This is a genomic window from Ewingella sp. AOP8-B2-18 (assembly GCF_052376015.1).
GTDB classification, from domain to species: Bacteria; Pseudomonadota; Gammaproteobacteria; order Enterobacterales; family Enterobacteriaceae; genus Ewingella; species Ewingella allii.
This window is the reverse complement of the sequence record NZ_JBQSVB010000010.1, coordinates 57,672-151,259: the sequence shown is the minus strand read 5'-3', so window position 1 is coordinate 151,259 and position 93,588 is coordinate 57,672. Positions and strand designations below refer to the sequence as shown.

General features: G+C 52.8%; 99 protein-coding genes and 1 pseudogene (1 of these 100 cut by a window edge). 64 read left to right on the top strand and 36 right to left on the bottom strand.

Annotated elements, in window-relative coordinates; genetic code table 11:
* The 9 genes from ACT3RR_RS18580 to ACT3RR_RS18540 form a co-directional block, all read left to right on the top strand.
* On the top strand, positions 1-253 hold a 253-nt coding region (locus ACT3RR_RS18580), incomplete at its 5' end, for a DUF6387 family protein (RefSeq protein ID WP_496200901.1).
* 112 nt (positions 254-365) lie between these two features.
* On the top strand, positions 366-578 hold the full coding sequence (locus ACT3RR_RS18575; protein WP_496200900.1) for an AlpA family phage regulatory protein: 213 nt from the start codon (positions 366-368) through the stop codon (positions 576-578).
* Positions 579-1,082: 504 nt separating this feature from the next.
* Positions 1,083-1,418, top strand: a complete 336-nt coding sequence (locus ACT3RR_RS18570) for a host cell division inhibitor Icd-like protein (RefSeq protein ID WP_496200899.1) — start codon at positions 1,083-1,085, stop codon at positions 1,416-1,418.
* Positions 1,411-1,605 (top strand): hypothetical protein, encoded by a 195-nt coding sequence (locus ACT3RR_RS18565; protein ID WP_496200898.1) that lies wholly within the window; start codon positions 1,411-1,413, stop codon positions 1,603-1,605. Before ACT3RR_RS18570 ends, ACT3RR_RS18565 begins: the two co-directional genes overlap by 8 nt.
* A complete protein-coding gene (locus ACT3RR_RS18560) occupies positions 1,598-1,903 on the top strand; it encodes a hypothetical protein (protein WP_496200897.1) in 306 nt (101 codons plus the stop codon). Before ACT3RR_RS18565 ends, ACT3RR_RS18560 begins: the two co-directional genes overlap by 8 nt.
* A complete protein-coding gene (locus tag ACT3RR_RS18555; protein WP_496200896.1) occupies positions 1,900-2,238 on the top strand; it encodes a hypothetical protein in 339 nt (112 codons plus the stop codon). The genes ACT3RR_RS18560 and ACT3RR_RS18555 overlap by 4 nt, the downstream gene beginning before the upstream one ends.
* The gene (locus ACT3RR_RS18550; RefSeq protein WP_496200895.1) at positions 2,235-3,611 is read left to right on the top strand and encodes a helicase RepA family protein; all 1,377 of its coding nucleotides are present in this window, start codon (positions 2,235-2,237) and stop codon (positions 3,609-3,611) included. Before ACT3RR_RS18555 ends, ACT3RR_RS18550 begins: the two co-directional genes overlap by 4 nt.
* 177 nt (positions 3,612-3,788) lie before the next feature.
* The gene (locus tag ACT3RR_RS18545; protein ID WP_496200894.1) at positions 3,789-4,085 is read left to right on the top strand and encodes a hypothetical protein; all 297 of its coding nucleotides are present in this window, start codon (positions 3,789-3,791) and stop codon (positions 4,083-4,085) included.
* Between the two features lie 11 nt (positions 4,086-4,096).
* Positions 4,097-4,357: a hypothetical protein gene (locus tag ACT3RR_RS18540; RefSeq protein ID WP_496200893.1), complete on the top strand. Its 261-nt coding sequence runs from the start codon at positions 4,097-4,099 to the stop codon at positions 4,355-4,357.
* A 39-nt stretch (positions 4,358-4,396) separates the two neighbouring features.
* On the opposite strand, the gene ACT3RR_RS18535 is transcribed toward ACT3RR_RS18540, so the two are convergent.
* Together ACT3RR_RS18535 and ACT3RR_RS18530 are read right to left on the bottom strand one after the other, a co-directional pair.
* Positions 4,397-4,909, bottom strand: coding sequence for a hypothetical protein (locus ACT3RR_RS18535; protein WP_496200892.1), 513 nt, complete (start codon positions 4,907-4,909; stop codon positions 4,397-4,399).
* A gap of 2 nt (positions 4,910-4,911) precedes the next feature.
* Positions 4,912-5,529 (bottom strand): hypothetical protein, encoded by a 618-nt coding sequence (locus tag ACT3RR_RS18530; RefSeq protein ID WP_496200891.1) that lies wholly within the window; start codon positions 5,527-5,529, stop codon positions 4,912-4,914.
* A gap of 271 nt (positions 5,530-5,800) precedes the next feature.
* On the opposite strand from ACT3RR_RS18530, the gene ACT3RR_RS18525 reads away from it, so the two are divergent.
* From ACT3RR_RS18525 to ACT3RR_RS18480, 10 genes are all read left to right on the top strand, one after another.
* Positions 5,801-6,982 carry a phage major capsid protein gene (locus tag ACT3RR_RS18525; protein WP_496200890.1) on the top strand — a complete coding sequence of 394 codons (1,182 nt, stop codon included), beginning with the start codon at positions 5,801-5,803 and terminating at the stop codon, positions 6,980-6,982.
* A gap of 44 nt (positions 6,983-7,026) precedes the next feature.
* Positions 7,027-7,584, top strand: coding sequence for an HK97 family phage prohead protease (locus ACT3RR_RS18520; RefSeq protein WP_496200889.1), 558 nt, complete (start codon positions 7,027-7,029; stop codon positions 7,582-7,584).
* A 1-nt stretch (position 7,585) separates the two neighbouring features.
* Entirely contained in the window at positions 7,586-8,791 is a 1,206-nt protein-coding gene (locus ACT3RR_RS18515; RefSeq protein ID WP_496200888.1) for a phage portal protein, read from the top strand.
* On the top strand, positions 8,788-9,126 hold the full coding sequence (locus tag ACT3RR_RS18510; protein WP_496200887.1) for a phage head closure protein: 339 nt from the start codon (positions 8,788-8,790) through the stop codon (positions 9,124-9,126). The genes ACT3RR_RS18515 and ACT3RR_RS18510 overlap by 4 nt, the downstream gene beginning before the upstream one ends.
* Positions 9,119-9,415 carry a head-tail connector protein gene (locus tag ACT3RR_RS18505; protein WP_496200886.1) on the top strand — a complete coding sequence of 99 codons (297 nt, stop codon included), beginning with the start codon at positions 9,119-9,121 and terminating at the stop codon, positions 9,413-9,415. The genes ACT3RR_RS18510 and ACT3RR_RS18505 overlap by 8 nt, the downstream gene beginning before the upstream one ends.
* Positions 9,415-9,852 (top strand): HNH endonuclease signature motif containing protein, encoded by a 438-nt coding sequence (locus ACT3RR_RS18500; protein ID WP_496200885.1) that lies wholly within the window; start codon positions 9,415-9,417, stop codon positions 9,850-9,852. The genes ACT3RR_RS18505 and ACT3RR_RS18500 overlap by 1 nt, the downstream gene beginning before the upstream one ends.
* The gene (locus ACT3RR_RS18495; RefSeq protein ID WP_496200884.1) at positions 9,852-10,004 is read left to right on the top strand and encodes a hypothetical protein; all 153 of its coding nucleotides are present in this window, start codon (positions 9,852-9,854) and stop codon (positions 10,002-10,004) included. The genes ACT3RR_RS18500 and ACT3RR_RS18495 overlap by 1 nt, the downstream gene beginning before the upstream one ends.
* Before the next feature lie 129 nt (positions 10,005-10,133).
* Entirely contained in the window at positions 10,134-10,490 is a 357-nt protein-coding gene (locus tag ACT3RR_RS18490) for a phage terminase small subunit P27 family (protein ID WP_496200883.1), read from the top strand.
* Complete coding sequence (locus ACT3RR_RS18485; protein WP_496200882.1) at positions 10,474-12,135, top strand: terminase large subunit; 1,662 nt, start codon at positions 10,474-10,476, stop codon at positions 12,133-12,135. The genes ACT3RR_RS18490 and ACT3RR_RS18485 overlap by 17 nt, the downstream gene beginning before the upstream one ends.
* 26 nt (positions 12,136-12,161) lie before the next feature.
* Positions 12,162-12,743: a tail assembly protein gene (locus ACT3RR_RS18480; RefSeq protein ID WP_496200904.1), complete on the top strand. Its 582-nt coding sequence runs from the start codon at positions 12,162-12,164 to the stop codon at positions 12,741-12,743.
* A 127-nt stretch (positions 12,744-12,870) separates the two neighbouring features.
* Here the strand turns inward: ACT3RR_RS18480 and ACT3RR_RS18475 are convergent, their stop codons facing one another.
* Together ACT3RR_RS18475 and ACT3RR_RS18470 are read right to left on the bottom strand one after the other, a co-directional pair.
* Complete coding sequence (locus tag ACT3RR_RS18475; protein ID WP_496200881.1) at positions 12,871-13,620, bottom strand: abortive infection family protein; 750 nt, start codon at positions 13,618-13,620, stop codon at positions 12,871-12,873.
* A complete protein-coding gene (locus ACT3RR_RS18470) occupies positions 13,613-13,861 on the bottom strand; it encodes an excisionase (protein ID WP_496200880.1) in 249 nt (82 codons plus the stop codon). Before ACT3RR_RS18470 ends, ACT3RR_RS18475 begins: the two co-directional genes overlap by 8 nt.
* A gap of 141 nt (positions 13,862-14,002) precedes the next feature.
* On the opposite strand from ACT3RR_RS18470, the gene ACT3RR_RS18465 reads away from it, so the two are divergent.
* Complete coding sequence (locus ACT3RR_RS18465; RefSeq protein WP_496200879.1) at positions 14,003-14,302, top strand: DUF1889 family protein; 300 nt, start codon at positions 14,003-14,005, stop codon at positions 14,300-14,302.
* A 67-nt stretch (positions 14,303-14,369) separates the two neighbouring features.
* Positions 14,370-14,552 (top strand): annotated as a pseudogene (locus tag ACT3RR_RS18460) (excisionase); the annotation flags it as partial.
* Between the two features lie 231 nt (positions 14,553-14,783).
* Here the strand turns inward: ACT3RR_RS18460 and fis are convergent.
* The 11 genes from fis to acuI form a co-directional block, all read right to left on the bottom strand.
* The gene (fis, locus tag ACT3RR_RS18455) at positions 14,784-15,080 is read right to left on the bottom strand and encodes a DNA-binding transcriptional regulator Fis (protein ID WP_004097144.1); all 297 of its coding nucleotides are present in this window, start codon (positions 15,078-15,080) and stop codon (positions 14,784-14,786) included.
* Between the two features lie 21 nt (positions 15,081-15,101).
* On the bottom strand, positions 15,102-16,067 hold the full coding sequence (gene dusB, locus ACT3RR_RS18450; protein ID WP_034786639.1) for a tRNA dihydrouridine synthase DusB: 966 nt from the start codon (positions 16,065-16,067) through the stop codon (positions 15,102-15,104).
* 449 nt (positions 16,068-16,516) lie between these two features.
* Positions 16,517-17,401 carry a 50S ribosomal protein L11 methyltransferase gene (gene prmA, locus ACT3RR_RS18445; RefSeq protein WP_034786641.1) on the bottom strand — a complete coding sequence of 295 codons (885 nt, stop codon included), beginning with the start codon at positions 17,399-17,401 and terminating at the stop codon, positions 16,517-16,519.
* Positions 17,402-17,443: 42 nt separating this feature from the next.
* Positions 17,444-18,889 carry a sodium/pantothenate symporter gene (gene panF, locus ACT3RR_RS18440; protein WP_353500739.1) on the bottom strand — a complete coding sequence of 482 codons (1,446 nt, stop codon included), beginning with the start codon at positions 18,887-18,889 and terminating at the stop codon, positions 17,444-17,446.
* Positions 18,879-19,142 (bottom strand): YhdT family protein, encoded by a 264-nt coding sequence (locus tag ACT3RR_RS18435; protein WP_353500740.1) that lies wholly within the window; start codon positions 19,140-19,142, stop codon positions 18,879-18,881. The genes panF and ACT3RR_RS18435 overlap by 11 nt, the downstream gene beginning before the upstream one ends.
* Before the next feature lie 65 nt (positions 19,143-19,207).
* A complete protein-coding gene (accC, locus tag ACT3RR_RS18430; protein WP_353500741.1) occupies positions 19,208-20,557 on the bottom strand; it encodes an acetyl-CoA carboxylase biotin carboxylase subunit in 1,350 nt (449 codons plus the stop codon).
* A gap of 11 nt (positions 20,558-20,568) precedes the next feature.
* Entirely contained in the window at positions 20,569-21,036 is a 468-nt protein-coding gene (gene accB / locus ACT3RR_RS18425; protein ID WP_034786647.1) for an acetyl-CoA carboxylase biotin carboxyl carrier protein, read from the bottom strand.
* A 32-nt stretch (positions 21,037-21,068) separates the two neighbouring features.
* Positions 21,069-21,521 (bottom strand): type II 3-dehydroquinate dehydratase, encoded by a 453-nt coding sequence (gene aroQ, locus ACT3RR_RS18420; RefSeq protein ID WP_154145834.1) that lies wholly within the window; start codon positions 21,519-21,521, stop codon positions 21,069-21,071.
* 241 nt (positions 21,522-21,762) lie between these two features.
* A complete protein-coding gene (msrQ, locus tag ACT3RR_RS18415; protein WP_353500742.1) occupies positions 21,763-22,365 on the bottom strand; it encodes a protein-methionine-sulfoxide reductase heme-binding subunit MsrQ in 603 nt (200 codons plus the stop codon).
* Positions 22,366-22,383: 18 nt separating this feature from the next.
* A complete protein-coding gene (msrP, locus tag ACT3RR_RS18410) occupies positions 22,384-23,385 on the bottom strand; it encodes a protein-methionine-sulfoxide reductase catalytic subunit MsrP (protein ID WP_353500743.1) in 1,002 nt (333 codons plus the stop codon).
* Positions 23,386-23,553: 168 nt separating this feature from the next.
* Positions 23,554-24,531 carry an acrylyl-CoA reductase (NADPH) gene (gene acuI, locus ACT3RR_RS18405; RefSeq protein ID WP_496200878.1) on the bottom strand — a complete coding sequence of 326 codons (978 nt, stop codon included), beginning with the start codon at positions 24,529-24,531 and terminating at the stop codon, positions 23,554-23,556.
* Positions 24,532-24,789: 258 nt separating this feature from the next.
* On the opposite strand from acuI, the gene csrD reads away from it, so the two are divergent.
* From csrD to tldD, 8 genes are all read left to right on the top strand, one after another.
* The gene (gene csrD, locus ACT3RR_RS18400; protein ID WP_496200877.1) at positions 24,790-26,727 is read left to right on the top strand and encodes an RNase E specificity factor CsrD; all 1,938 of its coding nucleotides are present in this window, start codon (positions 24,790-24,792) and stop codon (positions 26,725-26,727) included.
* Positions 26,728-27,097: 370 nt separating this feature from the next.
* Positions 27,098-28,141 (top strand): rod shape-determining protein MreB, encoded by a 1,044-nt coding sequence (gene mreB, locus ACT3RR_RS18395; RefSeq protein WP_007891976.1) that lies wholly within the window; start codon positions 27,098-27,100, stop codon positions 28,139-28,141.
* Positions 28,142-28,396: 255 nt separating this feature from the next.
* Positions 28,397-29,404 (top strand): rod shape-determining protein MreC, encoded by a 1,008-nt coding sequence (gene mreC / locus ACT3RR_RS18390; protein WP_353500746.1) that lies wholly within the window; start codon positions 28,397-28,399, stop codon positions 29,402-29,404.
* Complete coding sequence (gene mreD / locus ACT3RR_RS18385) at positions 29,401-29,889, top strand: rod shape-determining protein MreD (protein ID WP_034786663.1); 489 nt, start codon at positions 29,401-29,403, stop codon at positions 29,887-29,889. Before mreC ends, mreD begins: the two co-directional genes overlap by 4 nt.
* Before the next feature lie 7 nt (positions 29,890-29,896).
* On the top strand, positions 29,897-30,490 hold the full coding sequence (locus ACT3RR_RS18380; protein WP_496200903.1) for a Maf family protein: 594 nt from the start codon (positions 29,897-29,899) through the stop codon (positions 30,488-30,490).
* Positions 30,480-31,949, top strand: a complete 1,470-nt coding sequence (gene rng, locus ACT3RR_RS18375; protein WP_353500747.1) for a ribonuclease G — start codon at positions 30,480-30,482, stop codon at positions 31,947-31,949. The genes ACT3RR_RS18380 and rng overlap by 11 nt, the downstream gene beginning before the upstream one ends.
* A gap of 128 nt (positions 31,950-32,077) precedes the next feature.
* A complete protein-coding gene (gene yhdP / locus ACT3RR_RS18370) occupies positions 32,078-35,935 on the top strand; it encodes an AsmA2 domain-containing protein YhdP (protein WP_496200876.1) in 3,858 nt (1,285 codons plus the stop codon).
* Between the two features lie 115 nt (positions 35,936-36,050).
* Complete coding sequence (gene tldD / locus ACT3RR_RS18365; RefSeq protein ID WP_353500749.1) at positions 36,051-37,496, top strand: metalloprotease TldD; 1,446 nt, start codon at positions 36,051-36,053, stop codon at positions 37,494-37,496.
* 50 nt (positions 37,497-37,546) lie between these two features.
* Here the strand turns inward: tldD and aaeR are convergent, their stop codons facing one another.
* Complete coding sequence (gene aaeR, locus ACT3RR_RS18360) at positions 37,547-38,479, bottom strand: HTH-type transcriptional activator AaeR (RefSeq protein ID WP_034786670.1); 933 nt, start codon at positions 38,477-38,479, stop codon at positions 37,547-37,549.
* Between the two features lie 295 nt (positions 38,480-38,774).
* On the opposite strand from aaeR, the gene aaeX reads away from it, so the two are divergent.
* The 6 genes from aaeX (at position 38,775) to ACT3RR_RS18330 (ending at position 44,343) form a co-directional block, all read left to right on the top strand.
* On the top strand, positions 38,775-38,978 hold the full coding sequence (gene aaeX / locus ACT3RR_RS18355; protein ID WP_034786671.1) for a p-hydroxybenzoic acid efflux pump operon protein AaeX: 204 nt from the start codon (positions 38,775-38,777) through the stop codon (positions 38,976-38,978).
* A gap of 7 nt (positions 38,979-38,985) precedes the next feature.
* On the top strand, positions 38,986-39,921 hold the full coding sequence (gene aaeA / locus ACT3RR_RS18350; protein WP_353500750.1) for a p-hydroxybenzoic acid efflux pump subunit AaeA: 936 nt from the start codon (positions 38,986-38,988) through the stop codon (positions 39,919-39,921).
* 6 nt (positions 39,922-39,927) lie between these two features.
* Complete coding sequence (gene aaeB / locus ACT3RR_RS18345; protein ID WP_353500751.1) at positions 39,928-41,883, top strand: p-hydroxybenzoic acid efflux pump subunit AaeB; 1,956 nt, start codon at positions 39,928-39,930, stop codon at positions 41,881-41,883.
* A gap of 194 nt (positions 41,884-42,077) precedes the next feature.
* Complete coding sequence (locus ACT3RR_RS18340; RefSeq protein ID WP_496200875.1) at positions 42,078-43,538, top strand: NAD-dependent succinate-semialdehyde dehydrogenase; 1,461 nt, start codon at positions 42,078-42,080, stop codon at positions 43,536-43,538.
* 50 nt (positions 43,539-43,588) lie between these two features.
* Positions 43,589-44,035: a ribonuclease domain-containing protein gene (locus ACT3RR_RS18335; RefSeq protein WP_496200874.1), complete on the top strand. Its 447-nt coding sequence runs from the start codon at positions 43,589-43,591 to the stop codon at positions 44,033-44,035.
* 5 nt (positions 44,036-44,040) lie between these two features.
* Positions 44,041-44,343: a barstar family protein gene (locus ACT3RR_RS18330; protein WP_496200873.1), complete on the top strand. Its 303-nt coding sequence runs from the start codon at positions 44,041-44,043 to the stop codon at positions 44,341-44,343.
* An 80-nt stretch (positions 44,344-44,423) separates the two neighbouring features.
* Here the strand turns inward: ACT3RR_RS18330 and yjgA are convergent, their stop codons facing one another.
* Positions 44,424-44,978: a ribosome biogenesis factor YjgA gene (yjgA, locus tag ACT3RR_RS18325; RefSeq protein WP_353500755.1), complete on the bottom strand. Its 555-nt coding sequence runs from the start codon at positions 44,976-44,978 to the stop codon at positions 44,424-44,426.
* Between the two features lie 204 nt (positions 44,979-45,182).
* On the opposite strand from yjgA, the gene pmbA reads away from it, so the two are divergent.
* Together pmbA and cybC are read left to right on the top strand one after the other, a co-directional pair.
* Complete coding sequence (gene pmbA / locus ACT3RR_RS18320) at positions 45,183-46,523, top strand: metalloprotease PmbA (protein ID WP_353500756.1); 1,341 nt, start codon at positions 45,183-45,185, stop codon at positions 46,521-46,523.
* A gap of 197 nt (positions 46,524-46,720) precedes the next feature.
* On the top strand, positions 46,721-47,107 hold the full coding sequence (gene cybC / locus ACT3RR_RS18315; protein WP_353500757.1) for a cytochrome b562: 387 nt from the start codon (positions 46,721-46,723) through the stop codon (positions 47,105-47,107).
* Between the two features lie 42 nt (positions 47,108-47,149).
* On the opposite strand, the gene rnk is transcribed toward cybC, so the two are convergent.
* Entirely contained in the window at positions 47,150-47,557 is a 408-nt protein-coding gene (rnk, locus tag ACT3RR_RS18310; protein WP_353500758.1) for a nucleoside diphosphate kinase regulator, read from the bottom strand.
* 410 nt (positions 47,558-47,967) lie between these two features.
* On the opposite strand from rnk, the gene ACT3RR_RS18305 reads away from it, so the two are divergent.
* The 10 genes from ACT3RR_RS18305 (at position 47,968) to ACT3RR_RS18260 (ending at position 57,005) form a co-directional block, all read left to right on the top strand.
* Positions 47,968-48,315 carry a PRD domain-containing protein gene (locus ACT3RR_RS18305; RefSeq protein WP_034786687.1) on the top strand — a complete coding sequence of 116 codons (348 nt, stop codon included), beginning with the start codon at positions 47,968-47,970 and terminating at the stop codon, positions 48,313-48,315.
* A 39-nt stretch (positions 48,316-48,354) separates the two neighbouring features.
* On the top strand, positions 48,355-48,720 hold the full coding sequence (locus ACT3RR_RS18300; RefSeq protein WP_034786688.1) for a glycine-rich SFCGS family protein: 366 nt from the start codon (positions 48,355-48,357) through the stop codon (positions 48,718-48,720).
* A complete protein-coding gene (locus ACT3RR_RS18295; protein ID WP_496200872.1) occupies positions 48,720-49,016 on the top strand; it encodes a DUF4312 family protein in 297 nt (98 codons plus the stop codon). Before ACT3RR_RS18300 ends, ACT3RR_RS18295 begins: the two co-directional genes overlap by 1 nt.
* A gap of 77 nt (positions 49,017-49,093) precedes the next feature.
* Entirely contained in the window at positions 49,094-49,870 is a 777-nt protein-coding gene (locus ACT3RR_RS18290) for a DUF4311 domain-containing protein (RefSeq protein ID WP_034786690.1), read from the top strand.
* Between the two features lie 15 nt (positions 49,871-49,885).
* Positions 49,886-50,533, top strand: a complete 648-nt coding sequence (locus ACT3RR_RS18285; protein ID WP_034786691.1) for a DUF4310 family protein — start codon at positions 49,886-49,888, stop codon at positions 50,531-50,533.
* A 120-nt stretch (positions 50,534-50,653) separates the two neighbouring features.
* The gene (locus tag ACT3RR_RS18280; protein WP_353503881.1) at positions 50,654-51,793 is read left to right on the top strand and encodes an amidohydrolase/deacetylase family metallohydrolase; all 1,140 of its coding nucleotides are present in this window, start codon (positions 50,654-50,656) and stop codon (positions 51,791-51,793) included.
* Positions 51,777-52,904, top strand: a complete 1,128-nt coding sequence (locus ACT3RR_RS18275) for a DgaE family pyridoxal phosphate-dependent ammonia lyase (protein WP_353500760.1) — start codon at positions 51,777-51,779, stop codon at positions 52,902-52,904. Before ACT3RR_RS18280 ends, ACT3RR_RS18275 begins: the two co-directional genes overlap by 17 nt.
* The gene (gene dagF / locus ACT3RR_RS18270; RefSeq protein WP_154145842.1) at positions 52,901-53,641 is read left to right on the top strand and encodes a 2-dehydro-3-deoxy-phosphogluconate aldolase; all 741 of its coding nucleotides are present in this window, start codon (positions 52,901-52,903) and stop codon (positions 53,639-53,641) included. Before ACT3RR_RS18275 ends, dagF begins: the two co-directional genes overlap by 4 nt.
* 122 nt (positions 53,642-53,763) lie before the next feature.
* Complete coding sequence (locus tag ACT3RR_RS18265) at positions 53,764-54,960, top strand: lactonase family protein (protein WP_353500762.1); 1,197 nt, start codon at positions 53,764-53,766, stop codon at positions 54,958-54,960.
* 125 nt (positions 54,961-55,085) lie between these two features.
* On the top strand, positions 55,086-57,005 hold the full coding sequence (locus tag ACT3RR_RS18260; protein WP_496200871.1) for a BglG family transcription antiterminator: 1,920 nt from the start codon (positions 55,086-55,088) through the stop codon (positions 57,003-57,005).
* Positions 57,006-57,078: 73 nt separating this feature from the next.
* On the opposite strand, the gene npr is transcribed toward ACT3RR_RS18260, so the two are convergent.
* The 11 genes from npr to ACT3RR_RS18205 all read right to left on the bottom strand — a co-directional run bounded on the left by npr (position 57,079) and on the right by ACT3RR_RS18205 (position 65,154).
* A complete protein-coding gene (gene npr / locus ACT3RR_RS18255; RefSeq protein WP_034786698.1) occupies positions 57,079-57,351 on the bottom strand; it encodes a PTS phosphocarrier protein NPr in 273 nt (90 codons plus the stop codon).
* Complete coding sequence (rapZ, locus tag ACT3RR_RS18250) at positions 57,348-58,202, bottom strand: RNase adapter RapZ (RefSeq protein ID WP_353500764.1); 855 nt, start codon at positions 58,200-58,202, stop codon at positions 57,348-57,350. Before rapZ ends, npr begins: the two co-directional genes overlap by 4 nt.
* Before the next feature lie 138 nt (positions 58,203-58,340).
* The gene (ptsN, locus tag ACT3RR_RS18245; RefSeq protein WP_172468494.1) at positions 58,341-58,823 is read right to left on the bottom strand and encodes a PTS IIA-like nitrogen regulatory protein PtsN; all 483 of its coding nucleotides are present in this window, start codon (positions 58,821-58,823) and stop codon (positions 58,341-58,343) included.
* A 113-nt stretch (positions 58,824-58,936) separates the two neighbouring features.
* On the bottom strand, positions 58,937-59,224 hold the full coding sequence (gene hpf / locus ACT3RR_RS18240; protein WP_034786702.1) for a ribosome hibernation promoting factor: 288 nt from the start codon (positions 59,222-59,224) through the stop codon (positions 58,937-58,939).
* 23 nt (positions 59,225-59,247) lie between these two features.
* Positions 59,248-60,681 (bottom strand): RNA polymerase factor sigma-54, encoded by a 1,434-nt coding sequence (gene rpoN, locus ACT3RR_RS18235; RefSeq protein ID WP_353500765.1) that lies wholly within the window; start codon positions 60,679-60,681, stop codon positions 59,248-59,250.
* Positions 60,682-60,753: 72 nt separating this feature from the next.
* On the bottom strand, positions 60,754-61,479 hold the full coding sequence (lptB, locus tag ACT3RR_RS18230; protein WP_353500766.1) for an LPS export ABC transporter ATP-binding protein: 726 nt from the start codon (positions 61,477-61,479) through the stop codon (positions 60,754-60,756).
* Positions 61,480-61,485: 6 nt separating this feature from the next.
* Positions 61,486-62,046, bottom strand: a complete 561-nt coding sequence (lptA, locus tag ACT3RR_RS18225) for a lipopolysaccharide ABC transporter substrate-binding protein LptA (protein WP_486031487.1) — start codon at positions 62,044-62,046, stop codon at positions 61,486-61,488.
* Positions 62,015-62,593: an LPS export ABC transporter periplasmic protein LptC gene (lptC, locus tag ACT3RR_RS18220; RefSeq protein ID WP_353500768.1), complete on the bottom strand. Its 579-nt coding sequence runs from the start codon at positions 62,591-62,593 to the stop codon at positions 62,015-62,017. Before lptC ends, lptA begins: the two co-directional genes overlap by 32 nt.
* Positions 62,590-63,156 carry a 3-deoxy-manno-octulosonate-8-phosphatase KdsC gene (gene kdsC / locus ACT3RR_RS18215; protein ID WP_353500769.1) on the bottom strand — a complete coding sequence of 189 codons (567 nt, stop codon included), beginning with the start codon at positions 63,154-63,156 and terminating at the stop codon, positions 62,590-62,592. The genes lptC and kdsC overlap by 4 nt, the downstream gene beginning before the upstream one ends.
* Before the next feature lie 16 nt (positions 63,157-63,172).
* Positions 63,173-64,159: an arabinose-5-phosphate isomerase KdsD gene (kdsD, locus tag ACT3RR_RS18210; RefSeq protein WP_396132357.1), complete on the bottom strand. Its 987-nt coding sequence runs from the start codon at positions 64,157-64,159 to the stop codon at positions 63,173-63,175.
* A 17-nt stretch (positions 64,160-64,176) separates the two neighbouring features.
* Positions 64,177-65,154: a calcium/sodium antiporter gene (locus tag ACT3RR_RS18205; RefSeq protein WP_353500771.1), complete on the bottom strand. Its 978-nt coding sequence runs from the start codon at positions 65,152-65,154 to the stop codon at positions 64,177-64,179.
* A 311-nt stretch (positions 65,155-65,465) separates the two neighbouring features.
* Here ACT3RR_RS18205 and mlaF point away from each other — a divergent pair, with 311 nt between their 5' ends.
* The 7 genes from mlaF (at position 65,466) to murA (ending at position 70,356) form a co-directional block, all read left to right on the top strand.
* Positions 65,466-66,269, top strand: coding sequence for a phospholipid ABC transporter ATP-binding protein MlaF (gene mlaF / locus ACT3RR_RS18200; RefSeq protein ID WP_034786714.1), 804 nt, complete (start codon positions 65,466-65,468; stop codon positions 66,267-66,269).
* Between the two features lie 15 nt (positions 66,270-66,284).
* Entirely contained in the window at positions 66,285-67,067 is a 783-nt protein-coding gene (gene mlaE / locus ACT3RR_RS18195) for a lipid asymmetry maintenance ABC transporter permease subunit MlaE (protein WP_034786715.1), read from the top strand.
* Positions 67,068-67,070: 3 nt separating this feature from the next.
* The gene (gene mlaD / locus ACT3RR_RS18190; RefSeq protein WP_353500772.1) at positions 67,071-67,619 is read left to right on the top strand and encodes an outer membrane lipid asymmetry maintenance protein MlaD; all 549 of its coding nucleotides are present in this window, start codon (positions 67,071-67,073) and stop codon (positions 67,617-67,619) included.
* 39 nt (positions 67,620-67,658) lie between these two features.
* Positions 67,659-68,291, top strand: a complete 633-nt coding sequence (mlaC, locus tag ACT3RR_RS18185; RefSeq protein WP_496200870.1) for a phospholipid-binding protein MlaC — start codon at positions 67,659-67,661, stop codon at positions 68,289-68,291.
* Positions 68,288-68,581, top strand: coding sequence for a lipid asymmetry maintenance protein MlaB (gene mlaB / locus ACT3RR_RS18180; protein ID WP_353500774.1), 294 nt, complete (start codon positions 68,288-68,290; stop codon positions 68,579-68,581). Before mlaC ends, mlaB begins: the two co-directional genes overlap by 4 nt.
* A 192-nt stretch (positions 68,582-68,773) precedes the next feature.
* Positions 68,774-69,028, top strand: coding sequence for a BolA family iron metabolism protein IbaG (gene ibaG, locus ACT3RR_RS18175; RefSeq protein WP_034786719.1), 255 nt, complete (start codon positions 68,774-68,776; stop codon positions 69,026-69,028).
* Positions 69,029-69,096: 68 nt separating this feature from the next.
* Positions 69,097-70,356, top strand: coding sequence for a UDP-N-acetylglucosamine 1-carboxyvinyltransferase (gene murA, locus ACT3RR_RS18170; protein ID WP_353500775.1), 1,260 nt, complete (start codon positions 69,097-69,099; stop codon positions 70,354-70,356).
* A 100-nt stretch (positions 70,357-70,456) separates the two neighbouring features.
* On the opposite strand, the gene degS is transcribed toward murA, so the two are convergent.
* From degS to zapG, 3 genes are all read right to left on the bottom strand, one after another.
* A complete protein-coding gene (gene degS / locus ACT3RR_RS18165) occupies positions 70,457-71,527 on the bottom strand; it encodes an outer membrane-stress sensor serine endopeptidase DegS (protein ID WP_353500776.1) in 1,071 nt (356 codons plus the stop codon).
* Positions 71,528-71,634: 107 nt separating this feature from the next.
* Positions 71,635-73,002 carry a serine endoprotease DegQ gene (degQ, locus tag ACT3RR_RS18160; protein ID WP_278877592.1) on the bottom strand — a complete coding sequence of 456 codons (1,368 nt, stop codon included), beginning with the start codon at positions 73,000-73,002 and terminating at the stop codon, positions 71,635-71,637.
* A gap of 159 nt (positions 73,003-73,161) precedes the next feature.
* Positions 73,162-73,563 (bottom strand): Z-ring associated protein ZapG, encoded by a 402-nt coding sequence (gene zapG / locus ACT3RR_RS18155; RefSeq protein WP_353500778.1) that lies wholly within the window; start codon positions 73,561-73,563, stop codon positions 73,162-73,164.
* Positions 73,564-73,821: 258 nt separating this feature from the next.
* Between zapG and zapE the strand changes: the two genes are divergently transcribed.
* The 6 genes from zapE to ACT3RR_RS18125 all read left to right on the top strand — a co-directional run bounded on the left by zapE (position 73,822) and on the right by ACT3RR_RS18125 (position 79,292).
* A complete protein-coding gene (zapE, locus tag ACT3RR_RS18150) occupies positions 73,822-74,952 on the top strand; it encodes a cell division protein ZapE (protein ID WP_496200869.1) in 1,131 nt (376 codons plus the stop codon).
* Between the two features lie 287 nt (positions 74,953-75,239).
* On the top strand, positions 75,240-75,668 hold the full coding sequence (rplM, locus tag ACT3RR_RS18145; RefSeq protein ID WP_013577239.1) for a 50S ribosomal protein L13: 429 nt from the start codon (positions 75,240-75,242) through the stop codon (positions 75,666-75,668).
* A gap of 16 nt (positions 75,669-75,684) precedes the next feature.
* The gene (rpsI, locus tag ACT3RR_RS18140; RefSeq protein WP_013577238.1) at positions 75,685-76,077 is read left to right on the top strand and encodes a 30S ribosomal protein S9; all 393 of its coding nucleotides are present in this window, start codon (positions 75,685-75,687) and stop codon (positions 76,075-76,077) included.
* 367 nt (positions 76,078-76,444) lie between these two features.
* Positions 76,445-77,086, top strand: a complete 642-nt coding sequence (gene sspA / locus ACT3RR_RS18135; RefSeq protein ID WP_034786725.1) for a stringent starvation protein SspA — start codon at positions 76,445-76,447, stop codon at positions 77,084-77,086.
* A gap of 3 nt (positions 77,087-77,089) precedes the next feature.
* A complete protein-coding gene (gene sspB / locus ACT3RR_RS18130) occupies positions 77,090-77,590 on the top strand; it encodes a ClpXP protease specificity-enhancing factor (protein WP_396132360.1) in 501 nt (166 codons plus the stop codon).
* 283 nt (positions 77,591-77,873) lie between these two features.
* The gene (locus tag ACT3RR_RS18125; protein ID WP_496200868.1) at positions 77,874-79,292 is read left to right on the top strand and encodes a glycoside hydrolase family 1 protein; all 1,419 of its coding nucleotides are present in this window, start codon (positions 77,874-77,876) and stop codon (positions 79,290-79,292) included.
* A gap of 66 nt (positions 79,293-79,358) precedes the next feature.
* Here the strand turns inward: ACT3RR_RS18125 and ACT3RR_RS18120 are convergent, their stop codons facing one another.
* Entirely contained in the window at positions 79,359-80,777 is a 1,419-nt protein-coding gene (locus ACT3RR_RS18120) for a glutamate synthase small subunit (RefSeq protein WP_353500782.1), read from the bottom strand.
* 9 nt (positions 80,778-80,786) lie between these two features.
* A complete protein-coding gene (gltB, locus tag ACT3RR_RS18115; protein ID WP_496200867.1) occupies positions 80,787-85,244 on the bottom strand; it encodes a glutamate synthase large subunit in 4,458 nt (1,485 codons plus the stop codon).
* An 870-nt stretch (positions 85,245-86,114) separates the two neighbouring features.
* On the opposite strand from gltB, the gene arcB reads away from it, so the two are divergent.
* From arcB to mtgA, 3 genes are all read left to right on the top strand, one after another.
* Positions 86,115-88,454: an aerobic respiration two-component sensor histidine kinase ArcB gene (gene arcB / locus ACT3RR_RS18110; RefSeq protein WP_353500784.1), complete on the top strand. Its 2,340-nt coding sequence runs from the start codon at positions 86,115-86,117 to the stop codon at positions 88,452-88,454.
* A gap of 248 nt (positions 88,455-88,702) precedes the next feature.
* The gene (locus ACT3RR_RS18105; protein WP_353500785.1) at positions 88,703-89,356 is read left to right on the top strand and encodes a type 1 glutamine amidotransferase family protein; all 654 of its coding nucleotides are present in this window, start codon (positions 88,703-88,705) and stop codon (positions 89,354-89,356) included.
* Positions 89,353-90,084 (top strand): monofunctional biosynthetic peptidoglycan transglycosylase, encoded by a 732-nt coding sequence (gene mtgA, locus ACT3RR_RS18100; RefSeq protein ID WP_485902146.1) that lies wholly within the window; start codon positions 89,353-89,355, stop codon positions 90,082-90,084. Before ACT3RR_RS18105 ends, mtgA begins: the two co-directional genes overlap by 4 nt.
* 73 nt (positions 90,085-90,157) lie before the next feature.
* On the opposite strand, the gene lptG is transcribed toward mtgA, so the two are convergent.
* Positions 90,158-91,228: an LPS export ABC transporter permease LptG gene (gene lptG, locus ACT3RR_RS18095; RefSeq protein ID WP_034786737.1), complete on the bottom strand. Its 1,071-nt coding sequence runs from the start codon at positions 91,226-91,228 to the stop codon at positions 90,158-90,160.
* On the bottom strand, positions 91,228-92,322 hold the full coding sequence (gene lptF, locus ACT3RR_RS18090) for an LPS export ABC transporter permease LptF (protein WP_353500787.1): 1,095 nt from the start codon (positions 92,320-92,322) through the stop codon (positions 91,228-91,230). Before lptF ends, lptG begins: the two co-directional genes overlap by 1 nt.
* 277 nt (positions 92,323-92,599) lie before the next feature.
* On the opposite strand from lptF, the gene pepA reads away from it, so the two are divergent.
* Positions 92,600-93,588, top strand: the 5' portion of a protein-coding gene (gene pepA / locus ACT3RR_RS18085) for a leucyl aminopeptidase (RefSeq protein WP_353500788.1). The gene runs 523 nt beyond the window's last position; 989 of the gene's 1,512 nt are visible here — the first part of the coding sequence; its start codon is at positions 92,600-92,602; its stop codon lies beyond the right edge, outside the window.

Here is a 93,588-nt window from a genome sequence, read left to right as displayed (position 1 = left end):
TCAAATTGAATTGAATAATGCATGGAGTGTGATTAGAAGGAAAATCGTAGAGTATCGCGTATTACCATATATGGATTTGATTTCATGGGCTATCGAAAATGAGGCGGTAATTACTCACGGTGTTCTTGCCGTATCACTTTTCCCGGACGGAGAGAAAGATGGTTTTGCTATTGCTCAGACGATAAAACCCTTTGTTGAAAAATTAGTCGCAGATGGTTCTTTAGAAAAAATCAGAAGAGAAATATCTAAATAATAAAATTCTGAGCATAATGATGAGTAAAGTTTTACTGTCTTTCACACAAATGCTTGCATCGAAAAATTAGGAAATAATGTCCTCGAACAATAACAAACGAGGACATTTTTCTATGAACAACCAATCCTATGATCGCATTATCCGTGAAACGGAATGCCGACAGCTCACCGGTTTATGCCGTACTACGCGCTATCTAATGGAAAAAGAGAGTAAATTCCCTGCCCGGAGAAAACTTGGTGGGCGGGCCGTTGGCTGGATGCTTTCTGAAATCGTAGGATGGCAGCATAGCCAACCGAAAGTCACCGCAGATAAAACGGTGAGGTAGGGTATGCCAGCAAAAAGAAAAGCGACCTTGCAGGGCCGCCTTAATCACTTCTCAAATTTCACTAAAAATCATATCACACTGATCAATCAGGTCAGTGTGTGCAAATCTGCTCATATCTTTTCTAACTACGGGAAATCCCCGCAGTATCTGACCGAGGGTGGAATTTCCCCCTCGGTAACTGCGGCAATGGCGCGGTTCCCTAATGTGTTGCAAATCTGCAACTCGCTTCTTGCAGGGGGTATGCGCCATTGGCGCACACCTCTATCTCACAAGTTTTCGGGAGATCCCCAATCGGCGGAAAATTCCGCTGATACCAAGTTCGCTGAGAAAACGGCTGATCAGCTTTTTGGCTCGATGCCGCGTGCTTGCAGCTCTTTGCGGATTATTCGCTTTAACCAGGCAGATACTGTTTCATCTCCATCTTCCTTCATAGCCTTCTGCATAGATTCTTCTAAAGACGGCTCTACACGGAATGCAATTTGCTTATTGCCTCTCGGCATTTTAATGTTTGACATGTGTCTGACACTTGGCGTAGTTTGTATTGTGTCTTGCAATGTACATCACATGTCAGACACTTGTAAAGCAACGAAGCCCGGAAGTGCGTCAACACTAACCGGGCCTCTTACCAAACCGTTATTCGAGGTAACAGTTATGGCTGGATCACAGCATACCCAAACTCATCCTAAATTCACATGGCGTTTTCTGGCGCTTAGTGAAACTACTCGCAATGTCATTCACATCACCGCCACTACCGAGCGCGAAGCCCGTGATCAATCACCGGCTGGCTGCGTCATGGTATTCGCTGGCCGTCTGCCGTTACAGGGGGGATCCCATGTCTAAGTTGAACATGCTGGATGTGCCTAATGAGTTGAGAGGCATCGAAACCCTATTGGCCGCATCACTTCTTATGAAAGGCCACGATGAAGGGGAACAAGAGACGGCTATTTCTCTGGTCGATATTGCCCTGATGAGACTGCGCGAAATGGCTAGCGAACTTGACCAGCCAGAGGGGAAAGCCAATGCGTGATATTTACCATGCTGTGGTTGGTAATTCTAATAATCTGAAAAGTCTCTCAGATGAGGCACTTACGGATTATAGAAATAGCTGTGGAGATGCTGCTTCAGGGATAGTTTTTGCTCTCACCACTCTGGGCTGCTTGTCTATGGAGGTTTGTGACAGCGATGAGTATTCGGACGAGGAATGCCGACGAGACATGATCGGCGTAGGAAGTGCCCTGCGACATTTGCCGCGTTTAATGCAAGCCCTCGATCAGAACCGTGAGAACGCCGATTACGAATTAAAACGCCGGGAGGCAACTAAATGATCAGCCCATTGAAATTCAACGAGCTTGAGAAACGTATTGCTGCCCTCGAACTGGCGCTGACCGCGATGGTTCGTAAAGACGCCTGCCCTGAAGGTATGGCTCCTCTAACGACAATGGCGTCTGAAATGGGGATTTCTACCAAGAAGGCCGAAGAACTGGCGCGCAATAGCGGTGTGATGATCGTTCGTCATGGAGCGAGCTATGCGGTACATGAGGCGAAGTTTAGGGAAGCGGCATTGCTGATCATCCGCGCAGCGAAGCGGAAATATGGCAGTAAGTACTGGTATCACCCCCTGATCGGTAAATTCACCATGTCTATGAGGCCGAATCTATGACAGTAGAAGCCAAAAAAAGGCTAGTAATGTCAGACGCCTTGTTTACATGTATTTATCAGTGGGTAAACGGCCACCCACTTGAGAAAAAAGATACTGAGGCGGCTATCGCTCGCCACAAAGACATCTCGACTAGTCACGGCGCATTAGCTAAACGCATGGCCGAGCTGACTGTGGAAGTCGCTACTTATGATTGGTTGTGTGACCAGGGTTATTTGAATACCGACCAAGAAAAGCAGCGTGATAAACGCGTATCTCTGGTTCAGGAGTTTATTGATGCTAGCGAATTAAAATCGCTGCTTTGCGATTCCCTGCGGATCAACAAACTATTTCCGCCAGAACAGCCTGCTTTGAAGCATACCAGGCTGCCTTTAAGTATTGGTTCTACGGGGTTCGATGCTCGTCAGGATTATGCGATTAAAGGCTATCTGCCGGCCAATTCCCTTTGCAGCATATATGGGCCGAGCGGTTCCTATAAATCCTTTCTTGCCGTGTCGTGGGCTTGCCACATTGCGACCGGTAAACCTTGGGCTGGCAAGCGAGTTGTGAGTGGTGCTGTTATGTATGTTGTTGGTGAAGGTGGGGTTGGTGTCCCGCGCCGGGTTAAAGCATGGGAAATGGCTTACAACAATGATCGACCGGTAAACAGTCTATATCTGGTTAATCGGCCTGTTTTCCCCGTCCGAGAGTCCGAAGTGAAAGAGGTTCTGATTGCCGCTAAACAAATTCAGGCTGAGTGTGGACAGAAGGTCGAGTTGATTGTTTTCGATACGCTGGCGCGTTGTTTCGGCGGCTCAGATGAAAATGATGCGCGTGATATGGGGGCATTCATCGAGGGTTGTGACTTCATCAAGAGAGAAACAGGCGCTACGGTGCTGGTGGTTCATCACTCCGGTAAAGATGAGGCTAAAGGGGCGCGTGGCTCCAGCGCATTCCGAGCCGCATTAGATGCTGAATTCAATATTAAAAGGGAGGGAGACGCTAAGGCACTGGTACTGACCTGCACCAAAATGAAAGACTCAGAAGAGCCAGAATGCCATGCCTATGACCTGCGGACGGCTGAGTTATTCCATGATGAAGATGGTGAGCTGGTGACCTCCTTAGCCGTGATGGACACCCCGAGAGAGGTGCGCGAGGTTGATCCTGCGCTGGAAGGTCTGACCAAGCTGACGGATAACCATGTCGCTCTGTGGCAATGCGTCAGGTCACGTACGGCTAAAGGCGACCCATGCACAAAGGCCATCATCAAAGATGATTTGAGAGCGTTGGGAATTGACGCAAAAAACTTTCACAGATGGCTGGCTAAGTTGGGGAAAGAAGGGGTTATTTCGATTGATGGAGAGAGAATATCTCCCGTGTCTGATGTGAGCCAGTAAGTGAGTCTATGTGAGGCAAGGTGAGGCATAACCCCTGCTTTGCCTCACTTTCTCCCTGTATACACAGACGAAGTGAGGCAAACCCCTGAAACCCGCGCCAGCACTGGCCTGAGAGCCTATTTCAAAAAAGGTGGTGAGCGCGAAGTGAGGAATCAACAAAGTGAGGAGTAAGTGAGTATGACCAAGAGAAAAACAGGTATCGATATTCTGGATATAACCCCCGCTTACAAGGGCACGATTGTAGAGGTTACAGATCGACGCACTGGTGAAGTTATTGCTAGACATGAAGTTATCAGTTGGGCCGAAGTTAATTACTGGTATGAGTTCTCGGATGAACCATCACGCAAAAGAATGGCGTGCGTAATGATAGATGGCGAAGTGAAACCTTTTGATCATCCGATCGGTACAACACAGGCTTGGATAGCTCCTTTAGAGCAATATCAGCATGTATTAAGAGAGAAAAAACATCATTAAAAGGAAATGATATGCCTATCACGATAAAAGAAATAATAGACCACAAAGACCATTATAATATCCACGACCTCGACACCATGCATACTGAAGTTTATCGCCAAGCATTAAAGGACGGTGCTTTTTTATGGATGGATCATCATGAGTTTGTGCGCAGCACTTTCTCCGAGGAAATATTGGCAACTAATCAGGAACAGTTGGATGCTCTTATTGAGCATTTGAAGGAGTATCGGAAGGAAATGCGTAAGCCACCTGAGTGGATGAGTGAAAAATAAAACCTAGGCCTGGATTATTACCAGGCCATCTATTTCATTTCAGAGAAGCGCGAGGAGGGCAGATGTTCCCGCGCCGACAATACTTGCTACAGTACTATTTTCTAATAACTGTCTAAGCTTGGATTTTGCTTGTTGATCGTTAGAGTCGGAAACTTTCTCAACCAATTCAGCAATGCTAATGCTTATAAGAAGATGGTTGTTTTCTCCTATTTGAACTTGCTCGCCTGACACGGATGAGATATTGAATGTATTTACACTATTTTTAGTCCGGTGAGCTTCGCTAGAAATATTTTCAACTGTTAGGGTAAGTAAGTGAGGGTGTAGAGTGCCTACATTCAATGTTCCATTTTCGGATATAGACAGATCTATGATTTTAAGATTTATCTCGCGGCAACCTACTTTTTGAATCAGGATATCTCCGAGCCCCACCTCTAGTTCGTTGGTAAAAGGGATGTCAACTTGGTTTATTCCTGCATTACGACTTCCCTTGAATTTTTTCCCAGAAAAAAAGAAAGTATCAGGATAAGCCATTTCATCAAAATCAAAATTCATAATTATCTCCTTTCAAGTGTTTTTTCGCTCAACATACCTTGTTCTAAAAGTAAATTTATTGTCATCTCAACATTTTCTTTTAATTCAAAGTGTTGTTGTTTCAGTATCGCTGCGTACATGATTAATGAATTGTTATGCGCATGAAGTCTATATTCATGTGTTGGAGATCGTGTTTCCTCATAAATTGATTCCCAATGCTCAACTTTTTGTACTAAGTCATTATTCATTCTAAATGAGTCAATCATTCCTTTTGCTAAAGTGTATGTCTTAATTATGTTTTTGCGGAGAGTATTATTATTTATACGTCCGATTAAAAAGCTATTTCCATGATAGACGGTGAAAAAATCACTTACGAGAGGGTAATAGAAAGCTAATGGTTGCCCGTCCTCCAAAGATTCTAATTTACATCCCATACCTTCTTGATATCGACAAAAAATAGTTTCAAGTTCATCATGGAGTGCTTGGAGTAGGCTGCTAATAATTAGCTTCTCATTATCTTCTGCTAGATTTTTTTGGTGCTTATGTGCTTCCTTAGTTGCTTTTAACGAGTAATAACCAGCTATCACGCCGCCTGCCATAGCGCTTGTTAATGTAATTATGAATGTCAAAATGTCCGACATTTGGGATTGTTCCTTAAGTTGTGTGAGGGTATAGACTACATCTAGTCTTGTATGATTTGTAAATTTTTTGTTTGAATTAGTTCACTATCGTTTAGCTTTAACTTTCTATATTTACATATAGATAATCATGTATATGTTAAGGGGTGACACTCCGACGGGAGCCGTCACTTTAGCCGTTTAACTCCCACCTTTCCGCACTGGAATTCTGTTAAACGGCTTCATCAATGAATTTGGTTTCCCGTCTGTAATCACACTTACACGGAAACCGTACATGAAAAAGCTACTCGAATTACGTCAAAAGAAAACCGAACTTGCCACGCAGATGCGTTCTTTGCTGGTCAAGGCAGAAGAAGAGAAGCGTAGCCTCTCTGACGACGAAACCAAACAGTTTGACGAACTCCGCACCCAGACCGACACCCTTGCTGCTGATATTTCCCGCTATGAAGCCATTGCCGACGAAGAGCGCAGCCAGGGCGGTAACGCAAAGCCGGATAATGGCGGTAAGAAAGTCACTAACGCTGAACTTCGTCATTACATCATGACTGGTGACACCCGTTCACTGTCTACCGGCGTTCCTGCTGATGGTGGCTTTACCGTGATCCCTGATCTGGATAAAGACATCATGCGCCAGCTCTCTGATGAGTCAGAGATGCGTCAGATTTGTACGGTGAAAACCACCAGCAGCAACGAATACAAAAAACTCGTATCTGTGGGCGGCGCGGCGGTAAATCACGGTGAAGAAGGTACCGCCCGTGATGAAACCGCGACGCCGAAGCTGGAAGAGGTCAGCATCAAGCTGTTCCCGATCTACGCCTATCCGAAAACCACGCAGGAAATTTTAGATTTTAGTGACGTGGACCTTCTGGGCTGGCTGACCGAAGAAATCAGCGACACCTTCACCGAAACCGAAGAAACCGATCTGGTAGCCGGTGACGGCACTAAAAAGGCAAAAGGTTTCCTGGCTTATCCACGCGCCGCTACCGCTGACAAAACCCGCCCATTTGGCACGCTGGAAAAAATGACATCAGCCGGTGCCGCTCCAACATCCGATGAACTGATCGACCTACTGTTCAAGCTAAAGAAGAAATACCGCAAAAATGCCGTATGGGTAATGAATTCCAATACAGCGGCTAGCCTGCAAAAACTTAAGAACGGCAACGGTGATTATATTTGGCGCGACGGTATGCAAGCCGGCGATCCCGATTCCTTGCTAGGCAAACCCGTTCACTATCTGGAAAACCTGCCAGACGCTGCCGCCGGTGAGCCTGTTTTGGCCGTGGGTGATTTCAAGCGTGGTTACTTCATCGTAGATCATGAAACTGGCGTTCGTACCCGCCCGGACAACATTACCGAGCCTGGCTTCTACAAGGTTCATACCGATAAATATCTGGGCGGTGGGCTGGTGGATTCGAATGCCATCAAGGTTCTGGAAATCAAGACAGCAGCCAAGTGATCCAATCGGGGGGCTACGGCCCCTCGGTTTCAAGGAGTCCACCTATGAAAGATACTGATTTTGAGATCCGCACAGCGACACTAAGCGCCAGCGATAAAAAGCTGGTGGGTTACGCCGTGAAATGGAATAGCCGCTCGGAAGTGCTGTGGGATGAGTTTGTTGAACAGTTCGCCCCTAATGCCTTCAAAGACAGCCTGGCTGCCGGTACCGACGTTCGCGCCCTGTTTGAGCATGATTCTACCGCGCTACTTGGCCGCAATACCTCCGGCACCTTGTCCCTTAGCGAAGACGCCACCGGCCTGCGCTTTGAGCTTACGCCGCCAGATACCCAATTGGGTCGCGATGTTCTGACGCTTGTAGAACGTGGAGATATTTCCGGCATGTCATTTGGGTTCCGCTCCCATAAAGATCAATGGGACAGCACGCAGCAGCCATATGTTCGTACCGTTATTGCGGCGGAACTACGGGAAATCACCGTTACCAGTATGCCAGCCTATCGCCAAAGCGATGTACAGATCGCCAAGCGCTCACTACTCACCCAACACCCAGAATGCGCTGATATTGCTCTGCGCTCTCACTGGGTCTACCTGGCGGGGTTGTGATATGTGGCCGTTCAAGAGAAAAGACGAACAGCGAAGCATGACCATCGATGACTTCATGGCGCTGGCTGAATTCCCCAATACCGGCTCGGGTGAACATGTTTCACCGACTACCGCCGAATCTTTGCCTGCTGTGCTGAATGCCGTCACCGTTATCAGTGATTCTGTGGCGTCTATGCCGTGCTACCTGTACAGAGTGCAAAATGAATCCCGCGCATGGCTGGCAGATCACCCCGTCGATTATCTGCTGAATGAACGTCCTAATGACTGTCAGACGCCATTCCAGTTCAAGAAAACCATGATGCGCCACTGCCTGTTAAACGGTAATGCGTATGCGGTGATCAAGTGGGGCCGTGACGGGCAGCCGCAATCCCTTCACCCGTATGCCCCTCAGTCTGTAGTGCCTAAACGTCTGGATCAGCATCGTTACGTTTACACCATTACCGAGCCATTCAGCGGCCAGGTTAAGACCTATCTACAGGAAGAGATGTTGCACCTGCGTTACGCCACTGACGATGGTTTTATTTCCCGCTCACCGATCACTATCTGCCGTGAAACACTGGGTTTAGGCATCGCGCAACAGCGCCACGGCGCCAGCATTATGAAAGACGGCATGATGGCATCCGGCATTATTACCGTGGGTGAATGGTTCGACAAGAAGAAAGGCCAGCAGGCACTTGATGCGCTGGAGCGTTACAAGGGGGCCAAAAATGCCGGTAAGACGCCAATTCTTGAAGGCGGCATGAAGTATGAAAAATTGGGTATGAGCAATCAGGATGTGGAATGGCTGGCCTCTCGCCGCTTCTCCATTGAAGACATTGCACGGATATTCAATATCAGCCCACTGTTTCTTCAGGAATATTCGAACAGCACCTATAGCAACTTCAGCGAAGCAAGCCGTGCATTTCTCACGATGACCATGCGTCCGTGGTTAACCAATTTCGAGCAGCAGTTAAAAGCCGCGCTGCTGGTGGCTTCCTCCGCGCCTGGCATCCGTTATCAGGTGGAGTTCGATACTGCTGATCTGTTACGCGCTAACCCGCAGGAACGTTTCACGAGTTATGAGACGGCGATTAAATCAGGCGTGATGTGTCCAAACGAAGCCCGTGAGCGTGAGGGCATGTCCCCGCGTGAAGGCGGCGATGAGTTCAGCCAGGCTTGGAAGCAAACGGTTGAGGTTAAAAGTCCGACCGAGAAGGGGGCAGCATGAGAGCTGGAGGATTACGCCGACGTGTGACTATTCAGAAGTCTGAGGACCGCCGCGATCAGTCCGGTCAGGTTATCCATACATGGGGAGATTTAGCGACGGTTTGGGCCGAGGTGAAGGGAATCAGTGGGCGTGAGCGAATGAGTTCTGGCGCCATCTTCTCCGAGGCAACAATCCGTATCTGGATGCGGTACCGCGAAGATGTGACAACGGCTAATCGGATCATCTACAGCCTGCCGAATGTCAGAGGTCAGGTTTACGGCATTCTTGCTGTGATACCCGATGCCGAACATTCCCGCCTTGAGCTGCTGTGTAAGGGAGGTGTGTTCAATGCCTAGCCCAGCCATCGATCTAAACGAAGTAAAGATGCACTGCCGCATTGATGATGATTATGAAGACGCCCTGATTCAGGTGTATGTCGATGCTGCATTAGAGGTATGCCAGATGCATATCGGTAAGAGATTCGATACCGATCTGGAGTTTACGCCTGCAATCAAGGTGGGATGCCTGATGTACATATCCCAGCTTTATGACAATCGAACGACCATCAGCGAAGTGGAAATGAAAGAAGTGCCGTTTACCGTTGCCAGTCTATGGAATGGCTACCGCGATCCGGGAGTGTACTGATGCCTTGGCACCCACTTAAGCGTTGCACGTATGCAGGATGCAAAGAGCGTGTGAAGTCTGGCCGTTGCAAGGAGCACCGACAGCAACAAGACGCCCAGCGCGGTTCCCGTCGTGAACGTGGATATACGGCGCAATGGGATAAGTACCGGCTGATATATCTCAAAGCTCACCCGCTTTGCGTCCATTGTGAAAAGAAAGACATCTATACCCCGGCCAAGATAGTTGATCACATCATCCCGATTAACGGTGCTGACGATGTGTTGTTCTGGCCTGAGACCAACCATCAAGGGTTATGCATGAGCTGCCATAGTCGTAAGACGACCACCCAAGACCCGATGACCAAGCAGCAGCGCAAAGCAGGGAGGTTTCAGCGGTTGGAAGAGGCCGCTGCGCACCGGTGGGATTGGGCATATAAGGCGCGTGAGGAAACAAAGTGATGAACGAAAAAGAACAGAATCGATTAGTTATGGCGTTAACCAAAAGCCGTGAGCAGTTCAAGCGTATGCATAACAAGATGCCTGAGCAAGCCATGATGCAACGCACCAGCCAACGTGATCGGGACATCATGGATTTGTTCAGAAACCGGTAGAAAGCGGCTCAGGCGGGGTGGGGGGAGGTTTCAGGACAAAGCCCCCCACTTGCTGGCACCACCCGGCCCTCAAATTTTTACGCGCGGCACTTTTTTTGAAAATAAATTGCAGAAGGAAAACAGGTATTTATGGCTAGAGCACCCAAGCCCCCGATTTATCTGGATGAAATTGCAAATCAGCAATGGAAGGCCAGAGCCAAACAGCTAGCGGATCGGGATGATTTAACCCCCGCCGACTGGGGAAACCTTGAGCTGTTTTGCGTCAATTATTCCATGTATCGCAAAGCGGTCGAAGACCTTGCACGCCGTGGATTCAGCATCACCAACAGTCAGGGGGGGGAAAGCCGTAACCCTTCACTCAGCGCGAAGGCTGACGCAGAAAAAATCATGATCAAAATGTCCTCAGTATTGGGCTTTGATCCCGTTTCCCGCCGCCGCAACCCGGTAGAAGTTGATGAGGAAGACGCCCTTGACCGCCTGGCATGAGTACGCAGAGTCGATAAAAAGCGGTGAAATTCCGGCGTGTGAACGGCTAAAGCAGGCTGTGAACCGGTATTTTATTTGCCTGAGTGACCCACATTACCGGTTCGATGCGGCGGTCGTAGAGCGCTTTATCGCTTTTTCTCGGCTTTGCCCCCACGTCAAAGGCCCGCTGCGCGGACAACCTATCGAACTGGAGCCGTGGCAGCAGTTCGCCTTTGCTAACCTGTTAGGTTTCAAGTCAGTGGCCACCGGCCGGAGGAAATACCGCAGCGCGTATATTCAGGTACCGCGAAAGAACGCTAAATCGACGGTAGCGGCCATGTTGGCAAACTGGTTCTTGGTGATGGAAGAGGGCCAACAGGATATTTACACCGCCGCCGTGAGTCGTGATCAGGCCCGTATCGTATTTGATGATGCCCGGCAGATGTGTCTGCTCTCCAAGCCATTGAAAAAGCGCCTGGCTATTCAGCAGCACAAGATGATTTACGCCAAAACTAACAGCCTGTTAAAGCCTTTGGCTGCCAAGGCTGCGACCATTGAGGGGACAAACCCTAGTCTAGCTATTGTCGATGAATACCATCTTCACCCGGACAACGGCGTTTATTCGGCGCTTGAGCTGGGTATGGGCGCCCGTCCTGAAGGTGTGCTCTTCGCTATCACAACGGCCGGTAGCAATACAGTATCGGCCTGCAAGCAGCATTACGATTACTGCTGCCAGATTTTGGCCGGTGAAGAAGAGAATGATTCCCTATTTGCGCTTATCTACGAACTGGATGAAGAAGCCGAAGTGGATCAACCAGAGCAGTGGGTAAAGGCCAACCCGAACCTTGACGTTTCCGTAGACGGTGCGGCGCTGGCGGACACCATTCAAAAGGCCCGCGGTATTCCATCCCAATGGGTAGAGATGCTGACCAAGCGTTTTAATATCTGGTGTCAGGGTGAAACCCCGTGGATGGGGGAAGGGGCTTGGAAGGCTTGCCGGGCTGACTATAGCGAAGACGATTTGGAGGGAATGGAGTGCTATGCCGGCTTTGACCTGTCCTCAACCAGCGATATTACCAGCGTGTGCTACACCTTCCCCGTTGAAAACCTTGTTCGCTTGCTGACTCGCCATTACATTCCCGCCGCGCAATTAGATAACCCAGCCAATAAAAACCGCACCTTATACCGTCTTTGGGCGAAAGAAGGATGGTTACGCACTACACCTGGCGACTGTATCGACTATGACCGCATCCGTGATGACGTGCTGAATGATGCCGATCGCTTTGATATGAAGCTGGTGGGGTTCGATACGTGGAATGCTACACACCTGCGCACCCAGTTGCAGGGGGCCGGTCTGGATGTCGAGCCATTCCCGCAAACCTTTATGAAGTTCAGCCCGGTCGCTAAATCAGCAGAGGTATTCGTTAACCGTAAAGTGATTCAGCACAACGGCGATCCGGTACTTACTTGGGCAGTGGCTAACGTGGTGATGGAAAGCGATGCCAACGCCAATATCAAGCCCAACAAAAAGAAGGCCGCTAACAAGATAGACCCGGCGATCGCTTTCCTGATGAGCTTTGGCACCTATCAGCTCCAGTACGATGAATTTGATTTTGATATGAGTGACGAACAGCAGCAGCGCCTCGAGGCGTTCAACGGTATTTAAAAGGAGACAGGCACATGACAGAAGAAATGACGACCATAAAGTTAAGCGGCTCTTTGGCACGACTTTTCGATAGAGAGCACACGCGCGTTATTCACAGCCCTAAACAGGCTATCAGCGCATTGAAAAATACCATTCCGGGCTTTGAGCAATTTCTTATTTCCTCCAAACAGCGCGGTCTCACTTTTGCCATATTCAAAGGAAAGAGAAATATTAGCCTTGATGAAATGGACAACGCGAGTGCTGGTAAGGAAATCCATATTGTTCCGGTGATTATTGGCAGTAAAAGAGCCGGTATGTTCCAGACTATTTTAGGCGTCGCGCTGATTGCTGCATCTGCCATCGGGCAGTATTTAGCCCCCGGTAACCCTTTTTCAACTTATGGTTTTCAGGTTGGGGCAGCCATGGCTCTCGGAGGTGTAGCCCAAATGCTTTCGCCGCAAACTACCGGCTTGAGAATGCGGCAAGACCCAGACAATAAACCCTCGTATGCTTTCGGTGGGCCAGTCAATACAACTGCTCAGGGAAATGCCTTAGCCGTTGGTTATGGGGAGCGTGAGATAGGTGGTGCGGTTATTTCGGCGGGAATTTATACCGAGGATCAGCAGTAATTAACACATTGAAAATAATGTAATAATCTCGTTGCTGTGGTGGCGGCTAATTATGTCCAACAGCAACGAATTTATTTTGGTAGATTCAAAATGGCTAAGCCGGAGTTATTCGAAAGTAACTATAAGATTAATATTGAGTTTGCCAAGTTTGTATCAGAAATACCGACATACTACCGGCTAGGTTTACTGCAAGTAAAGCATGCCTATCCGAAGGTTTCGCTGGTTTTCGACCATTCCCATGAGCATCACCGAGCCTATTTCTGAGTGTTCCTAGACCATTTACAATCGCCGAACATCCCCCGAGAATCTGCTTAAAAATTTGCTCGGTATGTTGCTCGGGGGCAAGATTGAGCTCTTTAGAAACTAATTTGTAAAGTTCGCTCATGTCTGTATTTCTATCATATGGTATTTTTCGGTCGTCAAGTATGTGTTTGCATACTGTCTCAATTAGTGACCTAGCTGCTGTAATCGCACCTTCAGGATCCGATAACCGTCTCGCTAATGCTTTCGTCCATGCTTCACTTACACCGGCCTCATCATAAGTTTTTAATCCATCTGTTATGTGAATATCAGCCGGAGAGGTATTTTTGCCTTCTAGAAAATCAAGCATGGGTTGAAATTCACTCCAGATGATTTCTCGGCGAGGAGCATAACCATCAGTCTTTTTAATGTGCTGCCAAAACTGACTTAGTGAACGGCATGTCCTTACGAATTGCGGTAACAAGTTTGATAATACCGTGGAACTAAGAAAGTAATTGCGTAATTGTATGTAGGCAATATCGTCTTCGTTTTTTCCAGTGGCTCTATCAAGTAATGTGTTTTGAAGGGCAAGTGCTCGCTCTAAGTCGTCATTTAAATTTTCTAGTAAATTATTCATTTAAGTCACCTAACGTATCGCTCAAAATCCGCTTGAGTAATGGACTGTCTGAAGGTCGAATTAAAGGCTTAGTTATGCCAACATAGCGTGCATCTTTTTCTACCATCCAAGATCTACCTACTTTTAAAGCTGGCGGGTAAATCATGCCGCGTTTTGCATAGTTAGAAAGTGTTGCTTTTCCGGGGGCTGAGTTACCAAACTCTTCAATGGCCCATTCATATAGTGTTATGAGTCTTGCCATCTTAAATCCTATTTCTATGAGCAGCTACCATCCCAACTAAGCTTATCTAAGCTTTGAGATGTATTGCGGCATGTTGCGATTGTTTCGTAACTCATTTGAATTTTGTAATATAAAATTTCAACTTACTACAAGGAGTAGTTTATGTCAGCAGTATTAAATAAAGCTTTAGAACATTTAGACAGTATGAATACTTCTTCATCGGCTCCCCACCCGTATGATGAAAGTAGTGCAAAAGAGTTGTTTAAATTTTTAGCTGCCGAGGGGGCTCCGGTGCAAGCTCACGATGTTACTGCTTATGGAGATGATAAAGGATGGAACCCTGGATTTACCAAGAAAATGGCTAGTTGGGCTGATGCTGTCAGTTCTGGTGGACGTGTTGTGATTAAGCACCCAGATAGTCTGTCCGATGAGTATAAAGAAGAGTTACGTTCACTCATTTAAATCTGAAATGCCTTTAATAAGGTCGCTCATGCGGCCTTTTTTTTAGCGAAATTTTAGGGGTAATAAAATGACTCTGGAATGCGTTCCGATATCGATGTACTGCAATAATACTGGTGAAACGATAGATGCTATCAATAAGCGAATTCAGCGCGGGGTATGGCAAGAAGGGCTACATGTTTTGAAAATTGATGGTGTTAAAGAACGCTGGATCGACCTGATTGAAGTGAATCACTGGGCCAGAGGAGACAGAAGGCCGTTGCTGGGTGTAAACACAGAACCCAACTGGGCTGCTTTAGATGAGATTGAACTGCCAAGGCGTAAGAAAAAACCTTCAGCATGAACCAAAAAATAATGTGCTTCTGTTTCCTGTTGTTTATCACTGTTCACAATGTTGTGCAGTCTGTTGTGTAGTCCTTTCAATAAAAAAGGCGCTAACCAATTAAGGAAAAGCGCCTTTTCTCAAATACTTAACTGATTAGTATCAGTTCATGCCGTATTTTTTCAATTTCTTACGCAGCGTACCGCGGTTGATACCCATCATCAGGGCCGCACGAGTCTGGTTGCCACGGGTATATTGCATCACCATGTCTAACAGTGGCTGTTCAACTTCAGCCAATACCAACTCATACAGGTCATTCACGTCCTGACCATTCAATTGAGCAAAATAGCCCTTAAGTGCTTGTTTTACCGAGTCACGCAGGGGTTTTTGGGTTACCTGATCCTGAGAATTAACGGTAGAAACGGTCAGTACGTCAGAATTCACGCGTTGTTCGAACATAGTTCTGTCAGCTCTTTTTTGTTACGCAAGATTTTCGAAATATGCTTCCAACGCCTCCAGCTGTTCGCTGGCATCCTCTATGGCGTTGAAGGAGCGCCGAAACTGGTCATTCGGGGCATGCTCCTGGAGATACCAGGAAACATGCTTACGAGCGATACGGAATCCCTTGCCTTGACCATAAAAGTCGTGCAATTCCCGTACATGCCCTAATAACAAGTGCTGAACCTCCCCAAGTGGTGGCGGCGGTAACAGTTCCCCTGTGTCCAGATAATGCTGGATTTCCCGGAAGATCCAGGGTCTCCCCTGAGCGGCACGTCCAATCATCAGAGCATCAGCTCCGGTGTAGTCGAGTACCGCCCTGGCTTTATGCGGGTCAGTTATGTCGCCATTCGCGATAATCGGAATGGAAACACTCTGCTTAACTGTCCGAATGCTGTCGTACTCTGCCTCTCCATTGAAGAGACAAGCACGGGTTCGGCCATGAATCGTCAGGGCCTGAATTCCACAGTCTTCAGCCAATTGTGCAATTTGTACACAGTTACGGTGTTCCGGTGCCCAACCAGTACGAATTTTCAACGTGACTGGCACATCTACCGCATTCACAACGGCAGAGAGGATCTGTTTGACCAAATCCGGATACTGCAACAAGGCAGATCCTGCCAGTTTGCGGTTCACTTTCTTGGCCGGGCAACCCATATTGATGTCAATGATCTGCGCACCGCTGTCCACGTTAATTCGGGCAGCTGCCGCCATATCTTCGGGATCGCAACCGGCAATTTGCACGGCCCGGATTCCCGGTTCATCGCTATGTACCATACGCAAACGGGATTTATCCGTACGCCACACTTCCGGATTGGAAGAGAGCATTTCGGAAACAGCCATCCCAGCACCCATCGCATGACATAAGGCACGAAACGGTCGGTCTGTTATACCGGCCATTGGGGCCGCAATCAGGCAATTTGTAAGTTGGTGGTGTCCGATGCGCATAGACTAGGAATGACCATACTGATGTCCGCAAGGGCGCGTATATTACGCATTTTTGAATCCAGATGAAAGGCCAAACTTTAACCAATAACCTAAGAAAATGCTTGCATCAGGCCTCTGAGGTCTGGGTTATGGGTTTTTATTGAGACTTAACATAGGGTTAATGAATAAAGGCTAAATTGTGCGCTTATGAAAATTCCTTAAAACTCGCTGTATATGCAGGTTAAGCCAGTTGAATCTAAGGCTAAATTTGCTGTTTTAAGTAGCAATAACCGCAAAATTTCCGTGACCCACCTCTCACCGTGGTCAAAAAATGAGTCATTTTTAGTAAGAATCCATAACCCTATGTTTGAGATAAAAAGCCAAGGCCGGGAGAGTCGAAAAAGCAGGGCGGGGCAATAAAACAGAAAAGCGCCGCCCGGTGAGCATTTAAGCCTGCGGGCGGCGGAGTATTAGGCTTTCTTGACGCCGGTAATGCGGCACCACTCTTCTTTTTCAGCCACTGGGTCTAGCTCGAACAGCGCCTCATAGGCTTCTGCGACGCCCTGCGCCTGACTTGCCAGCACGCCGGACAGCCCCAGATGGCCGCCTGCTACTGGCAGTACGCTGATAAGGGGCGCCAGCTCGCGCAGTGGGCCTGCAAGGATGTTAGCGACCACTACATCGGCCGACAGGTTGTCCGGCTGGTCTTTTGGCAGATAGAGCGATAGACGCTCGGAGACGCCGTTACGCTGCGCATTATCACGGCTGGCCTGAATCGCCTGCGGGTCGATATCAATACCGATAGCCTGCGCAGCACCCAGTTTCAGAGCGGCAATCGCCAGAATGCCGGAGCCACAGCCGAAGTCGATCACCGTCTTACCCTGTAAATCTAAACCGTCGAGCCACTCGAGGCACATGGCGGTGGTGGGGTGGGTGCCGGTGCCGAAGGCCAGACCCGGGTCGAGCATCACGTTGACGGCGGTTGGGTCCGGCACGTCGCGCCAGCTCGGGCAGATCCACAGACGCTGGCCGAAACGCATTGGGTGGAAGTTATCCATCCACTCGCGCTCCCAGTCTTTATCTTCCAACTGCTCGATTTTATGCACAAAGCCTTTGCCCAGCAGCGGCTCGTTTTCGAGCATAGCCACCACTTCCGCCATGTCGGTTTCTGCGTCATACAGACCGATAGCGTCGGTATCGCCCCACAGCAGCGTCTCGCCCGGCAGGGGTTCGAACACCGGATTGTCATGGGTATCCTGGAAAGTCACGGATACCGCACCACTTTCGATAAGCGCGTCGCTCAGCGTTTCCGCGTCGTTACCGGTGGTGTTAATTTTCAATTGGATCCAAGGCATAGCAATTCTCTTTTAAGCTTGCAGTAAATAGTTTGCCGCCCCTCAGGACGGCTTGAGCGCGGCTTCTGCGCGCGCATCGCCAAATTTATTGCCGATGTAAAACGCCAGCAGACTCAGGGTCAGCGACGGCACAATCGGATGCAGACCGGCAAGGTGCAGGTCGAAACTGGCAAGCAGGGTATAACAAACCGCGCCAACAATCATTGAGCTAAGCGCGCCGGTGGCATTGGCGCGTTCCCAGTACAGCCCCAGCACCAGCGGCCACAGGAACACGGCTTCTAAGCCGCCAAAAGCCAGCAGATTCAGCCAGATAATCATTTCCGGTGGGCGCCATGCCGCCAGCAGCACCAGCAGACCAAGCACAAAGGTCGCCCAGCTTGAGAAGCGTTTGAGGCGTTTCTCATTGGTGATTTCTGCAGGGCGAATGCCAAGATAGAGATCTTTAACAATCGTCGCCGAGGACTGCAACAGCTGGGCATTGATGGTCGACATAATCGCGGCCATGGGTGCAGCAAGGAAGATCCCGGCGGCATAAGGCGGCAGCACGGTGATCATCAAGGTGGGGATCACCTGATCCGGGATTTTAAGATCAGGCAGGATAGCGCGACCTAATGCGCCGGCCAGATGCATACCGAACATCAAAATCGCCACCACCAGCGTGCCGAGCACGATGCCGCGATGCACTGCCTTACTGTCTTTGTAGGAGATACAGCGCACGGCGGTGTGCGGCAAACCAATTACGCCGAAGCAGACCAGGATCCAGAACGAGGCCATGAACGGCAGCGACAGCACGTCATCCGCGCCGCTGACCGACACCAGTTTAGGGTCAATCTGTTGCAATTTATCGACCGCGCTGTGCAAGCCGCCCGCCGCGTGGATCACCGCAATCAGCAGCAAAATGGTGCCGAGCAGCATCACCAAACCCTGCATGGCGTCATTGAGCACGCTGGCGCGGAAGCCGCCGAAGGCCGTGTAGAGCGCGATGCTGATGCCGAAAATCAGCAGGCCGGTGTCGTAAGGGATGCCCGCCGCGGTTTCCAGCAAGCGCGCGCCGCCGATGAACTGCACGGTCATGGCGCCGAGGAAGGCAACCAGCAGACTCAGGCTCGCCAGCCAGACCAGCAGGCGGCTTTTATAGCGGCCGTACAGCATGTCGTTGAGCGTCACCGCGTTATAACGGCGAGCCAAAATAGCGAATTTCTTGCCCAGGATGCCGAGAGAAAGCCACACGGCGGGCAGCTGAATCATCGCCAGCAGCACCCAGCCCAGCCCAAATTTGTAGGCCGCGCCCGGCCCGCCAATAAACGAACTGGCGCTGATATAGGTCGCGGTCAGGGTCATGGCTAAGACGAAGCCGCCCATAGAGCGGTTGCCGAGGAAGTATTCAGTGAGGAAATTACCGGCCTGACGGCGGGTATAGGCATAAACCGACAGGCCAAAGACCAGCAGCAGATAGGCAATAAGAGGAAGTAAAACTTCAGTCTGCATGGGGAGTGTCCTCGAGCGAAATGTCGCGGTAAATCACCCGCACCATCAGCCAGCTTAGTAACACAAAAATCAGCGGAACCAACAAACAGGCCATTTCGAACCAGTGGGGCAGCCCGGTGATCCCCTGCTTGTCGTCGGGCAAATAGGCCGCCAGACACCAGGCCAGCAAGTAGGCCAGCGTCAGCCCAAAGGCCCAGCGCGCTTCGCGATTGGCTTGTCGAAAACGTGGGTCAGTGTCTTGAGTCTTCATCATAAAAGTCCCAAATGAAAAAAGGCCGGAATATCCGGCCTTGGTAAGAGAGTACGCAAGGTACGGTCTTATTTTTCCTGCAATCCGAGCTTCTTCTCTAGATAGTGGATGTTGGTTCCACCGTGCTGGAAGTTCTCGTCGCTCATGATGCGCATTTGCAGATCAACGTTGGTTTTGATGCCGTCGATGATCAGTTCAGCCAATGCGTTTTTCATGCGGGCAATCGCCACGTCACGGTTTTCACCGTAAGTGATCAGTTTGCCGATCATGGAATCGTAGTACGGAGGCACGGTATAGCCAGCGTAGATATGCGATTCCCAGCGCACGCCAAAGCCACCAGGAGCGTGGAAGCGGGTAATTTTACCCGGGCTTGGCAGGAAGGTATTTGGATCTTCAGCATTGATACGACATTCGACCGCGTGGCCCTGAATGCGTACTTCATCCTGTTTGATCGACAGCGGCTGACCGGCAGCGATACGCAGCTGCTCTTTGATCAAGTCAACGCCGGTGATCATTTCAGTCACAGGATGCTCAACCTGAATACGGGTGTTCATTTCGATGAAATAGAACTCGCCGTTTTCATACAGGAACTCAAAGGTACCCGCGCCGCGATAGTTAATGTCTACGCACGCTTTCGCACAACGCTCGCCGATGTAACGACGCAGCTCAGGCGTGATGCCCGGTGCTGGCGCTTCTTCGACAACTTTCTGGTGACGACGCTGCATGGAGCAGTCACGTTCTGCCAGATAAATCGCGTTGCCCTGACCGTCAGCCAAAATCTGAATTTCGATGTGGCGTGGGTTTTCCAGATACTTCTCCATGTACACCATGTCGTTGTTGAAAGCCGCTTTGGCTTCCGCACGGGTCATGTTGATGGATTGTTCCAGATCTTTGTCGCTGCGTACTACGCGCATACCACGACCACCGCCGCCGCCAGAGGCTTTGATGATGACCGGGTAACCGATGCGTTTTGCATAGGCGCGGTTTTGGTCCATATCTTCGCCCAGCGGGCCGTCAGAACCTGGTACGCAAGGAACACCGGCTTTTTTCATCGCGCCGATGGCGGAAACTTTGTCACCCATCAGGCGGATAGTTTCAGCTTTCGGGCCGATGAAGATGAAGCCAGAGCGTTCAACTTGTTCAGCGAAGTCGGCATTTTCGGACAGGAAACCGTAGCCAGGGTGGATAGCCACCGCGCCAGTGATTTCAGCTGCAGCAATGATTGCCGGGATGTTCAGATAGCTTTTTACTGAAGGTGCAGGACCGATACAGACGGTTTCATCTGCCAGCAGTACGTGCTTCAGGTCGCGGTCGGCAGTTGAGTGCACGGCTACCGTTTTGATGCCCAGCTCTTTACAGGCACGCAAAATACGTAGCGCGATCTCGCCGCGGTTCGCGATAACAATTTTATCTACCATGGTACGCCTCGTTATTCGATGACGACCAGCGGCTCGTCGAATTCAACCGGTTGGCCGCTTTCCACCAGAATGGCTTTAACCACGCCAGATTTGTCTGCTTCGATTTGGTTCATCATTTTCATTGCTTCAACGATGCACAGGGTATCACCTGCGTTAACTTTCTGGCCGACTTCCACGAAGGCTTTCGCGTCCGGGCTTGGCGTGCGGTAGAAAGTACCCACCATCGGTGAACGAACGATGTGTCCGCTGATCGCAGCCGGTGCGGCTTCAGCTGGCGCCGCCGCTGGTGCAACTGCAGCAGCCAGACCCGGTTGCTGTTGTGGCGCAGGCATTGCGTACGCTTGTTGCATCATTGGGTAAGCTTGCGCAGGTGCTGCACGGCTGATGCGTACTGATTCTTCGCCTTCAGAAATTTCCAGTTCAGAAATGCCTGACTCTTCAACCAGTTCGATCAGTTTCTTAATTTTACGAATATCCATGGGTGTGATTCCGTACTCTTTTTGCGAAAAAATTAATGGGTTTTAGACAAGCGGTTAACCGCTGCCTGTAAAGCAAAATGGTAGCCATCTGCGCCAAGTCCGCAGATAACGCCCACTGCGATATCAGATAGATAGGAGTGATGCCGGAACGGCTCGCGGGCGTGAACATTCGACAGGTGGATCTCGATAAACGGGATCTGTACTGCCAGCAACGCATCGCGTAGCGCTACGCTGGTATGGGTAAAGGCTGCGGGATTGATCAAAATAAAATCAGTGTTTCCGCGTGCCTGATGGATTCTATCAATCAGGAGGTGCTCTGCGTTGGATTGCAGATGGCTAAGCGCGACGTCTGCGGCGGCTGCCTGCTGCTCCAAACCTTTAACTATATCGTTGAGCGTAGTGCTGCCGTAGGTTTCAGGCTCACGCGTCCCTAACAAATTCAGGTTAGGACCGTTTAGAAGCAAAATGTCAAACTTATGCGCCATTGTGAGCCTATCTCCGGCAATTAGACAAAGATTGTAGAAAATACCCTGATGTCACCGATTTGTCACCTATTTCGCGGCAAATCTACCCTGCTCATCAGCATGAGGTCGGGCATTATAATGATATCGTGGCAATTCGCAGCTAAATACTGGTCTTATCAGCGAAGATAATCAACCCTCAGAATGCTACCGAGGGTTTAGACTGTGGGATTATGCGGGGTAGAACACAGAAAAGTTAAGCCCGTTAACGCAGCCATTGGCGGAATTTTTTGTAGCGTAATGCTAACAAGATCGCTGCAATTGCCGCGTAGATGATGGGTTGTGGCGAGATAATTTTCACTGACCACATGTAGTGAATCGGTGCCAAAATGGCGACCACATAAATTAAGTTGTGCAATGTCTGCCATTTCGCCCCCAGCTTGCGCTGCGACCACAATGTCGAGGTGCAGGCCAGCGCCAGCAGGATTATCCAGCTGATAATGCCCAATGTCAGATAGGGCCGCGAAATCAATTCACTGCCCAGCAGCGCCAAATTGTTAATGCCCAACTCTAAGAACGAATAGCTGAGAAGATGCAGCGTTCCCCACGCAAAGCACCACAAACCCACCAATCTGCGCACGCGCATCAACAGCGGCTGTTTACCATAACGCGCAACGGGGGTAATAAGCAGCGTCGCCAGCAGCAATTTCAGAGTCATCCTACCGGTGAAATGCTGAATATCTTTCGATGGATCGGCACTGAACCAGCCCTGATTAATCGACAAGATCAGCCAAATAAAGGGCAGGAACGCCGCCAGATGGATAACCACCTTTAGCCATTTAATTTGTGTCAGGCTCAAACGCCGCATCGCATTTCCCTCAAATCATCAATAGTTCGCGCGCAAATCGAGGCCGCGGTACAGCGACGCCACCTGATCGCCATAGCCATTAAACAGTAGCGTCGGCTGGCGTTTAACATCCAAAATACCGCCAGAGCCGATGAAACGCTCGGTGGCCTGTGACCAGCGCGGATGGTCGACGTGCGGGTTCACGTTGGCGTAGAAACCGTACTCATTGGTGGCAATCTGGTTCCATGTCGTCGGCGGCTGGTTCTTGGTCAGGCTGATGTTGACGATAGACTTGATGCCTTTAAAGCCATATTTCCACGGCACGGTCAGGCGAATTGGCGCGCCGTTTTGCGGTGGCAGGGCCTTGCCGTAGACGCCGACGGTCAGCATGGTGAGCGGGTGCATGGCTTCATCCATCCGCAGCCCTTCAACATAAGGGTAATCCAGCCCGCCGCCGATAAAGCGGTCTTTCTGGCCCGGCATGTGTTCCGGGTCATATAAGGTTTTAAACGCCACAAAGCGCGCATTGCCGGTCGGCTCGGCTAGCTTGATGATGTTGCTCAGCTGGAAGCCAATCCACGGCACTACCATTGACCACGCCTCGACGCAGCGCATCCGGTAGATACGCTGCTCCAGCGGGAAGCGTTTCATGATGTCATCCATATCGAGGGTGATCGGCTTGCCGACTTCGCCATCAATCACGATTTTCCACGGCGAGGTCACCAACTGGCCCGCATTGGCGGCCGGGTCGGCTTTATCCAGACCAAACTCGTAGAAGTTGTTGTAGCCGGTGACTTTATCTTCTGGCGTTAACGTCAGGTCATTTTGATAAGCGGCGGGCTTGGTGAAGTCCAAAGGCTTTCCGGCTGGCGCTTTCGGCCGGTCGTGGCCTTTGAACCAGGATGAGATGTCGGCCTTGGCGGTCTGGGGCAGGGCCAGCGCCGCCGCGCTCAGGCCCAGTGCCTGCAATACTTTGCGACGATCGTGAAAGATGCTTTCAGGCGTGACGTCTGCCTCAGTCAGTTTGCGGGAATTGTTCATGGCGTACTCCAGAATTTCTTAATCATTATTGTTACTGAGGATTCTGGTTTAAGAATGGCTGTTAAATCGATTTTTGGCGAGAGGACTGGGGAAAATACGAAATTTCAGAGGAGAAGAGAACCGAGCAGCGCAGGGAGAGTTTTCCTGCGCTGCTGATTGGCTTAGCTGTTAGCGCACCTTGACCAGAGTGCGGCCCGTAATGGTGTTCGCCATCATTCCGGCGGCCGCCGTTGGCGCTTGTTCAAGGCTGATTTCCGTAGCGGCTTGCTCATAAAAAGAAGCAGGAAGAGTCTGGGTCAGGCGCTCCCAGGCGTCCATTCGACGATGCAGCGGACACATCACAGAATCTACCCCTTGCAGGCGAACGTTGCGCAGAATAAATGGCATCACCGTGGTGGGAAGCTGGTAACCGCCCGCCAGACCACAGGCCGCCACCGTACCGCCGTAGACCGTTTGCGACAGCAAGGTTGCCAGCGTGTGGTCGCCGACGGTGTCGATGGCGCCGGCCCACAGCTGTTTATCCAGCGCCCGGCCTTCTTTGCTGAACTCTTCGCGCGACAGCACGGTTTTCGCGCCGAGCTGCTTGAGATATTCGGTATTGCTGGCGCGCCCGCTGATTGCCACCACGTCATAGCCGAGGGTCGACAGCAGAGTGATCGCCGTGCTGCCCACGCCGCCGCTGGCACCGCTGACAATCACTTTGCCGCTGTCGGGCAGCACGCCGCCTTCCTCCAGAGCCATCACGCAAAGCATGGCGGTGAATCCGGCGGTGCCGATAATCATCGCGTGGCGCGAGTCCAGACCTTCCGGCAGCGGCACCAGCCAGTCACCTTTTACGCGCGCCTTTTCTGCCAGCCCGCCCCAATGGTTTTCGCCCACGCCCCAGCCAGTGAGGATCACCTGCTGGCCGACGCTAAAGCGTGGGTCTTCACTGCTACTGACCCGACCGGCGAAATCGATGCCCGGCACCATCGGGAATTGGCGGATAATTTTCCCTGTGCCGGTGATTGCCATTGCGTCTTTATAATTGAGGCTCGACCAGTCAACATCGACCACAACATTGCCTTCCGGCAAATCATCTATGCTGATATCACCCACGCTGGAAAGGGTCTGGCCTGCGTCTTGCTGTAATAAAAGTGCGCGCATTTTGAGCTCCATAAGATTTATCAATTGATTGTTTATGCAGTTGCTATGCTATGAATATAACGCAATAGGGGGGATAGGGACTGATATGAGACAAAAACGGTGCCACTGAGTGCAAATTTAGGCACAATTTTGCATAAATCTTTACCGGATCTGACATGCTTATGTTTTATGATAGCGGCGTTTAAACGGCGGCCTGACAATGAAGGAATATTCTCTGGTTTGCCTCCTTCATTTATAGGTTTCAGGTAAGGCACAAGGATGCGATTTACTAACAGACTCACCGCGCTTATTTCCATGCTGGTTGCAGTAGCTATGTTGCTGATGCTGCTCGGCGTGACGTTTAGCTTTGTCTATCTCAGCAAGCAAAATACTGAGCAGCATTTACGGGCGCTGGCGACCACTTTCGACCAATCTCTTCTGCAACACACTCCCGACGAAGCCCAGCGCTGGATGCCGACGGCAATGCGCATGCTGGATGTTTCAAGCATCACCCTGCTGGAAAATAAAAAACCCTTTTTGCAATACCGCGAGTCCGCCGATTTACACGCGGCCTGGGACAGCGGCTACCCCGACTATGCCGAGACAACCTTGCCGCTGATGCAGCACCCGTCGATGGCGCTGCACGTGGTGTATGTAGACCCCATTACCACTTACACCCATTCGCTGCGCTCGACCATCACCATCAGCTTCGCCATTATTTTGATGATTGTAGTGGTGCTGATGAGTTTCCGCTGGCTGCGCAGAGAGACGGCTGGGTTGGAACGACTGGAAGAGCGCGCCCAGCGCATTCTTCGCGGCGAGCGGGAGAATATTCGCCACGGTGATGTCTCCGAATGGCCGCCTTTTGCCAGTAGCGCCATTGATTTACTGATGGCGGATCTGGCCGAGGCCCGCGAGCAACGCAGCCGGGTCGACACGCTAATTCGTGCATTTGCCCAGCAAGATGCCCAGACCGGCCTGAGTAATCGGCTGTTTTTCGACAATCAATTGGCGACTCAGCTTGAAGAAAAGGGCGCGCACGGCGTGGTTATGCTGCTGCGACTGCCTGACTTCGACACGCTGCGCGAAATCCACGGGCAGGGGCACGTTGATGAACTGCGTTCCGCGATGGTCAATCTGCTTTCGACCTTCGTCATGCGCTACTCCGATGCCCTGCTGGCGCGCTATTTCCACAGCGACTGTGCTGTGTTACTGCCTCACCGCACTTTAAAAGAAGCAGAAGTGATGGCGGCCCAACTGGTCAATGCGCTCGGCGCGCTGCCAACCTCTAACAATATCGATCGCGATGCCCTTCTATATATAGGTATCAGTGCTTATCGTTTTGGTCAGCAGGCGGAAGAGGTGATGGACCACGCCGAGCAGGCGACGCGCAACGCAGCCTTCCAGGGAAGTAACAGTTGGCTGGTTTATGACAGCAAAGTGCCTGAAAAAGGGCGCGGCAGCGTTAAATGGCGCACGCTACTGGAAAATACCCTATCGCGCGGCGGGCCGCGTCTTTATCATAAAGGCAGCTTTACCAAAGACCGCAAGCTGGATCATCGTGAAATTCAGCGCCGTATCTTTGATGGCGAGCAAGAGCTGCTGGCCGCCGAGTTTATGCCGCTGGTGGTGCAATTTGGCATGTCGCAAAGCTATGATCGCCAAATGCTTTCTCAGATAATTCCGTTACTGGCGCGCTGGCCGGACGAAACGTTGGCATTTCACCTGACGGTTGATTCATTATTGCAGCGCTCTTTTGTCCGCTGGTTGCGCGATACCTTGCTGCAATGCGAAAAAAAGCAGCGTAATCGCATTCTGATTGAACTTGCAGAGGCAGATCTCTGTCAACATACCGAGCGATTACGGCCCGTTGTCCGCCTGCTACAAGGAATGGGCTGCCGTCTTGCTGTTTCTCAAGCCGGGCTTACCGTGGTCAGCACCTCATATTTGAAAACTTTCCCGGTTGAACGGGTGAAACTGCACCCGGGATTGATTCGCGATATCGACAAAAGAATTGAAAATCAGCTGTTCGTACAAAGTCTGATTAGCGCCTGTGAAGGAACACAAGCCAAGGTTTTCGCTTCTGGCGTGCGCAGTAAAGAAGAGTGGGCAGTACTGTTAGAAAAGGGCATTCATGGCGGGCAGGGTGATTTTTTTGCTATCCCGCAGGCCGTGGAGCCCGTTAGCAAAAAATATTCACACAACGGTGATGTTTAAACTGATCGTAATGTGAAGATTTAACGTAGAATGGCGCAGCCTTTAACCGGTTACTGTCCAATGACGCCTGTTTGTAAAGTTTTTGGCGAATTGTGGCGGGAGTTCTCGGAGCGAGAGCAAGAATTCATGTGCGGTGTTGGTGCTTGTAAGTTGCTGGTTGTACACAGGTAAAGAGTGATTCTGGTTTAAATGAACAGGTCATTTTTCACCTCTGATTTCACAACCAAAAGTCATCGCAACTGTAAGCGGCCGACATCGTGGACAATTTCACCGAAGCAGAACGTTTTTGCGCCTTGTCGCTGCTTCGCGTGGTTGGTAAAGTAGGCGGATTTTATTTTCCGCCCCCAGCTAGCAGGATTATCCTTTCGTTATGTTTAAGAAATTTCGTGGCATGTTTTCCAACGACTTGTCCATCGACCTGGGTACCGCCAATACCCTCATTTATGTAAAAGGACAAGGCATTGTGCTGAACGAGCCATCAGTTGTGGCTATTCGTCAGGATCGTGCTGGTTCACCGAAAAGCGTTGCGGCCGTCGGCCATGATGCCAAACAGATGTTGGGACGTACTCCTGGCAACATCGCTGCTATTCGTCCGATGAAAGACGGCGTTATCGCTGACTTCTTCGTGACCGAAAAAATGCTGCAGCACTTCATCAAACAAGTTCACAGCAACAGCTTCATGCGCCCAAGCCCGCGCGTGTTGGTCTGTGTGCCAGTCGGCGCAACTCAGGTTGAACGCCGCGCTATCCGTGAATCTGCACAGGGTGCAGGCGCGCGTGAAGTGTTCTTGATTGAAGAGCCAATGGCAGCAGCGATCGGTGCAGGTTTGCCTGTCTCCGAAGCGACCGGTTCTATGGTTGTGGATATCGGCGGTGGTACTACCGAAGTCGCGGTTATCTCCCTGAACGGCGTGGTCTATTCTTCTTCTGTACGTATCGGTGGTGACCGTTTCGACGAAGCTATCATCAACTATGTGCGTCGTAACTACGGCTCACTGATTGGTGAAGCCACCGCTGAGCGTATTAAGCACGGTATCGGTTCCGCTTACCCAGGTGATGAAGTTCACGAGATTGAAGTTCGTGGTCGTAACCTGGCTGAAGGCGTTCCACGCGGCTTTACTCTGAACTCCAACGAAATTCTTGAAGCGCTGCAAGAGCCGCTGACTGGCATCGTTAGCGCGGTGATGGTTGCGCTGGAACAGTGTCCTCCAGAGTTGGCTTCTGACATCTCCGAGCGAGGCATGGTGTTGACCGGCGGTGGCGCATTGTTGCGTAACCTCGATCGCCTGCTGATGGAAGAGACCGGTATTCCGGTGGTTGTGGCAGAAGATCCGCTGACCTGCGTTGCTCGCGGCGGTGGTAAAGCGTTGGAAATGATCGACATGCACGGCGGCGACCTGTTCAGCGAAGAGTAATTTTAGCGACGCACGCTTTTGCTTAAGGCGTGCATAGCAAAGAATAAGTCTTGCCCGCCAAGGTGAATGTCCGTCTGGTGAAACCTGCTGCGTTAAAGTATGCAGTGTCAAATTGGGGTCGTGCATCGAACTACCTGACGAAATGCGTATTCAGGTAGTTTTCGCTCGATCCGCTTCGCTTGCTACTTTTCCTGCTTAGGCTATCTTTCACTGGATTGGCTGAAACCTTCTGTTGCCGAGGAACTCGCATATTTTATGAAGCCGATTTTTAGCAGGGGACCTTCCCTGCAACTGCGACTTTTTTTGGCTATTCTCACGGCCATTGTCCTGATTTTTGCCGACAGTAAAGTAGGTACGTTCGTTAAGATTCGCACCTATATGGACACTGCCGTCAGCCCTTTCTATTTTTTGTCGAATGCTCCACGTGAATTCCTCGATCAGGTTTCCACCACCTTCGCTACCCGCCAGTCTCTTGAACTTGAAAACCGCGCGCTGCGGCAGGAATTGCTGCTCAAAAACAGCGATTTGATGCTTCTCGGCCAATTCAAGCAAGAGAACGCGCGACTGCGCGAGCTTCTGGGGTCACCGCTGCGTCAGGATGAGCACAAGATGGTGGCTCAGGTGCTGTCGACCAGCAATGACCCCTATAGCGATCAGGTTGTCGTCGACAAAGGCAGCAACAATGGCGTCTATGTCGGCCAGCCGGTGATTAGCGATAAAGGCGTGGTGGGTCAGGTGGTCGCCGTGGGTGCCGTCACCAGCCGCGTATTGCTGATCTGCGACGCCTCCCACGCCTTGCCGATTCAGGTTTTGCGTAACGATATTCGCGTGATTGCCGCCGGTAGCGGCTGTGCTGACGACTTGCAGCTGGAGCACTTGCCGAGCAATACCGACATCCGCGTCGGTGACGTGCTGGTGACGTCCGGTCTCGGCGGTCGCTTCCCTGAAGGCTATCCGGTTGCCGTAGTTTCTTCGGTAAAAGTCGATAACCAGCGTGCTTACACCGTGATTCAGGCGCGCCCGACGGCGGGTCTGCAACGCCTGCGTTACCTGCTGCTGCTGTGGGGCTCTGACCGCAATGGCGATAAGCCATTGCCGCCGGACGAAGTGCATCGCGTCGCCAATGAGCGTCTGATGCAGATGATGCCTCAGGTCCTGCCGCCTCCGGGCGAAATGGGCCCTCCTGCTCCCATTCCTCAACCTGCTACTGGCACCATTACCACGCCAGTTTCGCCACGGCCTTCTAGCGGGGGCAGTCAATGAATCGCTACCGGAGCCACGGCCGCTGGATAATTTGGCTATCCTTTCTGATAGCCATGTTATTGCAAGTGATGCCGTGGCCGGACGAGATCTACATGTTTCGGCCATCCTGGTTGATGCTGATCCTGATTTACTGGGTCATGGCGCTGCCGCATCGCGTCAACGTAGGTACCGGATTTATCGTCGGTTTTGTGATGGATTTGATTCTTGGCTCGACGCTAGGCGTGCGCGCGCTGGCTTTGGCGCTGATTGCCTATCTGGTCGCTTTCAAGTTCCAACTGTTCCGCAACATGGCCCTGTGGCAGCAAGCGCTGATCGTCATGCTGCTGTCACTGGCTGTCGACGTGGTGGTGTTCTGGGCCGAGTTTTTGGTGGTGAATGTCTCGTTTCGTCCGGAAGTGTTCTGGAGCAGCGTGGTCGACGGCATTCTCTGGCCATGGTTATTCCTGCTGATGCGCAAAATTCGCCGTCAGTTCGCTGTGCAATGAGGAAATGATGACTGAACTTTATCTGGCTTCTGGTTCACCGCGCCGCCGCGAATTGCTGGCCGTGCTGGAGTTGGCTTTTGAACGTCTGGTGACTGACGTTGCCGAGCAAAAGCAGCCAGATGAAGCGCCAGCAGACTACGTCCTGCGCCTCGCCTGTGACAAAGCTTTAGCAGGCGTGGCCGTTGCGCCGCAGGACCTCCCGGTGCTGGGTGCTGACACCATCGTGGTGCTCGACGGGCAGGTTTTGGAAAAGCCGCGCGATGAAGCTCATGCCGCGCAGATGTTAACCGCATTGTCTGGCCGCCAGCATCAAGTGATGACGGCCATTGCTCTGGCGGACCGCCAGACGCATCGTAGTACGCTGGTTGTGACTGATGTCACCTTCCGCTCTCTATCCTCGGATGATATTCAGCACTATATTCTGAGCGGGGAACCCATGGATAAAGCGGGTGCATACGGTATTCAGGGAAAGGGCGGATGTTTCGTCCGTGAAATTCGCGGCAGCTACTACGCAGTGGTCGGGCTTCCTTTAGTGGAAACTCAAGAACTGTACAGTGAGTTTGCTGCATTACGCGAGCTTAGGAGAAAGCATGACAGCTGAATTACTGGTCAATGTTACGCCGTCCGAAACGCGCGTGGCTTACATTGACGGTGGCATTTTGCAAGAGATCCATGTTGAGCGTGAAGCCAAGCGCGGCATTGCAGGCAATATTTACAAAGGTCGCGTCAGCCGAGTTCTGCCGGGTATGCAGGCAGCCTTTGTTGATATTGGTCTAGAGAAAGCGGCTTTTTTACATGCTTCAGACATCATGCCGCACACCGAGTGCGTGGCTCGTGATGAGCAAAAGAATTTTAACGTTCGTGACATCGTAGAGCTGGTCCATCAGGGGCAAGATCTGATGGTGCAGGTGGTGAAAGACCCGCTGGGCACCAAAGGCGCGCGCCTGACCACCGACATTACTCTGCCTTCCCGCTATCTGGTCTTCATGCCGGGCGCCTCACACGTGGGTGTCTCACAGCGCATTGAGAGCGAAGCCGAGCGCGATCGCCTGAAAAATATCGTTCAGGAATATTGTGACGAGCAGGGTGGCTACATTATCCGCACCGCGGCAGAAGGGATTGGCGAAGAAGAACTTAAACAAGATGCCGCCTTTCTCAAGCGTTTGTGGACCAAAGTCATGGAGCGCAAGCGCCGCAATAAAACCAAGTGCAAACTCTATGGCGAGCTGGCGCTGGCGCACCGCGTATTAAGAGACTTTGCTGGCGAAGCGCTGGACAGAATTCGCGTAGATTCGCGCCTGACCTATGAACTGTTGGTGGAATTTACCAGCGAATATATTCCCGAAATGACGGCCAAGCTGGAGCACTACGCGGGCAAGCAGCCTATTTTCGATCTCTTTGACGTTGAGAATGAGATCCAGCGCGCGCTGGAACGCAAAGTCGAACTCAAGTCCGGCGGCTATCTGATTATTGACCAGACCGAAGCCATGACCACCGTGGATATCAACACCGGTGCCTTTGTCGGCCATCGCAATCTGGAAGAGACGATCTTCAATACCAATACTGAGGCGACCCAAGCCATTGCCCGCCAGCTGCGCCTGCGCAATCTCGGCGGCATCATCATTATCGACTTCATCGATATGGCGAATGAGGACCATCGTCGGCGGGTGCTGCACTCTTTGGAGCAGGCGCTGTCAAAAGATCGGGTGAAAACCGGCATTCACGGCTTCTCGGCGCTAGGTTTAGTCGAAATGACCCGCAAACGGACGCGCGAAAGCGTCGAGCACGTGCTGTGCAGCGATTGCCCAACCTGTCACGGCCGGGGCACGGTGAAAACCGTCGAAACCGTCTGTTATGAAATCCTGCGTGAAATTGTTCGCGTGCACCACGCCTATGACGCCGACCGTTTCCTGGTCTATGCTTCTGCGGCAGTCGGCGAAGCCTTGAAAGGGGAAGAGTCCCACGCGCTGGCCGAAGTGGAGATTTTCGTCGGCAAACAAGTGAAAGTTCAAATCGAGCCGCTCTACAACCAAGAGCAGTTCGACGTTGTCATGATGTGATTACCCGTCCGGCTTAGCGTTGCGGCGGCATAGGCCGCAACATAAATCATTGATTATGGGTAAATTTATTAAATTTCCATTGTAGTCCGGGGCCAACATGCCCGCGGAATGGAAACAAGGAGAGAAGTTTGAGGCGACTGCCGGGGATACTGTTAACTACCTGCGCAACAATTATCGTGATTGTTGCGTTGGCAATCAGTGGCTTGCGTCTGGCTTTGCCTCAGCTTCACCGTTTTCAGGATCAGCTGGTCAGCAAAATCGAGTCTGTGACCGGCGTGCCTATCGAACTGGACCAAATCAGCGGCAGCTGGAAAACCTTTGGCCCGACTCTTGAGTTAAAAAACCTTAGCGTGACCCTGCCAGACACCTCGGTGAAAGCCGAGCGCGTGACTCTGGCGCTGGATGTCTGGCAATCGCTGCTGCATTTCCGCTGGCAGTTCCGCGACCTGACTTTCTACAATCTCGACCTTGATACCAACGCCACTTTTGGTAATAAAACCAACGACGGCAAAGGTTTCGAGGCTAACCGCATCAGCGACATCTTCCTCAAGCAGGTCGACCATTTCGACCTGCGCGACAGCCATATCTCCTTTATGACCCCAGCCGGGCAGCGCGCCGAAATCACCGTGCCGCAGCTGCGCTGGCTGAACAGCCGCAACCGCCACCGCGCCGAGGGGCTGATCAGCCTGTCGACCTTCAATGGCCAGCATGGCGTGGTGCAGGTGCGCATGGACCTTAACGACAACGACGGTTTGCTCAACAACGGAAAAATCTATCTTCAGGCCGACGATATCGACATGAAGCCTTGGTTTAGCCGCTGGCTGCGCAGCAACACCGGGCTGGAAAGTGCTGACTTCAGCCTCGCCGCCTGGCTGACCGTGCGCGGCGGCGACATCTACGCCGGTGACGCTTGGGTGAAAAACGGCGCGGCGACCTGGAGCAGCGCGGGGCAGGAGCATCGGTTAGACGTTGAGAACCTGACGCTGCACGGCAGCCGACAGGGCAATGGCTGGCAGGTCGATGCCCAGCAGCTCAACTTGAAAACTGACGGCGTGGCCTGGCCGAAGGGCCAAATCAGCGCGCTGTATCTGCCGGAAAACAATGAGTTTTTAGGGGCTTCGCAGGGGGATGAACTTCGCCTGAGAGCCACCAAGCTTCAGTTAGAGCGCCTTGGGCCGATTATCCCAACCTTCTCCTTCCTGACGCCAGAATTGCTCGAGCGTTGGCAGGATATCCAGCCAAAAGGCTTAATCGACCAGCTGTCGTTAGATATTCCTCTTAAGCAGACCGACCACACGCGCTTTGCCGCCAAATGGCGCGATCTCAGCTGGGATCGCTGGCAGCTACTGCCGGGCGTGAATCACTTTAGCGGCCAGCTGAGCGGCAGCGTGCAGCACGGCCAACTGACGGTCAATTTGCAAGACAGCCTACTGCCGTATGGTGAGATGTTCCGCGCGCCGCTGGAGATCAGCGCGGCGCAGGGCACCGTCGATTGGAGCTATAGCCAAGAGGGCTGGGCGCTGTGGTCGAAGAGCCTGGATGTCAAAGCCAACGGCCTGTGGGTCAAAGGCGGTTTCCACTATAACCAGCCGGAGCACGGCGAGCCGTGGCTAAAAATCCTCGGCGGCATTCGTCTGTATGATGCAGGGCAAGCGTGGCGCTACTTCCCTGAGCCGCTGATGGGCAAACATCTGACGGATTATCTCAGCGAGGCGATTCAGGCCGGGCAGGTGGATAATGCCACGCTGACCTTCAACGGCAATCCGCACGACTTCCCGTTTAAAAAGCATGAAGGGCAGTTTGAAGTGTGGGTGCCGCTGCGTAACGCCACCTTCCAGTTCCAGCCTGAGTGGCCAGCCTTGACCAATTTGGATATCGACCTCGATTTCCTCAATGACGGCCTGTTCATGAAAGCCGAGCACACCAAATTGGGTAATGCCGACGGCAATAACGTGGTCGCCAACATCCCTGATTATCTGAAAGAGAAGCTGTTCATCGACTCCGACATTTCAGGTACCGGCAAAGACATTGGTGACTATTTTAAGGACACGCCGCTGAAGGACTCCCTCGGCGCGGCCCTAGATGAGCTGCAGATTGGCGGCAATGTGAGTGGTCGCTTACACCTTGATATCCCGCTGGATGGCGAAGAAGTTCGCGCCACCGGCGGCGTGACGCTCAATGACAACAGCCTGTTTATCAAACCGCTGGAAAGTACCATTGAGCACCTCAGCGGCCAGTTCACCTACGACAACGGCAACTTGCAGAGTAGTTTGCTCACCGCCAACTGGTTCGGGCAACCTCTGAACGTGCAGTTTAGCACGCACGAACTTACTGATAATTATCAAATTAATGTCGGTCTGGACGGCAACTGGGAACTGGGCAAAATCACCGGCATGCCGGATGCTGTTGCCAGCAAACTCAGCGGCAGCGCACCCTGGAAAGGGACGGTGGATATTTCACTCCCTCATAAGGGTGAGCCAAATTACAGTATCGGCGTAACCACCGACCTGAAGAGTGTAAGTAGTCACTTACCTAGCCCGCTCGACAAGAAGCCGGGCCGCAGTTTGCCACTGGCGGTAAATGCCAAAGGCGGGCTGAAGAGTTTTGAAATGAATGGCGTGCTGGGCGGCAAAGACCGTTTCAACAGCCGCTGGCTGCTGGGCAAGCAGCTACAGCTGGATCGCGCCTCCTGGCAGATGAATGCCCAGAAAACCCCGCCGCTGCCAGCGACCAGCAGCCTGACGTTGCACCTGCCTGAGCTGGATGGCGAGAGCTGGCTGGAGCTGATGTCGCCAGATAACGCCCCGAAAGCGCCAGTGCAGAAGAGTGCCAAAGGCGCGAAGAAAGCGGCCAATACCGCCGCTTCTTTTGGCTTCCCACATGAAGTGACGCTGACCACGCCGAAGCTCAAATTAGGCGGTCAGGTCTGGAATGACCTACTGATTAGCTCGACTCAGGCCAGCAATGGCATGAACATCACGGCGAAAGGCAAAGAGATCGACGGCACGCTGGCGATGAATGACCGTGGTCCGTGGCAAGCCAATATCCGCTACCTCTATTTCAACCCGCAGTGGACGGTGGCTGATGCGGCCAGCGGCGGTAAGTCAGGCCAGAATCCTTTTGCCGATGACAAAATTTCCTTCGCCAAATGGCCGGCACTGCTTCTGCGCTGTGAAGACTGCTGGTTCCTCGGGCAGAGCTTCCGCAAGGTGAATGCTGATATCACGCCGAGTGGCGATCAGCTGGCGCTGCGCAACGGCCTGATTGATACCGGCTCGGTGCGTTTAGACGTGCAGGGCGACTGGAAGCAGAACGGCAGCGTTGAATCTACCGGCCTGAAAGGCAAACTGTCGGGCAAAGATATTGAAGCCGCGACCTCCTTCTTCGGCGTCACTACCCCACTGCGCGGTGCGCCTTTCAACATCGACTTTGATTTGCACTGGAAATCTATTCCGTGGAAGCCAGATCTGAAAACCCTGAATGGCACCCTGAAAACTGACCTTGGCAAAGGTGAAATCGTGGATTTAGGCGGCGGCCGCGCCGGGCAATTGCTGCGTCTGGTCAGCTTCGACGCCCTGCTGCGTAAGCTGCAACTCGATTTCAGTGACACCTTCGGCAAAGGCTTCTACTTTGACTCTATCCGCTCAAACGCCTGGATCAAAGACGGCACGCTGCATACCGAGGACCTGCTGGTTGACGGGTTGGCGGCGGATATCGCCATGAACGGCAGCGTCGATTTAGTCAATCAGCGGCTAAATATGGAAGCGGTGATTGCTCCTGAAATCTCTGCCACCGTCGGGGTCGCCACGGCCTTTGCTATCAACCCAATCGTCGGCGCGGCGGTGTTTGCCGCCAGTAAGGTATTGGCGCCGCTGTGGAATAAGATTTCGTTAATCCGTTACCATATCGACGGCACCATTGCGGATCCAAAAATTAATGAAGTGCTGCGCCAACCGCGACCTGCAAAAGAGCCTGCCGCACCTTGAGTGCTGAACGCGCTGTGTTAGGCTGTTTAAAACCCGTGTTACGATAGAATTGTTTGGCGGCTAACGAATCACAGTTCATGCCGCGACAATTCATCCCCAAAGAGAGTGAGAATCTATGAGTCTGGCATTAGTCAGTGAGCGGTTACTAACCGCTAACAATCTGAGTCATCAAGACCTGTTCGCTGTATTAGGTCAACTGTCTGAACGCCGTCTCGATTACGCCGATCTCTTTTTCCAATCCAGTTTCCACGAAGCCTGGGTGATTGAAGACAGCATTATCAAAGATGGCTCTTACAACATTGATCAGGGTGTTGGCGTGCGCGCGGTCAGTGGTGAGAAGACCGGCTTTGCCTACGCGGACCAAATTACCCTGAATGCCTTGCAGCAGAGTGCCACCGCCGCGCGCAGCATCGTGCGTGAGCAGGGCAATGGCAAAACCCACACGCTGGGTGAAATTGGCTATCAGGCGCTATACCCGATCCTTGACCCACTTCAGAGCCTGTCTCGCGAAGAAAAAATTGAGTTATTACATCGCGTTGACCGTGTTGCCCGCGCCACAGACAAGCGCGTGCAGGAAGTCAGCGCCAGCATTACCGGCGTTTACGAAAGCGTATTAGTCGCCGCCACCGACGGCACTCTGGCGGCGGACATTCGCCCGCTGGTGCGCCTGTCGGTCAGCGTATTGGTTGAAGATGACGGGCGTCGTGAGCGCGGCTCTAGCGGCGGCGGCGGTCGTTTTGGCTATGACTATTTTCTTGAAACCGTGAATGGCGAAGTGCGCGCCGAAGCCTACGCCCGCGACGCGGTGCGCATGGCCTTGCTGAACCTCAACGCGGTAGCCGCTCCTGCCGGTGGTATGCCAGTAGTGCTTGGCGCAGGCTGGCCGGGAGTGCTGTTGCACGAAGCCGTAGGCCATGGCTTAGAGGGCGATTTCAACCGTCGCGGCACTTCTATGTTCAGTGGGCAGATGGGCCAACTGGTGGCGTCTGAACTCTGTACCGTGGTGGATGACGGCACCATGCCGGGCCGCCGTGGTTCACTGGCGATTGATGACGAAGGCGTGCCGGGCCAATACAACGTATTGATCGAAAATGGCGTGCTGAAGGGTTACATGCAGGACAAGCTGAACGCGCGCCTGATGGGCGTTGCGCCGACCGGTAACGGCCGTCGCGAGTCTTATGCTCACCTGCCGATGCCGCGCATGACCAACACTTATCTGCTGGGCGGCCAGTCTACGCCGGAAGAGATCATCAGCAGCGTGGAGTTCGGCCTGTATGCCCCTAACTTTGGCGGCGGCCAGGTGGATATCACCTCGGGCAAATTTGTGTTCTCCACCACCGAAGCTTACCTAATTGAAAAAGGCCGTATCACCAAGCCGGTGAAAGGCGCGACGCTGATTGGCTCGGGTATTGAAGCGATGCAGCAGATCTCCATGGTCGGTAACGATCTGGCGCTGGATAAAGGCGTCGGCGTCTGTGGCAAAGAGGGTCAGAGCCTGCCAGTGGGCGTAGGCCAGCCGACTCTGAAACTCGACAACATCACCGTCGGCGGCAGCGCCTAAGCCTTCGAGTTAATAATAGAAAGGGAACCTACGGGTTCCCTTTTTTTATGCTATTTCGGCCCGAGCTTGCCTTGCCGATAGCCCTGATAGACTTTCCCCACCTCTTTGAAGTACTCGGTCAGGTAGTTGATGCACACCTGCACTTTCAGCGGCATTTTGTCCTTTTCAGTGTACAACGCGTAGACCGGGCGCGGGTCCGACTGATAATTGCCGAATAAAATTTCCAGCTCGCCGGAGTTAATCTCATTGATCACCCACATTAGTGGCACATAGGCGATGCCCACCCCGGCTTTCAGCCAGCGCGTTAAGGTTTGCGAGTCGTTGGTGACGAAGCGCCCCTGTGGGTTGATGCGCGTGGTAATGCCTTCTGGCGCGATCAGCTCAAACTCGCTATCGGGCCGCACGCTGTATTCAATCCATGAGAAATTCACCATGTCTGCCGGTTTTTCTGGCTTACCGTGCTGGCTGAGATAGCTGCGCGCGGCGCAGACGATCATCGGCATGGAGCCAAGCCTTTTGGAGAACAGGCTCGAATCCTGCAGTTTTCCCACGCGGATCACCACGTCGAGGCCGTCGGCAATCAGGTCCGGAGCCGGGATGCCGGTGACCAGATTCACTTTCAGGCCGGGGTACTCAATCAGCATCTCGGCGGTCATGGCGGCAAGAACGTTTTGTGCCATTGTCGACGAACTGCCGATGCGCAACGTGCCGGTCGGCGTGTTGTTAAAGGCATATAATTGCTCGTGTACTTCGCGTACATCCAGCAGCATTTTCATACAGCCTTGATAGTAAATCTTACCGGCTTCGGTGAGGCTCAGGCTGCGCGTGCTTCTGTTCAACAGTTTGACTTGTAAGTCATTTTCTAGTTTTGAGATCGTCTGGCTGATTGCGGAAACACTCATCTCAAGGCGGCGAGCGGCGGCAGTAAACGAGCCGCTTTCGACCACTTGAGCATAAACCGACATTCTTTTTAATCGTTCCATTGTTAACTCTGGCTTAAAAGTGATTGTGATCACAGAACGTTGATTACTTGATAATAAGCACGCTAATATACTTGCTCGGGTGAATACCTCGGGTTCGGCGCTCGCTGGCAACATAATGCTTACCTTCGCACACTTTTCTGGCAAACCCATTGTCTCTTTTTAACTCATTCTGGCTCTCAGAATGCAGTTGTATTGCCTAAAATAATGATAAAGCTCGGGCGTGTTGCGACGGGGCCTTCTGGTGAGAGTAACGCCACGAGACGAAAGCCCGTGACTATAAACTAAGGATTTTTGAATGAGTTTGCTTCCGGTAATGGTGATTTTCGGATTGTCGTTTCCTCCGGTGTTCTTCGAAGTACTGTTGGCGTTAGTGCTGTTTTTCCTGCTACGACGCCTATTACAACCCACCGGAATTTATGACTTTGTCTGGCATCCGGCGTTATTTAACACAGCGATGTACTGCTGTCTGTTCTACCTGATTTCCTGCTTCTTCATCTGAGGGTGTCGTGAAAAATTTCTCTATAAAAATAATACGTTACTTAATAACGTTAATCCTTGTGGTTCTTGCTGCCATCGCAATTTTCCGGGCATGGGCGTTCTATACCGAATCCCCTTGGACTCGTGACGCCAAATTTACCGCCGACGTGGTTTCTATCGCGCCGGACGTCACCGGCTTGGTGACGGATGTTCCCGTGGTGGATAACCAGTTAGTCAAAAAAGGCCAGACGCTGTTCAAAATAGACCAGCCGCGTTACCAACAGGCGCTGGACGAAGCCAATGCCGACGTTGCCTACTATCAGGCGCTGGTCGCGGAGAAAAAACGCGAAGCAGGCCGCCGCGTGAAGCTGGGCGTGCAGGCGATGTCGCAAGAAGAGATCGATCAGGCCAATAACGTCCTGCAAACGGTTCAACACCAGTTGGCAAAATCTCAGGCCGCGCGTGACCTCGCGGTGCTTGATTTGCAGCGTACCGTAGTGACGGCTCCGGCTGACGGCTGGGTGACTAACCTCAACGTGCATCCGGGGAACTACATTAATCGCGGTTCGACCGCCGTCGCGCTGGTGAAGAAAAACACCTTCTATATTCTGGCTTATCTGGAAGAAACCAAGCTTTCTGGCCTGAAAAAAGGCGACCGCGCCGAAATTACCCCGCTGGGCAGCAATCGCATCATGCATGGTTCCGTGGACAGCGTCGCGGCGGCGGTCACTAACAGCTCGTCTTCTGCGGCAGCCAACGGGCTGGCGACGGTAGACAGTAATTTGGAATGGGTACGTCTGGCACAGCGCGTGCCGGTGAAAATCGTGCTTGATGATGTTGACCAGCAACACCCGTACCCGGCAGGGACCACCGCGACAGTGGTGATCACCGGCGATCACGATATCAAACATGAGCACCAGTCGCCATTCTCCAGAATGTTGCACCGTCTGCGTGAGTTCGGTTAATCGGCGATGAATAGCATACTGATCCCGCGTATCAGGTTCGCCTGCAAGCTGACTTTCGCCATTCTCGGCGCGTTGGTTCTCGGCTTCTATATGCAGCTGGAAACCCCGCGCTGGGCTGCGATGACCGCGGCGATCGTCACCTCCGGCCCGGCGATGGCGGCGGGCGGAGAACCCTTCGCCGGTGCCATTCGCCACCGTGGCTTCCTGCGCGTTATCGGTACCTTTTTCGGCTGTATCGCGGCGTTAGTCATTGTTATCGCCACGGCGCGTGCCCCGGTAGTGATGCTGCTTTTATGCTGCATCTGGGCTGGGGTCTGTACCTGGTGGTCCTCGCTGGTTCGCGTCGAGAACTCCTATGCGCTCGGGCTGGCGGGATACACGGCGCTAATTATCGTAGTGACTTCCGCCGCCACCCCTTTGCAGACGCCGCAGTTTGCCGTCGAGCGCTGTAGTGAAATCGTGATTGGTATTTGCTGCGCCATCGTGGCCGACCTGCTGTTTTCCCCGCGCTCGATCAAAACCGACATTGACCGGGCGGTTAGCCAACTGCTGCTAGACCAGTTCGCGCTGATGCGGCTGTGTATTAATCGTGGTGATAAAGAGGATGTTGACAAGTCGTGGGGCAATCTTATCAAGAGCACCACCGCGCTTAACGGCATGCGTAACAGCCTAATGATGGAGTCTTCGCGCTGGCAGCGTTGCAACCGGCGGTTGAAAGCGTTGCACAGCACCTCGCTGAGTTTGATTACGCAGGCCTGCGAAACCTATCTTATTTTGCAAAACTCCCCTGACCGGGTGACGCCTGAGATCAAAGCGCTGTTTGCCGAACCGGCAGAGACGCCGCTGGAAGTGCGTCGGCGGATGAAACAGCTGCGTTTGGCGGTTTCTTCCTCCCATAGCAAAGATATTTTGCTCACCGTCACCAGCTGGATTGGAGCCGGGACGCGCGCGCTGCTGCTGATTAAGGGCATTCATACCAATAGCAGCATTAGCAATCTGGAAGCCGATTTGCTCAATACCGAGGTGGAAGTCAGGCCAGCCTCCGCCGAGCGCCACCACGCGCTGATTAACGGTATTCGCACCTTTGTCGCCAGCGCGGCGGGCTGCCTGCTGTGGCTATGGACCGGCTGGACCTCGGCGAGTGGTTGCGTAGTGATCATTGCGGTAGTGACCTCATTGGCGATGCGCACTCCAAATCCGAAAGGCATGGCGATAGACTTCGTGGTCGGCATGCTGCTGGCAATCCCGGTTGGCTCCATTTACTTCATGCTCATCATGCCCGCCACCCAGCAGAGCCTGTTCTTGCTCTGCCTTTGTCTGGGGATTTTGACCTTCTTCATTGGGATTGAAGTGCAGAAGCGTCGTCTGGGTATGCTGGGGCTATTGGCGGGTACTATCAACGTGCTGGTGCTCAGTAACCCAATGAAATTTAACGTAAGCGCATTTCTCGACAATGCAACGGGCCAGGCGATTGGTACCATTATTGCGCTGGTGGTGCTGCTGCTAATTCGCGATAAATCGCGCGACAAAACCGGGCGCACACTGCTGAACCGCTTTATGAGCAGCGCGGTGTCGGCCTTAACCACCAAGGCGTATCGCCGTCGTGAGAACCACCTTCCGGCGCTTTACCATCAGTTGAATCAGCTGCTGGTAATGTTCCCGAATGACATTGATAAATACCGTCTGGCGCTGATGCTGATCATCGCGCACCAGCGAATGAAAATGGCGGAGATCCCAGTCAGCGAAGAGCTATCTGCCTTCCACAAGAAAATCCGTAATACCGCCGACCACGTGGTGTCGTCGGGCGAAGGCAAGCGAACTTACTACTATCAGCGGCTGTTGTCCGAGCTGAATGAGTATCAGCAAAAGCTAGTGGAACACGACGCGCCGCTCAAGGTGACAGAGCCGGTCAAACGACTCGCCGATATGCTGCACAAGTACCAGCACGCCTTTCTGGCCTAACGGTCAGACTCGCGTAAATCATGCCGGGGCCTTTAATGCTCCGGCTTTTTTTTTCCTTATGCCGCATGGACATGATGTGCGGTCTGAAGCCCGCAGTCCGTATTAGCCGCTATACTTAAGCGATTCAAGACTGAAACTTACATTCTTACGTCGTTGTTTTCGAACGATGTTTATTAGCAGGAGAGACAACCTTTATGTCAGCCAATCAACAGAAACTCACTTCTCACAAACTGTTTAAAACCGGGTTTTATGTGGGCGGCAAATGGCAAGAAGCCAAAGAAACTTTTGATGTGTTAAACCCAGCCACTGGCGACGTGGTGGCGAAAGTCGCCAAAGCAGGCAAAGCGGAAACCAACGCGGCCATCAAAGCCGCCAGCGACGCACTGCCGGCATGGCGCAAAAAAACCGGCAAGGCGCGCTCTGAGATTTTGCACCGCTGGTATGAACTGATGATTGAAAACAAACAGTTCCTCGGCGAGCTGATGGTGGCCGAGCAGGGTAAGCCGCTGAAAGAGGCCTTGGGCGAAGTGGAGTACGCCGCCAGCTACCTGCAATGGTTTAGCGAAGAGGCCAAGCGCGCCAACGGCGAGATCATCCCGCCAGTGAAAGAGGGTTCACGCATCTTTGCGACCCGCGAACCGATTGGCGTGGTTGCGGCCATTACGCCGTGGAACTTCCCGCTGGCGATGCTGACCCGCAAACTCGGCCCCGCGCTGGCCGCGGGCTGTACCGGCTTGATTAAACCTGCCAACAACACGCCGCTGTCAGCCTTCGCGCTGCTGGAGTTGGCACACCTGGCGGGCGTTCCCGACGGCGTGATCAACGGCGTGGCCGGTGATACGCATGCTATCAGCGACGCCATCATGGCCAGCAACGAGGTGCGTAAAATCTCCTTCACCGGCTCGACCGAAGTGGGTAAAACGCTGGTGCGCAACAGCGCCGACACCATGAAGAAAGTGTCGATGGAGCTGGGCGGAAACGCGCCCTATATCGTGTTTGACGACGCCGACCTTGATGCCGCGGTGAAAGGCGCGGTGAGCTGCAAATTCCGCAACAGCGGGCAGGTTTGCGTGTGCATTAACCGTATTTACGTGCAGGACGGTGTCTACGACAAGTTCGTCACGGCGCTGGCGGAAGAAGTGCGCAAGCTGAAAGTCGGTAACGGCATGGACGACGGCGTGATTGTCGGCCCGCTGATTGATATCAAAGGGTTAGAGAAGGTTGAAGACCACGTCAAAGACGCGCTGGAGAAGGGCGGTCGTCTGGTGGTCGGTGGTCAGCGCCACGAACTGGGCGGCAACTTCTATCAGCCAACGGTGATTGCCGACGCCAACGACGACATGAAAGTGGCGGCAGATGAAACCTTCGGCCCGCTGGCGGCCTGCTTCCGCTTCAAAACCGAAGACGAGGTTATCGAGCGCGCCAACGCCACGCCGTTTGGCCTGGCGGCTTACTTCTATACTCAAAACTTGCAGCGCGTATTCCGCGTTGCCGAAGCGATTGAAAGTGGCATGATTGGGATTAACGAATCTGCGCTTTCTACCGAAGTCGCGCCGTTTGGCGGGGTGAAAGAGTCCGGGCTGGGCCGAGAAGGTTCGGTGTTAGGTCTGGAAGAATATTTACAGGTGAAAACCTTACATTTAGGTAATCTGTAGAGACATACTAAAATGCTGAATCAGTAATCTGAATGAGTATAAACAGGGCAATGATGAATCGATTGAAAGGGCTGCGTCAGCGCAGCGTTTGGATAAGTTTGTGCCTCGGGCTGTTGGCGGGGCCGTTCTCGTCTGTCGTTTTGGCGAAACAATCCTCTGATACGCTGGCTGGGTTGACCTCGGAGCAAACCGTGGTGAGCTATTTGCGGCAGAATCATCGGTTGCCCGACTATTACGTGACTAAACGGCAGGCACGTGATGCGGGATGGGACGCCCGCGCGGGCAATCTGTGTCAGGTCTTACCGGGTAAGGCCATAGGCGGCGACAGGTTCTCAAACCGTGAAGGGCGCCTGCCTAATGCTTATAAACGCGTGTGGCGCGAGGCGGATATCAACTATCGCTGCGGGCGGCGCGGCGCCGACCGCGTGCTGTTCGCCAGCTATGGCCTGATTTACGTCAGCCGCGATCACTATAAACAATTTGTTCGGGTGGAGTGACATCGATGAATAAAGTGGTCTTCGATTTTAATCATATTCCCGATTTGCCCGCGTTTTATAGCGAGTTTGCCCGTCAGTTTGGTCTGAGCGAGAGCTTTGGTGCCAATCTTGACGCACTCTGGGATGAGGTGACGGGAGGCATTACGCTGCCCGTTGAAATTGATTTTGCCCATCTGAATGCCAGCCGTAAACGGCGTTTTGGCGCACTGATTCTGCTGTTTGAAGAGGCGGAAGAGGAGCTGGACGGCGAGCTGCGTTTTAACGTGCAAGAGAAAGCGGCGGCGGCGACGGGTAAAGCTAAAGAGTAAGCGAAAGAGTAGGCGGGAGAGAGTGAAAAGTAGCAGCCACCCGGTGACTCGCGGTGGCTACTGCTGATGGCTGAAAAGACTTACAGGTCTTTGGCTTCGGCCAGCTCGCGCAGATATTGGAAAATCTGGCGGTAAGATTTAGGCGGCTTATTGGCTGCCTTTTCTTTTTGTGCGTTACGGATAAGCGCGCGCAGCTGCTGGCGATCGGCCTCTGGATAAAGCTCCAGCACCGGCGGGATCGCGTCGTCGCCATCTTCCACCAGACGGTCACGCAGCTGTTCCAGTTTGTGGAACAGGGAAACCTGCTGGTTGTGGCGGTTTTTCAGCTTATCCAGCGCGGTGGTGATAGGATCAACATCGCGGGAACGCAGCATTTTACCAATCAGCTGTAGCTGACGGCGGCGGCCTTCTTTCTTGATCTTCTGGGCTAAATCGATGGCGGCGCGCAGATCATCATCTAGCGGCAGCTTGTCCAGCGAGTTCTTGCCTAAATCGACCATCTCTTGACCCAAATCTTTCAGGGCTTCGGCGTCGCGTTTAATTTCACTTTTGCTGACCCAGATGATTTCATCATCTTCTTCGTTCTCGTTGCTCTCGGGAACGTCATCCAGCCAGTCGTCAATTTTCTTTGTCATGAGTGCTTCCTCCTTGGGAGGTTTTCCTATCATTTTTCATTGTGCTTTATTGCTTGGCGGCATTATGCATGGTTATGGGGTTTACCTCCACGTTCTGTTGCATATTAAGCCGCTTCCTAGCGTGTCGGGTGCGAAATAATGGGGCGTCTCTGTTAGACTCAAAGACAACGTAACCTCTTTTTTCTCATAAGTGATGGCAGGCTGATGAACGTAGTCAATCAAGTTGCAGAACAGCGTAAGACACTGGAACAGGCCGTAGCTCAGGCCCTCGAATTAGCGAAAGCCGGTTCAGACGGTGCTGAAGTCGCGGTCAGCAAGACCACCGGCATTGGGGTAAGCACCCGCTTTGGTGATGTTGAGAACGTCGAATTCAACAGCGACGGCGCGTTAGGTATTACCGTCTATTATCAGAATCGTAAAGGCAGCGCGTCATCTACCGATCTCAGCTCAGATGCCATTTCTCGCACCGTGCAGGCCGCGCTGGACATCGCCCGCTTCACGTCTCCTGACCCTTTCGCGGGCGTCGCCGATAAAGAGATGCTGGCGTTCGACGCCCCGGACTTGGACCTGTTCCACCCGACCGAATTAGACGCCGATCGCGGCATTGAGCTGGCAGCCCGCGCCGAGCAGGCCGCGTTAGCCGCCGATAAGCGCATTACCAATAGCGAAGGCGGCAGCTTCAACAGCCATTACGGCATTCGCGTCTTCGGCAACAGCCACGGCATGTTGCAGAGCTACTGCTCGACGCGCCACTCGATTTCCGCCTCGGTGATTGCCGAGCACGATGGCGACATGGAGCGCGATTACGCCTATACCATCGCGCGTAAAATGAGTGATTTGGCGAATCCTGAATGGGTGGGTGCCGAGTGCGCACGCCGCACGCTGTCGCGCCTCTCTCCGCGTAAATTGCCAACGATGAAAGCCCCGGTGCTGTTCGCCTCTGAAGTAGCGACCGGCCTGTTCGGCCACTTGGTCGGCGCTATCAGCGGCGGCAGCATCTACCGTAAATCCTCTTTCTTGCTCGACAGTCTGGGCAAGCAGATTCTGCCGGAGTGGCTGACGATTGAAGAGCATCCGCACCTGCTGCAAGGCTTGGCTTCTACGCCGTTCGACAGCGAAGGCGTGCGCACCCAGCGGCGTGACATCGTCAAAGACGGCGTGCTGCAAAGCTGGCTGATGACCTGCTACTCGGCGCGCAAGCTCGGCCTGCAAACCACCGGCCACGCGGGCGGCATCCACAACTGGCGCATTGCCGGGCAGGGCGATGACTTCGCCGCTATGCTGCGCAAAATGGGCAAAGGCTTAGTCGTAACTGAGCTGATGGGCCAGGGCGTCAGCGGCGTGACCGGCGACTACTCGCGCGGCGCGGCGGGCTTCTGGGTGGAAAACGGTGAAATTCAGTATCCGGTTAGCGAAATAACCATCGCTGGCAATCTGAAAGACATGTGGCGCAACATGGTGAGTATTGGCAGCGACATCGAAACGCGCAGCAATATTCAGTGTGGCTCCGTGCTGCTGCCAGAGATGAAAATCGCCGGCGAATAATCGTTTTCTTCGCGTTATCCGCGCAGCGATCGCCCGATCGCTGCGTTTTTTTTATCCTTTTCCGCTCAGACATTACTTATTTACAAAAAAGCTCTGCCACTTTTTCCTTCGCCCATTTATTTTGTCATTGCTGAATAAGTAATGTCGTTTTTTAACAAAATTATAAATTTCTATTAACCTAGATGGATGACCCGAAAATGCGTAAACATTTGATAGCAATGGTTGCCGTTGCCCTACTTGGAAGCAGTTCTATGGTTCTGGCGGCGGATGTCGGCACCAACATGGACACTATCGCCGATAACTACGGCAAAGCGCTGAAAGCCAGCAATGCACAGGATTTCGAAGCGAGCCTGGCGAACATGAAAGCCGCCGCGCTGGACGCTAAAAACGCAACCCCGCCAAAACTGGAAGGGAAAGCGGCCAACAGCCCAGAGATTCAGGATTACAAAAAAGGCATGGATGATTTAGTGGCCGGTATCGACAAAGCCTCTGCATTGGCGAAGGCTGGCAAACTGGATGACGCGAAGAAGGAAGCTCAAGGCTTCAAAGCGATTCGTGACGAGAACCATAAGAAGTTCAGATAAGATTTATACGCCCTCCCGGTCATCGGGAGGGCGTGACGCTGACTAGCGGTACTCTCCGGCTGCTTCCGGCTGATACAACAACTCTAGCACTTTAACCAGGCTCTCTTTGCCATTGGGCATCGTCCACGTGATGCTACTACCCACGCGCAGGCCCAGCAGTGCCGCACCTAGCGGCGCCATCACGGACAGCTGCTCATCGGTATCTTTTAACGCCGCCGGGAAAACCAGCGTGCGAACATGTTCTTCCCCTTCGTTGCCTTCCGTGAAGCGTACCTTACTGTTCATCGTCACGACGTCGGCAGGCATCTCCTGCGGCGGCAGGATTTCAGCGCGATCCAGTTCTTCGTTTAATGCCTCTGCCACCGGGCTGCTTGCGTAAGCAGGCTTCGCCAGTAAGGAATCTAAACGTTCTGCATCCAGCTCGTTGATGGTCAGGGTCGGTTTGCTCATAGCATTATTCCTATTTCCTTCTGAGTCGCCATCGCGAGCGATGGTGTTGGGTGGCATGGTTGCCGATTGTCAAAAAGCAACACCCCCGCGCACTAGCGCAGGGGTGTTGGCGTTTTTCGAATTTCTCATCTGATACTAGGCAGAGATAGCGCAAAATGGAAGGGCTATCCTTTCATTCGTCACTACTAAAACTCCGTTAAGCAGTGAAATACCCTGAACCCTCGCCGTCTGATAGTCGTATCCCCAGATTAATCCCAGTTTTGAGAATGTGATCCGCTTAGGTCACTGCATTTCCACTTTGAACTGGAAAAAAACCATCTACACAGGAAATGCCCGCGGGGTTAGGGTAAAGACAGATGAAATAAACGCGCTTTTTTAGCATTGCACGGCAAGGAGAGGGGTAACCGCGAGTGAATAACGGAACCGCATCTGTTAATACGGCAGGGCAAATTGGTTTGGAAGACGCAGAAGCAACCACAGAGAAAGTGTTAAAAGATATTCAGGTTATGTTGAACGCCGAAAATATCTATACCAATGATGTCCAGCAGCAGATGTTAGCCTCGCACGTTAAGGCAATGGTATTACGCTCTATTACCGGTGAGCCATTACCCGAGGTGGAAAAAGAGCTGTTTGACGAAATTTCTGCGGAGTCAATGCGAATGGCGGAGCGGGTTGTCGACCTGTTCGGTAATTTACCTATCGAAGAGGCTTATTTACTCTCGGTACATTTTGAAGTCGCAAAAGACAATAATTCTTAACAATTTAAATTTTACTCAATTTATCTGGAGAAAGAACTCATGGGACAAATTACCGTTGTTATCGGCGACCGTTTAGGGAAAGGCCAGAAAGTTGCAGCAGGCGTAGAAGCCGCAGGTGGCAAGGCTATCGTGGTGCCGGGCGTGGCCGCTGACATGAAATTAGGCGACGTGATGAAAGCAGAAAATGCCACCTTCGGCATCTCTTTCTGCGGCAGTGGCGGCGCGGGCGCAATTACTGCGCAAACCAAATACGGATATAAAGCAAAATATGGAATGCGCTCTGTGGATGAAGGCGTAACTGCAATTAACGAAGGCTGTAATGTATTAGGTTTCGGATTTATGGATAAAGAAGAGCTGGGTCAACGCCTGGTTGAAGCTTATATCAAGAAATTCGGCCAGCCGTAATGAAACAACAATTAACCACCACTGTTCGGGTTGAAGGAAAAGGCGAAAATAAGGCCGCCGCCTTTTCTGCCGCGCTGAGTCAGGTGCAAATAACCGTTCTTAAATCTACGAATAATATCTTGCTGCGAATTGAACCGCAGGACGTCAAGGTGATCACCGCAGAAGAGACGGTAAGAAAGGAAAAGTTCCTGTTCTTTTTTCTGGCCAGAGAAAGGAAGAGTTATTACGTAGTGCTCGATATTACCGTCAATATGACGGCAATAGAGACTGACAAGGTAGTTTTTGTCACTAAATAAGGAGCCATTGAGTCAAGAATATTATTTCTTGGTGCAAGGCTCTAAAAACGTTAGCTATAAATGACAAGGATATACTGATGTTTTTAATTATTTTATTTAAGTCGCTTATTATCGGCGGATTGGTCGGCGTGGGCGTAGGTGCAGGTGCTGCACGTATGTTTCACGCGCCAAGCGTGCAAGGGATGGGGGCTTTTCGTACTCTTGGGGAATTAAATTCCTGTGAAGGCGATCCAGCTTCGCATTTCTCATTCGGTTTAGGCTTCTTCTTTAACGCCTGGGCGTCTTCTGTCGCTGCGGGTTCCTTCACACAAGACGTCGACCACCGCATTATTCCTCACTGGGCAGCCGCCTCGTTGATGGTGAAAAACCGCAACGTGTCTGAAACCCTGCATGATCCGCGCAAGATGGCCATCGCCGGTGCTGTTATCGGCATGATTGTCGTCGCGTTCCTTAACACCACCGCCTCCGCCGTACCGGCAGCCTTGCAGGTTACCGCGGTGAAAGTGCTGGTGCCCGCTGCTAACCTGTTGGTCAACACCGTCATGCCAGTGATCTTCTGGCTGGCTGCGATTGACGCAGGCCGCCGCTCCGGCTTCTGGGCCACCATCTTCGGTGGTTTGGCGCAGATGATCATGGGTAACGCCGTGCCGGGTCTGGTACTGGGTATCTTGATTGGTAAAGGCGTCGAAGAGGGCGGCTGGAACCATGTGACTAAGGTGATGATGGCGGCAATTATTGCGCTGTTCGTGCTCAGCGGGTTCTTCCGCGGTTTCGATGTGAAATTGCTGCAGTCCTTCATGTTGGATGTTCCGGCATGGTTGAACGGCATTCACAACTCTCTTAGCGGCAAGTAACAGGGGATTATGACAATGGAAGAACAAGCCAAAAGTGGTTTTTGGTACGCCGAGTGGTCGTTCCCGATCTTCGTCGGATTACTCTCCTCCGGGGTATTTGCCGGTACGCACATGTACTACCTGTACGGCATCGGTGCTTTTAACGAAGTCGCCTTCGTCTCAATGCTGCGTTCCGGCATGGATACCGGGGTGTATGGCGCAGTAGCGGCCTTCGGCGCGAGCTTCTTGTTCGCCCGTATTATCGAAGGTTCGCTGGTCGGTATTCTTGATATCGGCGGCGCTATCCAGACGGGTATTGGGCTAGGGGTTCCGGCGATTCTGCTGGGTGCTGGCATCGTGTTCCCGGTGGCGAACTTCGCGGCGTCTCTGGTGACTGGCCTGATTCTGGGGCTGGCGGTGGGTTACATCATCATTCTGGCGCGTAAATTTACCATCAACCAGAGTAACTCGACCTATGGCGCAGACGTCATGATGGGCGCGGGTAACGCCTCAGGCCGCTTCCTCGGCCCGTTGATTATCCTCTCCGCCATGGCGGCTTCAATCCCAATCGGTCTGGGGTCATTGCTCGGCGCGCTGGTGTTCTATATCTGGCAGAAACCGATCACCGGCGGCGCAATTCTAGGCGCGATGATCCTCGGTGCAATTTTCCCAGTATCGCTGTAGTAGAAAGCAATAAAACGAGTTAAATCAGGCGTCGGCGGCTCGCCGCTGACGCCTAAAAGCAGGACAGAACGGGTCGGGTGGCCACTGTGACTGCCCTGCGTTTACGGAGAATGGCGTATGTTGTATGACCTGATAATCCGACAGGCAAAAAGCTCAGACGGCAGCTTGACGGATATTGCAATTCACGACGGTAAAATCGCCGCCATCGGCCAGCTGGATTCCAGCGTCAGCGCCAAACGGATTCTCGAACTACAGGGCAAGGTTTTCGCCAGCGCCGGGTGGATCGACTCTCATGTTCACTGTTATAGCAAATCGCCGATTTATCACGACGAGCCGGATTTAGTCGGCGTCGCCAGCGGCGTCACCACGGTTATTGATGCAGGCAGCACCGGCGCGAACGACGTCGATGACTTCTACCAGCTGACCCGCCAGGCCAAAACCAACGTCTTTGCTTTCCTCAATATCGCCCGTACCGGCATCGTGACCCAAAACGAGCTGGCGGACATGGAGCAAATCGACAAAGTGGGCGTGCGCGAATCCATTGCCCGCAACCCCGGCTTCATCATTGGTATCAAAGCTCGCATGAGCAGCAGCGTAGTGGGCAAAAACGGCATTAAGCCGCTGATCCGCGCCAAAGAAATTCAGCAGGAAAACGACGACCTGCCGCTGATGGTGCACATTGGCAATAACCCGCCAAATCTGGATGAAATCGCCGATTTACTCACTTCGGGCGACATCATCACCCACTGCTACAACGGCAAACCCAACCGCATTTTATCGCCAGAGGGCGTGCTGCGAGATTCGATTAAACGCGCCCTGAGCCGCGGCGTGCGTCTCGACGTCGGCCACGGCAGCGCCAGCTTTAGCTTTGAAGTGGCCCAGTTGGCCATTCAGCAAGGCATTTTGCCGCACACCATCAGCTCCGATATTTACTGCCGCAACCGCGTCAACGGCCCGGTCCACAGCCTGGCCGCGGTGATGTCCAAGTTCTTTACCGTCGGCATGACGTTAGAACAGGTGATTGATTGCGTCACCTGTAACGCCGCCGACGCGCTTCGCCTGCCGTCAAAAGGACGCCTCGAAGTCGGTGCCGATGCTGACCTGACGCTGTTTGAGATCCAACACGCGCCAAAAGTCTTTCTCGACTCCGAAGGCCAGTCAGTGACCGGCGAACACCATCTGATCCCACTGGCCGCCGTGGTCGCTGGCGTCACCCTATTAACTGATGAAGGGAAATCAAATCATGTCTTCCAATGCTGATCTCTACGAAAAATATAAGCTAAAACAGGTCATTAATGCTTCAGGTCGTATGACCGCGCTAGGCGTGTCTACCCCGCGCCCGGAAGTGGCTGACGTGGTGAATACTGGTCTGAATCACTACTTCGAAATGAAGGATTTGGTCAATAAAACCGGGGCTTACATCGCCAAACTGCTGGATGTTGAAAACGCGGTAGTGGTGTCCTGCGCCTCGGCGGGGATTGCTCAGTCCGTCGCCGCCGTGATTATCAAAGACAATGCCTGGCTGCTGGAAAACCTGCACGCCGCGCCGCTGGACGTGCCGCACGACATCGTGCTGCCGAAGGGCCACAATGTAAACTTCGGCGCGCCGGTCGGCACCATGATCACCCTGGGTGGCGGTAAAATTGTTGAAGCCGGTTATGCCAACGAATGCTCTGCTGCCCAGCTGGCGGCCTGCATTACGCCGCGCACCGCCGCGATTATGTACATCAAATCGCACCACTCGGTGCAGAAAAGCATTCTCTCCGTGGAAGAAGCCGCCGCCGTGGCGCAGGAGCACAACCTCCCGCTGATCGTCGATGCCGCCGCTGAAGAAGATCTGACCTGCTACTACAACATGGGCGCAACGCTGGTGATTTACAGCGGCGCGAAGGCCATCGAAGGCCCAACCAGCGGCTTGGTGCTGGGCAAGCACCAGTACGTCGAGTGGGTGAAGCAGCAGTCCGGCGGCATTGGCCGCGCGATGAAAGTGGGTAAAGAGGGCATTCTTGGCTTAACGCAGGCGATTGAAAGTTACATCACCCAGCCAAAAACCACCGGGCAGGAGATGGTGGACAAGATGACGCCATTCATCGACAGCCTGAACCAAATCAACGGTGTGAGTGGCCGCGTGGTGTGGGACAGCGCCGGGCGCGACATTGCGCGCACCGAAATCACGTTCGACGAAGCCGTGCTGGGTTGGAAAACCAAAGCCATCGTGGAAGCGATGAAAGAGGGCGATATCGCGGTGTACTTCCGTGGCTACCGCGCCAACGAAGGCAAGATTGAAGTCGACGTGCGCAGCGTGACTCCGCCGCAGTTAGCCATCGTCGCTGAACGTTTCAAACAACTTTTTGATGGAGCAAAAGCATGAACCTGACCCCGAACTTCTACCGCGATCGCGTGTGTCTGAACGTGCTGGCAGGCTCCAAAGACAACGCCCGCGACATCTATGACGCGGCGCAGGGCCACGTGCTGGTTGGCGTGCTTTCCAAGAACTATGCCGATGTACCTTCTGCCGTGGCGGATATGAAAGAGTACGCGTCGCTGATTGAAAATGCCCTGTCCGTCGGGCTTGGCGCGGGCGATCCGCGCCAGTCGCTGATGGTCAGCCTGATTTCACAGCAGGTCCAGCCGCAGCACGTCAATCAGGTGTTCACCGGCGTGGGCACCAGCCGCGCGCTGCTGGGCCAAAACGACAGCGTGGTTAACGGCCTGATCTCCCCAACCGGCAAAGTGGGCTGGGTTAAAATCAACACCGGGCCATTGAGCGCCTCGCAGCCCGACGCCATCGTGCCGGTCGAAACCGCCATTGCGCTGCTCAAAGACATGGGCGGCAGCTCGGTGAAATACTTCCCGATGGGCGGCCTGAAGACCCGTGATGAGTTCGCCGCCGTGGCGCGCGCCTGCGCCGAGCACGATTTCTGGCTGGAGCCGACCGGTGGTATCGATCTGGAAAACTTCGAGCCGATCATGGAGATCGCCCTCGAAGCCGGGGTGAGCAAAATCATTCCGCACATCTATAGCTCGATTATCGACAGCGCCAGCGGCGACACCCGTCCGGCCGATGTCAGAACCCTGCTGGCGAGCGTCAAAAAGCTCGTAAGCTGAGGTTTATTCTCGTATTCCAATCCGCGCCGTCAGTTCGCTGCGCTGTTAAACACCCTGCGTCGCCGTTTTATGGCGCAGGGATCCCGCGTTTGTCTGGCAATCCCTTTGATTTGAGGAAATGTATGAGAAACTGGTTACTGATTTCAGGTTTAACATCCGCGATGCTGGCGATGTCTGCCACGCCGCTCTACGCAGCAGAAAAAGCTATGGCCCAAACTTCACACTATGCCTATGTCGGGACTTACAATCCCAATGGCGAAGGCGTCTATCGTTTTAAATTTGATAGCAAAACCGGCGCGCTGACTGAGCGCGTGCTGGCCAGCCAGTTGCCGAATCAGGCACAGATGGTGCTGAGCCACGACGGCAAAACGCTGTTCATTGGCAGCGAAATCGATAACTTCAATGGCGGCAAAAACGGTGCGATTGCGGCATATAAAATCAACCCGCAGGACGGCAGCTTAACGCTAATCAATCAGGTAGATTCACAGGGCGCAGGTCCGGTGTACCTATCGCTGACGCCAAAAGGCGATCACCTGCTGGTGGCTAACTACATCAGCGGCGTGGTGGCGACTTTCCCGGTGGATGCCAGTGGCAAACTGGGCGAAGCCAGCGATCATCAACAGGACTCAGGCCCGGCCGGTGCCGCCAAACCTGAAGCTGCGGCGCCGGGCAGCTTTGCCGCCAGCGACCACAACGGCCCGCACGCGCACATGATCGCCACCGATCCGAGCGGCAAGTTTGTCTTCTCAACCGATCTGGGTCTGGACAGGATCTATCAGTGGAAGCTGGACAGTGCCAGCGGCAAGCTGGAAGCCAACGATCCTCCGTTTATCAACGCCTCTTCCGCCGGTGCGGGGCCGCGCCATTTCGTGTTCCACCCGAACGGCAAAGTGGTGTTCCTGATTAACGAAGAAGCTTCGACCCTGACCAGCTATCGCTTCGACAGCGCCAAAGGCACGTTGACCCAGCTGCACGTGCTCTCTTCATTACCTGCTAACTTTAAAGGCACCAACTTTGCCGCCGGTATCGTGCTGAGCAAGGATGGCCATCACCTTTACGTGGCGAACCGCCTGCATAACAGCATCGCGCAAATCAACGTGACGGGCGAGGGGGCAATGACCTTCGCGGAAGAAGCCTGGACCCGTGGCGACTACCCGCGCACGCTGACCTTGTCGCCGGATGGAAAATACATTTACGCGATGAATCAACGAAGCGATAACATCACTCGATTCAAGATTGCCGCCGAGAGCGGTAAACTGACTTTTGTTGATGATTACACGCCAGTGGGCAGCCCGTCGCAGATGGTGATTGTTCCTTAAGCCGTTTTACCTCGTGAGGTAGGCGGAAAATAACGGGTGCGGGGTGACGCGGTTGGTCATCCCGCCTTGTCATTTCAAGTGGCAGTAGAATTGATGTTTCACAGCAACAACCGACTGGAAGGATTATGGTGAGATTTCCCTATCAACGACTGGCCCATCTGTTTGATGCCCTACAGGCCGAAACGCTGCCTCAGGACGAGCTGGCGAAGCGCCTTGACGTCTCCACTCGCACCGTGCGCGCTGATATTACCGCGCTGAATGAAATTATGGCCCAGTACGGCGCTTCCTTTGTGCATAACCGCGGTAGCGGCTATCAGCTGAAAATCGACGATCAGACGCTGTTCTCTGCGTTGCAGGAAACCAATAATCGTCGGGTCAGCCCAACGCCGCGCACCGCGCCGGAGCGGGTGAATTACCTGCTTATACGCTTTTTGACCTCAGCCTTTTCCCTCAAGCTAGAAGATCTGGCCGATGAATGGTTTGTCAGCCGGGGAACCCTGCAAAATGATATGGCTGAGGTCAGAGAACGTCTGGCACGTTACCACCTGAGCATTGAAACCAAGCCGCGTTACGGCATGAAGCTGTTTGGCGCCGAGCTGGCGATTCGCTCCTGCCTGACGGATTTGCTGTTCCAGCTGGAAAGCGACGAGCAGAGCCATCCGCTGCTGAAAACCGAGAGTCTGGCGCTTGAGGCGCTGGGGCCGTTAACCGATTTTATGCACCAGTCGCTGGCGCAGTCCTCGATCCAACTGACCGATGAAGGTGAGCAGTACCTGATTCTGTACTGCGCGGTGGCGATTAAGCGCATTAGCGGCGGCTATCCGTTGACGGATTTTGATGCTGAAGAGGGCGACCCGGCGGTGAAGCAGGTCTCTACGCGCCTGGCGGCCGAGCTTAAGGCGCTAGTAGGTAAGGAGATCCCGGCGGCTGAAGAGGTCTATTTGCGGGTGAATATCGCGGCACGGCGGGTGCAGAACATCCTGCCGACGGATATTAATGCCGATGACGATGAGTCGCTGGTGGACTACATTCTGTCCTACATCAATGCGCACTATAATTATGATTTACAAGGGGATAAGCAGCTCCGCGCCGACTTGCTCACCCATATCAAAACCATGATAACCCGGGTGAAGTATCAGATTAACATCCCCAACCCGCTGCTGAGCAACATCAAACAGCACTACCCAATGGCCTACGACGTCACGCTGGCGGCGGTATCGAGCTGGGGCAAATACACCCCTTATTCGCTCAGTGAAAACGAAATCGGTTTTCTGGTGCTGCATATCGGCGTCGGGCTGGAGCGCCACTACAACATCGGCTACCAGCGCCATCCGCAGGTGATGCTGGTGTGCGATACCGGCAACTCGACCATTCGCATGATTCAGGCGCAGATTAGCCGCAAATACCCGCAGCTGGTGGTGACGCAAGTGGTGACGCTGCGAGATTACGAGAAGCTGGAGCACATCGACGAAGATTTCATCATCTCCAATGCGCGCATCACCGAGAAGAACAAGCCGGTGGTGGTGCTGTCGCCATTCCCCACCGAGTACCAGATGGAGCAGCTCGGCAAGCTGGTGCTGGTGGACCGCACGCGGCCCTATATGCTGGAGAAGTTTTTCGACGAGCGCCATTTCATGATAATCAATCAGCCGATGACCCAGGCCGAGCTATTCCACAAGGTGTGCAGCCAGCTGGAAGAAGAGGGCTATGTCGACGCAGAGTTCTATCCGTCAGTGGTCGAGCGCGAAGAGATTGTGTCGACCATGCTGGGCGAAGGCATTGCGCTGCCGCACTCGCTGGGGCTGCTCGCCAAGAAGACGGTGGTGATCACCCTGCTATCCCCGCAGGGCATTGAGTGGGGCGATGGCGAAACTGCGCATGTGATTTTCCTGCTGGCGATCAGCAAAGCGGACTATGAAGAGGCGATGGCGATTTACGATTTGTTCGTGACGTTCGTGCGGGAAAGGTCGATGAGCCGTTTGCTAAGTAGTGAGAGTTTTAATTCTTTTAAAGCGATAGCGATAGATTGTTTGAGTAGAATTTAAGAAAAATGCTGCTTTACCCAAAATAGTTCGAGGTGCAGCCAACGCACCTGCACCTTGAAATATGATGGGTCAATTAGTCTTCGTCGAAGCCGGAATTGATAAGATTAATCACGGCTTCCAAAGCTTGAACCTCATCGGAGCCGGTGGCTTCGATTTCAATCTGCTGGCCCTTTGGCGAGTCCAGCATCAGCAGCGCGATCACGCTGCTGGCCTCGGCTTCAATGCCTGCGTCGTTACGCAGCATCACTTCTGACTCAAAGCTCTGCACCAGTTCAAACAACTTCATTGCCGGACGAGCGTGCATGCCCAGCCGGTTTTTGATTTCTACCGTTTGTTTAACCGTCATGATTTGCGTTTTTCCAGCGTGCGATGGCGGGATTGCACATTCTTCCCGCGAGAACGGAAGTAGTCAGCCAATTGTTCAGCGATGTAAACCGAGCGATGTTTCCCGCCGGTGCAGCCAATGGCGACGGTCAGATAACTGCGATTGTTGGTTTCCAGCATCGGCAGCCACAGTTCAAGGTAGCTGCGGGTCTGGTAAATGAAGTTATGCACATCGGTATGGCGGTCGAGGAACGCAGCGACGGGTTTATCCAGACCGGTCATCGGGCGCAGTTTCGGGTCCCAATGCGGGTTCGGCAGGAAGCGCACGTCAAACACGTAGTCGGCATCAATAGGAATGCCGTGCTTGAAGCCAAAGGACTCAAACACCATGGTCAGTTCGCGCTCGCGCTTGCCCAGCAGGCGAGTACGCAGCATTTCAGCCAGTTCGTGAACTGACATCTCGGAGGTATCGATGATCAGATCTGCGGAAGAGCGCAGCGGCTCTAGCAGGTCAGCTTCTTCATCAATTGCACTTTCGAGCGACAGATTTTTACTGGAAAGCGGATGCAGGCGACGAGTGTCGCTGTAACGGCGGATCAGCGTGTTGCGATCGGCGTCGAGAAACAGCAGCTGCGGCGAAAAGCTCGCGGGCAGCTGCGTCATTGCATGTTCGTAAACTTCCGGGGTTTCCGGCATGTTGCGCACGTCGATACTGACCGCGGCGGAGGTATTACGTTCAGCAAGGGTCTGTGCGAGCTGCGGCAGTAAGACCACCGGCAGGTTATCGACACAGTAAAAACCCATATCTTCCAGTGCCCGCAAAGCAACCGATTTCCCTGAACCGGAACGGCCGCTGACAATCATCAGCACCATGTTGTCACTCCCCTGCAATCAGTGTTCTGAATTCACTTTCCCGGAAGACTATCCGGGAACCGTCATTGGCAAAATCGCGCCGGTAAACACTATTATCCGGCTGAACATTAAAGAGATCTTAAATCTGTATTCTTCTTATTATTCACTTTCGGTCATGATTTGGAACAGTTCTTCGTCACTTTGCGCGCCGCGCAGGCGACGGCACACGGCTTTGTCAGCGAGCTTTTTCGCCACTAAAGACAAGGTGTGTAGATGGGTTTTACATTGATCGGCGGGGACCAGCAAGGCAAAAAGCAGGTCGACAGGTTGATTATCGATAGCGTCGAAAGCGATCGGCTGTTCCAGTTGAATGAACACACCTACGGCGCGCAGCGTATCCTCTTCCAATTTGCCGTGAGGAATGGCGATACCCGCACCGATACCAGTGCTGCCCATTCTCTCGCGGGTCAAAATGGCGTCAAAAATAACCTGTGGCGCCAGATTGAGCTGCTTGGCGGCGAGTTCGCTGATGATTTCCAGCGCGCGTTTCTTACTGGCGCAGTGAACGCCGCTTTTGGTGCACTCGGCATTAAGGACCGACGTTAACTGCATGGCTATATCGTTAATCATTTCATCATTCACTTTTTCGCTCTGACACCGGACAGGCTCTTTTACCCTAAATGACAGTTCGGCTCGCTGCCAGAAGGTCGCGAGCCGATACTCAAGGTCCGTAGTGCATAGAGACTATGTGGGTGCTAGTGCTGTTTCAGTTTATCTTTATGCTTATTGAGCTGGCGAGCCAGCTTATCAATCAGGAGATCGACGGCTGCATACATATCCTGATGATCCGAGGTGGCGTGCAACTCGCCTCCATTCACATGCAGCGTGGCTTCCGCCTTTTTCTGCACTTTTTCAACGCTCAACACCACGTATACCTGATTTATTCGATCAAAATATTGCTCAAGTTTGGCAAATTTTGTCGTAACAAATTCTCTGATAGGTTCCGTGATCTCGATGTGGTGTCCGGTAATGTTGAGCTGCATAATGTCTTCCTTCTCTGTTGAGGTCAAACTAACTGTTTACGTTGGTTTGAAGGCGGGATGGACAAAGACTCTCGGTATTTCGCTACTGTGCGACGTGCGACCATGATCCCTTGATCAGAGAGCATGGTGGCTAACTTGCTGTCACTTAACGGTTTGACAGGGTTTTCCGCCGCGATTAATTTCTTCACCAGCGCCCTAATGGCGGTAGATGATGCCTCGCCTCCGCTGTCAGTACTGACATGGCTGGAGAAGAAATATTTTAGTTCGAAGATACCGCGCGGACTGTGCAGAAACTTCTGCGTGGTCACGCGCGATATGGTCGATTCGTGCATATCCACGGCGCTGGCGATGTCGGCCAACACCATAGGTTTCATAAATTCTTCGCCTGACTCAAAGAACGCCTGCTGCTGCTCGACAATGCAGCGCGTCACTTTTAACAGCGTGTCGTTGCGGCTTTCGAGGCTCTTAATCAGCCACTTGGCTTCCTGCAAATTACTGCGAATGAACTGCCCGTCGCTGTCACTGCGCGTTGAGTTGCCCATCGCGGCATACTGCTGGTTAATCTTCAGGCGTGGAATGCTGTCTGAATTCAACTCGACGGTCCAGACGTTCGACACTTTACGCACCAGCACATCGGGGATCACATACTCAGATTCGCCGGTGTTGATCGACTGCCCTGGGCGCGGATCGAGCGACTGAATCAGCTGCATCGCACATTTAAGTGTATCTTCTTTTAAGCGGGTCGAACGCATAAGTGCGCGAAAATCATGATTGGCGAGCAGATCCAGATGTTCACTGACGATCAATTTAGCTTCGGCCAGAAAAGGCGTTTCCGCCACGTATTGCGATAGCTGGATCAGCAGGCAGTCGCGCAGGTCGCGTGCGGCAACCCCCACCGGATCAAAGCGTTGAACGCGCTTAAGCACGGCTTCAACCTCATCCATGCTTATCTCTTCATCGCCCATGCTTTCAAGGATATCTTCCAGCGAGACGGTGAGGTAGCCGGTGTCGTCAACGGCGTCGACGATAGAGGTGGCAATGGCGGCATCGGTGTCGGTGAAGGGGGTCAGTTCCACTTGCCACATGAGGTAATCTTGCAGCGTTTGGGTGGTTTCGCCCTGATAGATTGGCAACTCGTCATCACTGTAGTCATTACCAGTGCCTGACGGCGTTCCTGCGGTGTAAATCTCATCCCACGTGGCGTCGAGCGGCAGCTCCTCGGGCATATCTTTCTGCTCAAGGGCTTCACGCGTATCTAAGCCTTCACTGGCCGTGGCTTCGACGGAATCAATTTCATCATGCAGATCGGTTTGCTCCAACAGCGGGTTGCTTTCCAGCGCCAGTTGGATCTCCTGTTGGAGCTCAAGCGTTGATAGCTGCAACAGGCGAATAGCCTGCTGTAGCTGAGGTGTCATGGCCAATTGCTGGCTAAATCTGAGCTGCAAACCTTGCTTCATATCTTGGCTTTACTTCCTGAACTGAACTACCCGCCGTCACTCAACGCGAATGAAAGCGGGCAGAATCGGTGATTACAGACGGAACTCATTGCCGAGATAAACGCGTTTCACTTGTTCATCTTCCAGAATATCTGTCGGAGTACCATGAGCGATAAGCTTGCCCTGACTGACGATGTAAGCGCGCTCACAGACATCCAGCGTTTCACGAACGTTGTGGTCGGTAATTAATACCCCCAGCCCGCTGTCGCGCAGATGTTCGATAATCTTTTTGATGTCGATAACTGAAATAGGGTCAACGCCGGCAAAGGGTTCATCCAGCAGGATAAATTTCGGGTTGGCGGCCAGCGCGCGGGCGATTTCAACACGACGGCGCTCACCACCAGACAGGGATTGACCCAAGTTATCGCGCAGATGAGAGATATGGAACTCTTCCATCAGCTCGTTGGCGCGGTCGTTACGCTGCTCTTTGGTCAGGTCGTCGCGAATTTCCAGCACGGCCATCAGGTTGTTGAAAACGCTGAGGCGGCGGAAAATCGAGGCTTCCTGCGGCAGATAGCCAATACCGCGACGTGCGCGGGTATGCAGCGGCAGCAGACTGATGTCTTCATCATCAACCACAATACGACCCGCGTCGCGCTGAACGATGCCCACGACCATGTAGAAGGTGGTGGTTTTACCGGCACCGTTAGGCCCCAGCAACCCAACGATTTCGCCGGAGTTGACGGTCAGGCTGACGTCCTCGACCACTTTGCGGCCTTTGTAAGCCTTAGCCAGATTTTCTGCGATTAACGTTGCCATAAATTATCACTTACTCTTTTTGGTCGGAGTTGTCGCCGGTTGCTGGCCTTTGTCTTGCAATTGCGAAGGCACCAGCACGGTGGTCACACGGCCGCCTTTATTGTCACTGAAGGCCTGCATCTGCTGTTTTTGCACCAGATAAGTAATTTTGTCACCTTTCACGTTGCTATCTTGTTGTTCCAGATAAGCATTGCCGGTCAGCGTCACCAGATCGCTCGCCACTTCATAGCGCACTTTCGAGGCGTGGCCGCTGATTGGCTTGCCGTTATCCTGCATCTGATAGAAGGTCACGGGATTGCCGTAGCCTTCTACCACTTCTTGCCCGGAAACGCCGTTAGGGCGGATAACCACGACTTTATCGGCTTTCACCTGAATAGAGCCTTGATTCACTACCACGTTGCCGGTGAAGGTCGCGGTATTGGTGTTCACATCCAGTGCCTGGTTAGCAGAGTCGATAGTGATCGGCTTTGTGGTGTCATCTTTCAGCGCAAACGCCGGAATGCTGACGGCTAACAGAGAGCTGGTGATCAGGAGATTACGGATTCTGTTTTTTGTTTTGAATTTCATAAGAGGTATTTACCTTATCGATCAGCTCTGCGGTTTTGTTACGCAGATTTCCACGCATTTTCATGCCGTTAGATGTAAAGCCTGTGCCGTAAAGCGTCACTTCATCATCAGAGGCAACATCTTGCGTTACCAAATTGACAGAAGCGTTGTCGGTTCTAATACGCTGCAATTGCGAGGTATCAGGCGTCAGACTGTCGACCTGCACATGACCATACAAATAGAGCATCTTGTCATTGGTCATCTTGGCGCGATCTGAGCGAACCGTCCACACAGGAATTTTGTCTTTGTCATACATGGTCATTACCGGGTTGGTAAACCATGTTAATTGAGTCGTAGTGTAATATTTGACTTCGTCAGAGACTAGCTTGTAATTCAGGGCGCCCATAGGGTTATAAACGACCGTCACCGTGTGCTGGCTCTGATAAGTCGGGTCCTGATCATTCACTGTGACAGGGGCAGTGTTGTCTGAATCAGACAGGTTCCAGCCAATCAGGGCTAATACCACGATGGCCAGAACGATAGTTATCCAAAGCTTAGGTTTGTTCATATTGACAGCCCTTTGGCGTCCTCCAGCTTGCCCTGTGCCAGCAGAATAAGGTCACATATTTCGCGTACTGCGCCACGCCCACCGGGGATTTGGGTTACATAATGCGCCTTTGGAAGCAGAATAGGGTGCGCATCTTTTACGGCAACAGACAGACCTACTTCAGCCATCACCGGCCAGTCAATCAGGTCATCACCAATGTAGGCAACTTCATCAGCCTTTAAGGACAGTGTATCTAACAGTTCGCGGAAGGCCAAAAGCTTATCTGACTGCCCCTGATATAGATGACGAATTCCCAGCGTATTGGCGCGATCTTCCAGCAATTTTGCATTTCTACCGGTAATGATCGCCACTTCGACGTCGGACGTCAGCAGGCAGCGAATGCCATAGCCATCGCGTACATTGAAGGTTTTCAGCTCTTCGCCTTGATTACCCATATAAATCAGGCCATCAGACATCACGCCGTCCACATCACAAATCAGCAGGCGAATGGACTTAGCTCGCTCCAGCACATTGGCGCTGACCGGGCCATAACACGTATCCACCGTAGCTGCTTTATTACTCATTCAGGGCATTCCTCAATTAAATGACGCCAGCGCGCAGCATGTCGTGCATATGTACCACACCCATCAACTGGTCGCCATCGGCAACCATTACGCAGGTAATGTGTCGTTCCTGCATTAAGTTTAGGGCATCAACGGCCAGCAAATTCGGACGAACGCGGATGCCGCCCGTGGTCATGACATCAGCGATGGAGGCCTCATTGATATTGACGCCCATATCGAAGATGCGCCGTAAGTCACCATCAGTGAAGATGCCTTCGATTTTCATCAAGTCATCGCAAATGATGGTCATCCCGAGATTTTTGCGAGTGATCTCCAGCAGGGCGTCGCGCAGAGACGCATCGCGGCTGACGTGGGGAATTTCGCTCCCGGTGTGCATGATATCGCTGACGCGCAGCAGAAGCTTACGGCCAAGTGCTCCGCCGGGATGGGACATGGCGAAGTCTTCCTCGGTGAAGCCGCGAGCCTGTAACAGCGCCACGGCCAGCGCGTCGCCCATCACCATCACCGCGGTGGTGCTGGTGGTCGGAGCAAGGCCCAGCGGGCAGGCTTCTTCGGGAACGCGCACGCAGATATGCACATCGGCGGCTCGACCCATGGAGCTTTCCGGGTTGGCCGTCATGCAAATCAAGGGGATTGAAAGACGCTTCAGCACCGGGATCAGCGCCAAGATTTCGTGCGATTCACCGGAGTTGGAAATCAGGATAACAACGTCCTGTTTAGACACCATGCCCAGGTCGCCATGGCTGGCCTCGCCCGGGTGGACGAAGAACGCTGGCGTGCCGGTGCTGGCGAAGGTTGCCGCCATTTTGCGCCCGACGTGGCCTGATTTCCCCATCCCCATCACCACTATTTTACCGACGCAGGCGAACATCTTTTCACAGGCGCGGGTAAAATCGTCGTTGATGTATTGGTCGAGTTGCTCCAGTCCTTCGCGTTCCGTCTTCAGCACTGCTTTTCCTGCGGATTGATAATCAAACCCGCGCTCTAGCTCGAAATTTCCCATTTTTTCTTCCTGATGGGTCAAAAATCAACGCTGCCCGGCACAAAGTAGAGCAACGCGAGATAGGCGACAAAGCCGCATAATAACAAGGTTCCTGCCAGATGGCCGATGCGATGTTTGCGCATCAAACACAGGCCAGTTAGCACCACGCTGACGGCTAACATGACCCAGTAATCGCGGTGGAACGCCTCAGGGCTAAACGACCCTGGAGCCACCAGCGCGGGCAGGCCCAGCACCAAACAGGTGTTAAAGATGTTGGCACCGATAATATTACCCAGCGCGATGTCGTCTTCACCTTTCACCGCGCCAGCAATAAAGGTCGCCAGCTCCGGCAGGCTGGTGCCGATAGCCACCACCGTCAAACCGATAATCAGTTCGCTGACGCCAAAGTAGCGGGCAATCACCGTCGAGTTATCAACAATCATGCTCGACGCCAGCGGCATGATAATGAACCCCAGCGCCAGCCACAGGAAAGCGACCGTATTGCTACTGTCCTGTGGAAGTTCGGCCATCTGTTCATAAGTCAGCGTGTCCAAACCTTGCTTCTCGGCGGCGCGGGCAATTTTTATCATTAAGATGACAAAAATCGCGGCACTCGCCAGCAGCAGAAGGCCGTCCATTCTGCTCAATTCACCATCGCTAAGCAGAAAACCACAGAGCACGGTGACCAGTAACAATAAAGGGAGTTCGCGGCGCAAGATATCAGAACCCACGGAAAGTGGATGAATTAGGGCCGCTCCGCCTAAAATCAGAAGAATATTAATGATATTTGAACCGATGGCGTTACCCACGGCTAAATCCATCTGATCATTAATCGCGGCGGTGGTGGATACCACTAGCTCCGGCAAGGAGATCCCGATGCCAACCACGGTCATACCTATAATTAACGGCGGGATGCCAATTGAGCGGGCGAGAACGGCGGCTCCGTACACTAATCGATCGGCGGCATAAACCAGAAGCAGGAGGCCGACAACCATGAGTACGATAGCGAGAAGCATGAAAAGTCCTTTAATTAGGTATAATGCGAGGTTCGTAACCCGAACAGGCGACCAAAATGGTAGTCAAAAATGATCAACAAGCTTCAAACTGTCCTGAATACAGCCAGTCAAAGCTGCTATATGTTAGACGAATTGTTGATTTGTTTTAATCGTGTTTTCGAAGATTTTGACCCTCTGCCAGAGAAAAGTAAATCAATGGCAACTTTAGTGACGCAAACGCGGTAAGTTTTTGTAAAAATACCGGAGTTATGCGCTGATCCCTCTAACATCAGGGGTATCGTAAGCTGAAACAGTCCGAAGGGATAAACTGAATGAGTCAGAGCCAATCGAATCTGGTCGAGATCAAAGGCATGAGCTTCATGCGCGGCGATCGTCCCATTTTCGAAGAGATAAACATGACGGTGCCACGCGGCAAAGTCACTGCCATCATGGGGCCATCGGGGATCGGGAAAACCACCTTGTTGCGTCTCATTGGCGGCCAGTTAGCACCAGATAGTGGTGAAATCTGGTTCGACGGGGAAAATATCCCTGCCTTATCACGCAGTAAGCTCTACGAATCACGTAAAAAAATGAGCATGCTGTTTCAGTCCGGTGCATTGTTCACCGACCTCAATGTGTTTGAAAATGTCGCCTTCCCGCTGCGCGAACACAGCAAGCTGCCCGAAGAGCTGCTGCGCAGCACTGTTACCATGAAGCTGGAGGCCGTTGGCCTGCGCGGGGCAGGGGAACTGATGCCGGCGGAGCTATCCGGCGGTATGGCGCGTCGCGTCGCCTTGGCTCGCGCCATCGCGCTTGATCCCGAACTCATCATGTTCGACGAACCTTTTGTCGGCCAGGACCCTATCACCATGGGCGTCTTGGTAAAGCTGATTGATGAGCTTAATCATGCACTTGGTGTTACCTGTATTGTCGTGTCGCACGACGTTCCCGAGGTCCTTAGCATCGCCGACTATGCTTATATCGTGGCGGCTCAGCATGTTATTGCGGAAGGAACGACGGAGGAATTGCAGAACAATCCTGACCCACGCGTCCGCCAGTTCCTGGACGGCATTGCGGATGGTCCGGTGCCTTTCCGGTTCCCAGCGGGTGATTATAAAACCGAGTTGCTTGGATGATGGAGTTGTATATCAATGTTAATTAAGGCATTAGCCTCAACGGGCCGCCGTGGCATTCAAACTTGCGCCTCTTTTGGTCGCGCCGGTTTGATGCTATTTCGCGCCCTGGTCGGTAAGCCGCAGTTTGCCAAGCAGTGGCCGTTGCTGCTCAAACAGCTGTACAGCGTGGGCGTGCTGTCACTGCTGATCATTTTGGTTTCAGGCCTGTTTATCGGCATGGTGCTGGGGCTGCAAGGCTATATCGTTCTGACCACCTACAGTGCTGAAGCCAGTCTGGGCATGATGGTGGCGCTCTCCTTGCTCCGCGAGCTGGGGCCGGTAGTCACGGCTCTGCTGTTCGCCGGGCGTGCGGGTTCTGCACTCACTGCGGAAATCGGCTTGATGAAAGCCACCGAGCAGATCTCAAGTCTGGAAATGATGGCAATTGACCCACTGCGCCGCGTTGTCGCGCCGCGCTTCTGGGCCGGGATGATTTCGATGCCACTGCTGACCGCCATCTTTGTCGCGGTGGGGATTTGGGGCGGCTCTCTGGTCGGCGTTAACTGGAAAGGCATCGACAGCGGCTTCTTCTGGTCCGCCATGCAAAGTGCAGTAGAATGGCGTCATGACCTGCTCAACTGTTTGATTAAAAGCGTAGTTTTCGCTATTACCGTGACCTGGATTGCGCTCTTCAATGGTTATGATGCTATCCCAACTTCGGAAGGGATTAGCCGGGCAACGACTCGTACCGTGGTGCATTCGTCTTTGGCGGTGCTGGGATTAGATTTTGTGCTGACAGCACTGATGTTTGGGAATTAATCGATGCAAACGAAAAAGAGTGAAATTTGGGTTGGCGCATTTTTGATAATCGCCCTGTGCGCCGTGTTATTCCTTTGCCTCAAAGTGGCCGATATTCGTTCGATCGGTTCAGAACCGACTTACCGTATCTCTGCCACCTTTGACAACATCGGTGGCCTGAAAGCGGGCTCTCCGGTGAAAGTGGGCGGCGTAGTGGTTGGCCGTGTTAGCGCCATCACACTCGATAAAAACTACTCGCCAAAAGTGGAAATGGATATCGAGCAGAAATACAACCAGATCCCGAGCACCAGTACCTTGGCGATTCGCACATCTGGCCTGCTGGGCGAGCAATTCCTGGCCCTGAACATTGGTTTCGAAGACCCAGAGATGGGAACGACTATCCTTAAAGATGGCGGTTCAATTCAGGACACCAAATCAGCTTTAGTGTTGGAAGACCTTATCGGCCAATTCCTGTACAAGAGCGGTAACGATGGTAAAGATGCGAAATCCGGTGACGCACAGGCAGCGCCAGATGCTGTATCAGCCCCACAACCTGCGGCCCCAAGTCATTAAGTAGTTTCCATCGCAAAGCTTTATTAAGAGGAGCAAGGCATGTTTAAACGTATTATTTTGGCCACTCTGCTGGTGGTAATGGCACCCCTAGCCAATGCGGCAGTAGACAAGACCAACCCTTATAGCGTGATGAATGAAGCGGCGAAAAATACCTTTACCCGCTTGAAAACCGATCAGCCGAAAATCAAACAAGATCCAAACTATCTGCGTACCATCGTGCGTGAAGAGCTACTGCCTTTCGTGCAGATCAAATACGCGGGCGCTCTGGTGCTAGGCCGTTACTACAAAGATGCGACCCCAGCCCAGCGTGATGCGTACTTCAAAGCGTTCGGCGACTACCTGCAACAGGCTTACGGTCAGGCGTTGGCGTTATACCGCGACCAGACCTATCAGGTACAGCCTGAGCAGTCTTATGCCGGCCAGCAAATCATCGCTATCCGCGTTACCATCATCGACCAGCACGGCCGTCCGCCGGTTCGTCTTGATTTCCAATGGCGTAAAAACAGCCAGACTGGCGATTGGCAGGCTTATGACATGATTGCCGAAGGCGTCAGCATGATCTCTACCAAGCAGAACGAGTGGGCAGACATTTTGCGCCAGAAAGGCATTGATGGTCTGACTGAGCGTCTGAAACAAGCCGCTGCGCAGCCAATCACTCTGGATAAAAAATGAAAGGCCAACTGAGCTGGGAACATCAACCACCGCGCCTGATTTTGCGCGGTGAGTTGGATCGCGAAACCCTGCTGCCATTATGGAACCAGCGCCTGACCCTGATGGCGGGCGTTAACACTGTGGATGTTGCTGGCCTTGAGCGCGTTGATTCTGCCGGACTGGCGATGCTGGTTCACCTGCGTGAGCTGGCAGAGCAGGGCGGTGGCTCACTCAGCGTGACCGGCATGACCGACCGTTTGAGCACCTTGATCGCACTCTACAATTTGCAGGACATTATTCCTGTTAACTAAATGTGCCTTCCATGCCGGATAAAATAAGGCAATAGATACCGTGAGTTAGCCTGAAGTCATGGCTAAAGCGGCGTCCATACCGACAAGCCCCTGTGCGAAACTCTCGAACAGGGGCTTTTTCATGGTTTAAGAGTTGGCCGGATCTCTATAAGATGTTCGGCTGTTATGATCTCTTCAGAAGAATCGATTGCTATGGACACTAACGAAATTAAAGACGTGCTGATGAACGCATTGGCATTAGATGAAGCTCACATTACTGGCGACGGTAGCCATTTTCAGGCCATCGTGGTCGGCGCCATGTTCGACGGCATGAGCCGCGTGAAAAAACAGCAAACCGTGTACGCCCCGCTGATGGAATACATCGCTGATAACCGCATCCACGCCCTTTCTATCAAAGCTTATACCCCTGAAGAATGGCAGCGCGATCGCAAGCTGAACGGTTTTTAAGCTGCTGGTTCATCCGGCAGTTCCGCAATATTTGAAATGAAGTTTTTGAAATTAAGAGAGCCGTCATAATGGATAAATTTCGTGTACAGGGTGGGACTCGTCTAAGTGGCGAAGTCTCTATCTCCGGTGCAAAAAATGCCGCACTTCCTATCTTGTTTGCCGCGCTTCTCGCCGAAGAGCCGGTGGAACTTCAGAATGTCCCGCATTTAAAAGACATCGACACCACCATGAAGCTGCTTGGTCAGCTGGGGACTAAAGTCGAACGTAATGGTTCGGTTTTTGTTGATGCACGCGACGTAAATGAATTTTGCGCGCCATACGACTTAGTCAAAACCATGCGCGCTTCTATCTGGGCATTAGGCCCGCTGGTTGCTCGTTTCGGTCAGGGGCAGGTTTCCCTGCCGGGCGGCTGCGCTATCGGCGCGCGTCCGGTTGATTTGCACATTAGCGGCCTTGAGCAGCTGGGTGCCAAAATCGTGCTGGAAGAAGGCTATGTGAAAGCTTCAGTCGATGGCCGCCTGAAGGGCGCTCACATCGTGATGGACAAGGTGAGCGTAGGCGCGACCGTGACAATCATGTGTGCGGCAACCTTGGCTGAAGGCACCACCATCATCGAGAACGCGGCGCGTGAGCCTGAAATCGCGGACACTGCCGGCTTCCTCAACGCCATCGGTGCGAAAATCACTGGCGCAGGTACCGACAAAATCACCATCGAAGGCGTGAAGCGTCTCGGCGGCGGTGTTTACCGCGTCGTGCCTGACCGTATCGAAACCGGCACTTTCCTGATTGCAGCTGCTATCTCTGGCGGTAAAGTGGTTTGCCGCGATACTCGCCCTGACACGCTGGATGCCGTGCTGGCAAAACTGCGTGAAGCAGGTGCTGATATCGAAGTAGGCGAAGATTGGATCAGCCTCGACATGCACGGTAAGCGCGCGAAAGCCGTAACGCTGCGCACCGCCCCGCACCCGGGCTTCCCGACTGACATGCAGGCGCAGTTCAGCTTGCTGAATCTGGTGGCTGAAGGTACCGGCGTTATCACCGAAACCATCTTCGAAAACCGCTTCATGCACATCCCTGAGCTTATCCGTATGGGTGCTCACGCTGAGATTGAAGGCAGCACCTTGATTTGTCACGGTGTTGAGCAGCTGTCCGGTGCGCAGGTAATGGCGACCGACCTGCGCGCTTCGGCGAGTCTGGTACTGGCGGGCTGTATTGCGGAAGGCGTGACTATCGTTGACCGTATTTATCACATCGATCGCGGCTATGAGCGTATCGAAGATAAACTGCGCCAACTGGGTGCAAAAATCGAACGTGTGAAAGGCGAGTAATTACGCCGTACTGCCCGCCATATTCTGTCGGGCCACACATGAAAAAGCCGGAAGACTTACTCTTCCGGCTTTTTTTATCGCTCTGGTTTTTATCGCCCGATCAATGCGACGGATATTCCTGAATGGTGACCTGTAGAGCAATCTTCTTGCCGTCGCGCATGATCTCAACCGGGATAACCGTGCCAGGGCGAATCTCTGCGACCTGGTCCATCGTCTCAATGGCTGACACCGCCGGTTTGCCGTTCACGCTGACAATCACGTCGCTCACCACGATACCCGCGTTGGCCGCCGGACCGTTTGGTGTCACTTCATTAACGATAATGCCCTGAATTCTATCTAAACCGGTATTTGGCCCGTGCAGAGGAGAAGCCTCGCGCCCGCCGATACCGATATAACCACGGATCACCCGACCATCGCGGATAAGCTTGCCCATGACTTTGGTGGCCAATGCGGTAGGGATGGCGAAGCCGATGCCCTCTGGCGTCGCGCCATCATTGCTCTGGTCGAAGGAGAGGGTGTTGATACCCACCAGTTCGCCCAGTGAGTTCACCAGCGCCCCGCCCGAGTTGCCTTGGTTAATAGAGGCATCGGTTTGCAGGAAGTTTTGGCGACCAGACGGGCTTAAACCAATACGCCCCGTGGCGCTGATAATCCCCTGCGTCACGGTCTGACCAAGGTTATAAGGGTTGCCAATCGCCATCACGATGTCGCCCACGTGAGGCACCCGCTTGGCGTTAATCGGAATGACCGGCAGATTAGTACCTGCATCGATTTTCAGCACGGCCAGATCGGTGAGGGTATCCGAACCGACCAGCAGGGCTTCAAACACGCGCCCATCCTGTAATGCGACGATGATTTGGTCAGCATTATTGATAACGTGTTTGTTGGTCAGAATGTAGCCTTTGTCATTCATGATGACGCCCGATCCCAGAGTGCGGATCTGCAACTCGCTTTGCGAGTTGGCTCCCATATTACGGTTATAAACGTTAACTACCGCAGGGGCTGCGTGACGCACGCCTTCGTTATAGCTGACCGGCTGTTGGCTATTTTCAGTGAAATTATGCTCAAACAGCGGCTGGGCGATATTTTTACGCAGCATAGGCACCGCGGCCAGCAAAATACCGGCAACAATCAGTCCAATAACGGCGGATCGCAATAACTTAACTAGCATGAGTGTCTGGAATGGTGGTTGAAATATGTCAGAAGGATAGCATGAGTTAATCGGACGCAGCACTGGCTACGTCCGATTTTCAGAGGTTTACGGCATTAACGACGCTTTTACGGCATCAACAAATAGATATTCTGCCCTTTACGTTGCACGCTCAGGGCAATCAAGGCCGGTTTGGTTTCCAGGATCTTGCGCAGTGCAGCCAGATTGTCGACGGCCTCGCGGTTTACGCCGACGATCACGTCATCTTTCTGCAAGCCGATTTGATCCGCCGGAGAGCCTTTCTTCACGTCATCGACCCGAATACCTTTGGCGGTTTTAGGATCAAGATCGCTTAAGGTCACGCCCTGCAACGCCGGGTTTATCTTATCGATGCTGGTTTCCACCGTCGGGCTTTTATCTAGCGTGACATCCACATTCATCGGCTTGCCTTCGCGCAGCAAACCAATCTGCATGGTGACGCCCGGACCGGCAGTTCCCACTTTGGCACGCAGTTCGGCAAAGCTGCTTAGCGGTTTGCCTTGCAGGGTGATCAGCACGTCGCCAGCCTTGATACCGGCTTTTGCCGCTGCGGAATCCGGCAGAACTTCATTGACGAAGGCACCACGCTGGCTGTCCAGTTTGAAGGCTTTTGCTAGTTCCGGAGTCATTTCGCTGCCGCGAATACCCAGTAGGCCGCGTTTCACTTCGCCAAACTTAATCAACTGAGCGCTGAGGTTTTTCGCCATGTTCACCGGAATGGCGAAACCAATGCCGATGCTGCCGCCCTGCGAGGAGAGGATCGCGGTATTGATACCGATAAGCTCGCCTTTCAAGTTAATCAGCGCGCCACCGGAGTTACCCCGGTTAATTGAGGCATCGGTTTGGATAAAGTTTTCCAACCCTTCCAGATTCAAGCCACTGCGCCCCAGCGCAGAGATAATGCCGGACGTGGCAGTCTGCCCAAGGCCGAATGGGTTACCCACCGCTACAGCGAAGTCGCCCACGCGCAGCGCGTCGGAGTCAGCCATGGCAATTTGGGTCAGGTTTTTGGCGTCAATCAGCTGAATCAGGGCGATATCGGACTGATCGTCTTTGCCAATCAGCTTCGCATCATATTCACGGCCGTCGTTGATCTGCACTTTGATCTTGTCGGCGTTGTTAACCACGTGGTTGTTGGTCAGTACATAGCCTTTGGCGGCATCAATAATGACGCCAGAACCAAGGCCTTCAAAAGCCTGACCGCCCTGATCTTCCGTTGGCGCCTGTGGGCCGAAGAAGAATTTAAATTCAGGGGGAACGTCGTTGCTGGCAGGCGTGGTGCCAGTGACCTGCACGCTGACCACGGCGGGCAGGACTTTTTCCAGCATTGGCGCCAGACTTGGCAATGCCTGACCGTCTACGGCGACAGGAATACTGGCGTTCGCAACAGGAACAGAAGCGAAGGTTAATCCGAGACTAATGGCTAATGCACTGAGTAAAAATGACTTTTTCTTCATCAGGATAACTCTCTCGCTGTCTGTTAGAGGCTCGAAACGGTAATGAGATTGTTTATATTTATAAAAGAAGACGGGTTTGAAGTTGGCGCGGCGACACCGAAATCGGTGCGCCGCGAGTTGCCCGCAACGATGAATAGCGTCGCGGAGCAAGGTAGAACCTTATTTACGACCAGTACGCTCACCGCGCAGAAGGCCAGAAGCGCCATCTGAGTAATCGCGTGGCATCTCAACCGGAGCCTGATCGTTATCTGCCTCTGAACCCGTCAAACGGTAGTTGAACGGATTGTCATGGGCCGGCATATCTGGCAGTAAATTGTTCGAGCTTTTCGCCATGTGCTGATACAGCTGGCGATAGTCGGTGGCCATGTTATCCAGCAGCTCAGCGCTGCGGGCGAAGTGGCCAGTGAGTTCCTGACGATACTCTTCGAGTTCTGCTTTGCTTCTCTCCAGCTCGTTTTGCATCACTTGCTGATCGCGTAATTTACGATTGCCAAAGCGCATCGCTACCGCACCAACGGCGATACCGACCACTAATCCAATGAGCGCATACTCCCAGGTCATAATGACTCCTATTTTAACTTCGTTGTTCCGTAGGGCTTTTTCACGCAATGGTTTTAACGTAAATTCAACATACGTTTCGACCCGTATAAGTCCACTATAACCGTTTACCTTGTCTGAGTGGAATCCTAGGCGAACAATCACCAAAGGAAAGCGGTTTTTTCACGAGCAGACGGGTGATAAAAGCGGCGAATAGGCATTAAATCTGCGCATAACCTCCGCGAAATACTGAAAAATATTTTCTCAGGGACGTTGAACCACATGCAACCCATTACACCACTGACAGTATATAAGAACGCATTATCGGCCGGTGAGTTCCAACCAGATGATGTTCAGCTTGCCGCCGTCACGCGGTTAGACGCTATTTATCACGCGTTAAATGCTCAAGCTGGTGCTGCGCCAGTTTCACCTTCAGCCCGGCCGGGCTTATTGGGAAGACTGTTCGGCAAAAGTGCTCAAAAGAGCCCGCAGAGACCAGCCCAGGGATTATATATGTGGGGCGGGGTGGGGCGGGGGAAAACTTGGCTGATGGATCTGTTTTTTCAGACACTTCCCGGCGATCGCAAGCTGCGTTTACATTTTCATCGCTTCATGTTGCGAGTTCACGAGCAATTAACTGAGCTACAGGGCAAGGAAGATCCGCTGGAAATCATCGCCGACGGCTTTAAAGCCGAAACGGACGTGCTGTGCTTCGACGAATTTTTTGTCTCTGACATTACCGACGCTATGCTGCTGGCGACCCTGCTTCAGGCGCTGTTCGCCCGTGGCATCACGCTGATTGCCACTTCGAACATTCCTCCGGACAACCTGTACCGTAATGGCTTGCAGCGTGCGCGTTTCCTGCCCGCGATTGATTTGATTAAAGAGTATTGCGACGTGATGAACGTGGATGCGGGTATCGATTACCGCCTGCGAACGCTCACCCAGGCCAATTTGTGGCTTACGCCGCTACAGCCTGAAACTCATGTTGCGATGCAGCATATGTTCGACAAACTCGCGGGGCAAGAGGGTGAAGCCAGCCCGGTTTTGCAGGTGAATCACCGCCCGCTACAGTCGATTGCCTCTGGCGATGGCGTGCTGGCCGTGGAGTTCCACACCCTGTGCGAAGAGGCCAGAAGCCAGCTGGATTACATTGCGCTGTCAAAAATCTACCACAGCGTGCTACTGCACAACGTGCCGGTGATGGGCGTGAAAGATGAAAACCCGGCCCGCCGTTTTCTTGCGCTGGTGGACGAATTCTATGAGCGCCACGTTAAGCTGGTGATTTCCGCCGAGAAGCCGATGTTTGAGATTTATCAGGGTGAGCGGCTGAAATTTGAATACCAGCGCTGCCTCTCGCGATTGCAGGAGATGCAGAGCGAGGAGTACCTCAAGCGCCCGCATCTTCCCTAAGTTGCTTGGTTTAATGGGTGAAAAAAGAATCGGTTGCGAAATCTGCGTTTTAGTCAAAAAAGGGTTCGATCTTTGTGGGCGACTTCTCTATAATCTTGCGACCCCACGTTACTACGAAGTTTTTTTCCCGAAACTTTATAAGTGCCGGCATTGGCTATTCGAAGGGGTAGGTTTGCTGGACGATGGTCGTGTGAACCTCCAATACTTATTTTATGAACTTCGGTTTGTAAAAACATATAGGCGTTAGGGTGTTCGCCAACGTGTAACTTTAATTGGGTAAGCTTTTAATGAAAACTTTTACAGCTAAACCGGAAACCGTACAACGTGACTGGTTCGTAGTTGACGCAACCGGCAAGACTTTAGGTCGCCTGGCCACTGAACTGGCTCGCCGTCTGCGTGGCAAACATAAAGCGGAATACACTCCGCACGTTGATACTGGTGATTACATCATCGTTCTGAACGCAGAAAAAGTTGCTGTTACCGGCAACAAGCGTAACGACAAGATTTATTACCATCACACCGGCCACATCGGTGGTATCAAGCAAGCGACCTTTGAAGAGATGATCGCTCGCCGTCCTGAACGCGTGATCGAGCTCGCGGTTAAAGGCATGTTGCCAAAGGGCCCGCTGGGTCGTGCAATGTACCGTAAAATGAAAGTTTACGCGGGTAACGAGCACACTCATGCGGCGCAACAACCGCAAGTTCTTGACATTTAATTCGGGATTATAGGCAATGGCTGAAAATCAATACTACGGCACTGGTCGCCGCAAAAGCTCCGCCGCTCGCGTTTTCATCAAACCGGGTAGTGGTAACATCGTAATTAACCAGCGTAGCCTGGAACAGTACTTTGGTCGTGAAACTGCCCGCATGGTAGTTCGTCAACCTCTGGAACTGGTCGACATGGTTGAGAAATTTGACCTGTACATCACTGTTAAAGGTGGTGGTATCTCCGGTCAAGCTGGTGCTATCCGTCACGGTATCACTCGTGCACTGATGGAATATGACGAAAATCTTCGTGGCGAACTGCGTAAAGCTGGCTTCGTTACTCGTGATGCTCGTCAGGTTGAACGTAAGAAAGTCGGTCTGCGTAAAGCACGTCGTCGTCCTCAGTTCTCCAAGCGTTAATTCTTTCTGCTTCGGCACAAAGAACAGCGTCAAAAACCCGGTGCTTCACCGGGTTTTTTTATGTCTGAAATTTGCGTAATGCCTCAACAAATTGCCTTCTGACACACATTTCACCACGAAATCCTCCATCCCGTCCCCACAGACCGGTCAAAATCTGGTAAACTATCACACACTTTTGTGCCTGTTCGCCGAGCAGTTCCCGTTACCGCACTCTATGGCTAGGGTTTACCTTGCCAACGTTTATTGAAGAAACTAGAAGCGAAACTACGGAGCGAGACTGCGGGCTGGTGGTGAAGATGACTGTTCAGGATATAAGCCTGACCAGTTGGCTATTCGCAGATTATTCTAGATAAACTTGGAGGTTTTCATGGCTGTCGCTGCCAACAAACGTTCGGTAATGACGCTGTTTTCCGGCCCGACCGACATTTTTAGCCATCAAGTACGCATCGTACTGGCGGAAAAAGGTGTTAGCGTCGAGATCGAGCAGGTGGATATGGATCACTTGCCGCAGGATCTTATTGACCTCAACCCATATCGCACCGTTCCAACGCTGGTCGATCGTGAGCTGACTCTGTTTGAATCACGTATCATCATGGAATACCTTGATGAGCGTTTCCCGCATCCTCCATTAATGCCGGTTTATCCGGTTGCTCGTGGTGAAAGCCGTCTGATGATGCACCGCATCGAAAATGACTGGTACTCACTGCTGCGCCAAATCGAACAGGGTTCTGCACAAGAAGCTGACGCTGCGCGTAAGCAACTGCGTGAAGAACTGCTCGCCATCGCGCCAATTTTCTCTTACATGCCTTACTTCAAGAGCGAAGAATTCAGTCTGGTTGACTGCTATCTGGCTCCGTTGTTATGGCGCTTGCCTGAATTGGGCATTGAGCTGTCAGGCGCGGGTTCTAAAGAGCTGAAAGGTTACATGACTCGCGTATTCGAGCGTGATGCTTTCCTGGCCTCTTTGACTGAACCAGAGCGCGAAATGCGTTTGCATACCCGAGGTTAAGTGATGGAGATGACTGACATGTCTCCGCGCCGTCCCTACCTGCTGCGGGCGTTTTACGACTGGTTGCTCGACAACCAGCTGACGCCGCACTTGGTGGTAGACGTCACCATGCCAGGCGTTATGGTGCCGATGGAATTTGCCCGTGATGGTCAGATTGTCCTCAATGTTGCACCGCGCGCCGTCGGCAACCTCGAACTGGGTAACGATGATGTTCGCTTTAACGCACGCTTCGGCGGTGTTCCTCGCAACGTTTTCGTGCCTATCGCCGCCGTGCTGGCGATTTACGCCCGTGAAAATGGCGCAGGTACCATGTTCGAACCTGAACCCGCTTATGACGCTGATGGTACCTTTGAGGACCACAGCGACGAAGGCGAAATGGCAGATTCAGCGCCAACGATGTCGGTTATCGACGGCGATTTGCCGGATGTCTCTGAAGAGAATCCGGATGATGAGCCACCGACGCCGCCTCGTGGCGGGCGTCCTGCACTTCGCGTGGTGAAGTAAGCGCGAATAGCATGACCACAACATAAACCCTGCATCTTGATGCGGGGTTTTTTTATGGCTGTTTTCAGCGGAGTTGCCGGGCCACTCTCTAAGTTGGTGATGGGTATCACAAAGATTTCATCTGCCGCTGTTACTTGTTTACTCAGCAAAGTATCCCGACCATGCTAAATGCTCATCACGACTGTGCATTTATGGAGAGGATGGGTATGGACGTATTGAATGTTGAACACCAAGGCGTTGCTGCAATCAATGAAGGGAATCAGATGTCTGCGGAGGTGCTCGCATGAAGCTGAAACCACAGTTTTTATCTTTCCCACAGGACTTTTGGTGGGGCAGCGCCTGGTCGGCAGAGCAGGCGGAAGGTCGCGGTAATACGGGCAAGGGCCGCACTCAATGGGACATGTCTTGGGATAAATATCCGAATCGCTTTCACCACGGCATTAACACCGACGTCACCACCGACTTCTTTAATCGCTATCCCGAAGACATCCAGCTGATGAAGGAGACCGGGCATAACTCCTTCCGCATCTCTATCTCCTGGGCGCGAATGTTCCCGCAGGGCGATGGCGAAGTCTGTGCCGAAGCCATCGTTTTCTACCGCAAAGTGTTGGAAGAGTTGACCCAGCAAGGCATTAAGCCTTTTGTGAATCTTTTCCATTTCGACATGCCAGAAGCCATGATGCTCAAAGGCGGCTGGGAGAATCGCGAGGTGCTGGCAGCCTATGTCCGCTACTGCGACGTCTGCTTCCGCGAGTTTGGTGATTTAGTCTATCGCTGGTTTACCTTCAATGAGCCGGTTGTGCCGGTGCTGGGCGGCTTTTTAGAAGACTTCCACTATCCTAACGTGGTTGATTTCAAGCGTGCCGCTCAGGTGGCGTTCACGACGGTTCTCGCCAGCGCCATGGCAGTCCGCGCCTTCAAGAGCCACGGTCTGAACAGCAAGATTGGCGTGATTTTGAATCTCAGCCCGAGCTATCCGCGCAGCGAAAATCCGGCCGACGTGCAGGCCGCGAAATACGCCGATCTGTTCTATAACCGCAGCTTCCTCGACCCATCAGTTAAAGGTGAGTTCCCGGCTGAACTTGTCGATGTGCTGAAGAAGCACGATCAGATGCCGGTAATTGAAGAGGGGGATTTGCAAATCATCGCCGAAAACACCGTGCAGATTCTGGGGATCAACTACTACGAACCTCGGCGAGTTAAGGCGCGGCTGACGGCGGTGGATCCGCAATCGCCTTTCATGCCGGAATGGTTCTTCGAAAGCTATGTGATGCCGGGACGCAAGTTCAATCCTTACCGTGGCTGGGAAATCTACGAAGAGGGGATTTACGATTTGTGCGTGGATATCCGCGACAACTACGGCAATATCGAAGCTTATATCTCGGAAAACGGCATGGGCGTGGCGGATGAAGAGCGTTTCATTCAAGACGGGCAAGTGCAGGACAGCTATCGCATCGGCTTCATTCAAAACCATCTGGCTTACTTGCATCAGGCCATCAGCGAGGGCTGCAACGTTAAAGGCTACCACCTGTGGACCTTCATCGACTGCTGGTCGTGGCTGAATACCTATAAAAACCGTTACGGGCTGATTGCGCTGGACCTCAAAACCCAGCAGCGAACCATCAAGAAGAGCGGCGAGTTCTACAAATTACTCAGCCAGAACAACGGCTTTGAATTTGAGGGGCTGTATACCCAGTTCTAGTCAGTCAGCGTTGAAGGCAAAAAAAAGCGGGGATGTTGCCATCCCCGCTTTTCATGTTTGTTACGCTTAAACTTCGAGATAGTTCATGATGCCGTCTGCCGCTTTGCGGCCTTCAGCAATGGCGGTAACCACTAAATCAGAGCCGCGCACGATATCGCCGCCAGCAAAGATTTTCGGGTTGCTGGTCTGGAAGGCGTTTTCGCTGCCTTCAGGTGCCACGACGCGGCCCTGAGTGTCCAGTTCGACGTCGTGTGATGCCAGCCATTCCATTTTATGTGGGCGGAAACCAAAGGCCATGACCACGGCATCGGCTTCCATCACATGTTCGGAACCCGCCACGATCTCAGCACGGCGACGGCCTTGGGCGTCTGGCGCACCAAGTTCGGTGCGTGCCATTCTCACACCACTGACGCGGCCAGCGCTGTTCAGTTCGATGCTCAGCGGCTGCAGGTTGAATTTGAATTCAACACCTTCTTCGCGCGCATTCTTCACTTCACGGCGTGAGCCCGGCATGTTCTCTTCGTCACGGCGATAAGCACAGGTGACGTGCGTTGCGCCTTGGCGAATCGAGGTACGCACGCAGTCCATCGCGGTGTCGCCACCGCCCAGCACCACGACGCGTTTCTTCTCCATCGTGGTGTAAGGCTCATCAACGCTGTCGTCATAGCCCATCAGCTGCTTGGTGTTAGCAATCAGGAATGGCAGCGCGTCGTAAACGCCCGGCGCATCTTCATTTTCCAAACCACCGCGCATGGACTGGTAAGTCCCCACGCCCAAGAACACCGCGTCGTACTCGGCCAGCAGGGCATCAATGGTGATGTCCTTGCCGACTTCGGTATTGAGTTGGAACTCGATACCCATTTCGGTGAAGATCTCACGGCGCTTGGTCATCACGGATTTTTCCAGCTTGAAGGCCGGGATACCGAAGGTCAGCAGACCGCCGATTTCAGGGTGACGGTCATACACCACGGCTTTCACGCCGTTGCGGGTCAGCACATCGGCACAGGCAAGGCCAGCAGGGCCCGCGCCGATAATAGCGACGCGTTTGCCGGTTGGCTGCACGTGAGACATATCAGGACGCCAGCCCATTTCGATGGCTTTATCGTTGATATAACGCTCGATGTTGCCGATGGTGACCGCGCCAAACTCGTCATTCAGCGTACAAGAGCCTTCGCACAGGCGATCTTGCGGGCAGACGCGTCCGCACACTTCTGGCAGGCTGTTGGTCTGGTGAGCCAGATCCGCCGCTTCCATAATGCGACCTTCATTCGCCAGCTTCAGCCAGTTAGGAATGTAGTTGTGAACCGGGCATTTCCACTCGCAATACGGGTTACCGCAAGAGAGACAGCGGTCAGCCTGTGACGCGGCCTGAGTCGCTGAAAACGGCTCGTAAATTTCAACAAATTCAATTTTACGGATTTTCAGCGGTTTCTTTGGCGGATCAACGCGCTGTAAGTCGATAAATTGATAAACGTTTTGACTCATCTTGACCTCTTACTGCGCTTGTACCCGCAGCTCAGCTGCGGAACGACTACGGTGACCCAACAATGCTTTGACATCACTGGACTTCGGTTTTACCAGCGCAAACTTCGGCGCCCATTCCGGCCAGTTAGCCAAAATCTCTTCACCGCGTGTCGATGCGGTCAACTGTACGTGTTCGGTGATCAAACCGCGCAGATGCTCTTCATGGATTGCCAGCTCTTCAACATCAAGCACTTCAACCAATTCTGGGTTAACGCGTTTGCGGAACTCGCCATCTTCATCCAGCACGTAGGCGAAACCACCGGTCATGCCCGCGCCGAAGTTGACGCCAGTACGGCCCAGCACGCAGACGATGCCGCCAGTCATGTATTCACAGCCGTTATCGCCAATGCCTTCAACCACGGTGATAGCACCGGAGTTACGCACCGCGAAACGCTCGCCTGCGCGGCCCGCAGCAAACATCTTGCCGCCGGTTGCGCCATACAGACAGGTGTTGCCGATGATGCTGGCTTCGTGGCTGCGGAACGCCGACCCAATCGGTGGGCGAATAGCGATACGGCCGCCGGCCATACCTTTACCCACGTAGTCGTTAGCGTCGCCGGTTAACATCAGGTCTACGCCACCGGCGTTCCAGACGCCGAAGCTCTGGCCCGCAGTACCGTTGAAGTTGATGCGAACTGGGTCAGCCGCCATGCCCTGATCGCCATGCTTCTCAGCGATGGCGCCGGACAGCAGCGCACCCACGGAACGGTCGGTGTTACGGATATCGAAGAACAGCGGCTTGCTCTGTTTGGTCTCGATATGCGACGCGGCCTGATCCAGAATGTCTTTGTTCAGCTTGCCGTTGTCGAACGGCGGGTTGCTTTCGGTGCAGTACACTGCTTTGCCCGGATGTGGCGTTGCCGTCTTCAGCAGCGCGGACAGGTCCAGTTTGTTCTGCTTGGCGGTGAAGCCGTCGAGTTCCAGCAGCAAGTCAGTGCGACCAATCAGATCAACCAACTGGCTCACGCCTAGCTCGGCCATAATCTCACGGGTTTCCTGAGCGATGAACTTGAAGTAGTTAGTCACGCGCTCTGGCAGGCCGTGGTAGTGGTTGCGGCGCAGTTTCTCATCCTGAGTGGCTACGCCGGTTGCGCAGTTGTTCAGGTGGCAAATACGCAGGTATTTACAGCCCAGCGCGACCATTGGGCCAGTACCGAAGCCGAAGCTTTCAGCACCCAAGATGGCAGCTTTAATAATGTCAGCACCTGTTTTCAGACCGCCATCCACTTGCAGGCGGATCTTGTGGCGCAGGCCGTTGGCAACCAGCGCTTGCTGAGTTTCCACCAGACCGAGCTCCCACGGGCAGCCCGCGTATTTCACAGATGACAGTGGGCTTGCGCCAGTACCGCCGTCGTAACCTGCGATGGTGATGAGATCCGCATAGGCTTTCGCCACGCCGGTGGCGATAGTACCTACGCCCGGCTCCGAAACCAGTTTCACCGAAATCATGGCTTTTGGATTAACCTGTTTCAGGTCGAAAATCAGCTGCGCCAAGTCTTCGATGGAGTAGATGTCGTGGTGCGGTGGTGGAGAAATCAGGGTCACGCCCGGCACGGAGTAACGCAGTTTCGCGATGTACGGCGTCACTTTGTCACCCGGCAGCTGGCCGCCTTCGCCCGGTTTTGCACCCTGAGCGACTTTGATCTGAATGACGTCAGCATTCACCAGATAAGCCGGTGTTACGCCGAAACGACCCGAAGCCACCTGCTTGATGCGCGACACTTTATTGGTGCCGTAGCGAGCCGGATCTTCACCGCCTTCGCCTGAGTTAGAGCGACCGCCAATGCTGTTCATCGCTTCTGCCAGAGACTCGTGAGCCTCCGGGCTGAGTGCGCCGATGGACATGGCTGCGGTATCGAAGCGAGTGAACAAGCCTTCGGCTGGTTCAACCTGATCGACTGGGATCGGCTGACCTTTTGGCGTGATCTGCAACAGATCGCGCAGGGCAGCAACCGGACGCTCATTGACCAGTTTGGCGTATTGCTGATAGTCGCTGTACTCGCCGCTTCTGACTGCTGCTTGCAGCGTGTTCACCACGTCAGGGTTATAAGCGTGATATTCGCCACCGTGGACGAATTTCAGCAGGCCGCCCTGTTCCAGCGTCTTACGCTTCAACCATGCGCGTTTGGACAGGTTTTGCAGGTCTTGCTCGAAGTCGCTGTAGCTTGCGCCACCGATGCGGCTCACCACGCCTTGGAAGCAGGTATTGGACAAGTCTTTGTGCAGACCCACGGCTTCGAACAGTTGCGAACAACGGTAAGAGGCGATAGTGGAAATGCCCATTTTGGACATGATTTTGTACAAGCCTTTGTTGATACCGTTACGGTAGTTCAACATGACTTCGCGGTATTTCTTGTCGATAACCTGAGTGTCGACCAGCTTCGCCAAGGTTTCATAAGCGAGGTACGGGTAGACCGCCGTCGCGCCGAACCCAAGCAGCACGGCGAAGTGGTGCGGATCGCGGGCACTGGCGGTTTCAACAATGATGTTGGCGTCGCAGCGCAGGCTCTTCTCAACCAGACGGCGTTGCAGCGCGCCCACTGCCATTGGGGCTGGCAGAGGTAAACGGTTTGGCGCGATATTGCGGTCAGACAGCACCAGCAGCACGGCGCCGTCGCGCACTTTGCGCTCACCTTCGTCGCAGAGTTTGGCGACAAAGGCTTCCATATCTTGCTCGGCTGGGTCGTAAGTCAGGTCCAGCGTGTCGGCGCGATAGTATTTGCTGTCCAGCGTGGTCAGCTGTTTAAAGTCAGACCACAGCAGGATTGGCGATTTGAAGCTCAGACGGTGCGCCTGACCTTCGGCTTCACAGAACACGTTCATCTCGCGGCCAATACTGGTCGCGAGAGACATCACGTGAGCTTCGCGCAGCGGGTCGATTGGCGGGTTGGTGACCTGCGCAAACTGCTGGCGGAAGTAATCATAAATAATGCGCGGACGGCTCGAAAGCACGGCGAATGGCGTGTCGTCACCCATTGAACCGACGGCCTCTTGACCGTTCTCACCCAGCACGCGGATGATCTGATCCAGCTCTTCGCTGCTATAAGCGAACTGCTTCTGGAAGGTTTCCAACTGGGTATCGTCGAGTTCGCGAGTGCCCACTTCGGCGTCGGAGAGATCTTCAAACGGCACCAGACGCTGAACGTTTTTCTCCATCCACTCTTTATACGGGTGGCGTCCTTTCAGGTCGTTATCGGTTTCTGCCGAGTGGTGGATCTTGCCGGTACGGGTGTCGATAACCATCAGTTCGCCAGGTCCGACGCGGCCTTTTTCGACCACTTCGTCCGGCTGGTAATCCCAGATACCCACTTCAGACGCGCAGGTGATCAGCTTGTCTTTGGTAATGACGTAGCGCGCAGGGCGCAGGCCGTTACGGTCGAGGTTACAGGCAGCGTAGCGGCCATCTGACATCACGATACCGGCCGGGCCGTCCCACGGCTCCATGTGCATGGAGTTGAAGTCGAAGAACGCGCGCAGGTCGTCGTCCATGTCCGGGTTCTGCTGCCAGGCTGGCGGCACCAGCAGGCGCATAGCGCGCAGCAGGTCCATACCACCGGCTAGGAACAGCTCCAGCATGTTATCCAGCGAGCTGGAGTCAGAACCTGTTTCATTCACAAACGGCGCAGCGTCTTGCAGATCGGGGATTAACGGCGTCTTGAACTTATAACCACGGGCGCGCGCCCACTGGCGGTTACCAGCAATGGTGTTGATCTCGCCGTTGTGCGCCAAATAGCGGAACGGCTGGGCCAGAGGCCAGCGCGGCACGGTGTTGGTGGAAAAGCGCTGGTGGAATAAGCAAATGGCCGATTCCAGACGCAGGTCAGCTAAATCAAGATAGAAACGTGGCAAATCGGCTGGCATACACAAGCCTTTATAAATGTTCACCACGTTGGAGAAGCTACACACGTAGAAGTCTTTGTCTTCAATACGTTTTTCCATACGGCGACGCGCCATGTACAGGCGGCGTTCCATATCGCGCGGACGCCAGCCCGCAGGGGCGTTCACGAAAATCTGTTCGATGCGAGGCAGGGAGGAGAGGGCAATCTCACCGAGAACGTCAGGGTTAGTCGGCACGTCGCGCCAGCCAACGACTGACAGCGTTTCGTTTTGCAGTTCTTCCTCAATAATGCGGCGACTTGCAGCAGCTTCTTCATCATCTTTGCTGAGGAATAACATGCCAACGGCGTAGTTTTTTGCCAAACGCCAGCCGCGCTCTTCTGCAACCATGCGGAAGAAACGGTCGGGTTTCTGTAAAAGTAAGCCACAGCCGTCGCCAGTCTTGCCATCGGCAAGGATTGCGCCACGGTGTTGCATGCGGGCCAGTGCGTGGATTGCCGTACGCACGACCTTATGGCTAGGTTCGCCTTCTATGTGGGCGATCAGGCCGAAACCACAGTTGTCCCTCTCGAGGGATTTATCGTACAACATATTAGTGAACCTCCCCAGGCTCTGCGAGACTCTCACACCTTTTGCGAGGGGGCTTTTAGACGGAGAGGGCTCACATTTCCGCGCACTCTTGCGGTGCGTTGAATGCCTGAGTTTCTCGGTCAAAGGCCCCTCGTGACGGTTCTCACAAGTGGTGGTTGACTTGTTTTAATGAGGGAGTCTTCAATTACTGCATAAATATGACGAGTGATGCACCCGTCGAGATTGCTTCCAGCGGACTCCCAACTTAGCGAGAAAGCCTACACAGGTCAAATAGGTATTTAAGTTATATCAAAATGTGCATAAATGAGGTTATGGTATTGAAATAAAAGAACTTATTGGTGATTTTAAACCCGCATAGACGTTGCGGATAGGGGGCCGAAGTGTGAGCTGTCTCACTGTCCGGTAGCCACACTAACTATGCACCATGCTAGAAGAGACGATAATCGCAGTGTTTTATACTGCTAAAGGCCTGCCGCCTGTGCTTTGTGACTGTTTTTAACCAGACAGTAATAATGTACTAAGAGGGGGAGAATAATAAGAAATATTCATACAGTAAGAAGTGATTTTATTTGCAGTAATAATGAATAGTTATTCTTAATGTAAGTGATTCGCATTAAGGAGAATTTATGAAGAAAGGGCGGAATGACTGAGGATATTAGGGGCAAACCTGAATAGTTAAGGCGATCATTAATAATATCACACAGCTTATTAGTCAATATCTGCACGGATTTAAACTCCCTTGCACCATCACCAGCCCTGTCTGGGTGCAAAGCCTGCAGCAATAGCCGGCTCGCGGTTCTGACTCATCTTCGCCTCATTTCCGAGCATTATGCGGTATCATTTAATCGTCTTCGTTTTTAGGGAATGGTTATGAAGCAAATCCGAGTGTTAGCCCAGTATTACGTTGATCTGATGGTCAAGCTGGGATTGGTACGTTTTTCTTTGCTATTGGCATCCGCGCTAGTGGTGCTGGCGATGATTGTGCAAATGGCCGTGACCATGCTGCTGCGTGGGCAGGTTGATAGCATTGACGTGGTGCGTTCAATCTTCTTTGGTTTGCTGATAACCCCTTGGGCGGTCTATTTCCTCTCGGTGGTGGTCGAACAGCTGGAAGAGTCCCGTCAGCGTTTGTCGCGCTTGGTCGATAAGCTCGAAGAGATGCGCCATCGCGACCTGACCCTAAATCAGCAGCTGAAGGACAACATCACCCAGCTGAATCAGGAGATCGCCGACCGTATCAAGGCGGAAGAAGCGCGTTTGGCCGTGGTCGACAAGCTGAAACTCGAGATGCACCACCGCGAACAGGCGCAGATTGAACTGAGCCAGCAATCGGCTCTGCTCCGCTCCTTCCTCGATGCCTCGCCGGATTTGGTTTACTACCGCAACGAAGACAAGGAGTTCTCCGGCTGTAACCGCGCAATGGAGTTGCTGACCGGTAAAAGCGAGAAGCAGCTTATTGGGCTGACCCCCAATGATGTTTACAGCCCGGACATTGCCGAGAAAGTGGTGGAAACCGATGAGAAAGTCTTCCGCCACAATGTCTCTTTAACCTACGAGCAGTGGCTGGTGTATCCCGACGGGCGCAAAGCCTGTTTCGAGCTGCGCAAAGTGCCGTTTTATGACCGTATCGGTAAGCGCCACGGCCTGATGGGCTTCGGGCGTGATATTACCGAGCGTAAGCGCTATCAGGACGCGCTGGAGAACGCCAGCAGGGAAAAGACCACCTTTATCTCTACTATCAGCCACGAGCTGCGTACGCCGCTTAACGGCATCGTGGGGCTGAGCCGCATCCTGCTCGACACTCATCTGAACGAAGAGCAGCACAACTATCTGAAAACCATTCACGTCAGCGCCATCACCCTTGGTAACATTTTCAATGACATCATTGAGATGGATAAGCTCGAGCGCCGCAAAGTGCAGTTGGATAACCAGCCGGTGGACTTCACCGGTTTCCTGTCGGATCTGGAAAATCTCTCCGGCTTGCTGGTTCAGCCTAAAGGCCTGAAGTTCGTGATGCAGCCCGATTTGCCGATGCCAGACAAAATCGTTACCGACGGCACCCGTTTGCGACAAATCCTGTGGAATCTGATTGGTAACGCGGTCAAGTTCACTCACGACGGCGAAATCGTGGTGCGCGTCCATCACGACGGCAGCGAGCATCTGCGCTTTGAAGTGCAGGATTCGGGAATGGGCATTCCGAAAGATGAACAAGAGAAGATCTTCGCCATGTATTACCAGGTGAAAGATAAGAACGGCGGCAAGCCCGCCACCGGCACCGGGATTGGCCTGGCGGTGTCGAAACGCCTGGCGCAAAGCATGGGCGGCGATATCACCGTATGCAGCGAAAAGGGACAGGGTTCTTGCTTCACGCTGAGCGTTATCGCGCCTACGCTTGATGAACCCGTCGCCGAGAGCGAAGAGGAAGAGGATCTGCCGCTGCCGGCGCTGAACGTGCTGCTGGTGGAGGATATCGAGCTGAACGTCATCGTGGCGCGCTCGGTACTGGAGAAGCTCGGCAACAGCGTTGACGTGGCAATGAATGGCCACGACGCACTGCAAATGTTCGATCCGGACGAATACGATTTGGTGCTGCTCGACATTCAGCTACCGGACATGACCGGGCTGGATATCGCTCGCAAACTTCGTCAGGACTATGCCGGCCAGCATCTCCCACCGTTAGTGGCGTTGACCGCCAACGTGCTGAAAGACAAGAAAGAGTATCTCGATGCCGGTATGGATGACGTACTGAGTAAGCCGCTCTCCGTGGCGGCGCTGACTGCCATGATCCAGCAGTTTTGGGATCATCAACCTGAAGAATTGCCTACTGAGGAAAAAACCGTGGTCGCAAAAGCTAACGAGTCAGTGCTCGATGTCGCCATGCTGGAACAGTACATGGAGTTGGTTGGGCCGGGGCTGATTTACCAGAGTGCGGATATGTTTGAGAAAATGATGCCGGATTATCTCGCGGTGCTTGATTCCAACATGGTCGCCCGCGACCAAAAAGGCATTGCGGAAGAGGGCCATAAGATCAAAGGCGCGGCCGGGTCGGTAGGGCTTAAGCATCTACAAGTGCTAGCACAGCAAATTCAAACGCCGACATTGCCAGCTTGGTGGGATAACGTTCAGGAGTGGATCGATGAGTTGAAGCTTGAATGGCGTAATGATGTGCGAATTTTACGTGAATGGACGGCAAACGCTGAAAAAAAATAACCCCAGCCTAGGCCGGGGTGCGCGAATACTGCGCCAACACCAGGGAAATCGTTAACCCGCGTTAATTCTTAGGGTTTTGGTTTCGCAGGTTTTGGTCAATTCGACGTAAAGTCTAATACATATTCTATGAATCAACATAACAAATATAAGCGTTGCTGTTACAAGATTCATTAAAAACTGTGATGTAGATTAGTCTTTGTCTATACAAAACTACAAGTCTTTATCGCAGGATTTTTAGGAGAATACAAATGCAGGTTGTGGGTGTTTTCCTTTGTAGTCGTGATTTTTCTAATGGAACAGAGTTTTCAGACGCTTTTTTGACCGTTATGTCGGTGAGAAAACATACAGACAAGGCGCTGTTTATTGTTGCTAATGCCTCTGAACTCGCTGTTATTAAAGAGCTTATTGCAAAGTGTAACGTTAGCTTTACCGCTAACGAAAAAAAATCCTCATATTTTGATGATTATGAAATAATTTCACTCAAGGAATCGGTTCCTGAACAGCTCAGCGCGCTGATTTTTAGTGGCGGATTTGGAGTAGTTAGTCAGTTAACCACCTTCGAGAAAGATGGAAGCGATTACAGGATCGATGAACAACTGTTCACATTGGTGGATGAAATACATAAGAAACGTAAACCAATTGGCTTTGTCAGTCAGTCATCATTGTTAGCGCCGAAACTCTTTGATACATCAATAAGAGTTACCTTAGGAAAAGATGCCGATCGGGCGGAACTCCTTGATGCAATTGGTGCCGAGCCGGTTTTCTGTCCGGCGGATGATATTGTGGTCAATATGGAAATGCGGATTGTTAGCACTCCGGGGGGCTTGTCAGAAGATTCTGACACTCAAGCGGCTCTGGGGATTGATAAGCTGGTCAGATGTGTCATGGAATGGAGTGAATGAGGAAATCGTCTGGAATGGCTCTGCTTCGAGCCCCCTTAAAATGGTTAAAACGACTGGTAATTTTTGTTATCGGTGTATGGATTGCAGGGATCGTGCTGTTTTCCTTTTTGCCCGTTCCCTTTTCTGCTGTGATGGTCGAAAGGCAGATTTCGGCATGGCTGTCCGGGGATTTTGGCTATGTTTCACATTCTGACTGGGTACCGATGAGCGAAATATCGTCGCCAATGGCGCTAGCAGTCATGGCCGCAGAGGATCAGAAATTCCCTGAACACTGGGGTTTTGACGTTGATGCCATTCAATCCGTGCTCTCCAAAAGCGATCAGGAAAACGCCAGGATCCGTGGCGCATCGACGCTTTCTCAGCAAACTGCCAAAAATCTGTTTTTGTGGGATGGTCGCAGTTGGGTGCGCAAGGGGCTGGAAGCCGGTTTGACGGTAGGTATAGAAACCGTCTGGAGCAAACGCCGCATTCTCACGGTGTATCTGAATATTGTTGAGTTTGGCGACGGCGTGTTTGGCGTGGAAGAGGCGGCTCAGCACTTCTTCCATAAGCCTGCCAGCAGGCTGACAGCCTCACAAGCGGCGCTATTGGCCGCAGTGCTGCCTAACCCTCATCTGTTCAAGGTCAATGCGCCTTCGGCTTATGTGCTGCGCAGGCAGCAGTGGATTTTACGGCAGATGGGACAACTGGGCGGGGATGCTTTCTTAAAAGAGCATAACTTGCGTTAATCAGCAGTTAGCAAAGAAGAGACTTCTTCCGGCCCATCCCGCCGTAAAAGAGAGGGGAGGGGCCGGGTAACACTTAGCGTTTCTTGAGTAGCAGATAGATACTGATAAACAGGAACAGCGCGCTCGGCAGGATAGCGCCAAGGATCGGCGGAATGCTGTACACCAAGCTTAATGGGCCGAAAATCTGGTCCATCACGTAGAACAGGAAGCCGAAGCAGATCCCCGTCACCACGCGCACGCCCATAGGCACGCTGCGCAGCGGCCCGAAGATGAACGACAGGGCCATCAACATCATTACCGCGACTGACAATGGCGAGAAAATCTTACTCCACATATTGAGCTGATAACGCTTGGCCTCTTGCCCACTCTGCTGCAGGTATTTCACATAGTTGTGCAAGCCGCTAATCGACAGCGCGTCAGGGTCTAAAGCCACCACGCCCAGCTTGTCTGGCGTCAGATTGGTTTTCCATTCGCCAGTCAGGGTTTGCGAGCCGGTGATCTGCTTGCCGTCGGTGAGGATAGACTCATCCACCTGCGACAGTTTCCAGGTGCCATTTTCAAATGACGCGGAAGAGGCATAGCGAACGGACTGCAGCTTATTGTTGTTATCGAAGTGGTAGATGTTCACGCCGGTGATTTCATTGTCACCCGCGACACGTTCGATAAAGATAAAGTCTTTGCCATCTTTCGCCCACAGGCCGCTCTGGGTGGAGAGCAACGAACCGCCGTACATTTGCTGTGCGCGGTAGTTTCTCGCCATCTGCTCGCCCTGCGGCGCCACCCATTCGCCGATTGCCATGGTTAGCAGGACCAGCGGAATGGCCGTCTTCATCACGGAAGAAGCAATTTGCATACGGGTGAAGCCCGAAGCCTGCATGACCACCAGTTCACTACGAGTTGCCAAGGTGCCCAAGCCCAAGAGTGCGCCTAACAGGGCCGCCATCGGGAAGAAGATCTCGATATCTTTTGGCACGCTGAGCAGGGTATAGAGGCCCGCGCCCGCCGCAGAATAGCCACCCTGACCGACTTTACGCAGCTGGTCGACGAATTTGATAATGCCCGACAGCGACACCAGCATGAACAACGTCATCATGATGGTGTTGAAGATCGTGCGGCCGATATAGCGGTCTAATACTCCAAACATCAGGCTCTCCCTCTCAAGCGCGCGCGAATCTTACGCATCGGCAACGTGTCCCACATGTTCAGCACCAGTGCTAATAAGAAGTAGGCGAGGTTGGTCACCCACATCCATATCATTGGGTCCAGTTTGTCTTTCGCACCGTTAGAGCGCAGAGAGCTTTGCAGCAGGAAGAAAATCAAATACAGCATGATGGCTGGCAGCATACTGAGCACGCGGCCCTGGCGCGGGTTGACCACGCTGAGTGGCACCACCAGTAACGCCATGATGAACACGGAAGCAACCAGCGTCAGACGCCAGTGGAATTCAGAACGCGCCTCGGGCAAATCTGAGTGCCACAGCTGTTGCATCGACATCTGGTCGGAATCGCTGGTGTCGAGCGCAACCGCCTGATGACCAATGACCGCCAGATAATTGACGAAATCAGTGATACGGAAGTCACGCAGCAGGGCGGTACCTTCGTAGCGCGTGCCCTGGTCCAGCGTCACCATCTGTGAGCCGTCCGGGCGCTGTTCCATATGGCCTTTATCTGCGACCACTACCGACGGGCGCTGATTGCCGTTCGGGCGCAGCTGCGCCAGGAACACGTTGTGGAATTCTTTACCTTTCACGTTACCAACGAACAGCACGGCATTGCCGTCCTGAGCCTGTTGGAACTGGCCTTCGACCATGGCCGCCATGCTTGGGTTGGCTTTCGCTTCGGCTAACACTTCGTCTTGATGCTTGGATGACCAAGGGCTAACCCAGAAGGCGTTGATCCCTGCAAAAACAGAGGTAAATAAAGCCAGACATAGCGCAGCAAGGATTAATGAACGTTTACCAAGGCCGCAGGCGTGCATAACAGTGATTTCACTGTCTGTATAAAGTTTGCCCAATGTCATCAATAAGCCGAGGAACAGACTTAAAGGCAAGATGAGCTGTGCCATTTCCGGCACGCCTAAGCCCAGCAGAGAAAGGACTAAATTTGTTGGGATATCGCCATCAACCGCCGCGCCCAGAACCCTGACTAACTTCTGACAAAAGAAGATCAGCAGCAGGATAAAGAGAATTGCGATTTGGCTCTTGAAGGTTTCCCTAACCAGATATCTAATGATGATCACGCTTAATACGCCTGTGATAACTTGTCTTTTTGCAGGAAAATCGATAGTTTCATCGCTAATCCGCCATTTATTCTCATCATATGGCAACCTTCACAGCTAAAATAGTATTACAACACCGAGAATTGGGGTGTCCTATAGGAACATGCTTATAGCCGCCAAAATAAAAACTAACGCCGTTCAGGTTAACACAGGTCGTTAACACAGTGACGGGAGATGTCTCCGGCCTATTCATTCTAGCCGCAGCCCCCGCCGTTGTCTTTAAGATTCAGGAGAGTGCATGGAGTTCAGTGTAAAAAGCGGTAGCCCGGAAAAACAGCGCAGTGCCTGTATTGTAGTCGGCGTTTTTGAACCTCGCCGCTTGTCACCTATTGCCGAACAGCTCGACAAAATCAGTGATGGCTACATCAGCGCCTTGCTCCGCCGTGGCGAACTCGAGGGTAAAGTCGGCCAAACTCTGCTGCTGCATCATGTTCCGAACATTCTTTCCGAACGCATCCTGTTGATCGGTTGCGGGAAAGAGCGCGAGCTTGATGAGCGCCAGTACAAACAGGTGATCCAAAAAACCATCAACACCCTGAACGACACGGGTTCGATGGAAGCCGTCTGTTTCCTGACCGAATTGCATGTCAAAGGGCGTAATACCTATTGGAAAGTGCGTCAGGCGGTCGAAACCTCCAAAGAGTCGCTTTACACCTTCGATCAGTTGAAAAGCAACAAAACCGAGCCGCGCCGTCCGCTGCGTAAGATGGTCTTCAACGTGCCAACGCGCCGCGAATTGACCAGCGGCGAGCGCGCTATTCAGCACGGTCTGGCCGTGGCTGCGGGTATCAAAGCTGCCAAAGACCTCAGCAACATGCCACCAAACATCTGTAACGCGGCTTACCTGGCTTCTCAGGCTCGCCAACTGGCAGATGCGTTTAGCACCAACATCACCACCCGCGTCATCGGCGAACAGCAGATGAAAGAGCTGGGCATGAATGCCTATCTGGCGGTGGGTCATGGTTCTAAAAACGAATCCTTGATGTCCGTGATGGAATATAAAGGCAATCCCAATCCAGACGCTAAGCCTATCGTGCTCGTCGGTAAAGGTTTGACCTTCGACTCCGGCGGTATTTCCATTAAGCCTGCGGCTGATATGGATGAGATGAAGTACGACATGTGTGGTGCCGCAGCAGTTTATGGTGCGATGCGCGTGGTGGCCGAACTCAACCTGCCGTTGAACGTGATAGGCGTGTTGGCGGGCTGTGAAAACATGCCGGGTGGTCA

Coding starts and splice junctions, on each gene's coding strand:
- rpsI (WP_013577238.1), top strand. CDS start 75,685: ATGGCTGAAAATCAATACTACGGCACTGGTCGCCGCAAAAGCTCCGCC.
- ACT3RR_RS18290 (WP_034786690.1), top strand. CDS start 49,094: ATGTTTTTAATTATTTTATTTAAGTCGCTTATTATCGGCGGATTGGTC.
- ACT3RR_RS18500 (WP_496200885.1), top strand. CDS start 9,415: ATGCCTTGGCACCCACTTAAGCGTTGCACGTATGCAGGATGCAAAGAG.
- ACT3RR_RS18560 (WP_496200897.1), top strand. CDS start 1,598: ATGCGTGATATTTACCATGCTGTGGTTGGTAATTCTAATAATCTGAAA.
- ACT3RR_RS18570 (WP_496200899.1), top strand. CDS start 1,083: ATGTTTGACATGTGTCTGACACTTGGCGTAGTTTGTATTGTGTCTTGC.
- mlaC (WP_496200870.1), top strand. CDS start 67,659: ATGTTTAAACGTATTATTTTGGCCACTCTGCTGGTGGTAATGGCACCC.
- tldD (WP_353500749.1), top strand. CDS start 36,051: ATGAGTCTGGCATTAGTCAGTGAGCGGTTACTAACCGCTAACAATCTG.
- aaeX (WP_034786671.1), top strand. CDS start 38,775: ATGAGTTTGCTTCCGGTAATGGTGATTTTCGGATTGTCGTTTCCTCCG.
- ACT3RR_RS18495 (WP_496200884.1), top strand. CDS start 9,852: ATGAACGAAAAAGAACAGAATCGATTAGTTATGGCGTTAACCAAAAGC.
- aroQ (WP_154145834.1), bottom strand. CDS start 21,521: ATGGCGCATAAGTTTGACATTTTGCTTCTAAACGGTCCTAACCTGAAT.
- ACT3RR_RS18575 (WP_496200900.1), top strand. CDS start 366: ATGAACAACCAATCCTATGATCGCATTATCCGTGAAACGGAATGCCGA.
- gltB (WP_496200867.1), bottom strand. CDS start 85,244: ATGTTGTACGATAAATCCCTCGAGAGGGACAACTGTGGTTTCGGCCTG.
- msrQ (WP_353500742.1), bottom strand. CDS start 22,365: ATGCGGCGTTTGAGCCTGACACAAATTAAATGGCTAAAGGTGGTTATC.
- ACT3RR_RS18435 (WP_353500740.1), bottom strand. CDS start 19,142: ATGATGAAGACTCAAGACACTGACCCACGTTTTCGACAAGCCAATCGC.
- npr (WP_034786698.1), bottom strand. CDS start 57,351: ATGACGGTTAAACAAACGGTAGAAATCAAAAACCGGCTGGGCATGCAC.
- accC (WP_353500741.1), bottom strand. CDS start 20,557: ATGGTAGATAAAATTGTTATCGCGAACCGCGGCGAGATCGCGCTACGT.
- ACT3RR_RS18530 (WP_496200891.1), bottom strand. CDS start 5,529: ATGTCGGACATTTTGACATTCATAATTACATTAACAAGCGCTATGGCA.
- ACT3RR_RS18535 (WP_496200892.1), bottom strand. CDS start 4,909: ATGAATTTTGATTTTGATGAAATGGCTTATCCTGATACTTTCTTTTTT.
- ACT3RR_RS18275 (WP_353500760.1), top strand. CDS start 51,777: ATGTCTTCCAATGCTGATCTCTACGAAAAATATAAGCTAAAACAGGTC.
- prmA (WP_034786641.1), bottom strand. CDS start 17,401: ATGCCTTGGATCCAATTGAAAATTAACACCACCGGTAACGACGCGGAA.
- ACT3RR_RS18465 (WP_496200879.1), top strand. CDS start 14,003: ATGTCAGCAGTATTAAATAAAGCTTTAGAACATTTAGACAGTATGAAT.
- lptC (WP_353500768.1), bottom strand. CDS start 62,593: ATGAACAAACCTAAGCTTTGGATAACTATCGTTCTGGCCATCGTGGTA.
- zapG (WP_353500778.1), bottom strand. CDS start 73,563: ATGACCTGGGAGTATGCGCTCATTGGATTAGTGGTCGGTATCGCCGTT.
- mlaB (WP_353500774.1), top strand. CDS start 68,288: ATGAAAGGCCAACTGAGCTGGGAACATCAACCACCGCGCCTGATTTTG.
- ACT3RR_RS18380 (WP_496200903.1), top strand. CDS start 29,897: ATGACTGAACTTTATCTGGCTTCTGGTTCACCGCGCCGCCGCGAATTG.
- ACT3RR_RS18105 (WP_353500785.1), top strand. CDS start 88,703: ATGCAGGTTGTGGGTGTTTTCCTTTGTAGTCGTGATTTTTCTAATGGA.
- ACT3RR_RS18475 (WP_496200881.1), bottom strand. CDS start 13,620: ATGAATAATTTACTAGAAAATTTAAATGACGACTTAGAGCGAGCACTT.
- aaeB (WP_353500751.1), top strand. CDS start 39,928: ATGAATAGCATACTGATCCCGCGTATCAGGTTCGCCTGCAAGCTGACT.
- ACT3RR_RS18340 (WP_496200875.1), top strand. CDS start 42,078: ATGTCAGCCAATCAACAGAAACTCACTTCTCACAAACTGTTTAAAACC.
- mlaD (WP_353500772.1), top strand. CDS start 67,071: ATGCAAACGAAAAAGAGTGAAATTTGGGTTGGCGCATTTTTGATAATC.
- ACT3RR_RS18550 (WP_496200895.1), top strand. CDS start 2,235: ATGACAGTAGAAGCCAAAAAAAGGCTAGTAATGTCAGACGCCTTGTTT.
- rnk (WP_353500758.1), bottom strand. CDS start 47,557: ATGAGCAAACCGACCCTGACCATCAACGAGCTGGATGCAGAACGTTTA.
- mlaF (WP_034786714.1), top strand. CDS start 65,466: ATGAGTCAGAGCCAATCGAATCTGGTCGAGATCAAAGGCATGAGCTTC.
- rplM (WP_013577239.1), top strand. CDS start 75,240: ATGAAAACTTTTACAGCTAAACCGGAAACCGTACAACGTGACTGGTTC.
- dusB (WP_034786639.1), bottom strand. CDS start 16,067: ATGCGCATCGGACACCACCAACTTACAAATTGCCTGATTGCGGCCCCA.
- ACT3RR_RS18470 (WP_496200880.1), bottom strand. CDS start 13,861: ATGGCAAGACTCATAACACTATATGAATGGGCCATTGAAGAGTTTGGT.
- rng (WP_353500747.1), top strand. CDS start 30,480: ATGACAGCTGAATTACTGGTCAATGTTACGCCGTCCGAAACGCGCGTG.
- panF (WP_353500739.1), bottom strand. CDS start 18,889: ATGCAGACTGAAGTTTTACTTCCTCTTATTGCCTATCTGCTGCTGGTC.
- ACT3RR_RS18205 (WP_353500771.1), bottom strand. CDS start 65,154: ATGCTTCTCGCTATCGTACTCATGGTTGTCGGCCTCCTGCTTCTGGTT.
- ACT3RR_RS18540 (WP_496200893.1), top strand. CDS start 4,097: ATGCCTATCACGATAAAAGAAATAATAGACCACAAAGACCATTATAAT.
- pmbA (WP_353500756.1), top strand. CDS start 45,183: ATGAACGTAGTCAATCAAGTTGCAGAACAGCGTAAGACACTGGAACAG.
- accB (WP_034786647.1), bottom strand. CDS start 21,036: ATGGATATTCGTAAAATTAAGAAACTGATCGAACTGGTTGAAGAGTCA.
- mreB (WP_007891976.1), top strand. CDS start 27,098: ATGTTTAAGAAATTTCGTGGCATGTTTTCCAACGACTTGTCCATCGAC.
- ACT3RR_RS18520 (WP_496200889.1), top strand. CDS start 7,027: ATGAAAGATACTGATTTTGAGATCCGCACAGCGACACTAAGCGCCAGC.
- ACT3RR_RS18125 (WP_496200868.1), top strand. CDS start 77,874: ATGAAGCTGAAACCACAGTTTTTATCTTTCCCACAGGACTTTTGGTGG.
- ACT3RR_RS18515 (WP_496200888.1), top strand. CDS start 7,586: ATGTGGCCGTTCAAGAGAAAAGACGAACAGCGAAGCATGACCATCGAT.
- ACT3RR_RS18510 (WP_496200887.1), top strand. CDS start 8,788: ATGAGAGCTGGAGGATTACGCCGACGTGTGACTATTCAGAAGTCTGAG.
- yjgA (WP_353500755.1), bottom strand. CDS start 44,978: ATGACAAAGAAAATTGACGACTGGCTGGATGACGTTCCCGAGAGCAAC.
- ACT3RR_RS18120 (WP_353500782.1), bottom strand. CDS start 80,777: ATGAGTCAAAACGTTTATCAATTTATCGACTTACAGCGCGTTGATCCG.
- ACT3RR_RS18505 (WP_496200886.1), top strand. CDS start 9,119: ATGCCTAGCCCAGCCATCGATCTAAACGAAGTAAAGATGCACTGCCGC.
- lptA (WP_486031487.1), bottom strand. CDS start 62,046: ATGAAATTCAAAACAAAAAACAGAATCCGTAATCTCCTGATCACCAGC.
- mlaE (WP_034786715.1), top strand. CDS start 66,285: ATGTTAATTAAGGCATTAGCCTCAACGGGCCGCCGTGGCATTCAAACT.
- ACT3RR_RS18300 (WP_034786688.1), top strand. CDS start 48,355: ATGGGACAAATTACCGTTGTTATCGGCGACCGTTTAGGGAAAGGCCAG.
- kdsD (WP_396132357.1), bottom strand. CDS start 64,159: ATGGGAAATTTCGAGCTAGAGCGCGGGTTTGATTATCAATCCGCAGGA.
- lptG (WP_034786737.1), bottom strand. CDS start 91,228: ATGTTTGGAGTATTAGACCGCTATATCGGCCGCACGATCTTCAACACC.
- rpoN (WP_353500765.1), bottom strand. CDS start 60,681: ATGAAGCAAGGTTTGCAGCTCAGATTTAGCCAGCAATTGGCCATGACA.
- dagF (WP_154145842.1), top strand. CDS start 52,901: ATGAACCTGACCCCGAACTTCTACCGCGATCGCGTGTGTCTGAACGTG.
- aaeR (WP_034786670.1), bottom strand. CDS start 38,479: ATGGAACGATTAAAAAGAATGTCGGTTTATGCTCAAGTGGTCGAAAGC.
- ACT3RR_RS18335 (WP_496200874.1), top strand. CDS start 43,589: ATGATGAATCGATTGAAAGGGCTGCGTCAGCGCAGCGTTTGGATAAGT.
- ACT3RR_RS18545 (WP_496200894.1), top strand. CDS start 3,789: ATGACCAAGAGAAAAACAGGTATCGATATTCTGGATATAACCCCCGCT.
- ACT3RR_RS18555 (WP_496200896.1), top strand. CDS start 1,900: ATGATCAGCCCATTGAAATTCAACGAGCTTGAGAAACGTATTGCTGCC.
- ACT3RR_RS18285 (WP_034786691.1), top strand. CDS start 49,886: ATGGAAGAACAAGCCAAAAGTGGTTTTTGGTACGCCGAGTGGTCGTTC.
- kdsC (WP_353500769.1), bottom strand. CDS start 63,156: ATGAGTAATAAAGCAGCTACGGTGGATACGTGTTATGGCCCGGTCAGC.
- ACT3RR_RS18265 (WP_353500762.1), top strand. CDS start 53,764: ATGAGAAACTGGTTACTGATTTCAGGTTTAACATCCGCGATGCTGGCG.
- csrD (WP_496200877.1), top strand. CDS start 24,790: ATGCGATTTACTAACAGACTCACCGCGCTTATTTCCATGCTGGTTGCA.
- ACT3RR_RS18565 (WP_496200898.1), top strand. CDS start 1,411: ATGTCTAAGTTGAACATGCTGGATGTGCCTAATGAGTTGAGAGGCATC.
- acuI (WP_496200878.1), bottom strand. CDS start 24,531: ATGCGCGCACTTTTATTACAGCAAGACGCAGGCCAGACCCTTTCCAGC.
- ibaG (WP_034786719.1), top strand. CDS start 68,774: ATGGACACTAACGAAATTAAAGACGTGCTGATGAACGCATTGGCATTA.
- cybC (WP_353500757.1), top strand. CDS start 46,721: ATGCGTAAACATTTGATAGCAATGGTTGCCGTTGCCCTACTTGGAAGC.
- arcB (WP_353500784.1), top strand. CDS start 86,115: ATGAAGCAAATCCGAGTGTTAGCCCAGTATTACGTTGATCTGATGGTC.
- hpf (WP_034786702.1), bottom strand. CDS start 59,224: ATGCAGCTCAACATTACCGGACACCACATCGAGATCACGGAACCTATC.
- ACT3RR_RS18525 (WP_496200890.1), top strand. CDS start 5,801: ATGAAAAAGCTACTCGAATTACGTCAAAAGAAAACCGAACTTGCCACG.
- ACT3RR_RS18330 (WP_496200873.1), top strand. CDS start 44,041: ATGAATAAAGTGGTCTTCGATTTTAATCATATTCCCGATTTGCCCGCG.
- ACT3RR_RS18480 (WP_496200904.1), top strand. CDS start 12,162: ATGACGACCATAAAGTTAAGCGGCTCTTTGGCACGACTTTTCGATAGA.
- ACT3RR_RS18295 (WP_496200872.1), top strand. CDS start 48,720: ATGAAACAACAATTAACCACCACTGTTCGGGTTGAAGGAAAAGGCGAA.
- sspA (WP_034786725.1), top strand. CDS start 76,445: ATGGCTGTCGCTGCCAACAAACGTTCGGTAATGACGCTGTTTTCCGGC.
- mreC (WP_353500746.1), top strand. CDS start 28,397: ATGAAGCCGATTTTTAGCAGGGGACCTTCCCTGCAACTGCGACTTTTT.
- lptB (WP_353500766.1), bottom strand. CDS start 61,479: ATGGCAACGTTAATCGCAGAAAATCTGGCTAAGGCTTACAAAGGCCGC.
- degS (WP_353500776.1), bottom strand. CDS start 71,527: ATGCTAGTTAAGTTATTGCGATCCGCCGTTATTGGACTGATTGTTGCC.
- degQ (WP_278877592.1), bottom strand. CDS start 73,002: ATGAAGAAAAAGTCATTTTTACTCAGTGCATTAGCCATTAGTCTCGGA.
- sspB (WP_396132360.1), top strand. CDS start 77,090: ATGGAGATGACTGACATGTCTCCGCGCCGTCCCTACCTGCTGCGGGCG.
- fis (WP_004097144.1), bottom strand. CDS start 15,080: ATGTTCGAACAACGCGTGAATTCTGACGTACTGACCGTTTCTACCGTT.
- zapE (WP_496200869.1), top strand. CDS start 73,822: ATGCAACCCATTACACCACTGACAGTATATAAGAACGCATTATCGGCC.
- ACT3RR_RS18490 (WP_496200883.1), top strand. CDS start 10,134: ATGGCTAGAGCACCCAAGCCCCCGATTTATCTGGATGAAATTGCAAAT.
- mreD (WP_034786663.1), top strand. CDS start 29,401: ATGAATCGCTACCGGAGCCACGGCCGCTGGATAATTTGGCTATCCTTT.
- murA (WP_353500775.1), top strand. CDS start 69,097: ATGGATAAATTTCGTGTACAGGGTGGGACTCGTCTAAGTGGCGAAGTC.
- mtgA (WP_485902146.1), top strand. CDS start 89,353: ATGAGGAAATCGTCTGGAATGGCTCTGCTTCGAGCCCCCTTAAAATGG.
- rapZ (WP_353500764.1), bottom strand. CDS start 58,202: ATGGTGCTGATGATTGTCAGCGGCCGTTCCGGTTCAGGGAAATCGGTT.
- msrP (WP_353500743.1), bottom strand. CDS start 23,385: ATGAACAATTCCCGCAAACTGACTGAGGCAGACGTCACGCCTGAAAGC.
- ACT3RR_RS18260 (WP_496200871.1), top strand. CDS start 55,086: ATGGTGAGATTTCCCTATCAACGACTGGCCCATCTGTTTGATGCCCTA.